98 protein-coding genes and 2 tRNA genes (1 of these 100 only partly in view) are annotated in these 115,343 nt (G+C 39.3%); 36 read left to right on the top strand and 64 right to left on the bottom strand.

All coding sequences use genetic code 11. The features are described from left to right. The 4 genes from C3V44_RS00785 to C3V44_RS00770 all read right to left on the bottom strand — a co-directional run. On the bottom strand, positions 1–9,805 hold the 5' portion of the coding sequence (locus tag C3V44_RS00785) for a T9SS type B sorting domain-containing protein (protein ID WP_106095192.1). Its footprint begins 2,051 nt before the window's first position; 9,805 of the gene's 11,856 nt are visible here — the first part of the coding sequence; the start codon lies at positions 9,803–9,805; its stop codon lies off the left edge, out of view. 486 nt (positions 9,806–10,291) lie between these two features. After that, positions 10,292–10,364: transfer RNA gene (locus C3V44_RS00780), tRNA-Met, on the bottom strand. Positions 10,365–10,435: 71 nt separating this feature from the next. Then, positions 10,436–11,545: an alanine racemase gene (gene alr / locus C3V44_RS00775; protein ID WP_106095191.1), complete on the bottom strand. Its 1,110-nt coding sequence runs from the start codon at positions 11,543–11,545 to the stop codon at positions 10,436–10,438. Next, entirely contained in the window at positions 11,542–12,309 is a 768-nt protein-coding gene (locus C3V44_RS00770) for an enoyl-CoA hydratase/isomerase family protein (RefSeq protein ID WP_048746352.1), read from the bottom strand. Before C3V44_RS00770 ends, alr begins: the two co-directional genes overlap by 4 nt. 89 nt (positions 12,310–12,398) lie before the next feature. Between C3V44_RS00770 and C3V44_RS00765 the strand changes: the two genes are divergently transcribed. Beyond that, positions 12,399–12,472, top strand: a tRNA-Ala gene (locus C3V44_RS00765). 439 nt (positions 12,473–12,911) lie between these two features. Here the strand turns inward: C3V44_RS00765 and nqrF are convergent. The 11 genes from nqrF to C3V44_RS00700 form a co-directional block, all read right to left on the bottom strand. Then, on the bottom strand, positions 12,912–14,225 hold the full coding sequence (gene nqrF, locus C3V44_RS00755) for an NADH:ubiquinone reductase (Na(+)-transporting) subunit F (protein WP_009410222.1): 1,314 nt from the start codon (positions 14,223–14,225) through the stop codon (positions 12,912–12,914). After that, positions 14,209–14,952, bottom strand: a complete 744-nt coding sequence (nqrE, locus tag C3V44_RS00750) for an NADH:ubiquinone reductase (Na(+)-transporting) subunit E (protein WP_009410221.1) — start codon at positions 14,950–14,952, stop codon at positions 14,209–14,211. The genes nqrF and nqrE overlap by 17 nt, the downstream gene beginning before the upstream one ends. Positions 14,953–14,972: 20 nt before the next feature. Then, entirely contained in the window at positions 14,973–15,620 is a 648-nt protein-coding gene (locus C3V44_RS00745; protein WP_009410220.1) for an NADH:ubiquinone reductase (Na(+)-transporting) subunit D, read from the bottom strand. Between the two features lie 6 nt (positions 15,621–15,626). After that, positions 15,627–16,364: a Na(+)-translocating NADH-quinone reductase subunit C gene (locus C3V44_RS00740; RefSeq protein ID WP_009420361.1), complete on the bottom strand. Its 738-nt coding sequence runs from the start codon at positions 16,362–16,364 to the stop codon at positions 15,627–15,629. Between the two features lie 3 nt (positions 16,365–16,367). Next, complete coding sequence (locus C3V44_RS00735) at positions 16,368–17,597, bottom strand: NADH:ubiquinone reductase (Na(+)-transporting) subunit B (RefSeq protein WP_106095189.1); 1,230 nt, start codon at positions 17,595–17,597, stop codon at positions 16,368–16,370. Further along, entirely contained in the window at positions 17,594–18,118 is a 525-nt protein-coding gene (locus tag C3V44_RS00730) for a ClbS/DfsB family four-helix bundle protein (protein WP_009410217.1), read from the bottom strand. Before C3V44_RS00730 ends, C3V44_RS00735 begins: the two co-directional genes overlap by 4 nt. Before the next feature lie 5 nt (positions 18,119–18,123). Beyond that, positions 18,124–18,999, bottom strand: coding sequence for a hypothetical protein (locus tag C3V44_RS00725; RefSeq protein WP_106095188.1), 876 nt, complete (start codon positions 18,997–18,999; stop codon positions 18,124–18,126). A gap of 40 nt (positions 19,000–19,039) precedes the next feature. Next, entirely contained in the window at positions 19,040–20,395 is a 1,356-nt protein-coding gene (locus C3V44_RS00720; protein WP_106095187.1) for a Na(+)-translocating NADH-quinone reductase subunit A, read from the bottom strand. A gap of 377 nt (positions 20,396–20,772) precedes the next feature. Then, positions 20,773–21,444 (bottom strand): GTP cyclohydrolase I FolE, encoded by a 672-nt coding sequence (gene folE, locus C3V44_RS00715; protein ID WP_009410213.1) that lies wholly within the window; start codon positions 21,442–21,444, stop codon positions 20,773–20,775. Positions 21,445–21,481: 37 nt separating this feature from the next. Next, complete coding sequence (gene lon / locus C3V44_RS00710; RefSeq protein ID WP_106096602.1) at positions 21,482–23,935, bottom strand: endopeptidase La; 2,454 nt, start codon at positions 23,933–23,935, stop codon at positions 21,482–21,484. A gap of 549 nt (positions 23,936–24,484) precedes the next feature. After that, positions 24,485–25,747 carry an acetyl-CoA hydrolase/transferase family protein gene (locus C3V44_RS00700; RefSeq protein ID WP_048747037.1) on the bottom strand — a complete coding sequence of 421 codons (1,263 nt, stop codon included), beginning with the start codon at positions 25,745–25,747 and terminating at the stop codon, positions 24,485–24,487. 114 nt (positions 25,748–25,861) lie between these two features. On the opposite strand from C3V44_RS00700, the gene C3V44_RS00695 reads away from it, so the two are divergent. Beyond that, positions 25,862–26,272, top strand: a complete 411-nt coding sequence (locus C3V44_RS00695; RefSeq protein ID WP_009410210.1) for a BrxA/BrxB family bacilliredoxin — start codon at positions 25,862–25,864, stop codon at positions 26,270–26,272. 58 nt (positions 26,273–26,330) lie between these two features. Here C3V44_RS00695 and C3V44_RS00690 read toward each other — a convergent pair whose 3' ends face one another. The 5 genes from C3V44_RS00690 to C3V44_RS11985 form a co-directional block, all read right to left on the bottom strand. After that, complete coding sequence (locus C3V44_RS00690) at positions 26,331–27,482, bottom strand: serine hydrolase (protein WP_009410209.1); 1,152 nt, start codon at positions 27,480–27,482, stop codon at positions 26,331–26,333. Between the two features lie 16 nt (positions 27,483–27,498). Continuing rightward, positions 27,499–28,374, bottom strand: coding sequence for a succinate--CoA ligase subunit alpha (gene sucD / locus C3V44_RS00685; RefSeq protein ID WP_002672787.1), 876 nt, complete (start codon positions 28,372–28,374; stop codon positions 27,499–27,501). A 214-nt stretch (positions 28,375–28,588) separates the two neighbouring features. Further along, entirely contained in the window at positions 28,589–30,205 is a 1,617-nt protein-coding gene (locus tag C3V44_RS00680; RefSeq protein ID WP_106095185.1) for a pyruvate dehydrogenase complex dihydrolipoamide acetyltransferase, read from the bottom strand. A 36-nt stretch (positions 30,206–30,241) separates the two neighbouring features. Beyond that, positions 30,242–31,240: a pyruvate dehydrogenase (acetyl-transferring) E1 component subunit alpha gene (gene pdhA / locus C3V44_RS00675; RefSeq protein ID WP_002672792.1), complete on the bottom strand. Its 999-nt coding sequence runs from the start codon at positions 31,238–31,240 to the stop codon at positions 30,242–30,244. Between the two features lie 106 nt (positions 31,241–31,346). Further along, positions 31,347–31,490: a hypothetical protein gene (locus C3V44_RS11985; RefSeq protein WP_164996592.1), complete on the bottom strand. Its 144-nt coding sequence runs from the start codon at positions 31,488–31,490 to the stop codon at positions 31,347–31,349. A gap of 261 nt (positions 31,491–31,751) precedes the next feature. On the opposite strand from C3V44_RS11985, the gene C3V44_RS00665 reads away from it, so the two are divergent. Further along, complete coding sequence (locus tag C3V44_RS00665) at positions 31,752–34,091, top strand: beta-N-acetylhexosaminidase (protein ID WP_106095184.1); 2,340 nt, start codon at positions 31,752–31,754, stop codon at positions 34,089–34,091. Between the two features lie 57 nt (positions 34,092–34,148). On the opposite strand, the gene C3V44_RS00660 is transcribed toward C3V44_RS00665, so the two are convergent. From C3V44_RS00660 to C3V44_RS00635, 6 genes are read right to left on the bottom strand one after another with little or no spacing between them, the layout of a single operon-like run. Next, on the bottom strand, positions 34,149–35,093 hold the full coding sequence (locus tag C3V44_RS00660) for a GSCFA domain-containing protein (protein ID WP_106095183.1): 945 nt from the start codon (positions 35,091–35,093) through the stop codon (positions 34,149–34,151). 13 nt (positions 35,094–35,106) lie between these two features. Beyond that, positions 35,107–35,631, bottom strand: coding sequence for a methylated-DNA--[protein]-cysteine S-methyltransferase (locus C3V44_RS00655; protein ID WP_009420974.1), 525 nt, complete (start codon positions 35,629–35,631; stop codon positions 35,107–35,109). Then, positions 35,588–38,383 (bottom strand): AsmA family protein, encoded by a 2,796-nt coding sequence (locus C3V44_RS00650; protein ID WP_106095182.1) that lies wholly within the window; start codon positions 38,381–38,383, stop codon positions 35,588–35,590. Before C3V44_RS00650 ends, C3V44_RS00655 begins: the two co-directional genes overlap by 44 nt. Before the next feature lie 24 nt (positions 38,384–38,407). After that, positions 38,408–38,827 carry a type II 3-dehydroquinate dehydratase gene (gene aroQ, locus C3V44_RS00645; protein ID WP_002672802.1) on the bottom strand — a complete coding sequence of 140 codons (420 nt, stop codon included), beginning with the start codon at positions 38,825–38,827 and terminating at the stop codon, positions 38,408–38,410. A 7-nt stretch (positions 38,828–38,834) separates the two neighbouring features. Further along, positions 38,835–39,554 carry a head GIN domain-containing protein gene (locus tag C3V44_RS00640; RefSeq protein WP_106095181.1) on the bottom strand — a complete coding sequence of 240 codons (720 nt, stop codon included), beginning with the start codon at positions 39,552–39,554 and terminating at the stop codon, positions 38,835–38,837. 9 nt (positions 39,555–39,563) lie between these two features. Further along, positions 39,564–40,601: a glycosyltransferase family 9 protein gene (locus tag C3V44_RS00635; RefSeq protein WP_106095180.1), complete on the bottom strand. Its 1,038-nt coding sequence runs from the start codon at positions 40,599–40,601 to the stop codon at positions 39,564–39,566. A gap of 310 nt (positions 40,602–40,911) precedes the next feature. On the opposite strand from C3V44_RS00635, the gene C3V44_RS00630 reads away from it, so the two are divergent. Then, on the top strand, positions 40,912–42,171 hold the full coding sequence (locus C3V44_RS00630) for a M64 family metallopeptidase (protein ID WP_106096601.1): 1,260 nt from the start codon (positions 40,912–40,914) through the stop codon (positions 42,169–42,171). 268 nt (positions 42,172–42,439) lie between these two features. On the opposite strand, the gene C3V44_RS00620 is transcribed toward C3V44_RS00630, so the two are convergent. Continuing rightward, on the bottom strand, positions 42,440–44,860 hold the full coding sequence (locus tag C3V44_RS00620) for a glycoside hydrolase N-terminal domain-containing protein (protein WP_371411826.1): 2,421 nt from the start codon (positions 44,858–44,860) through the stop codon (positions 42,440–42,442). Between the two features lie 131 nt (positions 44,861–44,991). Further along, the gene (locus tag C3V44_RS00615) at positions 44,992–45,957 is read right to left on the bottom strand and encodes a hypothetical protein (RefSeq protein ID WP_002672807.1); all 966 of its coding nucleotides are present in this window, start codon (positions 45,955–45,957) and stop codon (positions 44,992–44,994) included. A 127-nt stretch (positions 45,958–46,084) separates the two neighbouring features. On the opposite strand from C3V44_RS00615, the gene C3V44_RS00610 reads away from it, so the two are divergent. The 5 genes from C3V44_RS00610 (at position 46,085) to C3V44_RS00590 (ending at position 49,516) form a co-directional block, all read left to right on the top strand. After that, positions 46,085–46,429 carry a CidA/LrgA family protein gene (locus C3V44_RS00610; RefSeq protein WP_106095179.1) on the top strand — a complete coding sequence of 115 codons (345 nt, stop codon included), beginning with the start codon at positions 46,085–46,087 and terminating at the stop codon, positions 46,427–46,429. Continuing rightward, positions 46,429–47,121 carry an LrgB family protein gene (locus C3V44_RS00605; protein WP_106095178.1) on the top strand — a complete coding sequence of 231 codons (693 nt, stop codon included), beginning with the start codon at positions 46,429–46,431 and terminating at the stop codon, positions 47,119–47,121. The genes C3V44_RS00610 and C3V44_RS00605 overlap by 1 nt, the downstream gene beginning before the upstream one ends. Before the next feature lie 156 nt (positions 47,122–47,277). Further along, positions 47,278–47,625 carry a 50S ribosomal protein L19 gene (gene rplS, locus C3V44_RS00600; protein WP_002672812.1) on the top strand — a complete coding sequence of 116 codons (348 nt, stop codon included), beginning with the start codon at positions 47,278–47,280 and terminating at the stop codon, positions 47,623–47,625. A 96-nt stretch (positions 47,626–47,721) separates the two neighbouring features. Beyond that, on the top strand, positions 47,722–49,050 hold the full coding sequence (locus C3V44_RS00595; protein WP_106095177.1) for an exonuclease domain-containing protein: 1,329 nt from the start codon (positions 47,722–47,724) through the stop codon (positions 49,048–49,050). After that, the gene (locus C3V44_RS00590) at positions 49,043–49,516 is read left to right on the top strand and encodes a hypothetical protein (protein WP_106095176.1); all 474 of its coding nucleotides are present in this window, start codon (positions 49,043–49,045) and stop codon (positions 49,514–49,516) included. The genes C3V44_RS00595 and C3V44_RS00590 overlap by 8 nt, the downstream gene beginning before the upstream one ends. Here the strand turns inward: C3V44_RS00590 and hemW are convergent. From hemW to pepE, 4 genes are all read right to left on the bottom strand, one after another. Further along, positions 49,490–50,641 (bottom strand): radical SAM family heme chaperone HemW, encoded by a 1,152-nt coding sequence (hemW, locus tag C3V44_RS00585; RefSeq protein ID WP_106095175.1) that lies wholly within the window; start codon positions 50,639–50,641, stop codon positions 49,490–49,492. The genes C3V44_RS00590 and hemW overlap by 27 nt on opposite strands. Positions 50,642–50,654: 13 nt before the next feature. After that, a complete protein-coding gene (gene ruvC, locus C3V44_RS00580; RefSeq protein ID WP_002672831.1) occupies positions 50,655–51,200 on the bottom strand; it encodes a crossover junction endodeoxyribonuclease RuvC in 546 nt (181 codons plus the stop codon). Between the two features lie 13 nt (positions 51,201–51,213). Further along, positions 51,214–51,747: a hypothetical protein gene (locus C3V44_RS00575; protein ID WP_009410747.1), complete on the bottom strand. Its 534-nt coding sequence runs from the start codon at positions 51,745–51,747 to the stop codon at positions 51,214–51,216. 168 nt (positions 51,748–51,915) lie between these two features. Further along, positions 51,916–52,608, bottom strand: a complete 693-nt coding sequence (gene pepE, locus C3V44_RS00570) for a dipeptidase PepE (RefSeq protein ID WP_009410746.1) — start codon at positions 52,606–52,608, stop codon at positions 51,916–51,918. Between the two features lie 881 nt (positions 52,609–53,489). On the opposite strand from pepE, the gene C3V44_RS00560 reads away from it, so the two are divergent. From C3V44_RS00560 to C3V44_RS00545, 4 genes are read left to right on the top strand one after another with little or no spacing between them, the layout of a single operon-like run. Beyond that, on the top strand, positions 53,490–53,780 hold the full coding sequence (locus tag C3V44_RS00560) for a DUF493 family protein (protein ID WP_106095174.1): 291 nt from the start codon (positions 53,490–53,492) through the stop codon (positions 53,778–53,780). Beyond that, positions 53,777–54,439 (top strand): DUF4290 domain-containing protein, encoded by a 663-nt coding sequence (locus tag C3V44_RS00555; RefSeq protein WP_002672843.1) that lies wholly within the window; start codon positions 53,777–53,779, stop codon positions 54,437–54,439. Before C3V44_RS00560 ends, C3V44_RS00555 begins: the two co-directional genes overlap by 4 nt. After that, entirely contained in the window at positions 54,426–55,736 is a 1,311-nt protein-coding gene (gene murA / locus C3V44_RS00550; RefSeq protein ID WP_106095173.1) for a UDP-N-acetylglucosamine 1-carboxyvinyltransferase, read from the top strand. Before C3V44_RS00555 ends, murA begins: the two co-directional genes overlap by 14 nt. Positions 55,737–55,796: 60 nt before the next feature. Next, complete coding sequence (locus tag C3V44_RS00545; protein ID WP_106095172.1) at positions 55,797–56,966, top strand: MalY/PatB family protein; 1,170 nt, start codon at positions 55,797–55,799, stop codon at positions 56,964–56,966. Positions 56,967–57,049: 83 nt separating this feature from the next. On the opposite strand, the gene mraY is transcribed toward C3V44_RS00545, so the two are convergent. The 6 genes from mraY to C3V44_RS00515 form a co-directional block, all read right to left on the bottom strand. After that, positions 57,050–58,285: a phospho-N-acetylmuramoyl-pentapeptide-transferase gene (mraY, locus tag C3V44_RS00540; RefSeq protein WP_009410740.1), complete on the bottom strand. Its 1,236-nt coding sequence runs from the start codon at positions 58,283–58,285 to the stop codon at positions 57,050–57,052. Between the two features lie 33 nt (positions 58,286–58,318). Then, a complete protein-coding gene (locus C3V44_RS00535; RefSeq protein ID WP_106095171.1) occupies positions 58,319–59,017 on the bottom strand; it encodes a hypothetical protein in 699 nt (232 codons plus the stop codon). A 320-nt stretch (positions 59,018–59,337) separates the two neighbouring features. Then, entirely contained in the window at positions 59,338–60,240 is a 903-nt protein-coding gene (gene miaA, locus C3V44_RS00530; RefSeq protein WP_106095170.1) for a tRNA (adenosine(37)-N6)-dimethylallyltransferase MiaA, read from the bottom strand. Beyond that, positions 60,230–61,129: an ion transporter gene (locus C3V44_RS00525; protein ID WP_106095169.1), complete on the bottom strand. Its 900-nt coding sequence runs from the start codon at positions 61,127–61,129 to the stop codon at positions 60,230–60,232. The genes miaA and C3V44_RS00525 overlap by 11 nt, the downstream gene beginning before the upstream one ends. A gap of 3 nt (positions 61,130–61,132) precedes the next feature. After that, complete coding sequence (locus tag C3V44_RS00520) at positions 61,133–61,879, bottom strand: alpha/beta hydrolase (protein ID WP_009417951.1); 747 nt, start codon at positions 61,877–61,879, stop codon at positions 61,133–61,135. Further along, positions 61,869–63,125, bottom strand: a complete 1,257-nt coding sequence (locus C3V44_RS00515; RefSeq protein WP_106095168.1) for a dihydroorotase family protein — start codon at positions 63,123–63,125, stop codon at positions 61,869–61,871. The genes C3V44_RS00520 and C3V44_RS00515 overlap by 11 nt, the downstream gene beginning before the upstream one ends. A gap of 342 nt (positions 63,126–63,467) precedes the next feature. Here C3V44_RS00515 and C3V44_RS00505 point away from each other — a divergent pair, with 342 nt between their 5' ends. The 8 genes from C3V44_RS00505 to hemE all read left to right on the top strand — a co-directional run bounded on the left by C3V44_RS00505 (position 63,468) and on the right by hemE (position 70,687). Further along, positions 63,468–63,980 carry an NUDIX domain-containing protein gene (locus C3V44_RS00505; protein ID WP_106095166.1) on the top strand — a complete coding sequence of 171 codons (513 nt, stop codon included), beginning with the start codon at positions 63,468–63,470 and terminating at the stop codon, positions 63,978–63,980. Between the two features lie 131 nt (positions 63,981–64,111). Further along, the gene (locus C3V44_RS00500) at positions 64,112–65,596 is read left to right on the top strand and encodes a cellulose synthase family protein (protein WP_106095165.1); all 1,485 of its coding nucleotides are present in this window, start codon (positions 64,112–64,114) and stop codon (positions 65,594–65,596) included. A 97-nt stretch (positions 65,597–65,693) separates the two neighbouring features. Further along, entirely contained in the window at positions 65,694–66,050 is a 357-nt protein-coding gene (locus C3V44_RS00495) for an MmcQ/YjbR family DNA-binding protein (RefSeq protein ID WP_106095164.1), read from the top strand. Position 66,051: 1 nt separating this feature from the next. Then, a complete protein-coding gene (locus C3V44_RS00490) occupies positions 66,052–66,471 on the top strand; it encodes a VOC family protein (protein WP_002672858.1) in 420 nt (139 codons plus the stop codon). A 3-nt stretch (positions 66,472–66,474) separates the two neighbouring features. Then, positions 66,475–67,416 carry a nitronate monooxygenase family protein gene (locus C3V44_RS00485; protein ID WP_106095163.1) on the top strand — a complete coding sequence of 314 codons (942 nt, stop codon included), beginning with the start codon at positions 66,475–66,477 and terminating at the stop codon, positions 67,414–67,416. Positions 67,417–67,495: 79 nt separating this feature from the next. Beyond that, entirely contained in the window at positions 67,496–68,587 is a 1,092-nt protein-coding gene (gene ychF, locus C3V44_RS00480; protein WP_106095162.1) for a redox-regulated ATPase YchF, read from the top strand. Between the two features lie 250 nt (positions 68,588–68,837). Beyond that, positions 68,838–69,587: a triose-phosphate isomerase gene (tpiA, locus tag C3V44_RS00475; protein ID WP_009420925.1), complete on the top strand. Its 750-nt coding sequence runs from the start codon at positions 68,838–68,840 to the stop codon at positions 69,585–69,587. Between the two features lie 74 nt (positions 69,588–69,661). Continuing rightward, positions 69,662–70,687, top strand: coding sequence for a uroporphyrinogen decarboxylase (gene hemE, locus C3V44_RS00470; protein ID WP_106095161.1), 1,026 nt, complete (start codon positions 69,662–69,664; stop codon positions 70,685–70,687). A 4-nt stretch (positions 70,688–70,691) separates the two neighbouring features. Here hemE and C3V44_RS00465 read toward each other — a convergent pair whose 3' ends face one another. Next, complete coding sequence (locus C3V44_RS00465) at positions 70,692–71,720, bottom strand: low specificity L-threonine aldolase (protein ID WP_106095160.1); 1,029 nt, start codon at positions 71,718–71,720, stop codon at positions 70,692–70,694. 152 nt (positions 71,721–71,872) lie between these two features. On the opposite strand from C3V44_RS00465, the gene C3V44_RS00460 reads away from it, so the two are divergent. Next, complete coding sequence (locus C3V44_RS00460; protein WP_106095159.1) at positions 71,873–72,424, top strand: 30S ribosomal protein S16; 552 nt, start codon at positions 71,873–71,875, stop codon at positions 72,422–72,424. Between the two features lie 4 nt (positions 72,425–72,428). Beyond that, positions 72,429–72,962: a ribosome maturation factor RimM gene (rimM, locus tag C3V44_RS00455; RefSeq protein WP_106095158.1), complete on the top strand. Its 534-nt coding sequence runs from the start codon at positions 72,429–72,431 to the stop codon at positions 72,960–72,962. 78 nt (positions 72,963–73,040) lie between these two features. On the opposite strand, the gene C3V44_RS00450 is transcribed toward rimM, so the two are convergent. Further along, positions 73,041–73,994, bottom strand: a complete 954-nt coding sequence (locus C3V44_RS00450) for a lysylphosphatidylglycerol synthase transmembrane domain-containing protein (protein WP_106095157.1) — start codon at positions 73,992–73,994, stop codon at positions 73,041–73,043. After that, a complete protein-coding gene (gene panD, locus C3V44_RS00445) occupies positions 73,991–74,341 on the bottom strand; it encodes an aspartate 1-decarboxylase (RefSeq protein ID WP_002672875.1) in 351 nt (116 codons plus the stop codon). Before panD ends, C3V44_RS00450 begins: the two co-directional genes overlap by 4 nt. 318 nt (positions 74,342–74,659) lie before the next feature. On the opposite strand from panD, the gene C3V44_RS00440 reads away from it, so the two are divergent. The 5 genes from C3V44_RS00440 (at position 74,660) to C3V44_RS00415 (ending at position 81,220) form a co-directional block, all read left to right on the top strand. Next, the gene (locus tag C3V44_RS00440) at positions 74,660–76,027 is read left to right on the top strand and encodes a TlpA disulfide reductase family protein (RefSeq protein ID WP_106095156.1); all 1,368 of its coding nucleotides are present in this window, start codon (positions 74,660–74,662) and stop codon (positions 76,025–76,027) included. A gap of 98 nt (positions 76,028–76,125) precedes the next feature. Next, positions 76,126–77,394, top strand: coding sequence for a pitrilysin family protein (locus C3V44_RS00435; protein ID WP_106095155.1), 1,269 nt, complete (start codon positions 76,126–76,128; stop codon positions 77,392–77,394). A gap of 10 nt (positions 77,395–77,404) precedes the next feature. After that, on the top strand, positions 77,405–78,775 hold the full coding sequence (locus tag C3V44_RS00430) for a pitrilysin family protein (protein ID WP_106095154.1): 1,371 nt from the start codon (positions 77,405–77,407) through the stop codon (positions 78,773–78,775). Between the two features lie 540 nt (positions 78,776–79,315). Continuing rightward, positions 79,316–80,383, top strand: coding sequence for a class II fructose-bisphosphate aldolase (gene fbaA, locus C3V44_RS00420; RefSeq protein WP_002672889.1), 1,068 nt, complete (start codon positions 79,316–79,318; stop codon positions 80,381–80,383). Between the two features lie 108 nt (positions 80,384–80,491). After that, positions 80,492–81,220 carry a Bax inhibitor-1 family protein gene (locus C3V44_RS00415; RefSeq protein ID WP_106095152.1) on the top strand — a complete coding sequence of 243 codons (729 nt, stop codon included), beginning with the start codon at positions 80,492–80,494 and terminating at the stop codon, positions 81,218–81,220. A 106-nt stretch (positions 81,221–81,326) separates the two neighbouring features. On the opposite strand, the gene C3V44_RS00410 is transcribed toward C3V44_RS00415, so the two are convergent. The 4 genes from C3V44_RS00410 to C3V44_RS00395 form a co-directional block, all read right to left on the bottom strand. Then, entirely contained in the window at positions 81,327–82,445 is a 1,119-nt protein-coding gene (locus tag C3V44_RS00410; protein ID WP_106095151.1) for an ABC transporter permease, read from the bottom strand. A gap of 7 nt (positions 82,446–82,452) precedes the next feature. Then, positions 82,453–83,583 carry an ABC transporter permease gene (locus tag C3V44_RS00405; protein ID WP_106095150.1) on the bottom strand — a complete coding sequence of 377 codons (1,131 nt, stop codon included), beginning with the start codon at positions 83,581–83,583 and terminating at the stop codon, positions 82,453–82,455. 14 nt (positions 83,584–83,597) lie between these two features. Then, complete coding sequence (locus tag C3V44_RS00400; RefSeq protein WP_053580860.1) at positions 83,598–84,332, bottom strand: ABC transporter ATP-binding protein; 735 nt, start codon at positions 84,330–84,332, stop codon at positions 83,598–83,600. A gap of 115 nt (positions 84,333–84,447) precedes the next feature. Then, the gene (locus C3V44_RS00395) at positions 84,448–85,353 is read right to left on the bottom strand and encodes an ABC transporter ATP-binding protein (protein WP_106095149.1); all 906 of its coding nucleotides are present in this window, start codon (positions 85,351–85,353) and stop codon (positions 84,448–84,450) included. A gap of 92 nt (positions 85,354–85,445) precedes the next feature. Here C3V44_RS00395 and C3V44_RS00390 point away from each other — a divergent pair, with 92 nt between their 5' ends. Then, positions 85,446–85,775 (top strand): multidrug efflux SMR transporter, encoded by a 330-nt coding sequence (locus C3V44_RS00390; RefSeq protein ID WP_106095148.1) that lies wholly within the window; start codon positions 85,446–85,448, stop codon positions 85,773–85,775. An 8-nt stretch (positions 85,776–85,783) separates the two neighbouring features. On the opposite strand, the gene C3V44_RS00385 is transcribed toward C3V44_RS00390, so the two are convergent. The 4 genes from C3V44_RS00385 to C3V44_RS00370 all read right to left on the bottom strand — a co-directional run bounded on the left by C3V44_RS00385 (position 85,784) and on the right by C3V44_RS00370 (position 89,507). Beyond that, positions 85,784–86,341, bottom strand: a complete 558-nt coding sequence (locus C3V44_RS00385; RefSeq protein ID WP_106095147.1) for a hypothetical protein — start codon at positions 86,339–86,341, stop codon at positions 85,784–85,786. Between the two features lie 113 nt (positions 86,342–86,454). Next, complete coding sequence (locus C3V44_RS00380; protein ID WP_106095146.1) at positions 86,455–87,384, bottom strand: HlyD family secretion protein; 930 nt, start codon at positions 87,382–87,384, stop codon at positions 86,455–86,457. Next, positions 87,381–88,673, bottom strand: coding sequence for a TolC family protein (locus tag C3V44_RS00375; RefSeq protein WP_106095145.1), 1,293 nt, complete (start codon positions 88,671–88,673; stop codon positions 87,381–87,383). Before C3V44_RS00375 ends, C3V44_RS00380 begins: the two co-directional genes overlap by 4 nt. Before the next feature lie 219 nt (positions 88,674–88,892). Continuing rightward, positions 88,893–89,507 carry a TetR/AcrR family transcriptional regulator gene (locus tag C3V44_RS00370; protein ID WP_106095144.1) on the bottom strand — a complete coding sequence of 205 codons (615 nt, stop codon included), beginning with the start codon at positions 89,505–89,507 and terminating at the stop codon, positions 88,893–88,895. Between the two features lie 778 nt (positions 89,508–90,285). Between C3V44_RS00370 and alaS the strand changes: the two genes are divergently transcribed. The 3 genes from alaS (at position 90,286) to rpsA (ending at position 95,532) form a co-directional block, all read left to right on the top strand. Beyond that, on the top strand, positions 90,286–92,919 hold the full coding sequence (gene alaS / locus C3V44_RS00365; RefSeq protein WP_106095143.1) for an alanine--tRNA ligase: 2,634 nt from the start codon (positions 90,286–90,288) through the stop codon (positions 92,917–92,919). After that, positions 92,919–93,482: an ACP phosphodiesterase gene (locus C3V44_RS00360; RefSeq protein ID WP_106095142.1), complete on the top strand. Its 564-nt coding sequence runs from the start codon at positions 92,919–92,921 to the stop codon at positions 93,480–93,482. Before alaS ends, C3V44_RS00360 begins: the two co-directional genes overlap by 1 nt. 289 nt (positions 93,483–93,771) lie before the next feature. Continuing rightward, entirely contained in the window at positions 93,772–95,532 is a 1,761-nt protein-coding gene (gene rpsA / locus C3V44_RS00355; protein WP_002672939.1) for a 30S ribosomal protein S1, read from the top strand. 152 nt (positions 95,533–95,684) lie between these two features. Here the strand turns inward: rpsA and typA are convergent, their stop codons facing one another. Continuing rightward, complete coding sequence (typA, locus tag C3V44_RS00350) at positions 95,685–97,490, bottom strand: translational GTPase TypA (RefSeq protein ID WP_009410703.1); 1,806 nt, start codon at positions 97,488–97,490, stop codon at positions 95,685–95,687. 153 nt (positions 97,491–97,643) lie between these two features. Between typA and C3V44_RS00345 the strand changes: the two genes are divergently transcribed. From C3V44_RS00345 to C3V44_RS00330, 4 genes are all read left to right on the top strand, one after another. Then, positions 97,644–98,900 carry an ABC transporter permease gene (locus tag C3V44_RS00345; protein ID WP_106095141.1) on the top strand — a complete coding sequence of 419 codons (1,257 nt, stop codon included), beginning with the start codon at positions 97,644–97,646 and terminating at the stop codon, positions 98,898–98,900. Then, positions 98,875–99,324, top strand: a complete 450-nt coding sequence (locus C3V44_RS00340; RefSeq protein WP_106095140.1) for a thioesterase family protein — start codon at positions 98,875–98,877, stop codon at positions 99,322–99,324. Before C3V44_RS00345 ends, C3V44_RS00340 begins: the two co-directional genes overlap by 26 nt. A 75-nt stretch (positions 99,325–99,399) precedes the next feature. After that, positions 99,400–100,050: a hypothetical protein gene (locus C3V44_RS12145; protein WP_254425444.1), complete on the top strand. Its 651-nt coding sequence runs from the start codon at positions 99,400–99,402 to the stop codon at positions 100,048–100,050. Continuing rightward, positions 100,047–100,643: a hypothetical protein gene (locus tag C3V44_RS00330; RefSeq protein ID WP_254425443.1), complete on the top strand. Its 597-nt coding sequence runs from the start codon at positions 100,047–100,049 to the stop codon at positions 100,641–100,643. Before C3V44_RS12145 ends, C3V44_RS00330 begins: the two co-directional genes overlap by 4 nt. A 45-nt stretch (positions 100,644–100,688) precedes the next feature. Here C3V44_RS00330 and C3V44_RS00325 read toward each other — a convergent pair whose 3' ends face one another. The 14 genes from C3V44_RS00325 to C3V44_RS00260 all read right to left on the bottom strand — a co-directional run bounded on the left by C3V44_RS00325 (position 100,689) and on the right by C3V44_RS00260 (position 115,010). Then, positions 100,689–101,306 carry a hypothetical protein gene (locus C3V44_RS00325; protein ID WP_106095139.1) on the bottom strand — a complete coding sequence of 206 codons (618 nt, stop codon included), beginning with the start codon at positions 101,304–101,306 and terminating at the stop codon, positions 100,689–100,691. Between the two features lie 6 nt (positions 101,307–101,312). Beyond that, a complete protein-coding gene (locus tag C3V44_RS00320) occupies positions 101,313–102,623 on the bottom strand; it encodes a phenylacetate--CoA ligase family protein (protein WP_106095138.1) in 1,311 nt (436 codons plus the stop codon). A gap of 80 nt (positions 102,624–102,703) precedes the next feature. Beyond that, entirely contained in the window at positions 102,704–104,707 is a 2,004-nt protein-coding gene (locus C3V44_RS00315) for a hypothetical protein (RefSeq protein ID WP_106095137.1), read from the bottom strand. 243 nt (positions 104,708–104,950) lie between these two features. Then, complete coding sequence (locus C3V44_RS00310) at positions 104,951–105,307, bottom strand: 4Fe-4S binding protein (protein ID WP_002672952.1); 357 nt, start codon at positions 105,305–105,307, stop codon at positions 104,951–104,953. 395 nt (positions 105,308–105,702) lie between these two features. Further along, positions 105,703–105,900 (bottom strand): hypothetical protein, encoded by a 198-nt coding sequence (locus tag C3V44_RS11980; protein ID WP_164996586.1) that lies wholly within the window; start codon positions 105,898–105,900, stop codon positions 105,703–105,705. A gap of 269 nt (positions 105,901–106,169) precedes the next feature. Beyond that, complete coding sequence (gene creD / locus C3V44_RS00300; RefSeq protein WP_016479206.1) at positions 106,170–107,519, bottom strand: cell envelope integrity protein CreD; 1,350 nt, start codon at positions 107,517–107,519, stop codon at positions 106,170–106,172. Positions 107,520–107,657: 138 nt separating this feature from the next. Further along, a complete protein-coding gene (locus C3V44_RS00295; RefSeq protein WP_009420465.1) occupies positions 107,658–107,960 on the bottom strand; it encodes a transcriptional regulator in 303 nt (100 codons plus the stop codon). 25 nt (positions 107,961–107,985) lie between these two features. Further along, positions 107,986–108,618: a hypothetical protein gene (locus C3V44_RS00290; RefSeq protein WP_016479204.1), complete on the bottom strand. Its 633-nt coding sequence runs from the start codon at positions 108,616–108,618 to the stop codon at positions 107,986–107,988. A 180-nt stretch (positions 108,619–108,798) separates the two neighbouring features. Beyond that, entirely contained in the window at positions 108,799–111,726 is a 2,928-nt protein-coding gene (locus C3V44_RS00285; RefSeq protein ID WP_106095136.1) for a pitrilysin family protein, read from the bottom strand. Between the two features lie 84 nt (positions 111,727–111,810). Beyond that, on the bottom strand, positions 111,811–112,146 hold the full coding sequence (locus C3V44_RS00280) for a 2Fe-2S iron-sulfur cluster-binding protein (RefSeq protein ID WP_106095135.1): 336 nt from the start codon (positions 112,144–112,146) through the stop codon (positions 111,811–111,813). Next, positions 112,147–113,259, bottom strand: coding sequence for an RHS repeat protein (locus tag C3V44_RS00275; protein ID WP_106095134.1), 1,113 nt, complete (start codon positions 113,257–113,259; stop codon positions 112,147–112,149). 32 nt (positions 113,260–113,291) lie between these two features. Continuing rightward, complete coding sequence (locus C3V44_RS00270; RefSeq protein WP_106095133.1) at positions 113,292–113,645, bottom strand: toxin; 354 nt, start codon at positions 113,643–113,645, stop codon at positions 113,292–113,294. Continuing rightward, positions 113,635–113,886 (bottom strand): hypothetical protein, encoded by a 252-nt coding sequence (locus C3V44_RS00265; protein ID WP_002672963.1) that lies wholly within the window; start codon positions 113,884–113,886, stop codon positions 113,635–113,637. Before C3V44_RS00265 ends, C3V44_RS00270 begins: the two co-directional genes overlap by 11 nt. Before the next feature lie 65 nt (positions 113,887–113,951). Beyond that, the gene (locus tag C3V44_RS00260) at positions 113,952–115,010 is read right to left on the bottom strand and encodes an NAD(P)/FAD-dependent oxidoreductase (protein WP_009418138.1); all 1,059 of its coding nucleotides are present in this window, start codon (positions 115,008–115,010) and stop codon (positions 113,952–113,954) included. Positions 115,011–115,343 lie beyond the last annotated feature (333 nt).

Genomic DNA, 115,343 nt, shown 5'->3' with positions numbered 1-115,343 from the left:
AATTGCTATTACCAAAGCCACTTGAACCTGTAAGTGGTACACTAAGGGTAGTAGCAGTAGTAGAAGTAATAGCCACAAATCCATTATCAGTACCTCGGATAGTATAGCGCAATGGAGTGCCTGCTATATAAGTAGGAGTTACCGTTAAGCTAATATTTATCACTTCATCTACCACACAAGTTACTGAGGTAGTTGTGGTGATACTCATTGAGGTAAGAGCAAAGGCAGGAGCTACTGTTACGCTAGCAGTATTAGTACTACAAGTGCCTGAAGCGTCTTTTATGCTTACGTAGAAGCTACCTCCATTGAGGTTTGTTAAGGTGTACTCAGTACCTGTACCTAAACTATTACCTGTTCCGTCAAAGAACTCAGTAGTATAAGGTGGTATACCTCCTCGTATCTTACTTACATCTACGCTTACTTTTGGTGTAGTCATTCCCGCACCTCCCTCACATACATATTGAGTAGCTGAAAGAACATCTGCATCAAAGCTCAAAGGCTCTGGTGAAGTAAGTATTGTTTCTACCATCGCAGTACAACCCGTACTATTAGTAACGGTTATTTGGTATCTTACCCCTTGCGTAGTACCTCGTAGCTGTGTAAAGGTAGCATTATGAGTTCCTGCGGTTGAAGGCGTAGTAGTTACTGTTACGTTGCTACCATCGGTTAAGTCTATAGCACTTGTAATTCTAAATGTATAGGTATCAGGGTCGGTAGGGATAGCTACGTCTATGCTTCCTGTTGGGGTAGCTGTGAGACCTAAGTTACATTTTTCGTTATAAGCTTGAGCTACTATGGTCGATGGATCGATAGGTGTTGGGTCTACCACTTGAACTTCTTTCACAATAGGACAATCGCGTGTTTCTGCATCAAATATACTGATGCGGTAGGTAGCAGCTTCAGTTGGGTTGGTAATAGTTACCACACCACCTGCTGGCAAGGCTACATTCTCTCTAATAATTTCACCTGCTAACGAACCGTTATCTAAACGCTCTAAGGTATAGCTGTATACACCTGTACCTCCAGTGGCTACTACGGTTATTTCAGCCGTAGGTGTAGCGCACGTTTTTACTTTGCTCACAGTAGCTGTAGCAGTGATGATAGCCGTAGTACTGAATGTTGTACTAGTAGCACAACCATTCACATCTTTCACAACGATAGTGTGATTTACTAATGGGCTTACTTCTACCTCAAAGGCTTGATTAGCTATTGTCCAAACCACAGGCTGATCAGCACTACCATCTAAGGTGTAATAGTGGTTACCTTGACCTATCTGGTTGAGGGTCACTCTCACTGGTATCTTACCTGTTATATTGTTGTAGGCTTGGCAATTCAAAGCTGTAACATCCGATATACTTGGTACATCAAACATTCCTATGGTTACAGTAGCGTGCTGTATACAGCCATAAGCATCGCTTACATATACATCCCAGTTACCTGCTGGCAACTTGATGTAAGTAGAAGCTTGTGTAGTGCCTGTCATTACCGCTGGGTTATAAGCTCCTCCTGCGGTTACATAACCATAAGTATAGCTTGCAGTACCTCCTTTGATATTCAACCACGCTTGACCAAGTGTACTACAAGAGGCTTTCTGAGTAGCCATAGTAGATACTTGTAATGGCACCGCTGAGCGTTTTACTTCAAATGGGAAGGCTTTCACGCAACCTGTATTTTCAGTAAACTCAATATAGTATTTACCTGCTGGCAAATTACTATTGGTGTTTTGTGTGATATGGAACGGAGCTGTTACACTTCCTCCTGCACCTACTTGTTGGTGATTATCTTCTCTGAATATCTTCCAAGTAATAGCTGTTGTGCTACCTTGGAAACCTGTTAAGGTATAGCTTACTGTACCGTCATTACCTCCTGCACATTTCACATTGGCTACTTGTAAAGTAGCACCCAATGTAGAATACGTAGGCACTGGCATAGTAGCTTGTTGAGTATATCTACAACCTGTTGTGATGTTGTACATCACAAAGGTATATTGAACACCAGGTGTTAAGTTTGGTATTTTCACAGCTACTCCTGTACCAGAAGCAGTTCCTTTATACCAAGTATCAGTACCTCCATTGAGGTTATTGGTAGTTAATTGTGCTGCTGTTGCTGTATTTGGTGGATTTACAATTCCTGGACGATATACAGCAAAGTAAGCATTGGTAGTTGCACTGAATGTAGTGCCATTACTTGCCTTAATAACCATACTACTTGTAGTTGTACAACTTGTAGGCGTTTCAGCAGTGATAGACATTACATTAGAATTAGGATTAATTACAGTGCTAAGTTTAGTTTCACAACTGTTAGCATCAGTAATGGTAATATCATAATTACCATAATCCAAACCAGTGAACTCTGTTGGCATATTATTAGAAGCGGTTAAAGTATGTGTACTTTCATAACCGTTCAAGTTATTTCTCAAATGTACTGCAAAAGGTGGAGTACCTCCTCCATTAACAAGAGTTACAGTGATAGCCGCTAAATCAGCTGCTGCTGATGTACAGCCCATTTGTTTAGTAACCGTAGCAGTAGCAGTAAGCTGTGGTACTGCTCCTACAGTAAAGGTTTGGGAAGCCACACAACCACGATTATCGGTTAATTCAGCTACATAGTTACCTTGTGCTAAAGCAGTAGCTGATTGTACAGTTCCTCCAGTATCTTTAATCACTAAGGTATATGAAGCAGTACCTACATAGTAATCATTTGGTGTAATTGTTACTGAACCATTCGCTTTTCCACAAGTAGCTTTGGTAGTAGTGAACGGTTTCAAGAAGCGAGGTGAATCGCTTAATAAAGTGATGTAACGTTCAGCAGTACATTCGCTACCGTCAGGTTTATAGGTTACTTGGAATCTAATAACAGTAGTAGTGGCTACACTCACTGCTACAGTAGCTTGTGAAGGAGCCGTAGCTATGGTAGTATAAGTTATACCATTATCTACACTGTATTTAAATTCTTTCATTGCTGTTGGGATACCGCCTTGTGCTGTAAGGGTGTAGGTTACACTACCTCCCTTACAATCAGCATACTGTTGGGTAGTAGGCGATACCTGTAATGTCAATGGGTCGTATACTTGGGTAGTAACAGTAGTACTACAACCAAATCCATCAGTTATAACAAAGGTATGGTTTCCTGCTGGCAAAGCATCAGGATATACATAGCTATTAGTGTTGAATGAATAGATAGCTCCTCCCACACGTTGTACTTTATAATTGCCATTACCACTGAGAATTGTAATAACTACTTTCTTCTCATCACCTGTTCTATAACAGTAAGATTGAGGTTCGGCAGTCGCTGAAATAGTAGCTTTATCTTCAATCTCAAAAGTAGTTTCTGTTTTACATCCATTAGCATCAGTTACTACTAAACTATAGGTTCCTGCTACAAGGTTATTAAACTCATAAGGGTTAGGCGTTTTAGCAGCTGGCTGTGGAGCACTTAAAGTACCTGTTACCAATCCCACTTGATACTGATAACCTGGTGTACCTCCCGTAGCCGATACTTTTACTTTAGCCTTTCCTCCATTGTAACAAGTTATTTTCTCCATTACTACAGCAGTAGGTACAATAGAAGTAGGTTCTCCTATCTTGTAACCCGTTTGTAAGGTAGTAATACAGTTTGGATTATTAGCATCTTGTACAGCTACTACACCGTTTTGAGTAGCACTTAATCCTGTAATAGTAAAGACTCCTTGTGCATCAAGGGTAGTCGTAGTCCAAACCGCTTGATAAGGATCAATAGAATATTTAACAGTATTAGAAGCTGGATTTATTACTCTAATACGCACTTGTCCGTCACTAGCTCCTTTACAGCTTACATTCTTCTCAGCACCATATTTCTCAATACGCATTTGCTTGAATTTCTCAATATTCACTAATTGAGAAACTTGTGAAGCACAATATTGTGTAGCTTGCGCTACTTTAATATTATCCACAGCATAATCATTGCCTAAGTTACCATAACTTGCAGCCGCTGTATTTACAATCTTAACGATAAGAGTACCATCGGTAAGACCTGTTAATTCAGCTTCGGTAAAGGTAACACTTACATTCTTCCAGCTCGTAGCATTCACAGTGCCTACATTCTTGCCACGAAGCAGTGCTCCATCGCTCTTGTGTAATTCTACACTGAAACGAGGTGCTACTCCTGAGGCACTTGAAATGAGATTCAAGGCATCAAAACTTACAGTTATAGGAGTAAGAGCAGTTGCTCCTGTAATGCGTTTTTCATACACTAATTCGCTACTACCATTTCCTGCAATAGCCAAATAACGTCCTCCCGAAGGGTCAGTAGGTGATGGTACCCAAGAAGCATTAGTACCTACTTGTTTAGTAACTACATAATTACCATCTGCTAAGTTACCATCAGTCTTACACACTAAACCTGTAGTGGCTCCTGATAAGCACTCATTAGCACCTTTACCAAAATCTTCTACGTATAGTACATTAGGCGTAGTAGCTGTATTCAAAGTCTTATAGTACACAGTAATAGAGTGCGTACCTGGCGCTAACCATCTACTGAAAGTATTACCTGCGATAGCTGTTTTACCACTACCATCTATACTGTATTCATAAGTTTGACTAGTAGTTGAAGCAATCGTTACAGTTACCATTCCATAACCATTATCACAACGATAGGTAATAGGGTTGGCAACGGTAAGAGTCGGTATGGTTTGCGCAACAATATTCACAGGGATAACAATACGACAATCCTTGCTATCTTTTACATACACATTACCAGAAGCTCCCATAAAGCCAACGTTGTTGGTACCATAAGTAGTTTCTCCATCAAAACTATAACGGTAAGGAGGTGTGCCTCCTGCAACATTGTTTACCGCTATTTTATATTGATTACTTGCATCGCAATCTTTATCGGCTACTACTCCTGCAAAAGCTCTAAGAGGATCTTTAGTAGGAGCAATTACAATAGGTTTCTGACTGTAAGTACATATATTACCCCCTACATTCGATTTCATTTCTATTTCATAGCTTCCTGCGGGCAAACCAGTAAATAATCCTCCTGAACTTGTTTTGAAAGCAGGTGTGATGCGATTACCATTACTATCTAACTTATACAAGTTAATAGTACGATTTTGGTGTTGGCTACCTGCTGGGAATATCATATTGATGTGTCCACTATTAGGATTGCTTTCGCACTCAATTTCTTGAGTTACCGACAAGGTATAGCTATGTGGATCTGGTGGTGTAATCGTTACCTTGTTAGACAAAGCAAACTTACCATTATCCATATCACCTACTATAAATACATATTCTCCTACTTGGGTAATATTTGGCACATCTACATCTACGCTTGTTTGGTGTCCTAACTGTAATGCAATAGGTGAAGCAGAAGCAATTGCCGTTTGTTCGTCAGCAAATTGTTGTACTCCATTGATACTCCAAATATAGAAACGATAAGTAGGTTTACCTCCTTCTGCTTTAAGTTGTAACTTAGCAGTATTACAATCTTTCCAACCTTTGAAGGCAGCAGTCATTGTCATTTCAGTGAGCTTATTTATCATTACATTACCATTATACTCACAACCTGGTATTTGCACTGAGGTAACTTTAATATCATAAGTACCTTGTGGCAAGTTAGGAATGCGGTAATCATTTGTATTGATATTGTCAGTTCTTAGAAGTACTCCTCCTTTGTAGATTTCTACTTTATAGTTTACACCACTGGTGCTAAGAGTTAATCTCACTGAACCTTGTGAATAGTTTGTTTCATCAATCTTATCAGTAAGGTTACCACTTAATCCTGCTGTAAATACTTCAAAATAGAAGTTTTCATTACAATCTTTCAAGTGTAAACGATATTTACCGGCACTATTAGCTGTAAAAGTAGCGTTAGAATGTACCGGATTCCAGCAATTATCATCGGTATTACGACAATCAGGAGAAGTTTCTGTACAACCTCCACTCCATTGTTGCCATTCAAAAGCAGTGTTTTTATAGCTTACCGTAATATCCTTACTTCCTCCTTGACAGAAGTAGAAGTGGCTTGTCCAACTACCATCACCAGGACAAGTTACCCCTATATTCTGAGCTTGTGCGCGAATAGGGTCAGTAGTAGGTGAAATACCTTGATAATTGATTGTTTCTACTGTTACTACTGAAACTCCTTCACAAAAATTCGTTTTCTCTACTTTATAAACACCTGGTGAATTAGCAACGATTGATTGTTTTGTTTCTCCTGGTATGAGGCTTCCATTCTTATACCATTGATAACTTGTAAAGCCTCCTACAGCTTCAAAAGTCATCGCTCCAGTACCACAGAACACTTCCTGACGATTGCAATCCGTAGTATTTATGGTGATTGTTTTAGTACCTGCTTCCGTTTGTTGATTTCCTGTACAACCCGCAGCCCCTCCTTCGTAGTCTATATTCATAGACGTTTTCAAGAAGTTCTCACAAGGTTTTAAAAAGTCATTACAATCGCCTACAAGTTTAAGAGGAATACGTATTGTACGAACAGGATCTCCAGCTTTAAGCGTAGACTGCAACTGTACGCCTCCTGCTTTACCTCCTATCACAAACTGATAGCTCTTAGTAGCATTGTTATAGCTACTTTGAGGAAGAGGATTATTCACTGTGCCATCACCTGCCCCATTAAGGTCAGGGTTACCATTAGTAACTACGGTAGTATTAGCGGGAAGTTTTACATTTATAGTTGCTTTATTGATATTTTCTGAACCGTCGTTCTGATAAGTAAGTACATAGAAGAACTCCTGATTAGGGGTCAACTGAGTGATAGTATTCCCCGAAGTATCAGTATAACGATGGTTCGATTTTAGTTTAGTAGCGTTAGATTTCACTGTTACAGTGAAAGAACAACTAATAGTATTTCCTTTTACATCAGAAAACGCATAGGTAACGGTATGAACTCCTATATTGAAATAATATGGAGGTGTATGGCTCTTTGTAGTAGTGATAGTACCACTACAAGTGTTATAAGCCGAAGGCTCTTGCCAATTTACTGATTTACCACAGGCTCCCTGATCAGCAAAAACTGTAATATCATTAGGACAAGGTGTTCTAAACTTAATGGCATCACTTCCTGAAGCCACCTGTACAGTAGTAGATTTAGTATATACTTTAGCATTACCACAACCTATACCTGGCTTCAAGTTATATTCAGCCAAATAGTGAGTAGTGGTCGTAATATCCTCAGAGAATGAAGGACCTGATTGAAGTGGAGACGAAGTAGTTTTTTGTCCATTAGCATCAAGCTTAAACCATCGGATATCAAAAAGATGTCCTGATACTCCAAGAAATACTTTAACTGTATTAGTTTCGCATAATCCTGATTTATCTACTAATAAATAAGGATCAAAATCACCAGTACTATTTATCTCTATATCTTTATTTACTGTTTGGCAACGGTGAATAGTCCTCACCATATAATGCCCCATAGGTAAATTAGAGAAAATATGATAATATTGGTTTTGTGACTGCTGGTAAGTTGCTTTTTTTACAAAAGTAGTTTGAGTAGAAGTAGCACTCGGTTTAGAGTATAATTCATAGGTAACAGGGAAAGCCACTTGCTGTCCTGTTAAATCTACTGAAATCATACCAGTGTTGCTACCACTATTACATACTGCAGGGTTTAAAACAGGGTTTAATTTCTCCATCTCTGGAATAGAGATCTCTTGGTAATTTTTCCTATTTATAGGAGGCATAGTAGGATCTGTTAAACTATGAACTCTATAAATTCCAAAAGTAGAAGAAGGAATAAAACCATACTTATTATCCCAGTCGGAAAATATCCTATATTTCCCAGTCAATAAATTAATAAATTCTCCTTTACTATTCTTTATATAACTATCATTACCATTTACTTTCACAGGTTGCCAAGAGTGATTGCCATAAGCGTCTACTACATCTCGTTCTATATATACTTTTTCTGAATCGGATCCAGTATTATTCACTAATCGTCCTATGTCAAAAATAATCTTTCCTACTTCACAATCTCTTTCATATTTCAAGATTGGATTATATCGCATTGCTGGAAGCACGTAATCTCGTGTAGTAGTATTACTACAAGCATCCGTTACTATTATTCTATAATTGGTAGAAGGCAAATTGGTATAACCAAAATTTCTAATATCACCTTTATTCGTATAATTTATTGGATATGTAATAGTACGAGTAACAGAGCTTCCTAAAGCCAACTTTCCTTGATAAGTAACCGATTTAGTACCATCTACAGGTTCTATCTTAAATTTCAATGGATAATAAAATTTATTATCACCTATTTCTTCAAAACGAAAAGCTCCTGTCCCTTCATAACTACCATAGCCTATTTTTAAATAGTTCCATATTTTCTCAATCGGATTAGAGGTAGTTTTATCTATATATTTTATATATTCTTCTCTAACACAAGTTCCTCTACATCCCATAGGGTCTTTATAGGTAAGCCTATAAAGTCCTTCTCCTACCTTATCTAAATAAATAATATTACTTGTCCATCTTGCTTGTCCTGCTCCAGGGGTTCCTGACACCATTGGTATTTCTACCCAAGGTCCTGCAGAATTACCCGTTGTACTTTTTTCTAACTTATATTGACTTATGTCAACAGGAGCTACTGGCCAGGTGACATCATATGGATAAGTACCTCCATCCAAATTAGGCAAAGTTCTCCAATCCCCCGCTCTTAAATAGTGATAAAGAGATAAACTTTGTTCAAAAGCTCCACAAGAACCTGGCTTATTTTTTTTATAAGAATTATTATAAGTTCTAAATGTGTCACCTCTAGGACACAAAGGAGTTACGATTTGTTCATTAAAACGTACTCGCTCAGTAATCGTATTATTAGGTCCCTTTATAATAATCTCTACTTCATCACCTTTTTCAATAAAAGAGGGGAATTTCAATTTAAAACCATAACCATCAAAAGTACTAGAAATATCTACTTGTGGTTTAGAACTGTTTAAAAAGCGCACCACGGCTCTACCAGGTTGAGTAAAGAAACTTTTTATCTCTGAATATGTTATATTCGGATTCTGAGTTAGCCAACGATCCTGTCCTACTTCTTTTATTCTTAATTCAACTTCATATTTATTACAATCAGTTCTACTTCTCGTTAAATAACGATTGCTAATTCTTATGTCAATACAACTAAAGTCATTTTGTAAAGCTGGAATTTGTACTTTTGGAAGTATGCGTTCCTCACCACAGTTGTTATGTACATTTGTAATATCTTTTATTTTCACCTTTATAAAAGTATTTGGAAGTACCTTATGAGAATTATTTCCTCTTACTTCTATATAATTGTTACCTGTAGGACGAGTAAAGGTTTGTGCAGGCACCAGCACTTGGTCACTCATATCAAGTAGGGTTACCTCAAAAGGACCTATACCTCCATTAGGTATTTTAAATTTCACACCACCATTGTTCTTATTACAGGCAGGAGCAATGGCTTGTAGACTCTGGATATTCATTATCTTATAGCTAGAAATAACCTTTACGCTTTTAGCTTCAGAGTTCCCATTTTTCGCATCATATACTGTTACCGTATAGTTACCAGGATTTAAACTAGTAAAAGTATATTGCCCTGAGGTACCTCCTGCCATTCTCTCCAAACCTGAATCAGTTCCGTAACCCTCTAAGCGTACAAAATAACCTTCACTACCAGGCGCAGGACAACCCGAAGGAAGAGGTGATACTGGCTTTGCCTCTACCTTTAGCTGTGCATCGGAGTAACAAGTACCCGCCGTAGGCGTTACTTTTATGTCTATACATTGAGCTGACGCAACTCCTGCGAACATCAAAAACAAAATTGCTGATAAAAACTTTTTCATTATCATTAGTTATTAAACTATGGTATATAAAACTGCTATTCTTAAAACTAATATGTATATTATGTATACAGAGTTAGTGCGACAAAAGTAATCTTTTTTTTTTAATTACACATCATTAAAGTATATATTTTTACGTTTTTAAATCAAAAAAAATATAGGTTTTTCATTTCCAATATTTTACACTATGTTAAAGTCTTGTTAAAGTTTTACCCAAATGCATTTTAGATGTTTTTTAAGTTGTAAAAACTTTTCTTTTTGCAGAAATAAAATACGATTTCAATAATATTTTATCTAACAAATAATATAAGACACATTAAAAATATCTATAGCGTTAAATTAAATATTGCTAAATTACTTTATATAAAAAGTGAAGAGATGTTTTCTATTTACGGCTACCTTCCTCGTGCAGGAAAATAGCTACAAATCCGATGCACTTATTTTAAGAAGTTAGGCGTAATCAGTCTTTAAACCAGACTAATTACGCCTATTTTGTAGCGGGAACTGGACTCGAACCAGTGACCTTCGGGTTATGAGCCCGACGAGCTACCTACTGCTCTATCCCGCGATTTCTGGGTGCAAAAGTACAACCTTTTTTTTTATATACCAAAATTTTTTAGGTATTATTTTTTACACTTTTCACTCTTCTATATATACTCTCTTGATTCTGTGCGCCATAGAGGTAATAAGTTCATACGAAATTGTACCTGCCGATTCCGCTAATGTCTCAGCTGTATGGTCTTTATCAAATACAATTACCTCTCCTCCCTCTTCACAAGGAATATTAGTAACGTCTACCAATATCATATCCATACACACATTACCTATAATAGGCGCTTTCTTCCCATTGATAAATACAAAGCCTTTCCCCTTACCGTAAATACGGTTGATTCCATCAGCGTGACCTACTGGTATAGTGGCTGTTTTAGTAATATGGTCAGCAATGTAACCTCGATTATAGCCTAAACTATCACCTACTTGCAAAGTGTGTATTTGTGAGATAACGCTTTTAAGAGTCATAATAGGCGTAAGATATTGTTGTAGCTGAGCGTCATTGGCAAAGCCGTACATTCCTATACCACAACGCACCATATCAAACTGAGCGTGGGCATAATTCAGTATACCTGAAGTATTACACTGGTGGTAAATTACTTTATGAGAAAAGGTTTTATTTATCTTTTCTTGAAAAGCAATAAAAGTCTTAATCTGATTTTCAGTAAACTCTTTCTCATTCATATCCTCTGAAGCCGCTAAATGAGAATAAGCCGTTTTCACTGTCACCGTAGTATTATTTTTTAACAAAGCGAGCACTCCATCTATTTCATTTAAATCAAACCCCAAGCGATTAAGCCCTGTGTTACATTTAAGGTGTACAGGATATTTTACCAAATGGTGTTTCTCAGCATACCCCAAGAATAGCTTTGTAATACGTTGTGAATATAATGTCGGTTCTAATTGATATTTTACAATATCATCAAAATTAATAGGTTGTGGGTGTAACACCAATATAGGAAGTGTAATACCTGCTTCTCTCAAAGCTTTACCTTCGGAAGTGTAGGCAACTGCAAAGTAATTCGCTAATCCTTTCTTTTGCAAATGTAAAGCTATAGGCACCGAATTATTCCCATAAGAGAAAGCTTTTACCACTCCCAAAAACAAAGTTGTAGGTTTGAGTCGGCTTTTTAAGTAAAGAACGTTTTTTTCTAAGTCGGTAAGGTTGATTTCTAAAACGGTTTCTTCTGTTTTCATTTATTCTTCAATTTTTCTAACATTAATCTTGTTTGCTCTGAAAGTACTAATTTTCCTGAAATAGCTGCGTTATTTATGAGTTCTTGTTCCCAATGCTCAGTGTGTTGCCAAGTGATGCGTTTCATTTCCGACAAAGCTACTGGATTGGATTTCAGAAGCGTATCTATAAAATGGTCTATCGCTTCATCCATATCTTTTGTATTTTCGAACACGCGAGCAATCAACCCTTTTTGTTGAGCCCAATAAGCACTTTTCCATTGGTCAGGAGCCATAAAAAGTTCGTTGAGCGTTGCTTGTCCGGCTTTACGTAAGATTGCAGGAGCAATCACAAAAGGACCTATGCCCAGTGAAAGTTCCGATAGTTTGATACTCGCTGCTTCGGTAGCAAAAACATAGTCTAAGGTAGCGAGTAAGCCCACTCCTCCGCCAACAGCCTTGCCTTGAGCGCGCCCAATAATAAGTTTTTTACAGCGACGCATCGCCAAAAAAAGATGCGCAAAGCCCTCAAAGAAACGTTTGCCTTCTTCTTCGTTACTAACAGCTAAGAGCTCGTCAAAAGAAGCTCCTGCACAAAAGGCTCTATCTCCTTCACTCTTGAGAAGTATAATGCTTACTTCTTCATTTTCAGAAAGCGCATCAATTTCTTTGGTAAGTCTGTTTAGCAACTCCAAAGGAAAGGAATTCGCATTAGGATGTCCAAAAGTAGTAACAGCCAGTTTTTTATCTATTTTCGTATACAACGAACCTTGCAATCTATCAGTCATTGTTATTATAAATTTATGGCAAAAGTATAACTTTTTTCGCAAATAGGTTTGGTAATTAGAAAAAATATTTTACCTTTGCGCTTGCAAACGGGGATGTAGCTCAGTTGGCTAGAGCGTTTGGCTGGCAGCCAAAAGGTCGTGGGTTCGAGCCCCATCTTCTCCACAAGCAAAAAAGATGATTAAAAGTTCTACTTTTAATCATCTTTTCTTTGTTTATTCTTCTTCTGTCTGCGAAGATCACACTGTTTATCTTTCGCCATTCCTTCGTTCTTTGTTCATTTGCCTGAGCAGCTTACACCGTTTATCCTTCGTCATTCCTTCGTTCTTTGTTCATTTGCCTGAGCAGCTTACACCGTTTATCCTTCGTCATTCCTTCGTTCTTTGTTCATTTGCCCGTGCGGCTCGCACCGTCTTTTGTTCGTCTTTTGTTCGTCTTTTGTTCGTTCATTGTTCGTCTTTCCTATAAGTTTTCTATAAGCTAAGCATACCTTATTCTGGCATTATTGACATTATCGACGTTATTAGTTTTTTCTCTCATTCCATTATCAATAAAAAAATCCGACCTATTACTAAGTCGGATTTTTGTATAATGCAGGTAGTTATTAACCACCAAAGTCGTCGAAACGAATGTTTTCATCGGGCATACCAAAGTCTTGTCCCATTTTCTGAACAGCTTTGTTCATCATTGGAGGACCGCAGAAGTACAATTCTATATCTTCTGGGGCTTCGTGTTTGCTCAAATACTGTTCAATTACAGCGTTGTGAACAAATCCTAAGAAACCATCGCCTTCAGGATCATTAATATCTTTCTTCACTTTCCAATTATCTTCAGGTAGTGGTTCAGAAAGTACAATAAAGAATCTAAAGTTAGGGAATTCGCGCTCTAATTCACGGAAATGTTCTACATAGAACAACTCGCGTTTTGAACGACCTCCGTACCAATAAGTAACTTTCCTATTAGTTTTTAAGGTTTTAAAAAGGTGATACAAGTGCGAACGCATAGGCGCCATACCAGCTCCCCCTCCTACATATAACATCTCAGCGTTAGAATCATTGATGAAGAACTCGCCATAAGGTCCTGAGATGGTTACCTTGTCACCTGGTTTACGTGAGAAGATATAAGAAGAAGCTACCCCAGGATTTACGTCCATCCATCCTCCTTTAGCTCTATCAAAAGGAGGCGTAGCGATACGCACATTCAACATTATACGGCGTCCCTCTGCTGGATAGGAAGCCATAGAGTAAGCACGCTCTGCCGGTTCTGGATTCTTCATTACAAGAGGCCATAACTTAAACTTATCCCACTCCATTCTGAACTTATCAGGCTCTCCTGGGTGTTCTTTAGGGTGTGCAGTGATGTCAATATCGGAATATTTCACTTCACAAGCAGGAATTTCAATCTGAATGTATCCTCCTGGTTTGTAGTCCATATCCTCTGGGAGTTCTACCACAAACTCTTTAATAAACGAAGCCACATTATAGTTGCTCACTACAGTAGCTTCCCATTTCTTGATACCAAACACTTGCTCTGGTACGCCTATTTGCATATCTTGTTTTACTTTCACTTGGCAAGCTAAACGCATACCTTCTTTGAGTTCCTTCTTTGTAAAGTGAGGCGTTTCTGTAGGAAGAGCCTCTCCTCCTCCCTCATACACGTGGCATTTACATTGTAAACAAGAACCCTTACCACCACAAGCTGATGGCAAGAAAATCTTCTCGTTACCCAAAGTAGAAAGCAATGAACCGCCTATAGGCACTTCAATTACTTTGTCTTTATTAATTGTAATTTTCACAGGTCCCGATGGGGTTAGTTTCTGTTTTACGTAAAGCAAAATAGCTACTAACAGCAGGATTATTACCAATAATCCTATTACCGTTACCGTAATAGTTGTTAATATTTCACTTGCTAATATCATTGCTTAAATCTTTTGTGTTATGAGCTAATTTATCAGTTTTAACTTCTTGTTGGATAGTAGTCTCTTGTTTAGGAGCTTCTTTAGCTTCCTTTTTGCTGCTACCACCTGTAAGCATACCACCAAAACTCATAAAGCCGATAGCCATAAGCCCTGTAGTGATAAAGGTGATACCCAAGCCACGCAAGGGTGCAGGTACGTGTGAATAACGTATTTTCTCACGGATAGCTGCCAACGCTAAGATAGCGATAGCCCATCCCAATCCTGAACTGAACCCGTAGGCTACTGAAAGACCAAAAGAGTGAATAGTTTCCTCACGTGATTGCATAAAGAGTGACCCTCCCAAGATAGCACAGTTTACGGCTATCAAAGGCAAGAAAATACCCAACGAGTTATATAACGATGGAGAAAACTTCTCTACAATAATCTCTACCAACTGCACCATCGTAGCTACAGTGGCAATGAATAAGATATAGGTAAGGAAGCTCAAATCATAATTAGCATACTCTGGACCTAACCAAGCTAAAGCACCTTCTTTGAGGATATACTGGTTCAACAAGTAGTTCATAGGTACGGTAAGAGTCTGTACAAAAATAACAGCAGCTCCTAAGCCTATGGCAGTAGATACTTTTTTAGATACAGCCAAGTACGAACACATACCTAAGAAGGTAGCGAAAATCATATTCTCTACGAATACCGATTTAAAAATCAGTGTTAAATATTCTAACATTTTCTTTTCTTTTTAAATGATTAATGACTGTCTTCTATCAAAGCTTTATTACGTGAACGTTGTACCCACACTACTATACCGTAAGTTACTAATGCCATAGGCGCTAACAACATAAAACCGTTGTTTTCATAGCCCCAAGCATATACACCTGTTTTCTTAATAGGGTCTCCTAATACTTGGAAACCGAGCAAAGTGCCTGAACCTAATAGTTCACGGAAGAAGGCGACGATAAGCAAAGCGATAGAATAACCACCTGCATTACCAATAGCATCTAAGAACGATTTTCCTGGAGGATTTCCTAAGGCAAACGCCTCAAAGCGTCCCATCAAAATACAGTTAGTGATGATAAGCCCTACATATACCGATAGCTGTTTGCTAAGGTCGTACACATAGGCTTTCAGCACAAAGTCCACCACGATTACCAAAGCAGCTGCTACAATTAGCTGGGCGATGATACGGATTTTAGGTGGTATTACATTTCTAAGTAAAGAAATGGTTACGTTACCCATTACAAGTACAAAGGTAAAGGAAAGGCTCATTACAATAGCGGCTCTCAATTGGGCTGTAATTGCCAAAGCAGAACAGATACCCAACACTTGTACCGTTACAGGGTTGTTATCCCATAGAGGGTCGGTTACTAATTTTGTATCTTTTTTTGATAGTCCCATAGTCTCTTATTTGTTTAAACTTTTAATATAGGATATATAAGGCTCTATGCCATCGCGTATCATTGCTTGCACTCCATTACCAGTAAGAGTAGCTCCTGCAATAGCATCTATTTTCCCATCTTCTTTACGTTTGTTTTCAGGGTCACCATTGCTTTTTGATATTTGAATGCTTTGGAAATTACCAGCAGCATCTAAGAGGTGTTCCCCGATAAAGTCGTCCATAAAGAAACGTTCTTTGATATTAGCTCCCAAACCAGCAGTTTCTCCTTTGTGGTCAAAGAAAACGCCACGTACGATAAGGTCTTTATCTACGGCTATATATCCCCAAATAGCATCCCACAAACCACGTCCGTTTACGGGAATGATGTAGAGGGTAGTTCCATCTTTTTCACCTACATAAAGAGGCAAACCTTCACGATGACCGTTAAAGTTAATAAGGTCGTTAGCACCTTCTACTTTTTCAGCGGTATTCCCTTTGATAAGGTATTGTTCTTTCACATAGTTAGGGAACTCTTTTTCAGCATCAGTTGTAGAAAGAAACTCTACTTTACCACCTCCGAGCTCACCTTGGTTGTGATTTACACCCATAGCGTAGAGAATGTTTTGTTTCTTTTCTAACTTTTTATTGTTACTGATATCGCTGCTCAATGCTGACGAAATACCAGCGAGCAAAGCTCCTACGATTACCACCATTATAATGGCGAAAATCACTGTATACGAATTACTTTCTGTTTTTACTGCCATAATTTATGCGGTTTTAGTAACTGTTTTTAAACGTTTTTTACGACGAGATACATTAGCTTGTACTACGAAGTGGTCGATAGTAGGAGCCAATACGTTCATTAATAGGATAGCGAGCATTACCCCTTCAGGATAAGCAGGGTTGAAGCAACGGATAGCAATAGCAATGAAACCAGCTAAGAAGCCATAGATATACTTACCAGTATTCGTTTGTGCTGCTGTAACTGGGTCGGTAGCCATAAATACAGCTCCGAAAGCCAAACCTCCAATGAGCAAGTGTTGATAAGCTGGTACACTCCAAATAGCGTAGAACTGAGTACCTACCATACTTGGTGCTAAAGCGTTGAAAATAGCACCCATTACCCAAGCTCCTATAAACATACTAACCATCACACGCCAAGAAGCGATTTTGGTATAGATGAGGAATAAACCTGCTAAGAGGATAATGATAGTAGAAGTTTCACCTACTGAACCTGGGATAAACCCGAAAAGAAGGTCAGAATCGGTGTAGTGAATAGGGTGTCCTTGTGCCAAGTTACCCAAGATGGTTTCGCCTGAAACCGCATCTAAGTTTGCTCCAGAAGCAATTTCTTTAGAACGATCTAATACACCTGTTACCCATACTTTATCCCCTGTCATTGAAGTAGGATAAGCAAAGAATAAGAAGGCGCGAATGGTAAGCGCAGGGTTTAAGATATTCATACCTGTACCCCCGAATACCTCTTTACCAATGATTACTCCAAAGGCTACTGCTACAGCAAGCATCCAAAGTGGAATATCTACTGGAACGATAAGTGGCACCAACATACCGGTTACCAAGTATCCTTCCTCTACTTCGTGACCACGAATGGTAGCAAAGATAAACTCAATGCCCAACCCTACTACGTACGACACTACTACAAGAGGAAGTACTTTTATAAAACCAATACTAAAGTTTGTCCAATTCCAAAAATCTCCACTACAAAAAGCTAAGCCTTCAGCGGGGTGTGTTAAGTGACCGAAAGCCACTTCGTGCTGGTAACCTATATTGAAAATACCAAAAATCAAACAAGGAATTAGTGCCAAAACCACCATATTCATTGTTCGTTTTAGGTCGTCAGCAGCCTTAATGTGGGTACCTCCGTGGGTTACCTCATTAGGCGTATAGAGGAATGTGTGGAGCGCGTTGAAAGTCGTCTCCATCTTCGTTCCTTTATACTTTTCTTTTAATGTATTTAATTTACTTTTTAAACTCATTTTCTTGATGATAAGTAATTATTCTTTTTTATTGATTTACGAATTAGTTTTAAAGCCCAATCGTAATGACTTGATGTTGCCGAAACTAAATAAGAACCTAACGAAGTCGTCTTCGTCCAAGGATATCTTTTCTTTGTAAAAAGTTCCTCATCAGTATGACTTTCTATAATATGAAAAACCTTACTATGTGAATCTTTAAACAGAGAAAACATTTTAGAAAACGGTACCTTTTGGCAACTCTTCCATATCTCTCGATTTAATTTAGGAGTGTCTTTCATAGTATAACCCTCTTTGGGTATTTTAGGTTTACCTCCTTTCATTCCTTCCTCATACCAAGATAAAAAAAGCAAATGCCAATGATATAAATGCCCGAGTACATCTCGGAGATTTCGATTCATTGTTCCCTTAGGAAACTCCTTTTCTCGTTTGTCTTCGGGAATAGTATCAATCAAAGAAATCAATTCATTGTAATTTCTTTCTGCTGATACTACAAGCCCTAATTTAGATTGCGGACGTGCCATAATGTTTAGATTTTACTTTTCAATAAGTCATAAACAGTTTTATCAATACTGAGATATTTTATAAAATCTTCGGTATCAAACTCTATCTTATCTTTCTTATTCTTTTTTGCTGTAGCGTTAGAAACTGAAAGATAATACTCATTAGCCGAGGTATACAAAGTAAAAACACTATGGTTAGTTCCTTTATCACCTCTTTGAATAACTGTAGAAAGTTGTTCCCAATTACCTTGTTCTGCTTGTTGTTTAAAGTCACTTACATTTTCTATATAAGAAAAAGTAGGTAATTCTTCTTCTTTAAACCACTCATCTGCAAGCTCGTTAAAAGGCTCTTTAGCTCTACCTACAGAGGCAACTATTCCCATAATCACAATTACTAAGAATTCAATTATCCAAATAATAGTAAGGAAAACTCCACTCACAGTATTCCCTTTTATAGCCCACGTCCCTTCTTCATTGATAAGTCCTATCAATCCAAAAAGGTCTGATGGATGCCCTAATAAGTACAGCAATTGTTCAATTTGCACATTACTTACGGCTACACCTATTTGCTTATTACCATACACTTCACTCGTATTAATAGCCAAATCAGCCCATACTACCCATTGAAGATAATAAGCAACAAGTGATGCTATGAGAGCAAACAAAATAGCTAAGCCATAATTACGTACTTTACCCAATCTAACTACTAAATAACCAACAGTAATGGCTATAGCAAAACCAAAACCAAATGTTACTAAGAAGTTGAGATATATAATTGGGATATACCATATTAAGTACGCATAGATGGTTGCTAATATAGGCAATGCTACTGTACATACTAATATGAAATACACAAATGATATAGGTGAAAACTTCCCTGAAGGTTTGTAATAATTAGACATATTTCAATTATTTAAAACTGTTTACTTACTTTTATATGAATTAACCTAATTCCGCCATCATTAAATCAAGTCCATCTCTGATAATTTGCTGATGTGGTTGTTTAGATACACATACAAATTCAGTAAGTGCAAAATCTTCTGGTGCTACTTCGTAAGCTCCTAAGTTTTCCAACTCGTCCAAATCCTTATACAAGCAGGCTTTGAGGAGTTGCATCGGATAAATATCCAACGGGAAAACCTCTTCGTACATACCTGTTACCACAAAAGCGCGTTGTTCACCATTGGTATTGGTATTGAGGTCGTACTTTTTCTTAGGGTTCAACCACGAGAAAGTAAGCGAACGTGTAAGCGAAATCTTGTTGGCTACTGGTTTTGCCCAACCGAACAAATCATAATCATTTCCTTCGGGAATTGCTGTAATTTGGTCGTCGTAAAAACCTAAGAAGCCTGTTTCACTCACCTTAGTACCAGTAAGCACATCACCGCTAATAATACGGGTTGCAACCACGTCTTTTACTTGGCTACCTACGACGCTACTGATTTGAGCTCCAGCAAGGGCTGTAACATAGTGAGGTTTCTCAATGCGCGAACCTGTAAGAGCTACTGTACGAGTGAGGTTCACTTTACCTGTTAAGAAGAGTTCTCCTATCACCACCAAATCTTGAGGTGTTACTACCCATACCACTTCACCTTTGTTTATCGGACTGATTTGGGCTATTTGTGTACTGACGTTCCCTGCTGGGTGAGGTCCTGACACATTGTGCACCACTATGCCCTTAAGGTTGCGGAAAGGCGACAACGAACTGTCTTTGAAAACAGACACGTGTATTTTCCCTGTGGTGAGTTTAGCTAAGGCGGTAAGAGCGGTTTGTAGTGCTTGCTCTTTTCCTTTGAGCACATAGTCGTAATCAGGAGCGAGCGGATTGGTCTTGCAAGCCGATACAAAGATAGCCTTAGGCTTCCCGTCGGGGTTGGCAATCACGTCATAAGGGCGTTGTTTGATAAAAGGCCAGCAACCTGATGAAAGGAGGTGTGCCTTGATGTCTTCGCCCTGCATCTCTTCTACGTCTTTCTTTCCATAGTCTTTGAAAGTTTGTTCTTGACTGGGCGCAATGTGTATTTCCAACACTTTACGACGCTCACCTCGTACAATCTCCTTGATGGTACCACTTACCGGAGAAGGGAACAATACACGCTCATCACTCTTTGAAAAGAATAGTGCTTCACCTGCTTTCACTTCATTACCCTCACGCAATAAAAGCTTAGGAATAACACCGTGAAAATCATTGGGTTTAATACCATACAAAGAGGCAAGCGGAAGCTGTTGTGTAGTTTTATCAGCTTCGCCTTCCAAGTGTATGTCTAACCCTTTTCGAATGCGGATGTCGTTTGACATATAAATAATATTAGTTAGTTTTATTAAATTAGGTGCAAATATACAAATTTATTTTTGATTTAAAATAATCTACTCCTTTTTTTTAGCTCAATATATCAAATTTACGTATAATATCTTCCTATTTCACAGCTAAAAAATAGCCCCCTATTTCATCTATAAACTTTTAAAATTCAATATTTAAACTACTACTCTTTACCTTTACTCTTTCCTAAAATCTTTATTCATAAAAAATACCCCTAAAAGTATCTAAACTTTTAGGGGTATTTTATTCTTTTAATTAACATCTGCTCAATATAACAAATATTATTTTCTATTACCTGCCGTGCTACAGCGTTCTGAGGCACAACATCATCTCCTTACATCAAACTTACATTAGTTTAATGGAATCTGGTGTCTAATTTGATATATTCTAAGAACTCCTTTCTTACCTCAGGGTCTTTGAATTTACCACCAAACTCAGCAGTAACCGTACTGCTATCAATATCTTCTATACCGCGAGAGTTCACACATAGGTGTTTGGCATCTATAATACAAGCCACATCTTCGGTACCGAGAGCGCGTTGCATCTCTTGTACTATTTGCATCGTAAGGCGTTCCTGCACTTGCGGACGTTTCGCATAGTACTCTACAATACGATTCATCTTCGAAAGCCCTAACACTTTACCGTTAGAAATATAGCCCACGTGAGCACGCCCCACAATAGGTAACAAGTGGTGTTCACAAGTGGAATACACTACAATATTCTTCTCTACCAACATCTCACCATAATGGTAAGAGTTCTCGAAAGTAGACATCGAAGGTTTGCGCTCTGGTAATAAGCCTCCAAAAATCTCTTTTACAAACATCTTAGCTACACGCCTGGGAGTGCCTTTCAAACTATCATCGGTTAAATCCATTCCCAAAGTATGCAAAATAGCACGTACGTGAGTTTCTATTTCGGCTATCTTTTCGGTTTCACTCATCTGAAAAGCATCTGCTCTAAGTGGTGTAACTGCCGAAGTTGCTATATGGTTATCTCCTAATATATCTTCTTCTTGATTTTTATTCATTGTTCTTTATCTTATGAAAGTGCAAAAGTACTAATTATTACTCAAAGCTTAAAACTTTTTTGTGTTTTACATCTTGGTTGGTAATTGCCAAACGTATCACTTCTTCCATATCCGTTACATAATGAAAAGTAAGTCCTTTAAGGTATTCTTGCTTGATTTCCAAGATGTCTTTCTCGTTGTCTTTGCACAAAATATATTCTTTAATACCTGCGCGTTTCCCTGCCAAAATCTTCTCTTTGAGTCCACCCACCGGTAGTACCTTTCCACGCAAAGTAATCTCTCCGGTCATTGCCAAGTGTTTTTTCACTCTCTTTTGAGTAAAGAGCGACATTAGTGAGGTAAGCATCGCAATACCCGCACTCGGACCATCTTTAGGGGTTGCCCCTTCAGGTACGTGTATATGCACATCGTAACTATCAAAGAGTTTCACATTGAGGTTATAGTGTTCAGCATTGGCTTTTAGGTATTCCAAAGCAATAGTAGCCGATTCTTTCATCACCTGACCTAAATTACCCGTGATATTAAGCACCCCCTTACCTTTCGATAAGGCAGATTCTATAAACAGAATATCTCCTCCTACACTCGTCCACGCCAATCCAGTAACTACGCCAGCTACCTCGTTATCTTCGTATTTATCGCGTTCTAAGCGGGCAGGTCCTAATATTTTTTCTATGGTCTCTATGGTAAGTTTAGGATCGTAGGCTTCTTCCATTGCTAAGTTTTTAGCTCCGTAGCGCACTACTTTCGCTATTTCTTTTTCCAAAGCGCGTACCCCCGATTCGCGAGTATAACCTTCCACAATACGTTCTATTTCCTTTTTGCCTAATTGCAAGTCGGTAGTTTTCATACCGTGTTCTTTGAGTTGCTTAGGTAATAAGTGGCGTTTAGCTATCTCGGTCTTTTCCTCTATGGTATAACCTGTTACGTTGATGAGTTCCATACGGTCTAGCAAAGCAGGCTGTATGGTCGAAAGGTCGTTCGCAGTAGCGATGAACATCACCTTAGAAAGGTCGTAACCCATCTCGAGGAAGTTGTCGTAAAACTCCTTGTTTTGCTCAGGGTCGAGCACTTCTAGCATAGCCGAAGAAGGATCGCCTTGGTAACTATTGTTTCCTAATTTATCTATCTCATCTAATACAAATACAGGGTTAGAAGTCTTAGCTTTTTTAAGCTGTTGCAAAATACGCCCCGGCATTGCCCCGATATAGGTTTTACGGTGACCGCGTATCTCAGCCTCATCGTGTAAACCTCCTAACGACATACGCACGTACTCACGACTCAACGCTTTGGCAATAGAGCGTCCTAAGGAGGTCTTTCCTACTCCAGGAGGTCCATAAAAGCACAAGATAGGTGATTTCATATCATTACGGAGTTTAAGCACCGCCAAATACTCTATGATACGGCGTTTCACCTCTTCTAATCCGTAGTGTTCCTTATCGAGAATTTTCTGAGCGCGTTTTAGGTCAAAGTTGTCTTTAGAATACTCATTCCAAGGCAATTCCAATAATACTTCTAAGTAATTACGCTGAATGCCATAATCTGGACTATTAGGATTGGTACGTTGCAATTTGCTCAGTTCCTTTTCAAAGAGCTCTTTTATCTTGTCGTCCCACTTCTTGGTTTTAGCTTTCTTTTTCAGCTCTTCCATCTCTTGCTCGTACGACACGCCTCCTAATTCTTCCTGAATAGTACGCATCTGCTGGTGCAAGAAGTATTCACGCTGTTGCTGGTCGATATCAATACGCGTTTTCGACTGTACTTCGTTGCGCAGGGTAAGGCGTTGCAAGTCGATATTCAAATATTTTAAGATAGCCGTAGCACGCTCTTTCAGCTCATCAATCTCCAATACGCCTTGCTTTTCCAAAACGGTAGCATTCATATTGGACGATATAAAGTTAATCAGGAACGATGTGCTCTCTATATTCCTAATAGCAAAAGCCGCTTCCGAAGGGATATTCGGATTTTCTTGTACAATCTTGATAGAGAGGTCTTTAACAGCTTCAATAGTCGCTTCAAACTCCTTATCGTTCGCATCGGGTTTCACATCCGGCATTTCTTTTATCATCGCTTTGATGTACGGCTTTTCTTCTACAATACTCTCTATCTCGAAGCGCTTTTTACCCTGAATGATAATAGTTACATTGCCGTCAGGCATTTTCAAAACTCTGAGAATACGGGCTACCGTACCAAAACGGAAAAGGTCTTTGCCCTCGGGTATTTCGGTCTTCTCGTCTAATTGAGCTACAACACCAATAGTCTTAGTAGTAGCATATGCCTCGTTGATAAGGTGAATAGACGCATCTCTCCCCGCACTGATAGGCACTACTACTCCTGGAAATAGCACAGTGTTTTTCAGGGGAAGAATAGGTAACACGTGTGGTATGCGTTCACGTTCTATCTCTTCTTCATCTTCCAAAGTAAGAAGCGGAATGAACTCTGTATCTTCGTCTATATGTTCAGCCAAAAGGCTGTCAAAATTTCCTATATTCATATTTAGATCGTTACTATATGCCATTTTGTCAGTAATCACTTGTCTATATAAATATTCTCATTATATCTATACAGTTTAAAATCAATTTCTTATATACTACAAAATGTACATTGCTTCCTATGTATTACAATAGGTGTGCCATAAAAATTACTTTCTTCTTACTTTCTTCTTTACTCCGTCTTTACCACCACACTCCCCCTATTGCCTATGGTCTAAGTCCTAGTGCCTCTTCCTCTTTCTTTCGCCTCGAAACCCCGTTTTTGCCATTTTTAGCCTTGTTGTATTATATTATGAGTCAATTACTTATACACTCTTTCTATACCAATCGTCCAAGATTCGTATAAGCTTCCTATAAGCTCTCTATAAGCTAACCCCACCCTCCTAATACTCTTTTTCCTTCAAAATTCCTCTCAGCTCTCTTCCGTTCTCCTCCGATATCTTCCGTCTCCTCCTAACCGCCCCAACACATCGCTTTTTCATCTCAAACTTTGCCAAAGTTAATAGCCCGTGCGGCTCGCACCTCATTTGCTAATTGCGGCTCTCACTACCCTACTTCATCATAAAACCCCTCTCTAAGTTTTCACGATGGTTAGGGTGCGCTATTGCAATCAATGCCTTAGCCCTTTCACATAAATTCTTGCCAAAAAGCTCAGCCACACCATATTCAGTAACGATATACTGCACGTGAGCACGAGTGGTTACCACACCTGCCCCTTGTTTAAGGAAAGGCACAATCTTGCTCTCTCCTTTGTTTGTGGTCGAAGGAAACGCAATGATTGATTTACCTCCTTCACTAAGCATTGCACCTCTTACAAAGTCTATCTGTCCGCCAAATCCTGAATAAATAGCCGTTCCAATAGAATCAGCACACACCTGCCCTGTAAGATCCACCTCTATTGCTGAATTGATAGATATCATTTTCGGGTTCTGACGTATCACCGACACCTCATTAGTGTACGAAGCTTCAGCTATTTCCACTGATGGATTTTTGTCAATAAAATCATATAACTCTTGTGTACCCATCACAAACGAAGCTATAATCTTGCCTTTGTCTATCTTCTTTTCATAACCATTAATCACGCCCTTTTTCACCAAATCAAGCACTCCTTCTGTGAGCAGTTCTGTATGAATACCTAAGTTTTTTAGGTGTCCCATCTCTCCCAAAGTAGCATTAGGAATGTTACCAATACCCAATTGCAATGTACTACCGTCCTCAATAAGAGGCACAATATGTCGGGCTATTTGTTTTTCAATAGTATCAGGTTCTGTAAGATGCAATGAGAAGATAGGAGCATCGTGTTCCACTAAGAAGTCTATTTCATCAATATGTAGAAGGGCGTCACCGTAAGTACGAGGCATTTGCTTGTTTACTTTTGCAATCACATATTTTGCATTGCGTATCGCCGATTTACAAGCCTCTACACTCACGCCCATAGAACAAAAACCAAACTTATCAGGAGGCGATACTTGTATAAGCACTACATCCACTTTAACGTGCTTCCTATCAAATAATAAAGGCATATCACTTAAAAAAATAGGAGTATAGGAACCATTCCCATTTTTCATAATATCTCGCACATTCCTCGACAGAAAAAAAGAATTTACATAAAAACTATCCTTGTATTTAGGGTCAGCATAAGGGGCGTCTCCCTCAATGTGAATGTGCCCTATACTTACATTGCGTAGTTCTGATGCACGCTCTACAAGAGCATCTACAAGTATTTCAGGTACAGCAGCACCTCCGTGAATATAAACAAAGTCACCACTCTTTACAACCTTTAAGGCTTCTTGAGCAGTCGTAATTTTTGCCATTTAAAATAATATTAGTTAATGGCTCAAAAGTACTACATTAAATCCAATTGGCAAAATAATTAGTAATATAATTTTTTTTAGTACCTTTGTCCCCAATTTTAAAAACGAAGTATTATGTATCCACCTGAATTGGTAAAACCAATGATAGAAGAACTAACAGCTGTTGGTTTTGAAGAATTAAAAACAGCTGAGGCTGTAAGAGAAGCATTGAAAAGAGCAGGTACTACCCTCGTGGTAGTAAACTCTGTATGCGGTTGTGCTGCCCGTAATGCGCGCCCTGCAGTAATCTACAGCTTGCAAAATGCTAAGAAACCCGACCATCTTACCACTGTTTTTGCTGGGGTCGATAGAGAGGCTACTGAAGAAGCTCGTAACTTTATGCTTCCTTTTCCTCCCTCCTCTCCTAGTATAGCTCTGTTTAAAGATGGTGAATTAGTGCATATGTTGGAACGCCACCACATCGAAGGTAGAATGGCTGAAGCTATCGCCGAAAATCTCCAACAAGCCTATAATGAATTTTGTTAATCAATTTTCATTTCCAAAAAATCCTTTTGTGATATCTTTGGTATCACAAAAGGATTTTTTAATACTGATTAGGAATACGCTCTGCCCCTTCAATAATAAAGTCGGTTAAGCGTTGTAAGTAGATATTAATTTGCGGGTCAGTTACATTAAACAGCAATACAATTACCAGTTGCTCATTTGGGTATACTGATAGCCAACCGTAACCTCCCACTCCCATTCCTGTGTGCCCAAAATAATCACGTCCGTTCCAGTCTCGCTGGTTTTGCCAACATATACCATAACTCACTTCAGTATCATCAAAAGTACATTGCTTTTTTAGCATCTCGTTTTCTATAGGCTGAGAAAGAAAATTATGGCGCTCTATAGCAATTCCCATTTTAGCAATATCGTTAGAAGTAGAAAGAAAGCCTCCTCCTGCCAGCTTAAAGTAGTTATTCACATCAGGAGCTTTGGTGAGTCCTCCTTTTTTAGACCTTGAATAAGGTGTGGCCTCATCTTTAATTATTTTTCCTCTATCAGGGAAAGTGCGCCACATATTCAAAGGCTTAAACACTTCCTCTTTAGCCACATTCTCAAACTTCTCATTCAAACACTTTTCTATAGCCAATGAAATCAAATTTATACCGTAGCTACTATACAAAAACTTTGTTCCTGGTGCCGACTGTAATATGTCATCTTTAAATAAATTCACTCCCTGTTCAATACTGTAAGCTTTATTTAAAGTATATTCATTAGCCCTATAAGTGCGTATGCCTGCTAAGTGTCCTGCAAGTTGTTTCACGGTAAAATCAAAAGGCTTTTGCGGGTAATCAGGTATATATTCATAAATTGAAGTATTCCAGTCAAACTTCTTTTGCTCTTGCAGTCTAGCCAATACCATTCCTGTAATAGCTTTCGACATACTCGCTACCCTAAACAGCGTATTCTTAGGGTCAATAGTTGTCTTTTTGGTAATATCAGCATATCCATAACCTCTTTGCCATATTATTTTTCCTTGTTTGGCTACAGTTACAGAGGCTCCTGGTATAATTTGTTCTTGTATTAGGTATTGTAATATTTTCTCAGCTTCAGTACGTGCATCGTCAAACGAGATTACTTCAGAAGGATTTCTTTTAAATACATCTACATCTTGAAGCTTCTTTTGTGCAAATAATGAATTAAAAAATGAAATAATAGTGCTAAACAAAACAATAAGTATTAGTTTTTTCATAAATTATTAACAAATGCTATTTTTTCATTATTTCAGCTACCTTCTCCCCTATTTTAGCAGGCGAATCTACTACGTGAACACCACATTCGCGTAAAATACGTTTTTTAGCTTCAGCAGTATCATCAGCACCTCCTACTATAGCCCCGGCGTGTCCCATTGTTCTTCCTTTAGGAGCTGTTTCACCTGCTATAAAACTAACTACAGGCTTTTTATTGCCATTGGCTTTTATCCATCGGGCTGCTTCTGGCTCTAACTGTCCACCTATTTCACCTATCATCACAATACAATGAGTTTCTGGGTCATTCATCAATAATTCTACAGCCTCCTTAGTAGTAGTACCAATAATAGGGTCTCCTCCAATACCAATAGCTGTGGTAATCCCTAAACCTTGTCTTACAATTTGGTCAGCTGCCTCATAGGTAAGTGTCCCTGATTTCGAAACTATCCCCACGTGTCCTTTCTTAAAGATAAAACCTGGCATAATGCCTACTTTTGCTTCTTCAGGCGTAATCACTCCCGGACAGTTAGGCCCTACCAAGCGGCAATCTCTATTCTTTATGTAGGCTGCTACTTTCACCATATCAGCTACCGGAATCCCTTCTGTAATAGTAATAATTACTTTTATCCCTGCATCAGCAGCTTCCATAATAGCATCAGCTGCAAAAGCGGGTGGCACGAAAATAATAGATACATCAGCTCCTGTTGCCTTCACAGCATCAGCTACCGTGTTAAACACTGGCTTTCCTAAATGTGTTTGACCTCCTTTATTAGGGGTAATTCCTCCTACCACATTAGTGCCATATGCAATCATTTGTTCAGCGTGAAAAGTACCTTCGCTTCCTGTGAAACCTTGTACTATTACTTTTGAATTCTTATTAACTAATACACTCATTGCAATTATTTTTTTTGTTTTCTTATAGCAAAGATAAATAAAATTTCTATACTTTCAAAATCTTTCGTAAAGAAATCGATTATTATTTTACCTTCTTCTTTTTATTACATTAATTATCAATCTATTGCATTATTACTTTTTTCATCTATTCTCATAACAAAAAAGGGCTACCCACATAGGCAACCCTTTTGTAATATGCTGTCCTCAACACTCGTTATGCGAGCATTGTTACAGGATTCTCAATATAAGCTTTGAGTGTTTGTAAGAATTGAGCTCCAGTAGCCCCGTCGATAGTACGGTGGTCGCAAGCAAGAGTTACTTGCATAGTGTGACCTACTACTATTTGTCCGTTTTTCACTACAGGTTTCTCAACAATAGCTCCTACTGAAAGAATAGCAGAGTTAGGCTGATTGATGATAGAAGTAAATACATCTACCCCAAACATACCCAAGTTAGACACGGTGAAAGTGCTTCCTTCCATTTCGGCAGGAGTAAGTTTCTTGTTGCGTGCCTTACCAGCCAAGTCTTTTACCAAGGCGCCTATTTGAGTAAGCGTTAAAGTATCCGTAAACTTGATAACAGGTACTACCAAGCCATCTTCAATAGCCACAGCCACCCCTACATTCACGTGCTTGTTGTAAAGGGTTGTATCGCCTTTCCAAGAAGTATTTACTTGAGGGTGTTTTTTAAGTGCCATTGCGCAGGCTTTCACTACCATATCGTTGAAAGATATTTTGGTATCTGGCAAATTGTTGATTTGAGCGCGAGATTCCATCGCGTTATCCATATCAATTTCTATTGCCAAATAGTAGTGAGGTGCAGTAAATTTAGACTCTGCCAAACGTTTCGCAATCGTTTTGCGCATTTGTGAGTTTTTCACCTCTTCAGTTACTTCCACTCCCACAGGAATTACAGTTGGGATTGCTGCGGCAGCGGTTGCAGGTGTAGCCGTAGTAGCCGTAGCAACCTTAGCACTTGGTGTAAAGTTTTCTACGTCTTTCTTCACAATACGTCCGTTTTCACCTGTTCCTTTCACCTCAGTAAGGTTAATACCTTTATCTTGTGCTATTTTCTTAGCCAAAGGAGAAGCAAATACGCGGTCGTTTGCATTAGCTACCGAAGTAGTAGCTGATGTGGCTGTTTCAGCCGGTTTGCTTTCAGCCTTAGGAGTTGCAGGAGCCGAAGTTGAAGCTCCGCCAGCTTTCACGGCTGCCAAAACTGCGTTTACATCAGTACCCGCAGGGCCTATAATCGCCAATAATGAATCTACTGCTGCGCTTTCTCCTTCTTTTAAACCTATATACAATAAAGTACCTGAATAAAATGATTCAAACTCCATTGTAGCCTTATCGGTTTCAATTTCAGCTAAGATATCACCTTCTTTTACAGTATCACCTACCTTTTTGAGCCAAGAAGCCACAGTACCTTCCGTCATTGTATCACTGAGTCGAGGCATTGTTACCACTTCTACTCCTGCTGGTATAGTAGCACCAGCAACAGGAGCCGTAGTTACCTCAGCAACAGGTTTTGCTTCTTCAGCTTTAGGAGCCGATGCTTGAGCTCCTCCAGCTATAAGTGCCGAAATATCTTCACCCTCTTTACCTATGATAGCCAATAAGGTATCTACTTTAGCACTTTCTCCTTCTTTTAAACCTATATACAATAAGGTTCCTGTATGGAATGATTCAAATTCCATCGTAGCTTTATCCGTCTCGATTTCTGCTAAGATATCGCCTTCATTTACTTTATCGCCTACTTTTTTAAGCCACTTTGCTACAACACCCTCTTCCATAGTGTCGCTCAAGCGTGGCATAGTAATAATTTCTGCCATTTATGTTGTTATATTTAATTAGTGTTTCCTTTTTTATTATAATCTACTGGGCAAGAAAGGGTAATTTTCTTGGTCGTAAACCACATCATACATAATATGTGTTTCTGGATAAGGTGATTCTTCTGCAAATTTCTCACACTCAGCCACACGTTCTTTCACACGTTCGTCGATAGCTTCTAACTCAGCATCGGTAGCATATTTCTTCTCTTTGATAACCGCAAGTACATTGGTGATTGGGTCTTGTTTTTTGTACTCTTCCACCTCTTCTTTAGTACGGTAATGTTGCGCATCCGACATTGAGTGTCCACGATAACGATAAGTACGAATGTCAAGCAAAGTGGGTCCTTCTCCACGGCGAGCGCGTTCTACTGCTTCATACACCGCTTCGGCTACTGTCTCAGGGTGCATACCATCTACCGGTTGGCAAGGCATTTGGTAACCCAACCCGAGTTTCCAAATATCCACGTGGTTAGCAGTTCTTTCCACCGATGTACCCATTGCGTAGTGATTGTTTTCTACAATAAAAACCACTGGCAATTTCCACAACATAGCCATATTCATTGTTTCGTGAAAAGCTCCTTGGCGCACCGCACCATCACCCATAAAGGTAAGTGTAACCGCCTCTCTATTGAAGTACTTATCGGCAAAAGCCAAACCAGCACCCAATGCAATCTGTCCTCCTACGATACCGTGACCACCATAGAAGTGATGTTCTTTCGAAAAGATGTGCATAGAGCCTCCTAAACCGTGAGAAGTACCTGTACCTTTACCGTACAATTCAGCCATAATACGTTTAGGGTCTACGCCCAAACCTATAGGGTGTACGTGGCAACGGTAAGAAGTAATCATTTTGTCTTTGGTAGGGTCAATAGCGTGCAAACAACCTGCAGCTACCGCTTCTTGACCGTTGTATAGGTGCAAGAACCCCCTTACTTTTTGTTGAATATAAACTGCAGCGAGTTTATCTTCAAATTTCCTCCAAAAAAGCATATCCTCGTACCATTTTAGGTACACTTCTTTATCAAATTTTTTCATTGGTTTTTGATGTATATAAAAGTCTATTAGTATTCTTACAATAGTATATTTTCTATTATGTTCCGCTATGAGTCTCTCTTAAATTGACTCTTCCTTCGTCTTTCCTTTATCTGCCCGTGCGGCTCGCACCGTCTTTTGTTCGTCTTTTGTTCGTCTTTTGTTCGTCTTTTGTTCGTCTTTTGTTCGTCTTTTGTTCGTCTTTTGTTCGTCTTTTGTTCGTCTTTCCTTTATCTGCTTGTGCGGCTCGCACTATCTGCCTGTGCGGCTCGCACTATCTGCCCGTGTGGCTCGCACTATCTGCCCGTGTGGCTCGCACCGTTATTAACTTGGTATTATTGGCATTTTTGACATTATGGTATTTAACTTTTCAGCTTTTACCTCTTAGCTTTCTGAGCAGTTTTAAATCACTTTCTAAAAATATTTGCAAAGGTGCAAAAAAAATATGACCTAACCAAAAAATATTCAAAAAAAATTTTATACCTTTGTCCCATTAATTCAAATTTTAAATGTAATGAAGATAAAATTAACTTCCGCACTTTTGTTATTGATAACGATTATTTCGTGCAAATCAACTACAAACAATCAAGGAGAGAGTACTGCTAATTATGAGGTAATTCCACTACCCGAAATGATTACCACTCCCCAAGCTGATGCCGATAAACCTTTCGTACTTACGGCTGATACCAAAATCACCTATCCAGAAGGTGATGCTTCTTTACAGCAGTACGCTGGATTCTTGCAAGAGTATATCAAAAAACAAGCAGGAATTGAAGTGAATATTGCTCCTAACCAAAACAATGAGACCAATACTATTGCCTTGTTGCAAAATTACCAAAACAACAACAAAGAGGCTTACCAAGTAGTGGTGAATGCAAAGAATATTACTGTAAATGGAGCTTCTAAAGCGGGTACTTTCTATGGAGTACAACTCTTGAGAAAATCCATTCCGGTACAAAAAGTAGGCAAAGTCATCTTCCCTGCCAAAGAAATAACCGATAAACCCTATTTCGCATATCGTGGTGCACATTTAGATAGTGCCCGTCACTTTTTTACTGCCGACTCTGTGCGCATTTATATCGATATGTTAGCACTCCACAATATCAATAAATTCCACTGGCATCTCACCGATGATCAAGGTTGGCGTTTTGAATCTAAAAAATACCCCGAACTTACTGTGGTAGGAAGCACTCGTAGCCAAACTATGGTAAACAAACAGTGGGACACCTTCGATGGTAAACCTCACGGAGGCTTCTATACTCAGCAAGAAATGAAAGACATTGTAAAATATGCCGCCGACCGCAACATTACCGTTATTCCTGAGATAGACCTCCCAGGTCATATGGTCGCTGCTTTGGCTACTTATCCACAATTAGGCTGTACAGGAGGCCCTTATAAAGTAAGAGAAACTTGGGGAGTAGCCGAAGATGTACTTTGTGCTGGCAACCCCGAAACTTATGATTTCATTAAAAATATATTAGAAGAAGTAACTGAAGTATTCCCTTCAGAATATATCCATATAGGAGGTGACGAATGTCCTAAAGATAGCTGGAAGAAATGTCCTAAATGCCAAGCTAAGATAAAAGAGTTAGGTATTAAAGGTGATGCTAAACACACAGCCGAAGAATACTTACAAAGTCACATAATTACATTCGCTGAAGATGTATTAGCTAAAAAAGGTCGCAAAATCATTGGTTGGGACGAAATCCTTGAAGGAGGTTTAGCTCCTAATGCTACTGTAATGTCTTGGAGAGGTATCGGGGGCGCTATAGAAGCAGCCAAGTCTAACCACGATGCTATTATGACCCCTGTTTCTTATTGCTACTTCGATTATTATCAAACAGATAAAACCGATAAAGAACCTCTTGCTATTGGTGGTTATGTACCGGTAGAACGTGTTTACTCTTTCAATCCTTACCCCGATGCACTTAATAAAGAGCAACAAAAACACATCTTAGGAGTACAAGCCAATGTTTGGACAGAGTATATCAAGACTTTCAAACACGTACAATATATGGTATTGCCTCGTTTTGCAGCCTTAGCCGAAGTACAATGGGAAGACCCTGCAAAACCTAAAGACTACAATCAGTTTTTACAACGCTTAATGCGCTTACTTCCTATCTACCAGTTAGAAGGTTATAACTATGCTAAACACATATTCGACCTTCGTGCCGAAGTAAAACCTGAGGTAGGTGATATACAAGTAACACTCTCTTGTTTACAAGATACACCTATCTATTACACTACCGATGGGAGTGAACCTACTAAAAGTTCTAACGTGTATAAAGAACCTTTAAAGCTCACCCAAGATACCCATCTAAAAGCTAAAGTATTCGGTCAAGAAACCGAAAGTAGCTTCGAACAACAGTTCCTTTTCAACAAAGCAACCGTACGTCCTATTGAATTCCTCAGTAAACCTAGTTACAACTATACTTTTGGGGGCGCTATTACCTTAGTTGATGGTAGAAAAGGGGGTACTAATTCACGCTCTGGAGAATGGTTAGGTTTTAGTGAAGCACCTTGTGAAGTGGTGATTACCCTAAAAGAAAATACTCCTGTAAAAGAAGTGCGCTTCAATGCTCTTATTGAAACAGGTGATTGGATTTACCCTCCAACCAGCTTTGAAGTATCGGGGTCTAAGGACGGTAAAAGTTATGATTTACTCGCTAAAGAAAACTATGCGCTTCCTAAGGAACCTCTCAAAGAAATAAAAACTTACTCTCTTTCTTTCCCTGAAAAAGAAGTAACCTATCTAAAAGTGAAGATAAATGGAGTAAACAAAATTCCTTCTTTCCATCAAGGAGCAGCTGGTAAACCTGGCTTCCTCTTCATCGATGAAATTCAAGTATTGTAATAGGCTTACATAACAATAAACAAAAAGCTATCTAATAGTTCTTATTAGATAGCTTTTTTATATCTCAATATGCGGGTATTTCTTCTTAAAAACCTCTATTTTCTGTCGTAATTGTATTTGAAACTGCTGATAACTCTCTGTTTTAGGGTTAAACGGACGATGTTGCAACCCTTTTTGTATGGCATCTACTTGTTTCATATCTGCCTGAGTAGTCTTATCTATATAGGTTTCTACTAAGCGTTCCCAAATATAGTCTATAGCCATTTCCGATGGGTGTACCATATCATTAGCATAAAAGCGGTAATCGCGAAGTTCATCTAAAAGCAACTCATAGGCTGGAAAATAAGTGCACACCCCCGATGAAAGTACCGAATAAAGTGCTACCAACAAATGTGCTTTGCTCACTTGGTTTTCTAAAAAACCATCTTTCAAGTGTCGTACAGGCGAAATAGTGAAAACACATTGCAAGTCCTTATTCACCTTCTTTAACAGTGCTATAATATGGGTAAGGCTCTCCCCTATCTCTTCTACTGATAATAGTCGTTTTGAGAAGTGTTGTTGAGGTACTTTATGACAATTTGCCACTATCTTATCAGTACTGTTATAGATGTATACCCAAGCTGTACCAAGAGTGATAAAACAGAAATCGGCTTTTTGTAGTGTGTTATAAAGTGCTGTTTGTTGTATATTGGCAAGATGAACAGCTTCCTCTAAATTCGGTTTGCTCATATCCGAATGAAAGTCGAAACTGTGCCAAAGTTCATTGTGCAAAAAGAAATCTTCAGCCTCATAAGGAGTGTGTTCTATTGCTCTGTTAAGCACATTTTCAATAGCTAAGGGGTGAAAGAGTATCCCAAAAGGGTTTACCGTAACAGGAATTTTATAATAACTAAACTTTTGTGCCATATTCACAGCAAAGCAAGAACCTATACTCAGTATCTGCGAGTGATAAGTAATCCTTTTAGTAGCCTCGTGTATAGGTACAATAGTTCTAAATTCCATAACGATAAAATAATTAAACGTTACTCCTTTCTAAATCCAACAGAAATTGCTTCCTCTCAATTCCACTAGCATAGCCTGTAAGTGTCCCGTCTGAACCTATAACACGATGACAAGGAATAACGATTGAAATACGGTTTTTCCCATTGGCATTAGCAACAGCTCTCACGCCTTTGGGATTCCCCACAGCCGTAGCCTGTTCTTTATACGATCGCACTTCCCCATACGGAATAGTTTGTAACACTTTCCATACTTCCTCTTGAAAAGAAGTCCCCACCAAAGCCAGCGGCAGACTAAACTCTTTACGCTCTTTGGCAAAGTACTCTCTCAATTGTTTCTCCAACTCCGATAACAACAAACTATCCTCAGCTACTTGTGTTGCCCCGTAATGCTTTACGAGTATTTCTTGGTCTTTAAGCCAGTTTTTACTATCAACAAAGTCAAGCATACAAATTGCCTCATCAGTAGCTATGGCAAGCATCTCACCTATGGGGGTGTTAATTCTCTTTTTGTATAGTTTCACCATTTTGTTCTTCTTCATTGATAGCTTCTGTGTTATTAGGGTCGTATTCCGTTTCTTCTAAATCTTTAGACTTTTTGCCTAAACCTATTTTAGGGTTTTCTTGTGTTCCCGTTACTTTTATAGGAATTCCAATAATCCCCAAGGGTGGCAAGCCCAAACGCATCTTAAAGTTCAATCTACCATCAAAGCTACTCTGCCCTTCTATACGTGGTCTAAAGCCTGAAACCTTAAACTTAAACCGCTCTACCGTGATAAGATTATTCTTTATACTACTCTTGATGTCAATAGTGGAAAGATTAGCATCTCTCAGTCCGTCTGTACCTGTTCTATCACTGATAACATTAAAAAGCTTAAACCCTTTTAGTTGAACGTTCTTCACCGATAGCACTCCTCCTCCTTTTATTGAAGGATAAATAGGTGACATCTCATCATCTAGCTTCCCTTCTACGGCGTAATCCAACGAAATAATACCTTTGGCATCTTTTGCCATTGCCACCATTTCTCTGAACATCTTCACTTCTTTGTAGGCTCTTTGCACGTCAAAGTCTTTAGCTTTAATCTTAAAACTAAAATTAGCGCGTTTAGGCGTTTCATCTGCGTATTTAGCATCTATTTGTGTAGAAACTCCTATAATATTAAAACTGACGTTTTGCAGAGCTAAGGTTCCTCTATTAAGCTGAGTATTACCTCTCAAATTATGAATAGTAAGCCCTTGTAAAGCTACATTTTTAAGATTGGCATTTAAATTAAAGTTAAAGAGTTTAGGTACAATCACCACCCCCTTTTCAGCTGGAGTATCATTAGTAACCGTTGCTTCCTTCGCTTCTTTTGTTTCTTGAGCAGGGGCAAAAGTATACATAAACTCATCTACATCAAGATAATTAGAGCTTACCGTAAAGTTTCCTTTCAGCACTTGGTTGTTTGATAGGAAGAAGTTAATAGCGTTGCTCATCCGTCCGTTCATCAAAAAGTCCGATTTCCCATAGGTAGCACGGAAGTCGGTAAAGTGCATATTGTCTTGATTGAAGTGAAAGACCCCTTGCTGAATGATAAACGGTTTAGGTAAGTATTCTGTAGTGGTTTTGATATTACGCAGTTCTATCACTCCCTTATTGTGCAAAAGATGATAACGCCCGTTAGTAGCATCGCTCTGAGTGCCTTGTAAGGTAAGGTCGGCTTTGGCATAACCTTCTAATTCCAAGCCTTTTTGTGAGAATACTTTATAAATTTTAGCTATGTCTAACTCTCCTTTGGCTTGTATATCATATCGGATATCGTCGAAATTCTCCATCGATAAATTCACCGTAAAAGGCTTTCCTTCAAACAAGAACGTCGCAGGAGACAGATTTACTGCCAAAGTTTTCATCGAGCCATCAGTGTTCTCAATATTCCCTTTGAAGTGAATATCAGTAACCGGATTGGGGTAGTAGGGCGTCTTTACATAACCATCGGAGAACTCCAAAAGCCCTTTCGTGATAGGGAACAATCGTTGTTCAGGAGCATAAGTACCCTTACTCTTCACGTTTGCCAAGAGCATTCCTTTCAGTTGGAAGTCCTTCATATCCATCAAGTGCATCACATTCTCCACATTGATGTTTGCTCTCACTTTAGCATCAATTACAGGAGGCTTTATCCCATCAAGACTTACAATGCCCGAGAAGTACTCCTTACCTATATCAAAGTAAACCGAATCGAGCTTTACTGCCACTTTATCTACGTTCAGCGAAGGCAATCTCGTTTCTATGTTCAAGTACACATTCTCAGCCGGAGCTGGTACTCCCTTATAGCCTACATAACCATCTCTTACCTTCATTTTTAAATAAATATCGGGACTTAAATTCTGTGAGGCTATATATTGCCCTTTCATCGAAAAGAACACATCGGTCTTTCCTTTAAGAGTGGCTTTCTTATGCCATTGTGTAAATTGGGGAGGCAAGGCAGTAAAGAAGTCGTCAAGATTGCTATCCTTAGATTCTATTTCCAAGTCAATGTCATATCCATTGCTCAAAAAATCCAACTTCCCTTTAAAATCCACAGGCAATCGGTTTATCTTTAAGTTGTTTTGCTGAAAGATAAAAGCTAGTGAATTAGTATTAATCTGGGTAATTAGCTCTGCGTTTACGTGTTTGTTCTTAAAGTAGGTTTCCCCTGCAAAAAGAAAATCCAATGATTGTATTTCTGCTTTGGTACGCAAATCGAAGATAGAAGCCTCTAAGCCTCCTTTTCCTAAGTAATTAAAACCATTGGCTTGAAGGTAAATCTCTGTCGATTTATCATCGTATATCAGTCGGGTATTTCTCAGCTCAATACGCTGTAAATTCACCCGTGTATCATCACTCTCCGAGGTGCTTTCTTCTCCCGATGATTTGTAAACGTTGTAATTAGCCTCGCCTTGTTTGTTTACTTTTATATGCACAAAAGCATTTTTAAGGTATATCTCCTCTATGTCTATCTTCTTAGAGAACAACAAATCCTTTACATCTATCCCCAAAGAAATTTGCTTTACTGCCACAAGCGTATCATTCTCATAGGGTTTAGAGCCCTTCATCAAGAAGTTATCAAGGTTAAGCGTAAGCGATGGGAAATGGGTAAAGAAAGATAACTTAGCTTTAGAAAAGTTGATTTCTCCGTTCAGATTATCATTAGCAAGCTTCTTAACTTTCTCAGTTACGTACTCAGGGTACACCATTGGAAAAATGATAATGAATGCCAATAGCAATGCTATCAGCACTCCCAATATCTTTAAGCTTTTGAGGATATACTTCTTCATCAAAACAATAAAAGCCTAATCCGTTTAATCTATAAAACTCTGTAGTGCCAATTCATAGCTCTTCAAGCCAAAACCTCCTATTACACCCTTCACCACCGGCGATAAAAACGACTGATGCCTAAACGTTTCACGCGTAAAAGTATTAGAAATGTGCACTTCTACTACGGGCGTTGTAATGGCTGCCACCGCATCGGCAAGGGCTATGGAAGTATGTGTATAGGCTCCTGCATTCAGTATAATGCCATCATACTCAAAACCTATATGATGTAACTTGTCGATCAGTGCTCCCTCGTAATTACTCTGGAAATAATACAATTCAATATCTGTATATTTCCTATGCAGTTCTTTCAGGTAATCCTCAAAGGTCTGATTGCCATAAACCGAAGGCTCTCGAATGCCCAACAGGTTCAAGTTCGGTCCATTGATAATGATGATTTTCTTCATATCTACGTTATTCTTCTATTTTAATACGCCCTATCCCTTTCACACTTTTCTTAAATACAGGCGGATTTCCTTTCACAGTAATGCCTCCTGCTCCTGCGATAGAAGCATCTACCTCTTGTGTTACATAAGCCGATATACCTCCTGCTCCCGCTATGCGCAAAGTAGCTTTTTCAGCTTTAAGCTCATCAGCATCTACATCGCCAGCTCCTTTCACGTATATACTTAGGGTTTTGGTTTCTCCTGCAATGTCTATACCTCCTGCTCCAGCCACTTGTAAATCAAGTGAAGTAGCCGTTACCGATGCTTCAAGGTCTCCACTACCCTCTAATTTTACTAACAAAGAACCCACTTGCAACTTCTTTTCTGTAGATATATCCACAGCTCCTTTCCCTACTACTCTCTTTAAACGTGTGTCGATAGGTACGTACACAGTAATAGAGGTTTTGAGTGAGTATTTCCTATCAATGCTTATATAAAGCACATTGTTGGAGACTTTGGTCTCTAAATACGAAAGTACCTCTTTCTGTCCTTTCACTTTTATTTTGCCTACCTCTCCTTCTGTAAGCACAAGGTTATAAGCTCCCGAAACTTCTATAGCGTCATAATTCGCTACTTTTCTGTTTTCGGTGATAACTTCTTTGTCTTTTTCTGTCTTCTTTTGGCTGTATCCTATGCCTACAACTAATGTTACAAGGATAAATGTAATAAATCTTTTCATATATTTCATCTGTTTTAATTATTTCTCTTCTGTTAAGTCACTTAGTATAGCTTCTGTTTTCGCTATAATCTCTTCAATCGTAATAGTCTCTATGGCTTTCTCATAACCTTTTGGGTATTTCTTCCCATATACCGAAGTAGGAATGAGTGGATACCGCTCTCTATCTGCCAAAAGAGCATTCTCCTTAGGCTGTAAATAAGGATAAAACCCCGCATAAGGGTGCGTCACTCCCCATAAAGTAAGCGTCGGAACTCCATACATCGCCGATAGGTGCGCATTCCCACTGTCCATTGCTATCATTATATCTAAGTGCGAAATGAGCTCCAACTCTTGTTTAAACGAGAGCTTCCCTACCATATTTTCAGCATTAGGTAAGTTTATTTTGCTCACCTGCTCTTCCTCTTCTTTTCCTCCTCCAAAGATGTAAATCTTGCCACTGTCATACCGTTGAGAAAGTGCCGTTATCACCTCGCACATCTTTTCAAATGGATACTGTTTACCTATGTACGACGCAAACGGAGCAACCCCTATACGCACTCCTTCACACAGCAATTTCTGTACCGTTTCACTCGGTTCTTCTGGCGGTAAAATATATGGTTCACTTAGGTCAATCGGGAAACCCAAAGAAGCAAACACATCAGCATACCGCTCATACGAAGGCTTTAAAGGCTCAAAAACTTTACACTTATAGCTGGTAAGTGCTCTCTTTTCTCTACGCCCTTTGTCTATTTGCTTGAAAGGTATTTTGCTACCCTTAAAATAGAATTTCAGTACATTAGTGCGCAACACATTGTGAATGTCTGCCACACCGTCAATTCCCTTCGCCATCAATTCCTTATACAGTTTGTACAGCCCCGATAAACCACTGTGTTTTCCATTAATTTCAGGAGTGAATACCTCCAAGTTAGGAATATGTGAAAACATCGGTGCAAATAACGGTCGCGTGAGATAAGTGATTTTTACATCGGGATATTGCTCCGAAAAAGCTGTTACAACCGGCACACTGATGGCTACATCTCCCATCGCCGACATTCTAAAAATAGCTAAATGTTCCATTTTGTTTTGGTATTTAAAGTTTTATTAGTACCTTTGGCTTCTCAATAGAAAGGATACCTTTGATAAAGTTGTTTTTGCTAATTCATTTAGTGAAAACAGAATATTATTCTATCTTATCTTCGATTTATAGATAGGTAAGGTTCGAAATTGGTTCATTATGCCTTCGTCTATCTTCCAAGGTTCGTATAAGGTTTGTATAAGGTACCTATAAGATAGTATATTTTTCTGTATAGTATTCCCCTTCACTCTTGCCTTATAATTGAGATTGAAAATTGTTAATGGATATGCAAATGTAGTAAAAATTTATAATATGAGACACTTATTTTTAGTTTTTTTTATTGTACAGTCCGCTTTCGCTCAAAATAATACCGCTTTCGATTGCTCCAGAAGCCTTAGAATCGACTTTAATCTATTAGCCAATGCCCAGCGTATAGAGGTAATTTTTCAACAGCTCAAAAGTGAACCTCATTGGGGAGGCTCGCACACTCACCTTGTTTTTCCGAACTTAGGAAACCTGCGCCTTCAACTGTTCGACGGCGAAACTCTTGTCTTCTCAAAAGGCTTCAACTCACTCGCCGATGAGTGGATGGAAATCGAAGAAGCCAAGACTGAAAAACGACTCTTTTATCACGCTATGCAAATTCCTTTTCCTAAAAAGAAACTGTCTCTGCACATCGATAAACGAAACCGTGAAGGTGTTTTCGAAACGATTGCTTCTCGTGAGATTGACCCTAACGACTATTTTATAAAAGAAGAAAAAAACGTTGCCTTCCCTGTGAAGAAAATACTGTATAATGGTGAGGCTTTCAAAAAAGTAGATATAGCCATCTTAGCAGAAGGATACACCCAAGCCGAAACCGAGAAATTCTATGCCGATGCGCAACGTATGACCGATTATATGTTCACCATTTCCCCTTTCGATAAGCTCAAAAACAATTTCAATGTATATGCCATAGCCGTACCTTCTCAAGAAAGTGGCACCGATGTACCTGGAAAGAACATTTTTAAAAACACTGCATTTAACTCTTCCTTCTACACTTTCAATCAAGAACGCTACCTCACCACCAACAGTATTTGTGAAATAGCCGATGCTGCCTCAGTAGTCCCTTACGACCAACTCTATATCTTAGTAAATACTGAAACTTATGGTGGCGGTGGTTTCTACAATCACCTAAATTTAGGCACTGCTGATAACAACCTTTCTGAAAAGGTATACATACACGAGTTCGGACACGGTTTTGTAGGTCTCGCCGATGAATATTACTACGATTGGGATCCCACTTTTCAAGAGATGTACAATACTAAAATTGAACCTTGGGAAGAAAACATTACCTCATTGGTGAATTTTGAGAGCAAATGGAAGGATATGGTAAAAAAGAAGACTCCTATCCCTACTCCTCGCACTCCTAAATATAAAGATGTTGTAGGTGCTTTCGAAGGAGGAGGTTACACCAGTAAAGGCATTTACAGTCCTGCACAAGACTGCCGTATGAAATCTAACGAACCAAAAGGCTTCTGCCCCGTGTGTGAACGTGCTATTCGCAAAATAGTAGACTTTTACACAAAATAAAGAGGAAGCCATAAAACACCCTCTCAACGCTCACCTCGTGATATAGATATACAAATAAAAAATACGCACTAAGAAAATCTTAGTGCGTATTTTTCTTTTATGCGTCGCTACACTTTGCCAAAGTTTTTGCCTGTGTGGCTCGCACCTTTGGCAAAGTTGATTACCTCAATAATCAATTTCTTTTAGTTATATTGTAGGGGCGATTGGCAAATCGTCCTCACAAAACAAAACTTTTTGTACAGGCTTCTTTTCCTTTTATTGAGCTCTTTTAATAAATATTATATGTTTTGTTCTTCTCTGTTCTGAACGTTATCACTTTATCTTTATTACTTCCTTTTACAATCACCTTTCCTTTACTATAAACATTCTTATTGGCAGGTAATAACACACTGCATTCTCCTCCATTTAATGAAGTAATTTCAGCTTTCTCCAATTTGAATTGTTGCCATTCAAAATTTACTTCAAAACCATTGCGAGCTCTCATACCTTTCATAACGCCGTTTTCCCAATCGGGGTGAGAAGGAAGAGCAGGTAAAAAGCGAATAACATTACCCTTCCCGTGACTCTGTAAGAGCATTTCAGCTATGCCCGCTGTACCTCCAAAGTTCCCATCTATTTGAAACGGAGGGTGTGCACAAAACAAATTAGGATAAGTGCCTCCTCCTTGTCCGTCAGTTATATTAGGGTTTACAGGGTGTAATAATTGGCGCAACAAAAGTAATGCGTGATTGCCGTCTTGTAGTCGTGCCCAAAAGTTTATCTTCCACGCACGTGACCACCCCGTGCCTGCATCACCGCGTATTTCTAATGTCTTTTTAGCGGCTTTGGCTAAATCTGGTGTATCCCAAGGAGTAATCTCATCATATGGGTATAAGCCGTAAAGATGAGAAACGTGCCTATGTTGTGGTTCAGCATCTTCCCAATCGTCAAGCCATTCGTTAAGGTCTCCTTTTTTACCTATGCGATTAGGAACTGTATTTCTGCTGATACGTTCCCACTCTGTGCGTTTCTTACTGTCTAAACCTAATATCTTAGCAGCATCACTTGTATTAGTAAATAGTTCTCGCACTATTTGCATATCCATAGTAGGAGCCACACAAGTAGTTCCTATTTGTTTTTTACCGTCTTTCAGTTCTGGTAATACATAAGCATTTTCAGGAGAGTTTGAAGGGGCTGTTACCCAATAACCCGTTTTGGGGTCTTTAATAAGCAGACTCTCAAAGAAGGTTGTAGCTTCTTTAAGCACAGGGTAATATTCTCTTAGGAAGTTAATATCTTTAGTGAAGAGATAATGTTGCCAAATATGTTCGCATAACCAAGCGCCTCCCGTAAGAGTAGAACCCCACGTCGCCGATTCACCTGGCGAAGTATAAAACCAAGGATTGCTAATAACGTGAGCCACCCATCCATTAGCATTGTAATAGGCTTTCGCTGTTTTGCTTCCATTGGGTACTAAGTTTTTAGTAAACCTTTGTAAAGGTTCGGTAAGCTGCGACAAATTGGTAGGCTCAGCAAGCCAATAATTCATCTGTATATTGATGTTTAAATGGTAATCGCCATTCCAAGGTGTTTGATACTCTTCAGCCCATAAACCTTGCAAATTGGCAGGCAAAAGCCCTTCACGTGAAGAGGAAATAAGCAAATAGCGTCCAAAGTTATAATACAAAATAGGTAATAAAGCATCTTGCTCACCTTTATAAAAGCGTTCCAATCGCTCAAAAGTAGTAAGACCTTCCGTATTGGCATTCGCTTTTCCATACCAGCGATTGCGGTTAAACAATCCCTGAAAAACAATACTACTCTCAGCTTTCGCTTTATCAAAACTCATAGGGGCTTTTTGCAAGTACTCATTAGCTTTTTTAGTTACTGAAATATCCAAAAGCCCTCCCTTATTAAAGTTATAATTAGTTACAGCACTTATCCTCAAAGTAATTTCTTTTGCCGACCGTATAGCTATAGCTTTATGAGTACTCTCTATCTTTCCATCAGTTTGTACATCAACTACCGATGCAAAGCGCATTCCTTCTTTACCACCGTTGGGTAACACACCATTAAGACTGATTTTATTATTCTGATAGGTAATCGTAGCATTCTCTTTGCGGAAGAGTGAAATATCTAAATTAAGCGGTGAGGTAGCTTTTATTTTCACCCATATCACATCGTTTTTAAAATCAGCAAAAGCTGTTTGTTCTATTGAGTTATTATCTCGTTTAAACGAAGTAACAGCTGTAGCTTCATCAAGGCGTAATACTCGCTTGTAATCTTGAATCGGTGACGTGGTTTTCCAATCTAAAAGCAGTTCTGCCAATACTTGATAACAACCATAGCTACAGTTAGCACCTTGTCCCAAACAAGAGCCTTTCCCTTTGGCTACAAAATGCTGTTGTAAGAGTGCTTGTGCTTCTAAGTTTTTCCCTTGTAAAAGTAATTTCTGAATTTCTTTCAGATAGTTGTGTGCATTAGTGTCATCAGCTTCTTGTGTCCCTCCTGACCACAACGAGATTTCATTGAGTACAATTCTATCTACATCAGTCTTTCCAAAGAGCATTGCTCCTAAACGCCCATTTCCAATAGGGATACTTTCAGTAAAATGATTTGCTGGTTTGTGAAACACTACTGATACATCTTGAGGTTGTGCTTTGAGTAGCGTTCCTAAAAATAATAACATAATTAATAAGTTGGTTCTCATAAGATTGGTATATTTTTTATTAAGATGTCGCAAAAGTACAAAACAAGTAGTGTACTTCCAAATATTATTCAAAAAAAAAACAGCTCCATACTATTTATGGAACTGTTTTTATTTTTTATATTAAGAAACTGCTATTTCAATAATAAATTTGCTGAACCTACTTCGTTGAGGCGGTCATCATAAACAGTTACTTTATAAGTGCCTTTATCAAACTCTTTTCCTGTTCTGCTGATAAAATCACACACATCCACATTCTTATTGTCGTAGATGAAGTGAGTAGCTGTACTATAATTCACTGTGTTTTCTCCTTCTGAGGTAGAGTCGTTAGCTCCTAAGGTAACTCCCGATGGTGAAACTACTTTCACATAGAAGTATCTTGAGCCTGATTTTGCTATTCTGTTAGCTCCTACAGTAAAGCAAACTCTTAATTTCTCAGCTGCACGACCTCTTTCGGTAATTTTGTTCTTAGTGCCTTTTACAGCTTCTATTGTAAGTTTGCTAATTTGAAGTGCAGAACCGGCTTCTACCACTTTCTTTAAGCTATTGGCTTGGCGAGCAAGTGAATCGGCTTTAGCACTTGTGTCGTCTAATTTTACTGACACACTGTCTAAATCCTTTCTGATAGCAGTGTTGGCACGTGCCAATGAGTCGTTCTTTCTGATTAAGAAATCGCGCTCTTTGGCAAGAGCAAACGCTTGGTTTTTAAAACGAGCCAATGCCGAAACATTAAGTTTCATATTCTGCAATGAGTCGATGTACTTGCCAATCTTGTCACGCGCATCAAGCAAATCCTGATTCACGTTTTTGTTATCGTCCACTACTTTGTCGTAGCTTCCTTTCAAAGCGTTCAAATCTTTAAGCACTTGCTCTTTCTGAGAGTTAAGATCTGCTTCCGTTGCCTCTTTGTTTTTGTTAAGAGAATAGGTATAATAACCTAAACCTCCTGCTACCAAAGCCAAAATAGCAATTAAAATTTTCGATAAAACACCACCTCTCGGTCTGTCATCATCATTGGGGTATGAAGGATACGATTGCCCTCCATCTGTTCCATTGGACGCTGAGTCCATAAAAATAGGTTTGTCGTAATTATTACTCATAACTTATGATTTTTACTCCGCAAATGTAGGTAAAAAAATATATAACAAGCAAATTTTTATATTTTTTTTAACACTATTAAAAAAAGAAATAGTACTTTTGCAACCGTTTTTTAAGTACAAAATTATTATGTTAATACGTTATTTTGCAATCGTTTTCGGCTGTTTAGGCTTAGGAGAACTCATCGTTGCTCTCACACACATTCCTTTTCCTTCAAGTATCATAGGAATGCTCTTTCTCACCCTATTTTTAGAGCTTGGTTGGGTGAAATTACAGTCTATAAAAGCTCTTTCAGATTTATTAATTTCTAATTTAGGATTGTTTTTCGTACCCCCAAGTATTGGCATTATGGCATACTTTAAACAGATAGGTGAAAACTTCTTAGCTATCTTCCTTTCTATTATCATCAGTACCGTAGTAGTGATTGTTATAACTGGTCACGTATATCAATTCTTCCGTAAAAATTTAAAATAATGAAACCTTTTGTAGAAAACGAAGCCTTCCTTTTGGCTATTACTTTTATCCTCTATTACGGGGTGTTACTTTTTCAACGCAAATATAATTCGGTTTTTTTAAATCCCGTATTAATCACTGTTTTAGTGCTTATTTCTTATCTAATAATCTTTGGTATTTCTCCTCAAAAATATGAAGAAGCCGGTAAGTATATCGATTTTTGGCTCAAACCCTCTATTGTAGCCTTGGGGGTACCTCTCTATTTACAGCTCTCTAAGATAAGAAAACAGCTGATACCCTTAGTGCTCTCTCAGTTTGTAGGTAGTTTAGTAGGGGTACTTACAGTTTGTTTGGTAGCCAAATGGTTAGGGCTCGAAGACGATATCGCCATTTCATTAGCCCCTAAATCGGTTACTACCCCCATTGCGTTGGAAGTATCGCGTATGCTCAATGGCATTGAACCTATTACAGTAATGGCGGTAATGACCACTGGTTTCTTAGGGAATCTTTTTGGTATTACCTTCCTGAATTGGTTTCGCATCAAAAGCCCTATGGCTAAAGGTATTTCATTAGGTACTGCTTCTCACGCTTTGGGTATTATGGCGGCGTTCAACCTAAGTGAAAAATATGCGGTATATGCTAGTTTAGGAATGATTTTTAACGGCATCTTTACCGCTGTATTAGCACCCCCAGTAGTACATTTGCTTTTTTAAGTAACTTATCACATCTCATTAGCATATTACAAAATTTTTCTTTTACAGGTATCTTGCTAATTCAAAAAAAAGTACTACCTTTGCCCCCGATTTGGAGTAACCTCTGGCGAGAGTCGTGAATGTTGCCCATTGATAACATAATTATTTATATTTTTTATGGAACCATTATTAAAGTACGTACAAGACAACTTTATCGAAAAAAAAGACTTCCCCGATTTCTCTGCTGGTGATACTATCACTGTGTATTACGAGATTAAAGAGGGTGATAAAAAACGTACTCAGTTTTTTAAAGGCGTTGTTATTCAACGCAAAGGTCACGGCGTAACCGCTACTTTTACTATTCGTAAAATGTCAGGAACCGTAGGTGTAGAACGTATCTTCCCTATCAATATGCCTGCCCTTCAAAAAATTGAAGTAAACAAAAAAGGTAAAGTAAGACGTGCTCGCATTTACTATTTTAGAGGACTTACTGGTAAAAAAGCCCGTATTAAAGAAGTTCGCTAATCAGTTAAACAAACTTATAAAAGCAAAGAGTAAGACCTTCCTTCCTCTTTGCTTTTTTCTTTTCTAATACCTAATCCATAACTAACACCTAAACATTTGTACGCAATACTCGACATAGAAACCACAGGAGGTAAATACAACGAAGAGGGCATTACCGATATCGCCATCTATCAGTTCAACGGGCACGAAATAACCGACCAGTTCATATCATTGATAAACCCCGAACGCCCCATTCAAGAGTTCGTTACGAAACTTACAGGCATCAACAACAAAATGTTGCGCAATGCTCCTAAATTCTATGAGGTTGCCAAACGCATTGTCGAAATTACCACCGATTGCATTATCGTAGGTCATAATGCCGCCTTCGATTATCGCATCTTGCAAACTGAATTTCGCCGCTTAGGATACGACTTTGTCCGTACAACGCTCTGCACCGTAGAACTCTCCGAGCAACTCATTCCCAATAAAGAATCATATAGTTTAGGTAAGTTAGTGCGCTCCTTAGGTATTCCTGTAAGCGACCGGCATCGCGCCTCTGGTGATGCCTTGGCTACCCTAAAACTCTTTAAATACCTACTCGAAAAGGACACCAAAAAGGATATCATTACTACCTCTGTCAAGCAAGATATTCGTTTAGAAATGGCTTCTCGTCATCTGAAAATACTCGACACTCTCCCTGAAACATTAGGGATTTTTTATATGCATAACGAAGAAGGTAAGGTCATTTACATCGGGAAACACAAAAATATCAAACAACAAGTAAACAGGCTCTTCACTTCTCCGTCCAAACGCGATAGATACTTGCAACGTCATACTTATCGAGTTACTTATCAAGAAACAGGCAATGAACTCATTGCTGCTTTAAAAAGGTTAGAAGAAATACACCTCAACCTCCCAAAATGTAATAGGCGAAATCCTGAAAAAGAAATAAATATCACTTATGCACTCACTTCTCACTTTAATACTAAGGGATATCTTTGTTTTTCAATAGAATTATTATCCACTCAAAACGAAATTATCACTACTTTTGAAACCAAAGAACAAGCCCAGCACTTTTTAAATCAAATCACTGAAGAGTACCATTTAAACGAAGTAGATTTCAATAACGAAACCGTTGAGGAGTATAACTCGCGCGCCTCTGAGGTGCTTTCAAAATATGGACTTGTGCACCGAAACGTAGCTATTGTAGATAAAGGTAGAGTAATAGGCGAGAAAAGCATTATTTTAGTAGTCGATGGCAATATTCAAGGCTATGCCTTCTTTAATCTGAATTTCCAGCTTACTCAATTAGAGATGTTACAAAACCTCATCACTCCTTTACCCAATTCATTAACAAACCGTCACCTTTTGCACGCTTACTTGCGACGAAAACCAAAAGTAAAAGTGCTAAATCTAAGCGAACAAAAACCTTATCATAATGAATAAACGAATTTTTATTACGCTTTTAGGAGCCTTTGCCCTTTTAGCTGGTTGCAACCAAACAGATAGCAATGCAAATGTTACAGCGATGAAAGAAGAAGCTGAGAAGATTTCAAAACTCACCGATTCTATCAAGAAACTCGATGAACAACGCGTCGAAGCACTTAACTTCAGTCTCGAAACAAACGAATTAGCACAACAGTATTTCGAAGATTTGAAAATTGACAATCCTTCACAAATTGTTGTCAATGCTTTAATGGAGATGAACGTAAAGGATACTAAAAACCCTTACATCAAATCTAAAAGCAATGGGAAGTTCTTGTTTAATAAAATACGAATACTGAATGAAAAATGGGTGATTTGTGAATTTACTGATGGTGAATTGTGGGGTGACCTACTTTTGGAATACCATATCGACGGGAATCTAAACCCCACCTTCAAACCACTAGGTGAGGTCATCCACCCTAAATAAATCCGAAGCTATACCATCTGAGAGGAATCTGCCTTTGCGCGTTACTTTCAGATGGTTTTCTTCTATAACTAAAAGCTCATCGGCAAGGTACTTCTGTGCTTGTTGTAACAAATATTGGCGGTAACCTTCCCCAAATACTGTTCTCACTTCTTCCAAATCAATCCCTACCATCGTGCGTATACGCGTGATGATGAGTTCGTTATATCGGTTATTAAGGGTAAGTTCTTCTTTTTCCTGTGGCAAAATCCCCTGCTGTATTTGTTGTATATACTTAATGTTATGAGCGATATTCCAACTACGCTCCTTCCCGTTAAAACTGTGGGCTGAAGGACCTATTCCCATATAGGGCTTGCCAAACCAATAAGCAGTGTTATTTCTGCTAAAATACCCTTCTTTGCCAAAGTTTGAAAACTCGTATTGTATAAAACCCTCTGCTTCCAGAGTATCTATCAACATTTGAAAGTGAGTGTAAGCCTGCTCATCGCTTATTGGCGCTATTTTACCCGTAGCAATAAACTTGTGCAAAGCTGTTTTTTCTTCTACCGTAAGCGCATAGGCTGAGATATGCGGAATATCGAAAGACAGTGCCTTATCAATATTCTCCTGCCAGCGTTCCTCACTCATTTGGGGAATGCCGTAAATCAAATCAATCGTGATATTATTAAAATACTGTGGAGCTATCTGTAATAAAGTCTCTACTTGGCTTACCGTATGCACTCTGTTCATCAATCGCAAGTCCTCTTCAAAAAACGACTGCACTCCTAAACTGAGCCTATTGATACCCAAAGAGCATAATTGTTCCAAAAATTGCTCGGGAGAAGTAGCTCTAAAAAAGTCATCAGGATTAGCTTCTAAGGTAATTTCAGCTGTGGTATTTACCTTGTAATGTGTGAAGATAGTGCGAAAAAGTTGTTGTAATTCGTCATACGAAAGGATACTGGGCGTCCCTCCTCCTAAGTAGATAGTCTGTAACTCACTACCTACGGCTTCCCCTTTGCGCAAAATGAGTTCCTCACAAAGGGCATTTACCATTTCTCCTTTTCTTTTCAGAGTAGTCGAAAAATGGAAATCACAATAATAACAAGCACGCCTACAAAAGGGAATATGAATGTATAAGCTATACAAAATGAAGTATTTTTTAACCTATACGGTCTTGATTTTGTTTTACAAAAGCGTCCCAACCACTATAACTTTGTTGTTTTTGCGACTTGCCACCGTTAAAAAAGTGACAAACAGCCACCGCCAGACCGTCGGTTGCGTCAAAGTGTTTGGGGAGTTCTTTTATATTCAGAAGTTGTTGAAGCATTTTGGCTACTTGTTCCTTGGAGGCACTACCATTACCCGTAATAGCCATTTTCACCTTTTTAGGTTCGTATTCAGTAATAGGAATTTCACGCGATAGCCCCGCTGCCATCGCCACTCCCTGCGCTCTTCCGAGTTTCAACATCGATTGTACATTCTTGCCAAAGAAAGGCGCCTCAATAGCCAATTCATCAGGCTTATAGGTATCTATCAGCTCCAAAGTGCGATTAAAAATCACACTTAGTTTTAAGTAGTGATTGCTGTATTTACTAAGTTGAAGCTCATTCAGCTGTAAGAGCTTCATAGTATCTCTTTCCACCTGAATAAGCCCAAACCCCATAATAGTAGTGCCTGGGTCGATACCTAAAATAATGCGTTCCAAAAGCTACGACTAATTATTTAACGTTAATTTCAATAGGCAAATTAAATTGCGTACTCACGTTCAGTCCGTTCTTGGTAGCTGGTACGATAGCATCTTGCTCTGAGAGCGCCGATAAATTAGCGCGTAATGAGTCTTCAAAGGTTTCACTATCAGTACTTAGTAATTCTTTTGTCTTATCATTGGCTTCTATACCTATAAGCACTATTTTACCTGTATTATCCACTTTTATATTCAGTAATACACGGTCGGTAACAGGCTCTGTTACTTCATAAGGGGCTTTTTTCAAACGCTCTTGAAAAAGGGTTGTAAAAGTCCTCTCAAAACATTCTTTCTGTCCTATCTTCGTCGTTGCTGTATCACATACCCCTCTAAAAATAGGATAAGAGTCTACGTCTTCCTTCACTATTTCCGAGAATTTTATTTCAGCTATCGAGTCCAACTTATGTTGCAATTTTGCTTCTTTCTGCTCAGGAGTGAGTTGGTTACCATTGTCGTTACACGCTACAAGTGCCAATGATAAGGCTAAAAAACAAAAGTAAAATTTCATAATTAAATGTTTAATAAGTGTTTTTACGGCTCAAAAGTATTACAAAAAATTGATTTACAAAAATAAATAACACTTTTTCTTCGTAAAAATATTCCCTTCTAATCTTCTTTTTTGTTAAACCTCTTATATAACAATCTGATTATAAGCGTAATACATTCCTTCCTTTGCCTACAACAAAATTTCCGTACTTTCGTAAGGTTCTTGCCCTTTTAGGAAGATTCTAGCCGTCAAATCGCCTTTAAGGCTAACCTTCTCATCTTCCACACGTAGCCAACTACCTTCGCGCAAACCTATCACAGGAGTATCGTTAAAAACGTGGAATTCCTTAATTCGCGTTTCGCGAGTTTCTCCCTTGTGTTTACTTTGGGGGTCTGGGTCAAGGTAATGAGGGTTGATATTAAAAGGAACAAGCCCTAAGGTTTTAAACGAAGGCGGGTAAACAATAGGCATATCATTAGTAGTCTGCATTGTCTGTCCAGCGATATTACTCCCTGCGCTTGTTCCCATATAAAGCGTCCCATTTTCTACTGCTTCACGCAATACGTCCATCACTTCCAATCCGTACAACTGATTCACCAGCACGAAGGTATTACCTCCGCCTGTAAAAATCGCTTTTGCCTGCCTAATAGCCTTTTTAGGGTCAGCGAATGTGTGTAAGCCCACTATCCTCTTCCCTACCCTATTGAAAAACTGTTGCGCAATCTGAGTATATTCATCGTGCGTAATACCACTGGGGCGTGCATAAGGCACAAACAATATTTCGTCAATTCCTGTAAAGAAATCAATCAATTCATCTTGTAAATAAGAAAGATAAGTACCCCCATATACAGTAGAAGTACTCGCTAATAATATTCTTTTCATCACTGTTTTATTTAGTTATAACACGCAAAGATAATAAAAAATCAAATAGCTTGTATCCCTTCCTCTTTTATTCTACCTTTACTTTTCCCTCGCCACATTCCCCCTCTCTGAGGTAGCCAGCAATAGCTGGGTATGTGCACCGCGAGAGTGGAGTATGTGAGAAGGGGGAGTTTTCTTCCACTTTTGCGTCACCACACTTCCCCTTTGAAGGGGGTTAGGGGGATGTTATCTCCTAGTGCCTATGGCCTAAGGCCTAGTGCCTCTTCTCTTTTCTTTCGCCTCGAAACCCCGTTTTTAACATTTTTAGCCTTATTGTATTACACTATTAATCAATTATTTATATACCCTTTCTATACCAATCGTCCAAGATTCGTATAAGCTTCCTATAAGCTCTCTATAAGCTAACACCACCCTCCTTACACCCTTTTTTCATCAAAAACTCTCTCTTTCCTCTTCCGAACTCCTCCGATATCTTCCGAAAGCTCAGCTGTATCACTTTTAGGGGTACACACTTTGCCAAAGTTTTTGCCTGTGCGGCTCGCACCTTTGGCAAAGTTGAATAAACTGATAATATTTTCTCATTTCCTAATTCCCTCATTTCCTAATTCCCTCATTTCCTAATTCCCTCATTTCCTAATTCCCTCATTTCCTAATTCCCTCATTTCCTAATTCCCTCATTTCCTAATTCCCTCATTTCCTAATTCCCTCATTTTCTAATTTCCACTGGCAAAGTTAATTATCGGTATTTCTGGCATTTTTAGTATTATTGGCATTAAATACACTTTTTTACCTTTTCCTTTTTTCTTTCCAACTTTTTTCGTACCTTTGCACTCAATCTGAAAACTGTTCTCTAAACTATATAGTCAAAGTAAAGAAACTCAATGAAAACAGAACAAGAATTAACCGAATTTTACGAGCGCTTAAAGAATGAACTCATCGAGACTTCGCTCTTCCCCACTCGTTATCTCTATAAATTCGTAATACCTACTGATGAAGCCAAACTCAATCAGCTCAAAGAGGTATTTAAAAATACCAATGCCGAAATCACCACACGCCCATCGTCTAACGATAAGTACACAGGTGTTTCGGTAAGCCTTACCGTTAAAAACCCCGATGAGGTAATTGCCTATTACAAAGAAGCAGGTAAAGTAAAAGGAATATTATCATTATGACGACCTTAGAATATAACACCGAACGCCCTCACTTAATCATCCCTGAATACGGGCGACACATTCAAAAAATGATAGAAAAAGCGGTACTCCTTAAAGACCGCGATACACGTAATAAAACGGCTCGAAGTATCGTCGCCGTAATGGGAAACTTATTCCCTCACTTGCGCGACGTCCCTGATTTTCAACATAAACTTTGGGACCAGCTCTTTATAATGTCCGATTTTCAGTTAGACGTCGATTCTCCTTATGAAAAACCCACGCCTTCCACACTTCATAAACATCCCGAAAGACTTAGATACCCTCAAGCACATCCCCGCTACCGCTTCTACGGCAACGTAATTATTCGTATGATAAACACTTGCGTAAATTGGGAAAAAGGCGACCTACGTGAAGCTTTAGAGTATTCTATCGCTAACCATATGAAGAAATGCTTCCTCACTTGGAATAAGGAAAGCGTAGACGATAGCGTGGTTTTTGAACATCTATACGAACTGAGTAACGGGCAAATTGATTTGAGAAAGGCTAACGAAGACCTTACTAATAGTCGTGACCTTATCCGCACGAAGCAAAATCTAACTAAACGCACTCCTCAACCGCAACCTCAGCAAGCTAAAAGAATATTCTCAACAAATAAAAAAAATAACAATGGGCGTTTTTAAAATAGAAGGTGGACATACCCTCAAAGGAAGTATCACACCACAAGGAGCTAAAAACGAAGCACTACAAGTGCTTTGTGCAGTTTTACTCACCGACCAAAAAGTTACCATTCACAACATTCCCGATATTCAAGATGTGAATAAACTGATTTCTTTGCTCGAGAATTTAGGAGTCAAAATCCAAAAGCTCGGGAAAGGTACTTATAGCTTTCAAGCCGACGATATCAATATAGACTATTTAAAGTCTGAGTCTTTTCATACCGAAGGGCAAGCCCTGCGAGGTTCTATTATGATAGTAGGTCCTCTGCTCACGCGTTTTGGAGTAGGCTATATTCCTAAACCGGGAGGTGATAAAATAGGTCGCCGTCGCCTCGACACCCACTTCGATGGGTTTATCAAATTAGGTGCCCACTTCGAGTATGATGAGAATAATTTTACTTATAGCGTAGTAGCCAAGAAACTAAAAGGAAGCTATATGCTTTTAGAAGAAGCCTCTATTACAGGTACTGCCAATATTATTATGGCTTCCGTATTAGCCGAAGGCACTACAACTATTTATAACGCAGCTTGCGAGCCCTATGTACAACAACTCTGCCATATGCTCAACGCTATGGGAGCCGATATACAAGGTATCGGTTCCAACCTCGTTACTATCAATGGGGTAGAACGCTTAGAGGGTTGTACACACACTATCCTCCCCGATATGATTGAAATAGGTAGTTGGATAGGTTTAGCTGCTATGACCCGCAGTGAAATTACCATTAAGAATGTAGGCTGGGAGCATTTGGGTATTATGCCTACTATCTTCCAGAAATTAGGTATTACCTTCGAAAAGAAAAACGACGATATTCATATCCCCGCTCATACTAACGGCTATGAAATCCAAAATTATATCGATGGCTCTATCCTAACCGTAGCCGATGCCCCTTGGCCTGGTTTTACCCCCGACCTACTCAGTATCGTGCTGGTAGTCGCTACTCAAGCACGTGGGGAAGTGCTTATTCACCAAAAGATGTTTGAAAGTAGGCTATTCTTTATCGATAAACTCATAGATATGGGCGCTAAAATTATACTATGCGACCCTCACCGTGCTACCGTTATCGGTAATGATTTCCGTTCACCTTTGCGCGCAACCCTAATGACCTCGCCTGATATTCGTGCCGGTATAGCCTTGCTTATTGCAGCTCTTTCAGCCAAAGGCACCTCTACCATTTACAATATAGAACAAATAGACCGTGGTTACGAAAACATCGACGGACGCCTCAAAGCTCTCGGTGCCCAAATAGTAAGAGTTTCCTAATAGATATCCGATAACACGTAACATATTAATCATTAACCATTAAACATTAATCATTAAAAAGTGAATTATAATTTTGACGAAGTAGTTTGCAGAAAACACACCGATGCTCTCAAGTTAGAGGCATTAGCCCCCCGCTGGGGACGCACCGATTTGCTTCCTATGTGGGTAGCCGATATGGATTTTAAAACACCTCCTTTCATAGTGGAAGTGATGAAAAAACGTATGGAATGTGAAGTGTTTGGCTACACAGCGAAACCCGAAAGTTGGTATGAAGCCATTATCAGTTGGCAAAAGCGCCGTCATAAGTGGACGATTACCAAAGAAATGATTTCATTCGTACCTGGCGTAGTACCTGCTTTGGCAATGGCAGTACAGGCATTTACTCAGCGTGGTGAAAAGGTGATGATTCAGCAACCTGTATATAATCCTTTCACTCAGGTAATCCGCAATAACCATCGCGAATTAGTAAACTGTCCATTGGAGCTGAAAGATGGGCAATATTATATCAATTTTAAACTCTTCGAAAAAAAGATAAAAGGCTGTAAGCTCTTTCTCTTCTGTCACCCTCATAACCCTGGCGGACGTGTATGGACGCGCGAAGAACTCGAAAAAGTAGCAACTATCTGTGCTCAGAACAACGTAATAATAGTAGCTGACGAAATCCACGCCGACCTTACCTTACTTCCCTACGAGCACATTCCGTTTGCCTCAGTAAGCGAAGAAGCTAAACAGAACTCCGTTGTATTTGCATCTCCCAGTAAGGCTTTTAATATGGCAGGCTTAGCTACCTCTTATGCGGTAATTGCTAATCCTACCCTGCGCCGTCGCTTCGAGAGCTATGTAGAAGGGAACGAATTGGCTGCCGGCAATGTCTTTGCTTTTAATACCGTTGTAGCAGCCTATAACAAAGGCGAAGAATGGTTACAACAAATGCTCACCTACGTTCAAGGTAATATTGATGAAGTGGTAAGTTATATCAAGGAAAACATACCTCAACTAAAAGTTATCATACCTCAAGCCTCTTATTTAGTGTTTATTGATTTCAGTGCGTTACAGCTCAACCAAAAAGATATAGTCGCTCTATGTACCAATAGGGCGCATTTAGCCTTAAATGATGGTAGCATTTATGGTGAAGAAGGCAATGGCTATATGCGCATCAATTTAGCTTGTCCGCGTAGTGTGGTAAGGCAAGCCTTAGCTCAACTCAAAGACGCAATAACTTCAATATAAAAGTCAAGCGCCTAAATAATCAGATTATTTAGGCGCTTTTCACATTTCTTTTCTCCAATATATCCGAGCTTTTAATTGAGCTCTTATCTCAATTTCAGCGTTACAATGCTAATCACCGCTAAGAAAATCCCTACAATAAGAAAGCGCATCACTATTTTACTCTCGTGATACCCCTTCTTTTGGTAATGGTGGTGTAAAGGCGACATCAAGAAGATACGTCTACCTTCACCATATTTTTTCTTCGTATATTTAAAGTAAACCACTTGCAATATCACCGATAAGTTTTCAATGAGGAAGATACCACAGAGCACAGGTAACAAGAGTTCTTTGCGTACTGCTATGGCTATCACAGCTATAATCCCGCCTATGGTCAAACTTCCTGTATCGCCCATAAACACTTGGGCAGGATAGGTATTATACCACAAAAAGCCCACCAAAGCTCCTGCAAAAGCGGCTATGAATACCGTCATCTCCCCTACTCTTGGGATATACATAATATTTAAGTATTCCGAGAAGATAATGTTACCCGAAATCCACGCAAATAGCCCTAATGTCAGGACTATAATAGCCGAGCTTCCCGCTGCCAATCCGTCTATACCATCAGTAAGGTTCGCTCCGTTAGAAACTGCTGTAACAATAAGAATCACAATAGGAATAAATACCAGCCACACATAATGATGATAATTATCTCCTGCCCACGCAATGAGGTCAGCATAGTCAAACTCGTTATTCTTCACAAACGGAATAGTAGTTTTCGTCGATTTCACTTCTGGAACAAAATTCTCTGTGGCTGTTTCTGCTACTACTTCAGTACGTGTTCGTCCAATACCTGTTTTCTCACTCTTAATAGTTACATTATCATTAAAATAGAGCGTCGCCCCTACGATAATTCCTAAGCCTATTTGTCCTAATATTTTAAAACGTCCTTTCAGTCCGTCTTTATTCTTGCGGAAAGTCTTGATATAATCGTCGATAAAGCCAATGGCTCCCATCCACACAGTAGTGATGAGTAGCAATAGGGTATATACGTTATCTAACTTAGCCAACAGCAGTACAGGTATAAGCGTGGCAAGAATAATGATAATCCCCCCCATAGTAGGAGTGCCTGCTTTCTCATTCTGTCCCGTAAGCCCTAAGTCTCGTACCGTTTCGCCTATCTGTTTGCGTTGTAGGAGGCGAATAATACGCTTCCCATAGATGGTAGAAATAAGCAAGGAAAGCATTAAAGCTAAACCTGCGCGAAACGATAAGTATTTATAAAGCCCCGACCCTGGAAAGTCGTAATATTTTTCAAGATATTCTAATAAATAATATAACATTTTAAGTAATAGTTAAGTGGTAAGAGATAAGAACTATTTGATAACGATTACAATCTCTTTATCGCGTCTCTTTTTCTTTTTGCCATCAGTGGCTTTTAAATCAATTTTCACGGTATGAGCATCTATTTTCTCAATATAAGGATGTTTGCCTTTTATCTTCTTTATTTTGCCCTCGAATACAAGCGTATTATTGATATCAATATTAAACATCTTCTTCATCTGTGCTACGCGCTCTGCTTGCTCTTCATCATCTGTATTTTGTTCCAAAGCAGCGATATTGATGCGCAACTCCTTGCCGTCCCATTTAAAAGCCGAAATACTCAGAGGGTTGTTATTGCGTGTCCCTCTATCAATAGCAGCGGTGATAGAAGCGTATTCTTCAGGCGCAAAATGGTCGAACCTAACCTGAAAACCTACTTCCTTATTGTCTTTAAAAAGTCCTTTAATAGCTGCACGTTTCAGCAATTCAGCTTTATCAGCAGGAATGCTATCCTTTTCTACTGTTTTTTGAAAGTCGTAAACCGATTGCCATTCTTTTGGAAATTCGGGCATATTCACGTTTTTCAAACTGTTTTCTCCTTGTTTTGCTTTTGCTTGCATAGCGAGCATTTCACTCATATCTACTGCCATATCGGTGGAAATGGTAGCATCTTTATGAAATGTAAAGGTATTTGTTACACTACAAGATTGCAATGCCAGTAGCGTAAAAGCTAATAAAATCAGTTTTTTCATTAGTTATCAATCACAAATTTTGGTGCAAAGATAATATTTTTTACAATACTTCTATCATTCCTCAAATCAAACGTACCTTTTTTACTTCAAAATATCTTCCTCTATCCTCCTTCTTAGGTTTGTTTTAACTCCGCCTTCCCTTCGTTCTTTGTTCGTTCTTTGTTCGTTCTTTGTTCGTTCTTTGTTCGTTCTTTGTTCGTTCTTTGTTCGTTCTTTCTCTATCTGCCTGTCGTGCTACGACCTCGCACCTGACTATCGTGCTACGACCTCGCACTGTCATTAATTTGGTATTATTGGCATTTCTGGTATTATTGGTATTTCTACATTGTGGTTTTCTGAAGAACTTCCTCCACCGTTGTCCTGTAATCAAACCAATGTATAGAACTATCTTTGTGAAACCACGTAAATTGTCGCTTAGCAAATCGACGAGTGTTCTTCTTAATTTCCTCTATCGCAAAGCCAAAAGAGGTCTTCCCTTCAAAAAAAGCAAATAACTCCTTGTAGCCTACTGTCTGCAAGGCATTGAGTTCCTTGTACCGAAACATATCTTGTGCTTCTATAAGCAACCCACCTTCAAGCATTTGCTCTACTCGCTCATCAATGCGATTGTAAAGCACCTCTCGCTCTGCCGTAAGTCCTACTTGTATGCTCTCAAAGTCTCTCACCGTTTCTTTTCTGTTTAAAAAAGACGAATAAGGCTTCCCTGCTACCATACACACTTCTAAGGCGCGTATCATTCGTTGCGGATTATTTGTATCTATTTTCTCGTATTGCACAGGGTCTAAAGTTTTTAACTTTTGTTGCAAAAAAACAATACCTTCTGCTTTATACTGCGCATTCAGCTCTTTCCTTATCTGTTCATCGGTTTCAGGAAAATCATCTAACCCACTGAGCACTGCATTAGCATAAAGCCCACTTCCTCCTACCATTACTACCACATCGTGAGTTCTAAAAAGTGTGTTGAGCAAGCTAATAGCATCGCGCTCAAAATCACCTACCGAATAAGGCTCAAAAATAGATTTATGCTGAATGAAATGGTGCTTTGCCTGAGCTAATTCATAGGACGAAGGAACAGCTGTGCCTATAGAAAGCTCCTTAAAAAACTGACGTGAGTCGCAAGAGATGATTTCAGTACCGAAGTGTTGTGCTAAGGCTATAGCCATTCGCGTTTTTCCAATAGCAGTAGGTCCTACCACACTCAAAAGTATTTTTTTATGCTTCATCGTGATTGCTCTTTTGGAGTATTAACTCACTACCACATTGGCTACAATATTTAGCCCCCTGCAAATGTTTGTCAAAAGAACATTGTTTGCAAACCAATTTTCCAGCAACCTCATTCTCTTTGTGTTGCTTTTTGTTCTCCTCAAAAGATTGTTTCTTTTTCATATGGGTATATTCAGCAGTAACAATACCCGTAGGTACCGCAATAACACCATAACCCAATATCATTACAAATGAAGCTATCAGCTGTCCCAATGTAGTTTGCGGAGCTATATCTCCATAGCCTACGGTAGTCATTGTTACAATACACCAGTAAACACTGCGTGGGATACTGCTAAACCCGTTCTGGTGTCCTTCTACCACATACATTACTGACCCTAAGAGTATACAAATCACCGATATGAAATAAATGAAGATAAGAATTTTGTCTCGGCTAGTGCGCAAAGCCATTTTCAGTTCCTCCCCTTGATTCATAAAACTCACTAAATCCAAGATACGGAAAATTCGCAATAAGCGCAGAGCCCTCACTACTGATATCGCCTTTGCACCAGGAGCGAAGAACGATATGTACATCGGCAAAATAGCAATGAGGTCTATAATGCCATACATACTAAAAATATATTTATAAGGCTTTTTATTGGTAATAATACGCAAGATATATTCAAGTGAGAAGAAAACGGTTATCACCCACTCCATAAACACCAACAAACCGTGCAAATAGTGGTCAACACCCTTTACGGTTTCAAGCATTACCATTATCACACTGATAGTAATGAGCGACAACAGCACAAGGTCAAATAGTTTACCTAAGCGTGTATTCGTCCCATAGATAATAATATAAGCCTTTTGCTTGAATATATTATATTTTGATTTAAGTGCTGCTTTGTCCATAAATCAATATTTACTAAGCCATTCACGGAATGAATAAAAGTTTTGTGGTGATACACCGTGCCCTATCGGAAACTCTTCATAAGTACATTTAGCCCCTATTGATTTTAAAAACTCAGGTGTTTTTCTGTCCCATTCCACAGGTATTACTTGGTCACTGGTGCCGTGCGATACGTAAAAGTGCGTAGCCGAATGGTTCTCTTTCTTATATCCGTCTTTCAAGATATCCTCATTTAAGTAACCACTCAGTGCTATTACTCTGCGTATTTTCTTAGGATAAGATATCGCAATAGCCATACTCAATATACTTCCCTGACTGAATCCTAAGAGGTTTATGTTTCTCGTATCCAAATCATATACCTTACAAGCCTCATCAATACATTTCATTATTAATTCACGCGATTCAATAGCCTGCTCATTATCGCTCCAATAGGCTTGGTCTTCATCAAAGTTAATCATATACCACGCATAACCAAATGAGGTTAAATTATAAGGCGCACGCAATGATATAATCGTGTATTCTTTGGGTAATTCATCGGCAAAGGAGAAAAGGTCTTCCTCATTGCTCCCATAACCGTGCAACATAAATATTACAGGCGAACGTTTAGTCCTTACCTGTGGTTCGCGAATTACGTATTCTAAAGGTAGTTTTTTATGTGTTTCCATTGTTTTTTTCTTTGTTTTAAAGTAACAGTTTGTAAATAATAAAATCAAGCTCCCTATAACAAAGGTAAGACATTTCTTAAACTCCATCGTTCAATATTGCTTGTCTGTGGGCAATAATCCCCAATACTTTTCCTTTCATTGTCGCACCTATAAAAGCACTATTCTTCGAAGCCGATAATATCATCTCTTTTGTAAAAACAGTCTCTCCTTCGGGAGTAAAGATAGTAACATCAGCTTCTGTATTTTCAGCTATGGGTGCAGTAGGTATCCCGAAACGTTTGCGCGCCGAGGTAAGCAGTGTTACCGCTCTTTCAACAGTTGTATACTGACTCAGCACACCCCACACATTCTCCAGCCCAATAGTTCCAAACGAGGCAAGGTCAAACTCTTTAAATTTGAGTTCTATGTCCAACGGATTATGGTCAGAGGTAACAAAGTCTATCGCTCCTCTTTGTAAGGCGTTTCTTAGTTCCTTTACATTTTCAGTATCGCGCAAAGGGGGCAACACCTTGTAATTAGTATCAAACCCTTCTAAAACCTCGTCAGTAAACTGAATATTATGGATAGCTACGCTACAAGTCACGTCCAATCCTTTGTTTTTTGCCTCCTCAATAAGCGCTACCGATTTTGCTGTGGATATAGTAGGAATATGTAACTTCCCCCCTGCGTATTCTAATATAGCCAAATCACGCGCTACACACAGTTCTTCAGCCAAAGCAGGAATGCCTTTTAGTCCTAATCGTGTACCTTCTATATGCTCATTCACCACACCTTTACCCATAATTTTAGCATCGTTAGGAAAAGAAATAACAATACCACCGAAAGGCTGTGTATATTGCAAGGCTATTTTCAGCAGGTTGCTGTTGTGTATAGGCTTCTTATAATCGCCAAAAGCCACAGCACCTCCATTTTGCATATCGTAAAGCTCGGCAAGAAATTCCCCCTTACTCTCTACTGTTAGTGCCCCAATAGGGTGAGCGGTAGTAGCAAAATGCTTTGTTTTTTCTTTGATATACATTACAGCTTGCTTGTTGTCGGCTACGGGGTGAGTAAGCGGATTAACGAGCACGTGTGTAAAACCACTTCTCTGTGCCGTAAGCATTCCATTCCCTAAGGTCTCCCGCTCTTCAAAGCCTGGTTCGCCAAAGCAAACACTGCTATCCGTCCAACCTTGTGATATACAAGTGTTTTCCAGGACCTTATCTACCCCTTCGGCAGCAATATGATTGGATATCTGCTTAATAACCCCATCTGAAATTAAAATATCTTTTACAGCACCGTGATAGGCACTCTCTTCATCAATAATTTTTGCCGACTTGAGTAATATATCCATAGAATTACGCTTTTAATTTCTCTGCAAAGGTACAACTAAAAAAACAATTAAAAACTATTTTTACAAATTATTTTTTTCAGATAAGAAAATTTAGTACATTTGTCGCCTAATAAAAAAAGACAACAAGTACAAAAAGTTATTTTTATAAGCGAATCCCTATAAGATGTAGAAAATTTTTCTACAAAACAGCCTTTACACAGTGATACCACAGGTATAGCTATCGTCCAAGATTCGTCCAAGATTCGTATAAGGTTTGTCCAAGATAGGTATACAGAATATTTTTCTAACCTTAAAAATCTGTTATCTCAACATTCACCTAATTTTAGAAAATACCCAAAAACTATGGAAAGCATATTTAAACATTGCCCAAATTGTACTTCTACAAACATCGAATTTCCTAATAACGTGCGCTTTTTGTGCCACGATTGTGGTTTTACCTATTTCCACAATATTGCCGCCGCGGTAGCAGTAGTGTTCAAGCATAAAGATAAAATACTATTTACAGTCCGCAATATGAACCCCGACAAAGGAAAACTCGACCTTCCAGGTGGTTTTATCGACCCCAACGAAACGGCTCAAGAAGCAGCTTGTCGCGAAGTAAAAGAAGAAATGGGACTCATCATCAAACCTGAGCAACTGCGCTTCATCACCACCTACCCCAATAATTATCTGTACAAAAATGTACCCTACCGCACTATGGATATCTTTTTTGAATGCGAACTCAAAGCCGAAGAAGTACATATTGTAGCCCCCGATGAAATTAAAGAACTCCGGTGGATTGCTCTTAAAGATATTCAAGAAGAAGAAATTGGTTTTATATCAGTGCGTACAGTCATAAAACAACTTCAAAGCTAATTATTGATATACAGTTTATTAGTTTAGAAAAAAGAGAGATTTCTTAAAAAATAATTTCTTTTTTGCTTGGTGTTTTCAAAAAAACACGTACATTTGCAAAATCTAAAAGAAAGAACATAAAACAATAATTTATGGCAACAATTATCAATTACGCGATTATTATTATCTATTGTACAGCATTAGTAGGCATTTTCTTATATAGCCTTTCAATGCTTAGTTTGCTACTGAACTATCTCAAACATCGCAAACAAAACGACGAGGCTCCTAAGTTTAACTTGCTTGACCCTAAGGAGATTCCGTACGTAACCATCCAGCTACCACTTTACAACGAAAAGTATGTAGTACGTCGTTTGCTCGAAAATATCGCAAAATTGGAGTACCCTCGTACCAAACTCGAAATTCAAGTGCTCGATGACTCTACCGACGAATCAGTAACTGAAACCGCTGAAATCATTAAAGAACTACAAGCTACAGGCTTGGATATTAAGCACATTCGTCGCACCAATCGCGAAGGCTTTAAGGCAGGTGCTCTTAAAGAAGGATTAGCTATTGCCAAAGGTGATTTTGTTGCCATCTTCGATGCCGACTTTATGCCTCAACCCGATTGGCTCAAACGTACGGTAGTATACTTCAAAGACCCTGAAATAGGCGTAGTACAAACTCGCTGGGGGCACATCAACCGGAATTATTCTATCCTTACTAAAATACAAGCTCTCGCTCTTGATGTCCATTTCACTCTTGAACAAGTAGGGCGTAATTCTAAAGGATATTTTATCAACTTCAACGGTACAGCAGGTATTTGGCGTAAAGCGTGCATTTACGATGCAGGTAACTGGGAAGGCGACACCCTTACCGAAGACCTCGACCTCAGTTATCGCGCTCAATTAAAGAATTGGAAATTCAAATATTTGGAAGATGTAGAAACACCTGCCGAGCTTCCAGTAGTTATTTCAGCAGCACGCTCTCAACAGTTCCGTTGGAACAAAGGAGGAGCTGAGAACTTCCGTAAAACAGTAAGCCGTGTATTAGCAGCTAAAAACATAGGTTGGAAAACCAAATTTCACGGGGTAATGCACCTCCTCAATAGCTCTATGTTCTTATGGGTATTTGTGGTATCAGTCCTTAGTATCCCTATGTTGTACATCAAAAACCAATACGGACATTTGGCGTGGATATTCCACATTACTAGTTTCTTTATCATCAGTACTGTTATCTTGTTTATTTGCTATTGGTTTACTTATAAGAACCTGCAAGGAAAGACCTTCGACGACTTTTTAAACTACATCAAACTGTTTGTAACGTTCTTCTCAGTAGCCTTAGGTTTCTCTTTCCATAACACTGTTGCAGTACTCGAAGGACACACAGGTAAACGCAGTGAGTTTGTGCGTACCCCTAAATTCAATATCAATGCACTCTCCGATAGCTGGAAAAACAACAAATACATCAATACCAAACTATCGCCTAATATGATAGTAGAATTCTTACTAATGTTGTATTTCCTCTTTGGATTATACAGTGCCGTTCGTCTTAACGACTTTGGTATGTTCCCATTCCACTGTATGCTTACCCTAGGTTTTGGATTTGTATTCTTCAAATCACTTACCTCAAAAGCTTAATTGATTAGTATATTTGTAAATTAGCAAATGAATGTATAAAATAAAGGGTTGTCTTGAATAATAGGCAACCCTTTTATCTTATCTCTTACCTAAAACAATGAACTTAGAAACTTTCAGAGACCTTTGTTTGTCCTTACCACATACTACTGAAGATATGCCTTTCGGCGAGGACATATTGGCTTTTCGCATTTGTGGAAGGATATTCGTGCTTACGAATTTAGAAAGCGTCCCTTTGAGGGCAAGTCTCAAATGCAACCCTGAGCGTGCTTTGGAGCTTCGTGAGCAATACCCTGAAAAGATTGTAGCAGGCTATCACTTAAACAAAAAACTTTGGAATACAGTTTTGGTAGAGAGCCTCCCTCCCACTCTTATTGAAGAAATGGTACAACATTCTTACGAAGAAGTACTCGCCAAAGTACCTAAAAAAGAGAAAGAACTTATAACAAATCAATAGTATGAGACAAAAATTTACTTTGATTACTTTGGGCGTTCGCGATTTTCAAAAAGCCCTTAGTTTCTACGAAGGCTTAGGTTGGCAAAAATCAGATAAAAGTATGAACGACTATGCTCTTTTTCCTTTGGGAGGCATCGTATTGGGGCTTTACCCCTTAGAAGAACTTTCAGAAGATACTACTTTGCCTTATGAGCCAAGTTCGTTTGCAGGAATGACTATCAGCTACAATGCTACCTCGGAAGCGGAAGTAGACGCTGTATTAGCCAAAGTTAAAGAATTAGGAGCAACTATAATAAAACCTGCTCAAAAAGTATTTTGGGGTGGCTATAGCGGTTACTTTAAAGATTTAGACGGTTATGTGTTTGAAGTCGCTTATAATCCTTTTTGGGAGTTCGACGAGAATAACAATCTTAAATTGTAGACAATGAAAACACGTATTACAGAACTTTTTAATATTCAATATCCTATTATTCAAGGAGGAATGATATGGGCAAGTGGTTGGCGATTGGCTTCAGCAGTGAGCAATGCAGGCGGTTTAGGACTATTGGGCGCAGGCTCTATGCACCCCGAAACCCTTACAGAACACATACGTAAGTGTAAAGCGGCTACCGATAAACCTTTTGGGGTGAATATTCCTATTATGTACCCCGAAATGGATAAAGCTATTGAAGTGATTTTGCGCGAAGGGGTAAAGATTGTATTTACTTCGGCAGGAAATCCGGCTACCTATACCTCTTTATTGCAAAAAGAAGGCATAAAAGTAGCTCACGTAGTGAGTAGTAGTAAGTTTGCCCTTAAAGCCCAAGTTGCTGGCGTAGATGCTGTGGTAGCTGAGGGCTTTGAAGCGGGCGGTCACAACGGACGTGAAGAAACTAGCACAATGGTGCTCATTCCTGCTGTACGCAAAGTATTAGATATTCCTCTCATTGCTGCAGGGGGAATTGCTACAGGTAGCGGAATGCTTGCTGCTCTTGCCTTAGGTGCCGAAGGGGTACAGATAGGCAGCAGGTTCGTAGCTACTACCGAGGCTTCTGTACATCCTAATTTTAAAGAAAGAGTAGTAGCCGCTGGCGAAGGTGATACAGAACTTACGTTAAAGGAATTAGCCCCTGTACGTTTGCTTAAAAACGGCTTCTATAAGGAAGTAAAAGAGCTCTACAACACTCAGCAAGCTACTGTCGAAAACCTTAAAGCCTTAGTAGGTAATCGCCGTACCAAACAAGGAATGTTTGAAGGAGACGTAGAACAAGGCGAGTTAGAAATAGGGCAAGTAGTGAGTCTCATTACCCAAGTGCAAAGCGTAAAAGAGGTTATTGATGAGATGGTGATGGAATACAGGAGAAGTATTAAGAAATTACCTCATTGATAAAATAGTATTATTAGAATATTTGTCATTATTGTTATTTACCGTACTTTTGCACCCTAAAATTATACAATAAATATATATGAAAGCAGGAATTGTAGGACTGCCCAACGTGGGGAAGTCTACTTTATTTAATTGTTTATCAAATGCTAAAGCACAGAGTGCTAACTTCCCTTTTTGTACTATAGAGCCCAACTTGGGTGTTGTAAACGTACCTGACCCCCGTTTAGAGAAACTCGAAAGCCTTGTAAAACCTGAGCGTGTAATGCCTGCAACGGTAGAGATTGTAGACATAGCTGGACTGGTGAAAGGCGCCAGTAAAGGCGAAGGTTTGGGTAACCAATTTTTGGGAAATATACGTGAGTGTAATGCGATTATTCACGTATTGCGTTGTTTTGAGAATGACAACATCGTACACGTTGATGGAAGTGTAGACCCTATACGCGATAAAGAAACTATTGATATAGAATTGCAGTTAAAAGACCTTGAAACGGTTGAAAAACGCTTGGATAAAGTAACGCGTGCAGCGAAAGCAGGCGATAAGAAAGCGGCGAAAGAAATGGATTTGCTCAACCGTGTAAAAGAGGCTTTGCTCACGGGTGTTTCGGCTCGTGCCGTGCAAATAAGCGATGAAGAAAAAGAATTGCTGGACAGCTTCCAACTGCTCACTACCAAGCCTGTGCTATATGTGTGCAATGTAGATGAAAAATCGGCTAAAAATGGGAACGCTTATGTGGAACAAGTGAAAGATGCCGTAAAAGGTGAAGATGCCGAAGTGATTGTATTGGCAGTAGCCACTGAAGCTGACATCACCGAATTGGAAAGTTACGAAGAACGCCAAATGTTCTTGGAGGATATAGGTTTAGAAGAACCAGGAGCCTCTAAACTCATTCGTGCAGCTTATCACCTGCTGAACCTACAAACTTATTTCACCGCAGGAGTAAAAGAAGTGCGTGCGTGGACGATTCATCAAGGAGACACTGCCCCTCAAGCCGCAGGGGTAATTCACACCGATTTTGAGAAAGGATTTATTCGTGCTGAGGTAATCGCTTATAATGATTTTATTACTTATGGCAGTGAGGCTAAAGTAAAAGAAGCTGGTAAAATGCGCGTGGAAGGTAAAGAATATATCGTGAAAGACGGCGATATTATGCACTTCCGCTTTAACGTATAAAAAAGCCGGTAAGCAGATTCCCATCGCTTACCGACAAAAATAATTCTAAATTAAATAATCTTTATGGTTCAACTTTGTGCTTGAAAAGCAATCGCTTTTAAAAGACGAGGCAAAGATATGGCAATATTCTATTAGAAACAATATAAATTAGCTAATTAGGTAATTCGTTAGTAGTGTTCATCAGTAATTTTGCTAATTGGTAAATTATTTATATCTTTGCCGAGATGTTAGAAAATAAAAAGTTCATTATATGAGAAAAAAAATTGTAGCAGGGAACTGGAAAATGAACAACGACCTTAACAAGTCGTTAGCACTTATTTCCGACCTATTAAAAAAAGTACCTCAAACAAATGCTGAGGTAATGATTGCCCCTACCTTTGTAAACCTTATTCCAGCTGTAGAAGCAGTAAAAGGTAGCCACATCGAAGTAATTGCGCAAAATATGCACTTTGCTGAAAACGGTGCTTACACGGGGGAGATTTCGGCTGAAATGTTAGGCAGTATTGGGGTAAAAACTACTATTTTAGGACACTCTGAGCGCCGTGCTTACTTTAACGAAACTGATGAGAGTTTAGCTAAAAAAGTGAACACAGCCCTTAAACACAATATGCGTGTAGTGTTCTGTATTGGTGAAGAGTTAGCTGACCGCAAAGCTAATAAGCACTTTGATGTGGTAGGTAGCCAAATCAAAAATGGTTTGTTCCACTTGCCTGCTGAGGCTTGGCAACATATTGTATTGGCTTACGAACCTGTATGGGCTATTGGTACAGGCGAAACCGCAACTCCTGACCAAGCACAAGAAATTCACCACTTTATTCGTAAAACTATTGCTGACAAATACGGCAAAGGGGTTGCTGATAAAGTATCCATCTTGTATGGAGGTAGTGTAAAACCGGATAATGCAAAAGAAATCTTTGCAAAAGAAGATGTAGATGGCGGACTCATAGGTGGGGCTGCCCTTAAAGCTGATGATTTTGTTACTATTATCAAAAGCATTTAAAAGTTATTATTCCTTTTATAACGACTGTCCAATGAACTTTGTTCTTGGGCAGTCTTCTTTATGTAAATTAAAATATGATACAAAACGACTTATTCTTGAGAGTACTCAGCGGTGAGGTTACTGAACGACCGCCTGTGTGGATGATGCGTCAAGCAGGACGCTATTTGCCCGAATTTAGAGCTTTACGCGATAAATACGACTTTTTTACGCGCTGTCAGACACCGGAGCTGGCTGCGGAAATCACCGTACAACCGGTAGATATAGTAGGGGTAGATGCTGCAATATTATTTTCGGACATATTGGTAGTGCCTCAGGCTATGAATATAGAAGTAGAAATGAAAAAAAGCGTGGGACCGTGGTTGCCTAAGCCTATCCGTACAGCTAAAGATGTGGAACAAGTAATTGTGCCTAATATTGAAGAGCGTTTGGGCTACGTAATGGAGGCAGTAAAGATCACTAAGCAAATGCTAAACAATCGTGTGCCCTTAATTGGCTTTGCGGGTTCGCCTTGGACGATTTTCTGTTATGCGGTGGAAGGCTCAGGTTCACGTGATTTTTCAACGGCTAAGGAGCTTTGTTTTACGCAGCCTTCGGTAGCACACAGCTTATTGCAAAAGATTACTGACACAACGATTCTTTACCTGAAAGAAAAAGTAAAAGCAGGGGTAGATGCCGTACAGCTTTTTGATAGCTGGGGAGGAGTGTTAGCTCCTGACGACTATCGCACATTCTCGTGGCAATACCTCAACCAAATAGTAGAAGCTCTTGCTCCTTTTACCAAAGTGATTGTCTTCGCGAAAGGCTGTTGGTATGCTTTGCCTGAAATGGCAACTTCTAACGCAGCTGCTTTGGGCGTAGACTGGACGTGCGCCCCTGAGATAGCGCGCGAACTTACAAAAGGTAAAAAAGTATTACAAGGTAACTTCGACCCCTCACGACTCTTAGCACCTCCTGCCGAAATTAAACAGAAGGTGAAAGAGATGATAGATGCTTTTGGAAAAGACCATTATATTGCCAACTTAGGACACGGTATCTTACCTAATGTACCCGTAGAAAACGCTATTGCTTTTGTAGAGGCAGTAAAATCTTATCGCTTATAAAAAGCTATAGTTTTTTAATAGCGTTAATGAGAGTATCTACATCTTCTGGTTTAGTAGCCCAAGAAGTGATAAGACGTATGGCAGTGTGGGTTTCATCGACTTTCTTCCATATATAAAAATCGAATTGCTTTTGGAGAAGAGCTACTTGCTCATTAGTGAGAATAGGGAACACCTGATTAGTAGGAGTATGCGACAAGAAGTGTACTCCTTTTTCTATAAAAGCGTCTTGAATACGTTTAGCTTGAGCATTTGCGTGAAGAGCTAATTCATTAAATAAATTATTTTGGAAAAGCTCCAAGAACTGTATGCCGAGAAACCTTCCTTTGGCAAGTAAAGCCCCTTTTTGTTTGATATGGTACTCAAAGCCCAATTGAAGTTCAGGATTGTTTAAAACAATTGCTTCTCCCATTATTGCCCCATTTTTAGTAGCTCCTATATAGAAAGCATCGGTATAACGAGCTAAATCTTCCCAAGTAATATCATTGCCAGAAGCATTGAGAGCGTGAGCTAAACGCGCTCCATCGATATAGAGTAAGAGATTCAGTTCTTGACACAGGTGGTACAAATCTTTTAATTCTTGAAGCGTATAGATAGAGCCTAATTCAGTAGCATTGGAAATGTATACTAATCGGGGCACTACTTGATGAGGAAAATTGGTGTAACAAGTTGCTACTTCACGAATATCATCAAGTTGTATTTTGCCATTTATTGCAGGGGTTAGGTGTATTTTATGTCCGGTAGCTTCGATAGCTCCCGTTTCGCTATCGCAAATATGAGAGGTTTCGCAGGTAATAACGCTTTCATAAGGACGTAACATTGCTCCTAATGCTAAGAGATTGGCTTGTGTACCTCCGCTTACGAAATATACTTTACTTTGAGGATTATTTAGTTTTTCGGCAATAAGAGCTTTTGCTTTATTAGTATAAGTATCGCAACCATATCCTTGTTGTTGTTCGAGGTTGCTTTCTAACATTCGGTTTAAAATAGAAGGGTGAGCCCCTTCAGAATAGTCGTTTTTAAATGATATTTTCATAGTTTGTTCAAAGGTAATAGAAAGCTGCTATTACAAATTCAGAATGCAAAAGTAAAACTTTTTTATGTAAGAACGTTGTGAATATGAAAAAATTTATTACTTTTGCGCCCGAATTAATAACGAGGTCGTGAACCTCACTAATTAAATTTTTTATGCCAGTAAAAATTAGATTACAACGTCACGGAAAAAAAGGCAAGCCTTTCTATTGGATTGTAGCTGCTAATTCACGTGCAAAAAGAGATGGTAAATTCCTTGAAAAGTTAGGAACTTACAATCCTGTTAGCAATCCTGCTCAGATTGAAATAGATGTAGATGCAGCTGTAAAATGGTTAAAAAACGGAGCACAACCTAGTGACACAGCACGTCGTATTCTTTCTTACAAAGGGGTATTGCTTAAATACCACTTGCTTGGAGGAGTTGCCAAAGGGGCTTTGACCGAAGAACAAGCAGAGGCTAAGTTCAATGCTTGGGTAGAAGAGAAAGCTAACAAAGTATCTACAAAAGAGCAAAAATTAGCTAAAGAGAAAGCAGAAGCAAAAGCAAAGGCTTTGGACGCTGAAAAAGAAGCTAATGAGAAACGCAAGAACGCCGCTGTAGCTAAAGCTACCGAAGCAACGGTTGAAGCAACCGAAGAGGTTACAGAAGCTACCGAAGCTACCGAAGCTGAAGCTCCTGCGGAAGAAAATAACGAAACTGAGGCATAACCCTATGACTTTAAAAGATTGTTTTTATATAGGAACAATTGTGTCGAAGTTTAGTTTTAAGGGCGAGGTGCTAATCAAGTTAGATTCCGACGACCCTGAAATGTATGAAGAAATGGAATCAGTATTTATTGCCTTAGGCAATAATCTGGTTCCTTTTTTTATTGAAAAGAGCACTTTACACAAGTCGGATTTATTGCGCGTGAAGTTTGAAGAGATAGAAACTGAGGCTGATGCAGAAGCTCTATTGAGACACAAAGTATATTTACCTCTTGCGGTATTGCCTAAACTATCGGGGAATAAGTTTTATTACCACGAAGTGATAGGGTTTCAGGTAGAAGATGTGCACTACGGAGTAGTAGGGAAAATAGTTGGAATAAACGACAGTACTACCCAAGCGTTATTTGAAATTGAGAATGAGAACGGAAATGAGATACTTATTCCTATGGCTGATGAGTTTATTGAGAAGATAGATAGAGCCCACAAGAAAATTATTGTAAAAACCCCAGAAGGGCTTATTGATTTGTATTTAGAAAATTAAGAACAAACATAAAATATAAAACAAGGTTATCAAAAGCTGTTTTGATAACCTTTTTATATTTGCCTTAATAAGAAAAATCTACGGATTATGCTTCTTCAACAAGGGAAGAAAAAAGAATGAAAGGCTACCCAATAAGAGTGTCATAGCAAATTGTGATGTCCATACAATCCAACCAAAGGCTGTACCCACAGGAGTAGCTACTCCAAACAAAAATAGTACTTCTGCAATAAAAAAAGGATAAGAACCAAAGCCTGCATTGGTGAAGGTCATTGCAAAACTACCCACCACAAAAGCTGTAAGCACATTGGGCAAACTGATATGTGCGGTTTCGGGTAGGGCAAAAAATGGAATATAGAACATCAAAAAGTACATTGTCCAAATAAAAAGAGTATGAAAAAGAAATAGCGTTCTATGTTTTATTTTTACGACTGATAGGATTCCTTCCTTTATTCCGTTTAAAAAGACTTTTACCTTGATAAAAAAAGATTTATCGGAAGTGTAAATGAAATACAAAAAAACTATAAACGAAAAACCTCCTATACCCATTAACCACATTAGTTTTTGAAAAGGGATTTTGGAGAGAAGAAAGTTGCTTATAACCTCGAATTGGAGAATGAAAGCGAGCATAGTGAATAGAAAAAGCAAAAGTAGGTCGATAATTCGTTCGGAGATGATAGTGCCTAATGATTTCTCGAAAGGGACTCCGTCGTAATTGCTTACTACTAACGCACGAGAGACCTCGCCTGAACGCGGTATGGTTACATTCACCAAATAACCAATGAACACAGCCATTGCTCTATGTAAGAAAGCTGTGCGGTACCCCAAAGGTTTTAGCAACAAATGCCAACGTATGGCTCGAGAAAGATCGCTTAAAAATCCTAAAAATACAGCCAAAATGATATAGAAGTAATCAGCGTTTAGAAAAGTGAGTTTTATTTGGACAAACTGTTCTTCGTTAAATTGGCGATAAGCATACCAACACAAGAAAACGCCTACAAATATCGGAAGGGCTATCTTTAAGAACTTTTTCATTCGATTAGGTTGGTTGTTTCATTAGGGAAGATAATAGAAGGCTTAAAAGTTTTAGCTTCTTCAAAATCCATTAAAGCGTAGGATATGATGATGATGATATCACCTTTTTGCACTTTACGAGCAGCAGGACCATTCAGTACAATAGCACCTGATTTTCTCTTTCCTTTAATAATATAAGTTTCGAAGCGTTCGCCATTATTAACATCTACAATCGACACCTTTTCTCCCTCAATCATTTGAGCTGCCTCCAACAAATCTTCGTCAATGGTAATGCTACCGATATAATCTAAATCGGCTCCTGTAACCTTAACGCGGTGAATTTTAGATTTTAATACTTCTATTTGCATATTTATATTTGTATTGTTTTAAAAAACGGCGCAAATGTACGTTAAAAAATTGAAAACAGTGTAAGAAAGAAAAAAATTATGCTTACCTCTGCCCTATCTTTAGCTTATACAAACCTTGGACGATTGTTATACAAAGAGTATTTATAAGTTTAATATTCAACATCTTAAAGAATAGTAATTTTATATAAATGAGATTATCATTCTCAGTTTTTAGTTAGAAAGATTTATTTTGCATAAATTACAATAGAAAAAAATAGGAAGAAAGTGCTTGTTTACTAAAAAATATTCTTATCTTTGCCACCTAATTATATTTTTCAAATGATGATGAAAAGACTATTTATTTTGTCGTTAGCCGCAATAGGCTTTGTAGCTTGTAGTAAACGAGCTGATTATATAGTGCTTTCAGGAAAAGTAGAAGGCACTAATGGGATTCCTTTGGAGCTGAAGATAATAGGTGGTGAAGTAGACCAGCCATTGCATATCAAACCCGATGGTACTTTTCAAGACACGCTTCGCGTACCTTCTAATTACTATACTATTTTCAATCCTCAGGGAATAGAAATTCCGTTGTATTTAGAGCAAGGTGACGAACTTGGGGTTAATATCGACCTCACTAAGATGCCTTTAGAAATAAAATTCTCGGGCAAAGATACGCTTGCAAATGCTTATTTGCACAAAAAAGCTGACCTTACAATGGAAATTCAGAAAAGTGGTGGTATGCAACAACTTTTAGTTAAAGCACCTACAGAATTTAAAACAGCCGTAAATGAGTATAGCAAAAAGTATACTGACCTTTTGAAAAACACCAAGAACCTCTCTAAAGACTTCGTTAAAAAAGAGGAAAAGGCTATTAACTACGAAATGCTTTACCTAAAATCTATTTACCAAAATGCACACCAAAAACTCACTCAAGAAGAGGTAGCTCTTCCTAAAGAGTTTGCTGATGAGCTCGCTAAGATAGATTATGATATCGCTGAAGATTATAATACCTACAGAGCTTACAAAGAATTGGTTACTAATAAACTATTCGATAAGTTTCAAGATAACGAAAACGACGAAAACCCTTGGGGTAAACTTATCGCACACGTAAAAGGTCTGAAATCTAAAAATATTAAAGCAGACCTTACTCGTTATTTTATCAGTGGAGTTTCAGTAGCTAACACTCCTGAAGAAAATGCTGAACTCATCAAAAGTATCAAAGAAAACGTGAAAGACACTGCTGCCTTAAAAGAGTTAGACAGACGTATAGCGGTACTTGAAAGACTAAAACCTGGCAAAGATTTTCCTCCTTTTACAGCTGAAGATTTGAATGGTAAACCAGTATCTTATGAAAGTCTTAAAGACAAATTGCTTTACATCGACGTTTGGGCAACTTGGTGTAAACCTTGTATAAAAGAAATACCAAGTATGAAGGCTTTGCAAGAAGCATACAAAGGCAAACCCGTTACTTTTGTAAGTATTTCAGTAGACCAAGACAAAGAGGCTTGGAAAGTTGCCGTACAACGTGAGAAGCTGAGTGGTATCCAACTATATACTAACCTAAGTATGAACCGCGATTTCATAGATAACTACGACCTAAGCGGTATTCCTCGTTTTATGTTAGTGAAGAATGGTAAAATCATTAGCATTAGTGCACCTAGACCATCAGATGCTAAGGTAAAAGAACTTATCAACGCGAATTTATAACAAATACTTTTTTCATATTGAACAACTTTGCTAAAGCCATACAGACTTTAGCAAAGTTTTTTTGCTAATTATCTCATTGACAAATCGACTAATTAACTATGGCTCAATCTCTCATTTTTGAAGAATACGACCTCTCTAATGGACTACACGTGATTCTTCACCGAGATAACTCAGCTCCTGTGGTTACCATAGGAGTAATGTATCACGTAGGCGCCAAAGACGAAGACCCTACCCGCACTGGCTTCGCCCACTTCTTTGAGCATCTCCTTTTTGAAGGCACTCAGCATATAGCACGTGGCAAATGGTTTGATATTGTATCGGCAAATGGCGGACATAACAATGCTTTTACTACGCAGGACAAAACTTATTATTATGAAGTCTTCCCGTCTAACAATTTGCAATTAGGCTTGTGGATGGAAGCTGAACGTATGTTGCACCCTGTTATCAATGAGATTGGAGTAAGCACTCAAAATTCAGTGGTAAAAGAAGAGAAAAACCAACGTATAGACAATACACCTTACGGTAGGATAATGTACCGCTCGGCTATCAATCCGTACCTTTTTAAAAAACACCCTTATTCGGGAACAGTAATTGGAAAAGTGGAACATTTAGACGCTGCGAGCTTAGAAGAGTTTATCGCATTTAAGAAGAAGTTCTACAACCCTAACAACGCTGTACTGGTGGTGGCAGGCAATTTCGATACGATACCGACCAAAGAATGGATAGAACAATACTTTGCGACCATTCCTAATACGGGTAATGCTATACAACGCAACAAAATAGAAGAAGCTCCTATCACTGAAACTATTGAGGTAACCGAATACGACCCTAATATACAAATCCCACTGAAACTATATGCCTATCGCACTCCTGCAATGACGGACAAAAATTCGTTTACTATCGACTTGCTTTCTAACATTCTCACTGACGGAAAGAGCGCTCGCCTCTACAAAAAGATGATAGACGAGCATCAAACAGCTTTGCAGGTATTGGCTTTTTCGGACGCTCAAGAAGATTATGGCGTATATATAATGGGAGCACTCCCTATGGACGGTGTGAGTTTGGAAACTTTGGCACAAGAAATGGACGAAGAAATTACAAGACTACAAACCGAACTCATCAGTGAGCGAGAATATGAAAAGTTACAAAACCAGATAGAGGCTAACTTTGTGGTTCAAAACAGCCATATGGAAGGAATTGCCCTTTCTTTGGCAGATAACTATACTTTCTACAAAGACACTAACCTTATTAACAAGGCTATAGACCACTACCGCGCTATTACCCGAGAGGATATCAGAGAGGCTGCACGCAAGTATTTGGACAAAAACCAACGTTTAGACCTCAATTATTTACCTTCAAATCTATAAGTAAACTAAAATGACACATATAGACCGCTCTATACAACCCACCCCAGGAGCTGCTCCTATCATTAATTTAGGGACACCTGTTACTCATACCCTTCCGAACGGACTCACTCTCCTTATTGTGGAGAACCATAAACTTCCTCAAGTGGGAATTCGCCTTTCGTTAGACGAATGTCCGGAATTAGAAAAAGAAAAGAAAGGGATTTCTGACCTTATTTCGCTAATGGCGGGCAATGGCTCTACCTCTATCAGTAAAGACGATTTTAATGAGGAAATAGACTATCTCGCAGCGACTCTCTCTATCGCTTCTAATAGCGTTTATGCCGAAGTACTCTCTAAATACTTCCCGCGTGTGTTGGCTCTCATTGCTGATGCTGCCCTGCACCCTAACTTCACCGGAGAGGATATGGAAAAAGAAAAAGCACGCATTATCCAAAGTATTCGTGCCAATGAGAGTAATGCCGAAGTGATTATGAAGCGCGTACAGCAAACCTTGCGCTACAGTACGGCTCACCCTTACGGTGAATACATTACCGAAGCTCACATCGCTGCCCTCACCTTAGACGATGTAACTAACTATTACCGTAAACGTTTTGTGCCTAACAACGCCTATTTGGTTGTTACAGGTGATGTAAACCCCGAAGAGGTAATTACTTTGGTAAACGAACATTTCGCTGATTGGCAACCTTTTTCAGAAGAAGCTCCTGCCTTATATATCCCTGAAAATGTAAATGAAACACAAATCAACTTTATAGACTTACCCAGCGCGGTACAATCGGAAATAAGGGTTACGAACCTCATCGACCTAAAAATGTCGCACCCTGATTACTTTCCTCTATTGGTAGCCAACAGTATTTTAGGTGGAGATTTTGGCAGTTATATCAATATGAATTTGCGGGAAGAACACGGCTATACTTATGGAGCTTTTTCTACTTTCAAAACGGATAAATGGACAAAAGGCAACTTCAGCATCAAGACCAAAGTAGGGAATGCCGTAACAGCACCTGCTATTAGGGAGATACTCAAAGAAGTGAAGCGCATACAAACTAGTGTAGTGAGTGAAGAAAAGTTGGCACAAGCCAAAGCACAGTACTTGGGTCAGTTTGTACTGGCTACCGAGCGTCCACAGACGATTGCCAATTACGCTATCAATATAAAAGTGCGCAACCTACCCGAAGATTTTTACAAGAACTATATTGCGAACATCAATGCAGTAACCAAAGAAGATGTACAGCGAGTTGCTAATAGCTATTTCCTATTAGAAAACTTCAGAATCATCATTGTAGGCAAAGGCAGTGAGATAGCAAGAGAGCTTGAAAATATTAGCTTTGACGGGAAAAAAATCTCTGTGAAGTATTTTGATAAGTATGGGGAAGCAATTTAGTGAAAAATGAAGCGTTAAAGGTACGAGTCGCACAGGCAGTCGTAGCACGGTGCGAGCCGCACAGGCAGATAGTGCGAGCCGCACGGACAGATAGTGCGATCCGCACAGGCAGATAGAGAAAAGACGAACAAAAGACGAACAAAAGACGGTGCGAGCCGCACAGGCAGATAGTGCGAGCCGCACGGGCAGATAGAGAAAAGACGAACAAAGAACGAACAAATGACGAACAAATGACGGTGCGAGCCGCACAGGCAGATAGAGAAAAGACGAACGAATGACGAACAAAAGACGAACAATGAACGAACAAAAGACGAACGAATGACGAACGAATGACGAACAAAAGACGAACAATGAACGAAGAAAGGGAACATTTAAACCAAATATAAGTTGAAGATAAGTGGTGAAAAACACGAAGTAATTTTGGTTATTTGAACTAAAAAATATAAGATTTATTTTGAAGATATATGAGAAAATCGTATCTTTGCCGTCAATTATGACATAATGAGTAATTCTGAAAACTAAAATTAATTATATTAAAGAATGGCACATAACATTAAAAAAGGCGTAATTCTTGGAAAAGAAGTACAAGAAGTATTCAAATACGCTAAAGAAAAAGGCTTTGCTCTTCCTGCAGCCAACGTTATCAGTTCAAACTCTATCAACGCTGCATTAGAAACTTCAGTAGCTGTAAATGCCCCAATGATTATCCAATTTTCTAACGGTGGTGCTCAGTTTATGGCTGGTAAAGGATTGAATAACGACAACCAACGCGCTTCAGTTCTCGGAGCGGTAGCAGGTGCTAAACACGTTCACCAATTGGCAGAAGCCTACGGAGCATCTATCATTTTGCACACTGACCACTGCGCTAAAAAATTACTTCCTTGGCTTGATGGTATGCTTGAAGCATCAGAAAAACACTTCAAAGAAACAGGTAAACCATTGTTCAGCTCACATATGATTGACCTATCGGAAGAACCTATCAAAGAAAATATTGAAACTTGCAAACGTTATCTTGAACGTATGAGCAAAATGGATATGACTTTGGAAATAGAACTCGGTATGACCGGTGGTGAAGAAGACGGGGTAGACAACTCACACGTAGATAGTAGCAGGCTCTTCACACAGCCAGAAGACGTAGCTTACGCCTACGAAGAACTTTCTAAAATTAGCTCACAATTCACCATTGCAGCTGCTTTTGGTAACGTTCACGGGGTGTACAAACCTGGCAATGTGAAATTGACACCAAAAATTTTAAGAAATTCACAAGACTACGTTTCAAAGAAATACAATTTGCCTCACAACGCACTCGACCTCGTATTCCACGGAGGTTCAGGCTCTACCCTCGAAGAAATCCGCGAGGCTATTTCTTATGGTGTAATCAAAATGAATATTGATACCGACTTGCAATACGCTTTCACTGAAGGTGTTCGCGACTATATGAAAGCTAAATCGGCTTACTTGCAAGGACAAATAGGTAACCCAGAAGGTCCCGAAGCGCCTAACAAGAAATACTACGACCCACGTGTATGGCTTCGTGAAGGCGAAAAGACATTTGTTACTCGTTTGAAAAAAGCGTTTGAAGACCTTAACAACGTAAATACTTTATAGTAGTATTTCCCCACCTGATAACTTTGCCAAGAAGCTACAGCAACCTCTGCCAATAGACTTTTTGGCAAAGTTTTTGATATATGAACACAAACATTTTTAATTAAACATATGGGATATAATTCAAATTACGACAGCTACAACACTAACTATCAAACACCTCAAATAGTAAGCTATGCTACTAATGAGGCACAAGCTACCTTTTACCGCAAAACTTACTCACACGTAGCAATGGCACTTTTGGCTTTTATAGCTGTAGAAGCTATTTTGCTAAATGTAGTACCAGAAAGCCTTATCATCTCTATGGTAAGTGGCAAATGGGTATGGCTATTGATTTTGGGAGGCTTTTGGTTAGGCTCAATCCTTGCCAGCAAATGGACGCAAGCACAAGATAAGAATACCCAATATATGGGCTTAGGACTTTATGTGTTACTTGAAGCTGTTATCTTTATGCCAATAATCTTTTTGGCGATGTACTTTACTGATGGTACGGCTATCCTTTCGCAAGCTGGTATTATTACACTTGCTTTGTTTGGCGGACTTACAGCGGTGGTATTCCTCACCCGTGTAGACTTTTCGTTCTTGCGTAGCATATTGGTAATAGGAGGTTTTGTAGCCTTAGGACTTATTGTGGCAGGAGCTATCTTTGGTTTCGATTTAGGACTTTGGTTCTCAGTAGCAATGGTTGCTTTGGCAGCAGGTGGTATACTATATGAAACTTACAACATCAAAAATGTATACAGCACAGACCAATACGTAGGGGCTGCTTTGCAGTTGTTCTCTTCTATTATGCTACTTTTCTGGTATATATTGAGAATACTTATGTCGAGAAGAGACTAATCTGTTCTCCTAAAATATTAAAATGATAAGTTCCATCATTGAGTACAATGAGATTAGTACTTTTGATGGAACTCTTGTATTATATGAGGTTATATGAGGAAGTATGTTAGCTTGTCTTCTTATAATTCCAAATAGCCCAACTATTAAGCAGCACAGCGAATCCTACAAGATACAAAAACTCTATGTGTAATTGTGCAAAACTACTGCCTTTGAGCACAATTAAGCGGACAGCATTCACAAAATGGGTTACCGGAATAGCATTACTCACCTGTTGACTCCAAGCGGGCATACTGTCTACACTGGTGAGGAAACCGCTCATCAAAAGGAATATCATTATAAAGAAATAGGCGATAAACATAGCTTGCAACTGTGAATCGGCATAGGTGGAGACCAGAAGTCCGAAGCCGAGAATTGCGATGAGGTACATTATCGCAAAGGCGTATAAAGTGAGTAGATTTCCTGCGGGGAAGATACCATAGACTACATACATCACCACAAGCCCCAAGGTGAAGAGGATTAACCCTACTACCAAAAAGGGTATGAGCTTTCCTAATATAAACTGCCACTTCTTGATAGGCGTTACATTTATCTGCTCGATAGTGCCTATCTCCTTTTCTTTGACTACATTGAGTGCTGAAAGAAATCCCCCAATAATGGTGAGTAATATAGCTAAAATACCTGGAACAATGTAGCGTGTATATTGCATATAGGGGTTGTACCAATGGGTACTCTCCACCCCGATTTTGGCTACATTACCTATGCGCTGAGGGGCTTTTACATTTACATCGAGTTGGGTGTTGAAGTCGCGTATTACCGAAAGCAAATACGCCCCTCCTAACGACGACTTACTCCCGTTAATCGCATCGATAGAGACACCGAGAGGTTGCTTTCCTTCGCGTACGAGGTTGCGCTCAAAACCTTCGGGGACTTCCAAAACTACATCAGCTTTGCCGTCTTCTATCAGGGCGATACCTTCCTTATAGGAGAAAGGAGCCTCTACGAGTTTAAAGTACCCTGACGCAGTAATCTTCTGTATCAGTTGGTGAGAATAGGTACTTTGGTCGTGGTCGATATACACGAGGTTGATGTTCTTCACATCGAAATTGGCAACTAAGGGCAATATAATCAGTTGGAAGATAGGTGCCACAAACATCATTGCCAAGATCGTCTTATCTCGGAATATCTGCTTAAATTCTTTTTGGAGTATAAAGCTTAATACTTTCATTTCTTCTTTATTGTAATCGTATTTTAAACTTCTTCATTGCAAGGCTTAAGAAAACTACTGCCATTGCTATTAATATCAGCGTTTCTTTCCATACATAAGTAAAATCCAATCCTTTGAGCATTACTTTCTTCACGATACTGTAGTAATAACTTGAGGGGAAGACTTTAGATATCCCCTGAAAGATAAGAGGCATATTCTCTATGGGGAACATAAAGCCGGTAAAGAAAGCCGTAGGGAGCATCATTCCCATCATAGCGATGAGCATAGCCGTCTGCTGTGAAGCGGTAACGGTGGATATGAGTAGCCCCAACGACAAACAGATGATGATAAACAAGGTGCTTTCGGCGTACAACAACAGCAGATTGCCACGTATCGGGACATCGAGCATATAGACCGATAGCAGGAGTATCACGGTGAAGTTGATGAGCGAGAGAATAAGGTAAGGCACAGCTTTGGCAATGAGTATCATTATAGGTTTGAAAGGCGATACCAAAAGGATTTCCATAGTGCCTAACTCTTTTTCGCGCACTACCGCTACCGAGGTGAGGGCAGTGCTCACTATCATAAAGACGAGTGCGATTACCCCAGGAACGAAGTTCATAGAGCCATTTTGCTCCTCGTTGTACAGCATTCGGTTTTCTATGGTTATCTGGTAGGGTAGTTGCACAGCAGGGTTCAGCTCTTGCTGATAGCTCGCTACCATAGTTGAGAAGTAGTTTTGCACCGTTTTAGCCGTGTTGGGGTCGCTCCCATCGGTGATGAGTTGTAGCAAGGTGCCACTGGGTGTGTAGAGGTCTTTGCCGAAATCGGGAGGGAAGATGAGCGCGGCTTTTATTGTGCCACGCTTGAATTGGTCTTCTACTTGATCGTAACGAAGCAGAGGGTCTTTCAGCTTAAAATACGGACTTGACTGCAAGCGGTGTGTGATTTCTTGGCTATAAGTGTTGTTTGCCTCATCTAATACAGCGATACCAATGTTCTTGACCTCGCTGCTGAGGGCTTGACCGAAAAGGATAATCTGCGCTATAGGGATACCAAAGAGTATCAGTAGCGTGCGACGGTCGCGGAATACGTGATAGAATTCCTTGCGTATAAAGGCGATGAGCTGTTTCATATTAATAGGTGAGCGAATTGCCATTCGCCCCTACGGGGTTATTCATTACGTTTTGCTTTACGGGCGAGTTGGTAGAACACCTCGTCCATTGAATGAGTGTTAAACTGTGATTTAAGGCGAGTGGGCGTATCCATTGCTTCCACTTTGCCGTCTACCATTATGCTGATGCGGTGACAATATTCGGCTTCGTCCATATAGTGAGTGGTAACGAATACAGTGATCCCCTGCGCCGAGGCTTCGTATATCATATCCCAAAACTGTCGGCGCGTTATCGGGTCTACGCCACCGGTAGGCTCGTCTAAGAACACGATTTCGGGACGATGAAAGATAGCCACCGAGAAGGCGAGCTTCTGTTTCCAGCCCAGAGGTAGCGACCCTACGAGTTTGTTGGCTTCAGCCTCCAAACCGAGCTTGGTGATAAGGTCGGTACTGCGGGTTTTGATTTCCTTGCGACTCAAGCCATAGACGCCTCCGTAGAAGGTGATGTTTTCCTGCACGGTGAGGTTGTCATACAACGAAAACTTCTGACTCATATAGCCGATGTGCTTTTTTATCTGCTCTTGCTCTCGATAGACATCAAAGCCTGCTACGGTAGCCTCGCCTGAGGTAGGGTAGGAGAGTCCGCAGAAGATGCGTATAGCGGTGGTTTTCCCCGCACCATTGGCACCGAGGAAGCCGAAGATTTCGCCTTTTTCAACAGTAAGGGAAATGTTGTTTACGGCTTTGAAATCGCCGAATTGCTTTGTTAGATTATGACAGTGTATTGCGTACATCTTATTAAATTAGCAAATTAGCAAATGTGAAAATTAGCAAATTACCCCCCACACATACTCTGCTGTCGCAGACTTCCCCAAAGGGGGACAAGCCGGAAAGGTGATAAATATTGCTTTAATTTTCTTCCATTAATCTTATAAAACTGTCCTCGATGGTGGGGGTAATGGCTTTCCATTCGAGGTGGGGAAAGGTGGTTTTCAGCTGTTGCTCGAATATGGGAATGTTGGTATTTTCCTTGAGAGTAACGTGTAGGTACTCGCCAAAGGGGTAACAGCTATCAATGTTGGGGTGCTCGCGCAGGTGCTGAAGCAGTGCGTACAGGTCGGGAGCCTTGATAGCATAGAGTGCGGTGGGGTACTGAGCGATGATTTGTTCGGGGGTGCTGGTGGATAGTACCTTGCCTGATTGTATTAAGGCTATGCGGTCGCATAGGCTGGCTTCGTCCATATAAGGGGTGGAAACGAGTATGCTGATGCCTTGCTCCTTTAGTTTCTTCAGCATCTCCCAGAACTCTTTGCGCGAAACCACATCTACCCCCGTGGTGGGCTCGTCTAACAAAAGGACTTTGGGCTTGTGAATGAGCGCGCAACATAGGGCTAACTTCTGCTTCATACCCCCTGAGAGCTTGCCCGCACGACGGTTGCTAAACGGCTTTATCTGCTCGTAAATATCCTTAATAAGGTCGTAATTCTCGGCGATAGTCGTACCAAAAACGGTAGCGAAGAAGGAGAGGTTCTCCTCAACAGTGAGATCTTGGTAGAGAGAGAAGCGCCCAGGCATATAGCCCACGTGCTTTCGGATTTCTTTATAATCCTTGATGATATCCCAACCCTTGATGCTTGCTGTGCCCTCATCAGGCAAGAGGAGGGTAGTGAGCATACGAAAGACGGTGGTTTTGCCCGCCCCATCGGGACCTATGAGCCCAAAGAGTTCGCCCTTTTTAACTTCTAAGGAAAGGTGTTGGACGGCGTGGGTACTGCCGTAGGACTTGCTGAGATTATATATACTTATGCTTGTCATTTTATTAATTAGGTGTGAGCCACACAGGCTGTTTTGTTTTCTATTGTTAAAAAAGGTTGTACTTTTGCCAAGAATTTAGATACTATACTTATATGCATTACCTATACCTCACTTTAGCGATTGTTTTAGAAGTCTTAGCCACTGCTCTTTTAGGTAAATCGGAAGAGTTTACCAAGAGGTTATTTGCCGTAGGCTCGCTGTTGTCTTATGGTGTTTGTTTTTATTTTTTATCCTTAGCCCTCAAGAATATTTCACTGGGGGTAGCCTATGCTATCTGGTCAGGGGTAGGGATTGTACTGACAGCCATTGTGAGTATTCTTGTTTTTAAGAATAAAATAGACTTGCCTTTTGTATTGGGTTCCCTGCTTATCATCGCTGGGGTGGTGGTGATTAACCTCTTTTCAAAGGCAAATGGGCACTGATTTTCCCTTTATTTTTTATCTTTTCTTCTTGTTATCAAAATAAATACTACACAAATTACCAGTCCTACAAGAGCGGGTTTGGCTATTGACCAACCGCTTGCACCACTGCTCACCACACTCCATAACAGTTTTAAAAACGCAGCTAACACTACGGTGTAGAGCAATAAGCGCCATTTTCTCTTCCACGCTGAGACTATCAACAGATAGAAAAAAAGCGGTACACTTAGTGAGAAAAGTATCTTTTTTGTGTCCCACGTGCCTTTGAGATAGTCCATTTCGTAGGCTAAGAAGCCGAGCACCTTAGGGTCGGTTTGTTGTGGGGTGGGGAACCAAAACATACTGGTAAATAGGCAAAAGATACTCAATGACACTCCTGCATACGATTTCCTCAAAGCAAAATACACCATAGGCACGATAAAGAGTGGACGGACATACCAGCTCAATATATTGTGATGTCGCGCAAAAGTCCACTCAAAAAAGGAGTCATTAGTGAGAAAGACTACTATAAAAACTATGGTAAGCAGGGCGAAAACCGTTGCTATTACTTTGTCGTATTTCTTTAACATAGGGTTGTATTTGTTAGTAAGCTACAAAAAATGTGCTAAGAATGTGAGCTACAAGCTCTATTCTTGATAGACACGAGCCATAGGCTCGCGCCAGCGGGGGGTGTAGAGCGAGGTTATTTGAATAGCACTTCTCCGTACATTCCTATCTTTAAAAAGCCGTCGTTTTTAACCTTTACTTTGATAGCATAGACGAGGTTGGCGCGTTCAGATTTGGTTTGAATCGTTTTTGGGGTGAACTCGCTCTCTTGGGATATCCAGATAATTTCGCCTTGATAGGTGCGGTATGCGCCTTTTCCGGCATCGGTGCGCACGGTAACTTGCTGTCCTAATTTGATTTGAGATAGTTGATCACCCGTAATATAGGCTTTGAGAGTTAGTACATCAGTATTAGCAATCTTATAGAGAGGCTTTCCGAACGTCTGCATTTCTCCTTTTAGGGCGTAGTTAGTAAGCACAGTGCCCGCAATAGGGTTGATGATTTCACCCTGATTGATTTGCTCTTGAACAGCCTGAGCATTCTTTTGCAGAGGGGCTTCTTGGCTTAATACATTGCGGTTCTGGGTGTTGATGTTGGTGAGACTGACCTTGAGTTGGTTTTCGGTTACGGCTATCTGCTTGCGAAGCTGGTCGATGAGGGCGGAGAGGTCGTCCAATTGCTTTTGTGTAGCAGCCCCTCCACGTACTAAGTTTTGTGTACGTGTAAGCTCACGTTCCTGTTGGGCGAGTTGTGCGCGCTGTACTTCGAGTTGGCTACGAATGAGTGCCACCTGGTCGGCAGGGTTTTGGGTTTTCTCTTTGAGTGAGGCAATAGTGGCTTCCACCTGCTCTTTCTGTATCTTGAGGAGAGCGACGTTTATCTGACCGACCTTTTGACCTTCGGTAAGAGTTTTGCCTTCTTCTACCTCGTAGTCGATGAGTTGCCCCGTCTGTTGGGCAGAAACAATGACTTCGTCGGCTTCGAAGTTGCCAGAAGCGTCGAATTTGTTCTTATTATTGCAAGCTATTAAAGCTATCAATGTGGTAATAAGTGCTATCTTTTTCATTTTCCTATAATTAATTGATGATTCTCTTGAGCTTGGAGGAGTTGTATTTGGTGCAGGATAAGGGTTTGCTGGGCAAGATGCCAAGCATTGACTTTCTGCAAGTATTCGTGAGTGGTGATAACCCCGTTATCTAATTGTACTTCGGCTGCTTTGGCGACAGAGTGGCGCAGAGTTACTGATGCTTCATCTTGTTCTATGAGCTTTTGTAGCTTTTTGAGTTGCTCGGACTGCTGAGTGAGTTCGAGTTTTGTGTTGAGCAAGAAGGCTTGGCGGTCGGCTATGAGGCTTTCGCGGTTCAGGTGCAAAATATGTCTCTTGCTCGACAGGTTGTATAGCGGACTTAGATTCCACTGCAAACGGAGCCCCGTGATGTAATAGAAATCAGCTTGGTTGCTGAGCATATTGAGTGTGGGACGCCCGTAACCACCTTGAAAAAACGCACTGAGCTTAGGTATATATTCGCTACTGAGCTGTTTTTCTTGCGCTTTAAGCAACGATTCCTGTAGCTGAAACCCTTTGAGTTCAGGACGAAAAATCTCGGTACTTAGGGTTTGAGACTGGGATTGAGGCGCAGGCTGTGCGAGCTGGGAAGCGCTGGTGAGCTCTTTGCCTATGAAAGTAGACAGCATTTGCAAGTAGGTAACTTGGGTAGCTTCGTACTCGGTGGTTTGCATTGTCACGCGGAGGATTTCGGCTTTAAGCTCGTCTACATTGCTGGGGAGGGTTGTACCGTTTTTTAGGGCTACTTCCGCCTTCTTAAGTTGCGACTCAAGCGTTTCGATATTGAGGCGGTTTTGCGATAACTGGGCATCGATGAGGAGCACCCCAAAATATAGGTTGCTCACGCGTTGTTTTAGGGTGTATAATTGGGCTTCGACGGCTTGTGCTTGCACGGCACTTTGAGCTTTGGCGATAGCCTTCTGACTGTGAATCGCACCACCCCCGTATAGGAGTTGGCTCACTTCGCCCACCACCTTGTATTGCTCCTTGTCGATAGTAGGCAAAGAGACGTTAGGAGGCAGTGGGAGTGCTCCTACAATGGTTTTAGAGAGGTCGGTTACTTCCGACTGGTAAGTGGCTTGCCCTAGGATAGAGACCTGTGGGAGGTAAGCACGATTGGCATTGGCAAGAGTATAGTCTTCGGTTTTGGCTACCAAATCGAGCTTTTTGACGGTGGGGTAGTTCTCACGAGTAAGACGATAGCAGTCCTCCAAAGAAAGGATAGCCTGCGCTTGCGCGGTGAGAGTGAGGGCTATAGATGCGGTGAGTGTTAGGATAAGGTGTTTCATAGTGGCAATCCTCACCCCCGTTCCCCCTCTCCGAAAGAGAGGGGCAAGCCATAAAACAGAGTAAAAGACTGATGAATTAAGGCTTTTAGGGGTATTATAGTGTTAATAAATTAGTTTAACCATTTGGTTAGGGTATAGATAAAAAAAAATGTTATTTAGCCTCCGTTCCCCCGAAGGGAGACAATCCGCAAAGATAATTGTTTAAGAGAAATCGTATTATTATTTCCATAGCATCGCTTTAATCCATTGGGGGATAAGGGTTTTACGCTGGAGCATTAGGGCTTTGTACTGTTCTTCGGGTATGTTGATAATTGAAGTTAGGATAGGTTTTGCAATGAAAGGAAATATCACCAACCCGATAACATTTAGGATAGCTTGCATTAGGTTAGGCTCTGTGATTTCGCCACGGGCTACGGCTTCGGCATATTGACGGGTGAGCACAGAGTGAGTAAGTGCCTCTTTAATAGGGTTTTGCTCTACAAATACTTGCGGGTTAGGACGTACCTCATTGAGTATAAAGGTAGGTAATTCGGGTTCTTTGAGGAGTAAATCGACGTAGTTAGAGACGATGAGGTCTATTTTCTCATCGAGAGAGGTACTTTCGTCGTTCAGCATAAGGTTTACTCCTTTAAAGAATTGCGCCATTGTTTCCATCATTACCATTTCAAAGAGCTTTTCTTTACTACGAAAATAATAGTTGAGCATTGCGTGGTTGATACCCGCTTCTTCGGCGATGTCGCGAGTACGTGTACCTGCAAAACCTTTCTGATGAAAGACTTTGCGGGCAGCGGCTTTGATGCGTTCTTCGGTGCTTATATCTTTTGTCTTCTTCATCGTTACTTCTGATTTTCGGGGGCAAAGGTACAACGAGTTTTTGAATTAACCAAATGGTTAGAACAAAAATTTAATTTACATAGTACGTAGGTAGTAGTAACAATCTAAAAGTCATATATTTACATATATAAATAAAAACCTATGGGTAGGTGAAAAATTAGAGAATTAGCAAATTAGAGAATTAGAAAATTAGAGAATTAGCAAATGAGAAGCGTAGTTAATGGTTAATAATTAATGGTTAATGATGAATAGTGAAATTGGGAGAGGATTATACAAAGCTTATAGAATAATTAAAGAATGAGTGGCTTTTCAGTAGCTCTACAGTAGCTCTACAGTAGCTCTACAGTGGCTCTACAGTGGCTCTACAGTGGCTCTACAGTGGCTCTACAGTGGCTCTACAGTGGCTCTACAATGAAGACTGACCAAAGATTAATTGAATACTAACTGAATAACAATTGAATTTAGAATGTTACTAATATCAATCAAGGGTTCAATTAATTGATGTGAGAAGAGTGTAGCTTACGCTACAGAAATCTTACAAATTTTTACAAATAAAACAAATAGTCAGTAAGCTACCCGAAAGTCTTGCAAAGACTTCACGGATTACACAGATTTAGCAAAGATAATTCTTTTGTAAAACATCATTATTCTGGGGATTGCTCAGTTAAAGCTGAGGGGAAAATTAGCAGATTAGCAAATTTGTGAATTTGCTAATTAGTTCGTACCTTTGCGCCCTGAAAATGTTAATTATTAACTGTCAATCGTTAGTTAAAAATATATGACTTCGCAAGAAATAAGAGAACAATTCCTAAAATTCTTTGAAAGCAAAGGGCACACTATTGTCCCCTCGGCTCCTATGGTGGTTAAAAACGACCCTACCCTGATGTTTACCAACGCTGGTATGAACCAATTTAAAGAGTTCTTCCTTGGTAATGCTAAACCTAAATACAAACGCGTAGCCGATACTCAAAAGTGTTTGCGCGTATCGGGGAAGCACAACGATTTGGAAGAGGTAGGTCGCGACACGTATCACCACACGATGTTTGAGATGCTTGGCAACTGGTCGTTTGGCGATTACTTCAAAAAAGAAGCCATTAGCTGGGCGTGGGAATTGCTCACCGAAATATACAAAATTCCTAAAGAAAACCTCTATGTAACCGTTTTTGAAGGCAGTGAAGAAGACGGCGTGCCTTTTGACCAAGAAGCCTATGATATATGGAAAGAACGGATTGCTGAAAACCATATACTTCTCGGAAATAAAAAAGATAACTTTTGGGAAATGGGTGACCAAGGTCCTTGTGGTCCTTGTACCGAAATTCACGTGGACATTCGTTCGGAAGAAGAGAAAGCGAAAGTGCCAGGTCGCGACCTTGTGAATAACGACCACCCTCAGGTAATTGAGATTTGGAATAATGTGTTTATGGAGTTCAACCGCAAAGCCGACGGTAGTCTCGAAAAACTACCTTCTCGCAACGTGGATACAGGTATGGGTTTTGAACGCCTCTGTATGGTATTGCAGAAGAAACAATCAAATTACGATACCGATGTGTTTACCCCACTCATTCACAAAGTGGAAGAGATTACCCAAAGTAGATATACCTCAGGCGACCGTGTAACTCCTGAACAAGAACAAGTAAATATTGCGATTCGTGTGATTTCAGACCATATTAGGGCTGTGGCTTTTGCTATTAGCGACGGTCAGTTGCCCTCTAACAATGGTGCTGGTTATGTGATACGCCGTATTTTGCGCCGTGCTATTCGCTATGGTTTTACTTTCTTAAACCAAAAAGAGCCGTTTATCTACAAATTAGTAGAGACACTCTCTAACCAAATGGGAGGTACTTTCCCCGAATTGGAGAAACAGCAATTCCTGATTATGAGCGTCATAAAAGAAGAAGAAGCCTCTTTCTTGCGCACGCTTGAACAAGGTTTATTGATGCTTGATGTAATGATACAAAACAGTCCTGGCAAGCAACTATCGGGCGGTAAAGCCTTTGAATTATACGACACTTACGGCTTCCCCAAAGATTTGACAGCGCTCATTCTTTCGGAGAAAGGGCTCACTATGGACGAAGCCAGTTTTGAAGAACAATTACAAAAACAAAAAGAGCGTTCACGTGCAGCAGCTCAAATAAAAGCTGACGACTGGGTAATACTCCGCGACGACGATGAAGAGGAGTTTATAGGTTATGATACCTTAGAGGCTGTGGTGCGATTGGTGAAATACCGCAGAGTGGAAAGTCAGAAAGACGGTACTCATTTTCAGCTGGTATTCAACACTACTCCTTTCTATCCGGAAGGGGGTGGACAAGTGGGTGATAAAGGTACTCTACAAAGTGCTAACGGTGAGCTTATCTATATTTTAGATACCAAAAAAGAAAATAACCTTATCATTCACATTTCAGAACACCTGCCTACTAATTTAAACGACCCTTTCAAAGCAGAAGTACATTCAATATCACGTGAAATGGCAGAAGCTAACCACAGTGCTACCCACCTATTACACCAAGCTCTACGCGAAGTGTTGGGTACACACGTTGAACAGAAGGGCTCTCGTGTAGCTCCTGAAACTTTGCGCTTCGACTTCTCACACTTTGCTAAACTTACTGAGGAAGAGCTCAAAAAGGTAGAGCAATTGGTAAACAGACGTATTTTTGAGAAAATTCCTTTGCAAGAGCATCGTAATATTTCTATGCAACAAGCAGTGGAATCAGGAGCTATGGCACTCTTTGGTGAAAAGTACGGCGACCGTGTGCGTATGATTCAGTTTGGTGATAGCAAAGAGCTTTGTGGGGGAACTCACGTAAAGAACACAGGCGATATTTGGTATTTCAAAATCATCTCAGAAGGTGCAGTAGCAGCAGGTATTCGCCGTATTGAAGCGATTACCCGTGGAGGAGCTATGATGTATTTTACAGAACAAGAACAGCTGGTAGAACAAATAAAAGAAACACTGAAAAACGCGCAAGACCCTGTAAAAGCGATTAGGCACTTGCAAGAAGAAAATGCAGCTTTACACAAGGAACTTGAACAGTTGAGAAAAGAGCAAGCTAAGCAACTTAAAACAAGCATCAAAGCTGAATTTACAGAAGTAAATGGTGTTCAGTGTCTCGTAAAACAAGTAGATGCAGAAGTGGCAACTCTCAAAGACCTTGCTTTCGAGTTAGGTAATGAGGTAAAAAATGCTTTTATATTCTTTGCATCAGCTCACGAAGAAGGCAAAGCACTCTTGTTATGCTATATCAATAAAGAATTGGCACAAGCCAAAGGATTAGATGCTGGTAAGATAGTACGAGAACTGGGCAAATACATTCACGGAGGAGGTGGCGGACAGCCATTCTTTGCAACCGCAGGAGGTAAAAACCCCAGTGGTATTACCGAAGCACTTTCTAAGGTAAAAGATTATTTATAATGAATTTTTTGGCTCATATTTACCTTTCAGGCGAAGGCGATGAACTGCTCACTATTGGCAACTTTATCGCCGATACCGTACGAGGCAAAGAATACTTACAATACCCCGAAGCAATGCAACGGGGTATTTTATTACATCGGAGAATAGATACTTTCACTGATGCACACGCCATTTTCCGGAAAAGTAAACACCGATTGGTACCTACTTACAACCATTATGCAGGGGTGCTGGTAGATATTTTTTACGATTATTGTCTTGCTAAACATTGGAAAGAATATTCCGATAAATCCTTAGAACAATATGTTCAGCACTTTTACGATGCCTTAGAACGCCATCAACACTTGCTCAACAATAAAGCTCAAACTTTGAGTAAATACATCATTGCCGAACGTTGGTTAGAAAGCTATCAAACCTTTGAAGGCATCTCTTCCATATTATACCGAATGGATAGGCGTACAGGCTTCGTTTCGAAAATGCAATATGCCATAGAAGATTTAAAAAGAGATGAAAAATTATATGAAGAAGAATTTACTCAGTTCTTTAAAGAAATACAAATGATGTAATTACAAAAACTTTTCAGTAGAATCGATTGTTTCTTAGTAATATTTCCACTTAACACAATATCCATATAATTATCTAATAAACAAATAGATACACAGTTACAAATAAAAAAACATCTTCAAAAATCATAAAATTATTTGGCTAATTCAAAGATTATTTGTAATTTTGCCATAATTTTTTAAGGGCATAGAGTATTAATTTATCATTATTGTTTCATTCTTTCCTATTAGAAATAACCCTACTAAAATACTCTCGTTCCTAATTAGGAAATACAAATTTTATTATCAGCAAATGGCTGAAAACACTCAAAATCCAGAAGAGTTCTTACAGAACTTTGATTGGGACAAGTACCAAGAAGGTATTGACAGCGTACAAGAAGACCAATTAAAAAACTTCGAAGAATTGGTTAAAAACAATTTCGTTGACACTCAAGACAATGAAGTAGTAGAAGGAGTAGTAACTCGCATCACTGACAGAGAAGCGATTATCGACATCAACGCTAAATCAGAAGGCGTTATCTCTCTTAACGAGTTCCGCTACAATCCGAACCTCAAAGTAGGTGACAAAGTAGAAGTGCTTATCGATATCCGTGAGGATAAAAACGGTCAGTTAGTACTTTCACACCGCAAAGCACGTACGCTTAAAGCTTGGGATAGAATTAACTTGGCACACGAAAACGGCGAAATCGTAAACGGTTTTGTAAAAAGCCGTACCAAAGGCGGTATGATAGTAGATGTATTTGGCATCGAAGCATTCTTACCTGGTTCTCAAATTGATGTGAAACCTATCCGCGATTACGAACAATTCGTAAACAAAACAATGGAATTCAAGATTGTGAAAGTAAATCACGAGTTCAAAAACGTAGTGGTTTCTCACAAAGCGCTCATCGAAGCAGATATCGAAGAACAGAAGAAAGAAATCATCAGTCAGCTCGAAAAAGGACAAGTACTCGAAGGAGTTGTGAAAAATATCACTTCTTACGGTGTATTTGTAGACCTTGGTGGCGTAGACGGATTGATTCACATCACCGACCTTTCTTGGGCTCGTATCAATCACCCAAGCGAAGTGGTATCGGTAGACCAAAAATTGAACGTAGTTATCCTCGATTTCGACGACAACAAATCACGTATTCAATTAGGTTTAAAACAGCTTAGCAAACACCCTTGGGACGCTCTTGCTGATGACCTTAAAGTAGGCGATAAAGTAAAAGGTAAAGTAGTGGTAATTGCCGACTATGGTGCTTTCGTAGAAATCGCTGATGGTGTAGAAGGTCTTATCCACGTTTCTGAAATGTCTTGGAGTACTCACTTGCGTTCTGCTCAAGATTTCGTAAAACTCGGCGACGAAGTAGAAGCTGTTATCTTGACTCTCGACCGCAACGAGCGCAAAATGTCTTTGGGTATTAAACAACTTACCCCAGACCCTTGGATTAACATCACTGAAAAATATCCAGTAGGTTCTAAACATACAGGTACTGTTCGCAATTTCACTAATTTCGGTGTATTCGTAGAACTCGAAGAAGGTATCGACGGTCTTATTCACATCACCGACCTTTCTTGGACTAAGAAAATTAAACACCCATCAGAATTTGTAAACTCTGGTGATAAGATTGAAGTAGTAGTACTTGAATTAGATGCCGAAGGACACAAATTGTCATTAGGACACAAGCAAACCACTCCTAACCCTTGGGACAAATACGAAACTGAATTTGCGGTAGGTACAGTTCACAAAGGTACTATTTCTAAAATGGTAGACAAAGGTGCTACTGTTCCTTTCAACGACGATATCTTAGCGTTTGTTCCTTCACGTCACTTAGAAAAAGAAGACGGAAAGAAATTGGGCAAAGGAGACACTGCTGATTTCAAAGTGATTGAATTTAACAAAGAATTTAAACGTGTAGTAGCTTCTCACACTGCTATCTTCAAAGAAGAAGAAGAGAAAATAGCCAAAGAAGCTGCTGTAAATACCAGCTCATCTACAGTCGAAAAATCAACACTTGGTGATCTTGAAGCATTACAAGAGTTGAAAGACAAGATGGAAAAAGAGAAGTAATTTAGTTTTTTTCATAATTTTTTGTTTTAATGAGGAAAAGTCGTTGCTGGGAAGTGACGACTTTTTTTATTATTTATCATATATCTATTATTCATAAAAGAAAGCCTCAGTGTTTTTATACACTGAGGCTTTCTTTTATTAAATATTGGAGATTATTTAAACTCCTTTTCGTGGCGTTTGCGTTCATTCTCATCTAAGTAGATTTTACGTAAGCGCATATTTTTAGGAGTTACTTCTACATACTCATCTTTTTGGATATATTCCAAGGCTTCTTCTAAAGAAAACTTAATAGGCGGTGCTAATTTTACTTTTTCATCAGAGCCCGCAGCACGTACGTTAGTAAGTTTTTTAGTCTTCGTTACATTTACTACTATATCTCCACTACGAGAGTTTTCACCGATTACTTGTCCTGTATAAATATCTTCACCAGGAAAGATGAAGAATTTGCCTCGGTCTTGCAATTTGTCGAGAGAATAAGGAATAGCAGTGCCTTGTTCCATAGAAATAAGCGAACCATTAATACGCCCTGCTATTTCACCTTTGAAAGGTTGGAACTCCAAAAAACGGTGGTGAATAATAGCTTCACCAGCAGTAGCTGTGAGTAATTGGTTACGCAAACCAATGATACCGCGAGAAGGAATGATAAACTTAATAATCATACGTTCACCTTTAGGTTCCATACTTAGCATTTCGCCTTTGCGAAGGGTGACTAAATCTACTGCTTTACCACTTACATTCTCAGGCAAATCAATAGTAAGTTCTTCTATAGGTTCGCATTTCACTCCATCAATCTCTTTGATGATAACTTGTGGCTGACCAATTTGCAATTCATAACCTTCACGACGCATTGTTTCAATGAGTACAGAGAGGTGCAATACCCCACGACCATAAACAATAAACTTATCGGCACTATCAGTAGGTTCTACGCGTAAAGCAAGGTTTTTTTCTAATTCACGCTCTAATCGTTCTTTGATATGGCGAGAGGTTACAAACTTCCCGTCTTTACCAAAGAAAGGAGAATCGTTGATAGTGAAGAGCATACTCATAGTAGGTTCATCGATAGCAATAGTAGGAAGTGCTTCGGGTTTTTCGTAATCGGCGATAGTATCACCAATTTCAAAGCCTTCTAAGCCTGCAATCGCACAAATGTCGCCTGCTTGTACTTCTTCTACTTTCTTACGTCCTAAACCATCAAAGAGGTGTAGCTCTTTAATTTTAGATTTTACAATAGTTCCGTCGCGTTTTACTAATGAAATATTCATACCCGATTTTAGGGTACCACGGTGCAAACGACCAATAGCAATACGTCCAGTAAAACTAGAATAATCCAATGAAGTAATAAGCATTTGCAAGCTACCTTCTTCTATTTGAGGAGCTGGAATATACTTTACCACCATATCGAGTAGGGGTGCAATACTATCAGTTCTCTTATGCCAATCTTCTGACATCCAATTTTGTTTAGCTGAACCATATACCGTAGGAAAATCTAACTGCCAATCTTCAGCACCGAGTTCAAACATAAGATCGAATACAGCTTCGTGTACCTCATCAGGAGTACAGTTTTCTTTATCAACTTTGTTGATTACCACAATGGGTTTCAACTTCATCTCTATAGCCTTTTGGAGTACAAAGCGCGTTTGAGGCATAGGACCTTCAAAAGCATCAACAAGCAAGAGCACGCCATCAGCCATATTGAGTACACGCTCAACCTCCCCACCAAAATCGGCGTGTCCAGGTGTATCGATAATGTTTATTTTGATGTCTTTATAGACTACTGAAACGTTTTTAGAGAGGATGGTAATTCCTCGTTCGCGTTCGAGGTCGTTATTATCTAATATCAGTTCGCCTGAATCTTGATTTTCGCGGAAGAGAGCGCAGTGGTGTAAAATCTTGTCTACTAAGGTAGTTTTGCCGTGGTCTACGTGGGCAATAATAGCTATATTTCTAATAGCGGTCATAGATATAATTTGTGTTTAAAAAAAATTGAGGGTGCAAAAGTACGAAGTAATTAGCAATTTAGCAAATTCGTAAATTGACAGTTATTGCCTTTTCTAATATTATTGGAATCATTTGGTATTTATTTACTATCTTTGCCCCCTATTCAAACCATTATGTTTCAATCTATAAAAAAAGAAGCCTTATTACTGTTGCGCGATGTGGGGGCACTTATCATTCTCTTTGCAATGCCATTGCTATTGGTGGTAACCATTACGCTTTTGCAGGACGGGGCTTTTAAGAATATCAGTGAGCAGAAAACAGCCGTTCTGTTAGTGGATAACGATGGTGGTGAAATTGCCAAAAATATCAGTAAGAGTTTAAAAGGAAGTGCTTTCGAAATGGTGAAAACGCTGGACGGAAAACCTATTGGCGAAGCTATGGCGCGTGAGCAGGTGCTGAAAGGCAACTACCTACTGGCTATTGTAATTCCTGCTGAACTCTCCTCCAGCTTGCAAACTAAAGTGCAACAGAACGTTGAGACGATTATCAACACTTTTGCAGGCGAGACCATAACACCTACTGAAACGGCTTATACTACCAAAGAAATACGCCTCTATTTTGATCCTACTTTACAGACTTCGTTTAAAGAAAGTGTGAAGAGTGGTATCGATAAATTGCTATACCAAATAGAAAATCAGTTTATTTATAAAGCTTTCGAGAGTCAGTTAGAGGAAGGGGTAAGTTTACCTAAAACTGAAGCATTAGTGAGTTTTAGAGAAATCAATCCTAATACAGCTACTGCTGCTATCCCCAACACTACCCAGCACAATGTACCCGCGTGGGCTCTCTTTGCTATCTTCTTTATTACCATACCGCTATCGGCGAGCATTGTAAAGGAAAAAACACAAGGCACAGGACTCCGACTCTTCACAAGTCCCCTACCCTACTGGGTATTGCTCACCGCTAAAATCATTGTTTTTCTGATGATTAGCCTATTGCAATTCGCTTTGATGGTAGTAATGGGCGTGTTTGTATTTCCTTACTTAGGCTTACCAATGTTAGAAGTGAACTGCAAACTATTACCATTGTTGTTAGTCGCTATAGTGTCAGGGCTTTCGGCAATAGGATTGGGGGTACTCTTAGGAACTTTGGCAAAAACACAAGAACAATCAGCGCCCTTGGGAGCTACCCTCACGGTACTTTTTGCAGCCATTGGTGGGGTGTGGATACCTACCTTTGCAATGCCCCACATTATGCAATTACTTTCTAATATTTCCCCTATGAACTGGGGATTACAAGCCTTCTACGATGTATTACTAAGAGGAGGTTCTGCGAGTAGTTTGTTACCTAAAATAGGAGCTTTACTGCTCTTTTTCATCAGTTGTATACTTATCTCTATTTATTATGACAAAGCCAAAAGAAACGTATAAACCCGCGAATTTATCAGAGAGTCTTATTATTACGGTACGCTTTAGCGAAACCGACCCACTTGGTATTGTATGGCACGGCAACTACATCAAATACTTTGAAGACGGACGTGAGGCGTTTGGGAGAAAGTACGGCATTTCTTACCTTGATGTAGAGCGCAAAGGCTATGCAACACCTATTGTGAAGAGCGTATGTGAACACAAGAAAATGGTGCGCTATGGCGAACGCTTACGCATTGAAACTCACTATATTCCCTCTAATGTAGCGAAACTCATCTTTCAGTATTTTATCTACAACGAAGCCAATGAATTGGTTTGTACGGGAGAAACTGTACAGGTATTTACTTCATTAAAAGATAATAGCTTATCACTGTACAAACCTAAGTTTTTTGAAGAATGGGAGAAAAAAGTGATAAGTGACGATTGATAATTATCAAAAAAAATAGCTTTTTCTTGTTTTTGAAGGTTATTTTTCTTACTTTTGGCGAAAAATCATTCTACAATGAGAACGGTTATATATTTGGAAGGATTTGTAAAAAAGGTTTATACAAAATTAACTGACGAAGGATATGAGGCAGATAAAGATGATAGACCTTCTTTTATATATTTTACTAGAACAGAGGAAAATCACCAATTTGAAATTGCACTCCGCTTTATGAGAAATAGGTTCACAACCTACGTAAACTATCGGAATCTCTTAGTTTTAGAGCAGTTGAAAGCATTGGGTATTAGCCCTTTTCACAGTGAATTAATAGGGTGTACTTTTTCTGAGATCCCAGACAAATATTCTTTTGGTAGACGTTTGACACCTGAGGAACTTAGAAAACACACTATGATACGTTATAAAGAGCCCGAGGAACTTTTTGAAGAATGGGAAGAATATTATAAAACTATTATGATACCTTTTCTCAATGAATGTTATGACATCAAAAAAGTATACAATTGGGTAGTTCAAGAAAATATAGAGACTAAACCTTACCTTTATGACCAATGTCTTTTTTTCTACTTTGTAGGCAAAATGGCAGACATATCTAATGAAGAACTAAAAAAATTATTCGATGCATATAGTGAAAGAGTTAAAGAAGAAACTCCTTACAATTCTTATGAGAAATTTTCACTTTTAAAAAATAAAGTACTAAAAGAATTAAAATGAATGAATTTATTGAAAAATTAGACTTCTACATAAAGTCTTACGATGTAGAAAAAGAACTTTACAAACGTGGAAAAAAATGGCGTAAAAAAGGCTATCTCAAAAAAGAACAATTTATGCAAATTTGCTTGTGGAAATCACGCCGTGCTAAAAAAAGATATGATTCCAACGATGCAACTCTTGTAAAGAAAATCACCCGAGAAGCCTTTGCAGAAAGTGACGAAAAGAAAAAAATAGAGAAGCTTACAGAACTCAAAGGTGTAAGAATTCCGGTCGCTTCTGCAATTTTAAGTGTAACAGATAGAGATAATAACTATCCTATTATTGATGTTCGTTGTGTATGTGCTTTAGAAGACCTTGGTGAAATTGATTGGGTAGACATTACCATTGAAAATTGGGAAAGATATTTAACTAAAATTAGAAACCTTGCTAAGCAATATGGCAAAACAGCTCGAGAAATAGAAAAAGGACTTTTCGCTTTCAACCGAATCTATTTAGATTCAAAAATGATAAGTTTAGAAGATGCTATAGCTGAAAAGAGAGAGAAGTATCGAAAAATAAAAGCTAAAACAAAAAAAACTTTGTCAAAGTCTTAGAGACTTTGACAAAGTGTATTGAGGTTAAAAGTGTTGTAATTATTATTATTTTTTTTTAAGGCGTTTGATGATGAGCTTTCCAAAGGATTTAGCGGTTTTCTCAAAGCCTTCTCCTATACGCAACTCATTACTGTAATTATGTCCTATTTGGTCGCCTGGGGCTTCGATAGAGCGTATTTGGTATAGTACATTTTCTCTGTTATTTGTTTCTACAAAACTGAGTACAGTAGTTACTTTGGCTTTTTGTTTCATTACCCAAGCATCCCATCCTGGATATATCCATTGGGCATCTACAATAAGGGTATAGGCTGCTTGAGGAGCATCTTTTTGAAATGCAATTCCTTTAGATTCAGTAACTGTACGTCTCATCAAATCTAAAAATTTAGGCTCCCAAAAGGTTTCTCTCGCTCCTTCCCATTTCTTCAGCCAATTATCTCCCTCACCTTTATTCCTGTTGTTAAGAAATTCACGACGTTCATCTACGTATTCTTTTTCGGTAACATTGTCTTTCATTAGTCGCAAATTATCGTATTTGAACTCTACATTCACGACTTTTTGATCTTTTAGAAAAGATAAATTACCTCTTTCTTCTTGAAAATCTTGCGCTGTTACAGCTAAGGTAACGCACAAAAATAAGACAGCTAATAGATTTTTTGTCTTCATATATAATTAATTTAATGGTTTGCGTTTGTCTACAAATTTCATCGGTTTGCGACTGCCCAACGGATAGAGCTGCTGCTCAATGAGGGCTATATCGCAGAACTCAATCTTAGGAACTACCCTAAGTTTAGCACGGAAGTGATGACTTATTTGCTCGCGAAGAGCTTCGGTAGGTTTTTTTGTCCCTATTTTGATGAGAATTTCATCGGTGAGGATATCATTGGTATTGATTTCTATAATGTAATTCTCTATGGCTTCAAACCCCGTAAGCAAATCCATTAGGGCTGGTGGGTAGAGAGTCGTTCCTTTGTATTTAATCATCTGCTGTTTGCGACCCAATACAGGACTCACTCGTGCCGTATGTCGCCCGCACTTACAAGGGGTACTGTGCATCGCTACTATATCGCCTGTTCGAAAACGCAACAATGGCATACCTTCCACTCCCAAAGTAGTGATCGTGAGCTCTCCACTCTCACCATCGGGTACGGGGCGTCCTTCGTCGTCTAATACCTCGGTGATGATGAGCTCAGGGTGGTGATGCCCTCCGTGTTGGTGTTCACACTCGGTGAAAGTAGTGCTCATTTCGGTAGAAGCATAAGTGGAGTAGAGTTGCAATCCCTGCCATTTTTCGGTAATCTTTTTCGCTAAGAGTGTAGGGCTAAAATCCTGATTGCGCAATGCCTCACCTATACACACCACTCCTTTTACGGAAGAAGCGCGATAGTCGATACCATTCTTTTCGGCATATTCTATCATTTTCAGCACAAAGGAAGGAACCGCAATAAGGTATTTAGGTTCGTACAATCGGATAGAATCCCATTGCAATTCGGGTATTCCTGCCCCTACCCTAATGATGCTTGCCCCCATTTTGCGTATGCCTAAGAAATAAGCCAATCCTGCCATAAAACGGCGGTCGATAGTGGTCATCAGTTGGACTACATCGCCTTTTTGAATACCTGCACAAGCCAATGAGATAGCTTCGTTGTACGCCAAACGGTCTAAATCCTTATCGGTGAGACCGAAAGTAACAGGCGTTCCCATAGTACCTGAGGTTGAAGCATAGTCTACAATAGCAGTTTTAGGTACGCAGAGAAAAGCATCATTCTCGCGTTGCAAATCGTCTTTATGGGTTGTGGGTATTTTTTGTAAATCGGCAAGGGTGCGGATATCCTCTATACGGATATGGTGCTTGCGGAAGAGATTTTGATAAAAAACCGATTTTTCATTGAGATATTGCAATAGCTCTCGCAGTTTTTCTTCTTGAAAAGCGATAATCTCGGCTTCCGATTGGGTTTCTATGGTTGGAATAAGTGCACTCATTATTTTTGTTAATAAAACTTTACCAAAGGTTCTAATGCCCGTGCGACTCACACCTTTGGCAAAGTTGTATGTAAATTTCCTTATTTAAAAAGTCGTTTTAAGGAATTTAAGAATCCTTTTTCTACTACATCGATACCGATACCGAAGTTGCTATCAGCCATAGTGTGGTAATCTTCGCGAATAGGTTCCAATTTATCTAATGGCAATTCAATATTCGTGAGCGGATTGTACTCCACAATCACCTTACCAGAGTTTTTAGTGATAAACTTTTGGGTTTTATGGGTGAAATACTCGTTTTTGATATCGCACTCTTGTACGGTGTATTTTTCCTTAGTATCGATATTCTCATCGGTTTTGAGTTCTATTTCGTAACGCTCGCTATCGAAGTTATGCCAAAAGCTTGCATCGCTGTGCTGGTGTTCACGAATGCTGTTTTTCAACACACTACCATCGTAGTACATCAAGAAACGACGACCTTCATTGTCTATAAAATAAGGCTGTTCAATAGTTGCTTCGTACTTCACTACAAATTCATTTTCCACCTTATCGTCCTTCACTATTTGCAAGGTAGCATCTTTGAAAATCTCGCGGAAATCTTTGCCTTTGCGGTCGTTCACATAGTTGAGCGCATAGAACAAGGAGTTGTTCCAGCTGTCCAAACGTTCGTTTTTGTTGCTCGACTTGAAGTAAGCTCGCATAGAGTTTGCACGATTGTAACGATAAGTAGTAAGCAGTTGTATTTTGCCCGTATTGCCTTTGGCTTCTAAGGTGATGTGCTCATCTATACAAAAATTGTCGAAATAGGTAGGTTTGCGCACTTGTAACTCTTGGTTAGGCAATATCTCCATAAAGTGACAAAAAGAAATCACTGCGCGTTTCTCCAATTTACCAAACTCATTACGAGCAGTTGCATCTACAAAGTACTCTTTACCTTCGTAATTGATTTTCACCACTACGTGATTGAACGAAAGCAACGAAGGGAGATAGAATTGCAAGTAATAATCAGAATTGTAGTTCACCAATATCACTGAAGCCTCTACACCGAGATAGTTGAGGATAGATTTCAACAATACGCATTTCGCTTTACAATCACCTTGCTTATTTTGGTAAGTAAGTGCAGGTGCTTGCGGTTTGTGTCCGTTCATCTCATCGGCGTTGTACACGTAGTAGATGTTGTTTTGCACGAACTCTATAGCGTATTGCAATTTCTCGTCGAGGGTAGCCATACCGTTGAGTTTCTCCACCAAATCGGGGGCAAAATCAGCGGGTTGTGCTTTGAACACCTCTTCGTAAAGCGGATAGATATAGTTAGAAAGTTCTTTCCAAGTACTATCAGTAGCGAAGTCTATAAAAGGGAAGATTTCGCGGTTAGGGTCTACTGGGTTGATGTAGTTTTCTTGTACTATCTCAAATGCTTCTCCTTGTGCTAAGTATTTCACCTGACTTGGGATTACGTTACCCTGCTCGTCGCGGAAAAACACATCTTTATAAGCCACGCGTTTGTCGCGATTGTTGATGAGCTTGAAGTGATATTTACCGTACGCCCAGTAAGTATCAGGGGTTACATATACGTATTTCATAAAGTCCCGACGCAAGAACTCTTTCTCAGTAAATACCTTTTCTTTGGTATCTTCCAAAATGAGAATATCGTCTAAGTGAAGGTCTTTGATTGAGAAGTTCAGTTTTTTAGAACTGCTGATAATACCACGACCGCTTTGTCCTTCGTTGTCCAATACTTTTATAGTAGTATCAGCTGTTTTGTCAATTAGCTGACCGTTGCGATACACACTGATGCGGTGTATACTGAAATACTCATTTTCTTCGAGTATCATATCATACATCGAAGCGCGTTCCAAGTTTTCGGGTTGGGTAAGGGTATAAGCCATCAACGTATAGTCAGAAGTACTATTATCGTCTATTTTGCTGTATTTATGTAAGAAATAGCAGTAGTCACGCCCCTCGTCGGTTTGTTCACGAGAGAAGTCAGTCTCTACTAAAAGTTTTTCCATTTCACTATCTGAAAGGGAATTTGCCCAATCTCCCGCTTCTACAAAACGGTACAATTCTTTTTCTTCTGTTTGCACTTTTTTAGTTTAGAGTTTAAAATTAAGAGTTATAAAAGTTTTTAAGTGGTTGCAAAAGTACTACTTTTTTACCATTTAACCAAAAAAACTTATGTATATAATCGGCATATTTCTTTTGTCAATCTACTTTTTCCCCCGCAAGTTCGCATTTTACTAATTTAGCCGTCAACATCTGTTACTTCTTTTTTCATAGATACTCTTTTTTAAAAGTATGGGGACAAATATACTACTTTTTTTGTAAAACTATGCTTCTTCGTCGTGAATAAAGCGTTTTTTAGCCAAAAGTTCTTCTTCTGTTTCTTGGTAGGCATCATCGGGCACACAACAATCCACAGGACATACAGCAGCACATTGGGGTTCATCGTGAAAACCAATGCATTCAGTACACTTGTCCGCCACGATAAAGTAAATATCATCACTGATAGCTTTCTGGGGCTCGTCCGCGTCTACTTCCAATCCGCTCGGTAATACCACACGTCCCTTTAAGGTCGTACCATCGCTATAACGCCAATCGTCAGCACCTTCATAAATAGCATTGTTAGGACATTCGGGTTCGCAAGCCCCGCAATTGATACAATCGTCAGTTATTATTATAGCCACTTGAGTTTTATGTTTTTAGTTATGAATTATCAGTTAAAAAGGGTGCAAAGATAATACTTTTATTTCTATTATTCAACAACTACCCATAATCACCTTCTACAAACTCCACTTTTTCTACTATTTTGCAAGTCTTATCCTTCATCATTTCTCCACCTTTCCTTCGTTCATTGTTCGTTCATTGTTCGTTCATTGTTCGTTCATTGTTCGTTCATTGTTCGTTCTTTGTTCGTTCTTTGTTCGTTCATTGTTCGTTCATTGTTCGTTCATTGTTCGTTCATTGTTCGTTCATTGTTCGTTCATTGTTCGTTCATTGTTCGTCTTTTGTTCGTCTTTTGTTCGTTCATTGTTCGTTCATTGTTCGTTCATTGTTCGTTCATTGTTCGTTCATTGTTCGTTCATTGTTCGTTCTTTGTTCGTTCTTTGTTCGTTCTTTGTTCGTTCTTTGTTCGTTCTTTGTTTGTTCTTTGTTTATATGCCTGTGTGGCTCGCACTGTCTTTTCTTTATCTGCTTGTCGTGCTACGACTGCCTGTGTGGCTCGCACCGTCTTTTCTCTATCTGCCTGTCGTGCTACGACTGCCTGTGCGGCTCGCACCTGCCCGTGTGGCTCGCACCTGCCCGTGTGGCTCACACCTGCTTGTGTGACTCACACCGTCATTAACTTGGTATTATTGGCATTTTTGGCATTATGGTATAAAAAAAGACTGCCAGATATTCTCTAACAGTCCTTTTTACCTTTTTACCTTTTACCTTTTTACCTTTTACCTTTTTACCTTTTACCTTTTATCTTTTACCTTTTATCTTTTACCTTTTATCTTTTACCTTTTATCTTTTATCTTTTATCTTTTACCTTTTATCTTTTACCTATTTACCTGAATCCGACCATTCCACTTTCCGCGACACGTACATCACAATAGCCAAAATGGTAAATAAACCTATACTTCCCACTAATAAAGCATAACTTTCCAGCTGAATAATCACGTAAATAAAACCGTAGAGTGCTGCTAATGAAAGTCCTATAAAAGTAGGGAACTTCTTGTTTTTCAGTATAGAAACCGAATACAAACTGATAAGTCCTACCGTCATTACCGATGATATAAAGTAAGCAAACGAGAAGCTACTGTGTTCTGTAATCGATATGAGCAAAGTATAGAACAACACCAATGCCAACCCTATCATTGAGTATTGGAAGATGTGAATCTTTATCTTGCTAATGCTTTGTATCAAGAAGAATATCAAGAAAGTGAGGAATATCACCAAATAACCGTATTTAGTAGCGCGTTCATTCTGCTGATATTGGTCTACAGGAATGATAAAATCTACATCGTAAGTGTATTGCGAAATGTTCGGTAAACTCCCAAACGATTGTTGTGCAAACGGACGGTTGATGTGCAATACCTTCCACGAAGCGTTAAACCCATTGCCGTTTATCTGTTTGGTGTAAGGCAAAAAGCTACCTGTAAAGCTAGGGTTAGCCCAGTTAGAGGTAAGGGTACTCTCGGTAGTCTTCCCTATGGGCACAATAGCTATTTTCTTACTACCGTCGTACTGCACCGTAAAACTAAACGAAGGGTTAGCCAAAAACTCCTGATAGTTGATAAAGCCTGTTTCGAGCGATGCCACCTCATTAGCCTTACTATCATTCTCATAGTAATAATCCTCGTCGTCTTTTTGCTCATAGATAGGTTCAAAAGCGTAATCCTTGCCACCTAATTGAATGCTTACTCCATTCTTAATACTCGCGAGGTTAGTAGTGCGAATGAGAATCGTAGCCTTATCCCAACTGATATCTTCGTTAGGAATTCCTTTGGCTATAAAATTAGGCGCCACATAACTACCCGTAAAGTCCATAGACGCATTAAATACTACTGATTCGTAGTTGTTGCGCTTCTTCACCTCAGTCTTTACATTCGAAGTATTTTTTAGTTCCTCGGGGAAGAAATAAGCGTACTGTGTCTCAAAAGCGTTTTTGTTCTTGTCGCTGTACACTTTGTAAGGAATTTTGAGGATAGGTCCATAGAAAAAGACCTCGCGCCCCCACTTGCTATCAATCTCATTGATAACCTCCTGCTGACGTTCTTTGCGCTCTCTCACTAAGTTTTGTACTAATAAGAGCGGAATGAGCAATACCAAAGTAAGTGCCCCAATAAGCACCAAACGAAAAGTGTTTGATTGCCATACATTAGATGTTGTTGATGGTTTTTCTGGATACATAATATTTAAATTTACAATTAATAATTCACACTAAAGCACTTTGCGTTTCAAAGTATCTCTATAAAAAAGAAAGGAGTTAATGTTTCTCCTTTACGGATTGTCCTCCTTCGCGGGTTCGGGGGCAAATCGACAAATCTGCTAATTTCCTAATTTCCCAATAATCTTCTCGAGTGCATTCAAATGTTCTTGAAACGCCTCTTTTCCCTTTTTAGTTACCTTATAACTCGTATTGGTCTTACGTCCCACAAACGATTTTTCAATAGTGATATACTCTTCAGCTTCCAAGGCACGGGTATGGCTTGCCAGATTGCCATCGGTTACCCCTAAGAGTTCCTTTAGGGTATTAAAGTCGGCACTGTCATTCACCATCAACACCGACATTATGGCTAAGCGAATGCGGTGGTCAAAAGCCTTATTGATATGTGCTAAAAAAGTCTTCAATTTTCTTTATCCGTCCCGACTTATGTCACTGTTGGTCTTTTCCTTTATTGCGTTCGTATTTAAAGTGCATTACGCCACCATAGAGAATATGGCATACTCCAAAGCCCAATGTCCAAAACAAGAGTCCGTAACCAGGAAAATATACCGCTAATAAGCCTAACACAATCTCGGTAATTCCCAAATAATGTACATCTCCAAAGGTGTATTTACTCACATTCACACACGCCAAACCGTAGAAAATAAGCGTCATTGGCGCAAGCAGTCCGTAGTACCCATTTTTGATGAGCAATACACTGAGTAGCCCACCCGTAAGTAGCGGAATAGCAAAGTTATACAAAGCCCTTTTGCCGGTAGCATTCACAAGGCTTTCTCCATTGCGCTTCGCCTTACGTGCCGAAAACAAGTAAGCCGTCACCAATGAGGCTACAAGCACCGCTAATGCAATTGCCATAATAGCCTTAAAGGTACGACTTTCTATAAGCACATAAGGATAATAGATGTAATGATGTTCCAACAACATATATACCCCTGCCGCACCTATCAGGGCATACACACCTGCCAATACCCCCGAAAGTCCGCTAAGCGAAAGAAAAAGGGTAGACTTACGCATCATCTGGCGTATCTCGTGTAGGTCGTTTAAGTATTTATTCTCTTCCATAATGAAGCACTTTGTGGCGCAAAGTAACGGATAATAATAATAACTACCAAATATTTTTATCACAAATCTTTAAAATATTTTAGATGAGTATTGTAAATGAGTGTATTATATATAAATAATCAGTGTTAAAGTCGTACGACTTTAACACTGATTATGAGAAATAAAAAATAATTTCTTATTCTAATATCCGAAGAGCTCCTCTAATGAAAGCTTCTTAAAGTCTCCTATTTTTTGGAGGTCATCTTTTGAGAGTTTCTTTTCTGAAGCTAAAATCACATAAGTATAAGGTTTTTTAGAGAGGTATTTGTCGTGGAAAGCTTTGATATCTTTCATTGTAATACCATCTACATTTTGATATACTTGCTTGCGTATATCGTCTTTAAGACCCAATTCTTGTGCGGCTAAATAGCTATAAATAATACCGTCTTGTGTAATGCGCTCGGTTTCTATTTCTTGCTTGATTTGTAGTTTAGCTAATTGGAGATTAACAGGCAATTCAGGCATTGTATTGAGCAGTTCATTCATTGCTTCAACGGCTTCTTTAAACTTATCAGCTTGTGAACCTACATAGGCAAGCATATAGTATTTATCAGCTTTTTTTCTTGGGGAAGCGTAGAAACCATAAGTGCTATATGCCAAAGCTTTACTTTCGCGAATGGTTTGGAATACCAAAGAGCCCATACCGCCACCGAAGTAGTTGTTGAACGCACTAATTACAGTACTTTCAGCTGGATTGAAAGGAACGGTATTGCGTATCCAACGGGTTTCAGCTTGTACCATTTCATAATCGGCAAAGAGTACTTGGTTTTTAGTTTGCTCTTCTTGTTTAAACTCTTTTTTAGGAGCTACCTTAGCAAACTTAGCAGGCACTTTATGCAAAGTTTTTAGTTTATTAGTAAGTTCTGAAAGGGTAGTAGGTCCATAATAAATAACAGTTTGCTCTACATTGTTTAGGTTTTTGAGTTTATCTACCAACTCTTTCCCTGTAATAGCCTCAATTTCGGCATCAGAGAAGGTGTAGTTATATTTGTTTTTAGCCCCATACATTGCATAGTTTGTTAAAGCTTGCATAATAGCATTTCTATTAGCTTTGGCATCTATACGCGATTTAACTACACGCGCTTTCAAGGCTTTAAGCGCTTCTTCATCTACTTTAATATTGGCAATAAAGTCTTCGTAAAGTTTCACAGCTGCTTCAAAGTTTTCTTGTAAACCTTCTATATTTACAGTAGTGTACTCGTCACTGTTTGAGATTCTAAAGCTTGAAGCTATTTTATAGAATTCTTTGGTAAGCTGTTCAGCTGATTTTTTATCAGTACCCAAAAACTGACTATAATTAGCAGCCATTGCCAATTTCAAATCATTAAGAGTACCTACTTTATAACGGAAAGTAAGACGATACAATTCATTGTCTTTGTTTTGCACGTAAAGTATTTCTGCTTTGCCTAATTTTCCTTTTTGTAGGTCTTTATTATAATCTAAGAAAACAGGCTTTACAGGAGTACTTGGCATCTCGTTCACCATTTTCACAAAAGCTGATTGTTTATCAGCATTGGTTTCAACGGGAGTAATAGCCGGTTTTTCAATCTTCTCTACATTAGGGCGAGTTCCTTTCTCTTTATACACAGCTACGTAGTTATTGACGAGGTATTTATTGGCAAAAGCTACGATATCAGCTTTGGTGAGTTTAGAAAGGTTGTTCACATACGCTACTTGGTCTTTCCAGTCTAAGTTATCAGTAAAAGCTGACATTAGCATATTAGCGCGGTTGCCATAAGACTCAGTCGCTTGAATGGTTTGCTTTTTCAAGTTGTTGATGATAGAAGGAATAAGATCATCATCAAAGTTACCTTTTTTGAGGTTTTCTATTTCCCCCAACATAAGGTCTTTTACTTGTTCTAACGACTGTCCTTGTAGAGGTCTTCCAGAGAGGTATAATACGCCATAGTCTATAAGCGTATAAGCAAAGGCACTTGCCCCAAGGAGTTTTTGTTTTTTTACAAGGTTCAAGTCAATAAGACCTGCTTTACCATTAGTAAGAATTTCCCCTACTAAATCGGCTAAGAGAGCATCTTTATCTTGGTTACCAGGCAAGCGGAATGCCATCGAAACGCTTTCGGCATCGGGTCCTACTACCTTCTTAATGATAGGTGCTGTAATAGGAGCTTCTTTCTCAAAAGTATATTGAGGCACTGCTTTGGGTTGCATATAGCTAAATGCCTTATCAATTTGAGCGATAACAGTATCAGGATTAAAATCTCCTGCCAATATTACTGCCATATTGTTGGGCACGTAATAGGTATGGAAGTATTTGCGAATTTCTTTCAGTGAAGGATTTTTCAAATGCTCTACTGTACCGATAGTGGTTTGCAAGCCATAATTGTGCTTTTTGAATAGCTCAGAGAAGAGAGTTTCAAACACCTCGCTATTATCGCTATCCAAAGAGCGGTTTTTCTCTTCGTATACAGCTTCCAATTCAGTATGAAAGATACGCAATACAGGGTTGCGGAAGCGTTCAGCTTGTACAGTAATGTACTTATTGATAGCATTAGCAGGTACATCGTCAGTATACACTGTTTTTTCAAACGAAGTAAAAGCATTGGTACCTTGTGCACCCATAGCAGTCATCATCTTATCGTACTCATTGGCGATAGCATACTTACTAGCTACTCCTGAAACCGAATCTATCAGTTTATAGATAGCTTTGCGTTTAGCAGGGTCTTTGGTGTGATTGTACTCTTCGTAGAGGGCGTCGATTTTGTCGAGTTCTACTTTTTCCTTAGCCCAATCAAGTGAACCGTATTTATCAGTTCCCTTAAAGAGCAAATGCTCTAAATAATGTGCAAGCCCTGTATTCGTTGCAGGGTCGGTTTTACTACCTGCTTTCACAGCTACATAGCACTGAATGCGAGGTTCTTTATTCATAGGACTCAAAATAACTGTAAGTCCGTTTTTCAAGGTATAAAACCTTGCATTGGTGGGGTCGTGTGTTACATATTTATAAGTGTAACCACCTCCTTGAGCTTCTTTCCACTCATAGTTTTGAGCGGAAGCACCGAATGTTATAGCTACTGTAAAGAGCCATAAGAATAGATTCCTTTTTAACATATTTGGCGAATTAATATTTAAACTGTGCAAAAGTAGTAATTTAATGTTCAACTACAAAATACTTCTCGATATTTTTTATCTTTCTTATGCAAATGGTGCTAATACCACTTCCAAACCATCTATTTCAGGTGTAATCGGAATTTGGCAACCTAATCTACTATTAGGTTTCACGTAAAAAGCCTCCGAAAGCATTGCTTCTTCTTCTGCTGACATCTCAGGAAGCGACACCTCTTCTGCATTCTGAATATAACACTGGCAAGAGGCGCACATTGCCATACCACCACAGATGCCTATCTCGCCATTTTGGGCAATTTCATAAGCACGCATTACCTCCATAAGGTTCATATTCATATCAGTAGGGGCTTCTATTTCGTATAGAAGCCCCTCGCGATCGGTTATTTTAAGATGTATCTCGTTCATTTATTTTGCGGGGAAGTACTCTATTCTGCGAACGCGAGCGCAAACGGGCTTGTCGTTCTCAAACATTATAATCTGTGTCCAGTTACCCATTTTATCAAAAGTATAACGGTATCTATAATTGAAATCAGGAGTAGTATAAGCAGTAAGCAAATTGTGCTCATCATACACTTTGGTCGAGGCTACCCCTTTCCGTGTTTTAATAATCTGCGTCTCTCCAAATTTGTTAAACATATAATTCGTCTCTACGTAAAAGTTAGGGTCATCATTAGCCGTACAAATGGTCTGTATGAGTTGCCCTGCTTTGTTGTATTTGTGCTGGCATACGGTCTCTTGTCCTGCTTGGTTAATATACGTCGCTTTGGTTAAATTCTTATCCTTGTCGTATTGGTTCTCTGTTTTTAAAAACACATTCTTGTTGAGCACTTTTTCCTCTGTCTCGCTCACCTTGTTCATATTGTTGTATTTATACGACTTCTCTTTGGTGTACTCCGGACGTATTTTCTGTTCCAATACAAGGTTCTTCTGCTCATATCGCTGAATATCTTTCTCCAATGCCGATACACTAGCTACCTTATTCTTCTCAATGCAGTTACCTAAATCGTCGTATTTATACGTGATAGTGATAAGCCACTCATTGGTCATCCCATCATTCTCATCAATCTTTACCAACTGATTCTTCTCATTGTAAAAATACTGTCGGTTCACCGTCAGTTCTCCGTCTCCCAAGGTAAACACCGACTGACTTTTATTGATTTTTCCCTTCCTGTCATAGAAGAAGCGCATTCCTCCAAAAGGTCGATTTTCAGCATTATAGGTTTTAATTTCAAGATTGCGCCCTCCGTTGTCAAACAGATAAGATATATTAGTTTTAGAATACTTGTTTTCGTCTTTTTCCACCTTCCATTCTTCGGAATAAGAAAAAACATTATAAGTATTTCCATCAAAGATTTTAGTACCTTTCGGACTCGCTTCCAGAAGAAATGAATAATCCTCTACTTTCTTTACTTTCCCTTTCAGTTGTAGGGATTTACTACCCAAAGTATCTATCTGGGCGTGTAGCGAAACACCACCTGCCAATAAGACACTTGTTAATAGTACGTTTATGCTCTTCATTTTATATTTAGTTATTAGTATTTTAGAAGCAATTATTCCGAATAGTATTCTTGAACAATTTCCTTTACGATATCCATATCCACTGTATCATATTCACTTTTGTCATAAATAACAGCAAAAAGAATATTTCTTGTTTCATCTTCCTCGTTTACATTCACGAGAACTTCGTGGGTGATAACACGCCCTCCTCCTCTTTTCCCCTTATTTTTGGAAGCTATTTCAAGGCGTATCTTCTTATATCCTTCTCCTAAATCTGTTCCTAAAAGAGGATTTATCTCTATCTCTGCTTTAAGATTTTCTATATCTTTCTTCAGACTCTTATACTTTTTGCTCAACCTTTTAAGTTCTCTATCAAAAGTAGCAACTGATAAAAATTTACAATTCATTGAGGACTTCATCTAAATCACGCGCTTTCATTTTCCCTTCTCTTACCGCTTTCACTTCTTTCATTCCTTGCAAAAGCATCTTCTTGAATTTTTGTTCTTTAGGTGTAAGCGAACGTTTAGTTTTAGGCAACGCATCATCATCATTTGTTTCTGTATACTGTACAAAACTAAGTTTTTTAGCATATTCCACAAAAGCCAATGCTGAAGCACTCGTCTCATTAATAGTTAGTGTTATGGGCATATCCTTTTATTTAATCATTAGTTTTTTTATTTCTTTTACCTTTTACCTCTTATCTCTTACCTCATCTAAATCGCTTTCACCACCGCCTTTTCAGCCTCTTTGCGAGACCCGTCAAAACCGTCTATTCCCACTACCGTAGTGTATTTTAACACGTATTTTTTATTAGGGTAAATGCGGTTGTACACACTTTGGCACATTAAGGTCGCTTCGTGAAAGCCACAAAGTATTAGTTTCAGTTTTCCTGGGTAAGTATTCACGTCGCCTATAGCGTATACTCCCTCTATACAAGTTTGATAGTCTAAGGCATTGTTCACCTTCACAGCATTTCTTTCAATCTCCACGCCCCACGTAGCAATAGGTCCTAATTTAGGAGTAAGTCCAAACAAAGGTATAAAAGCATCAGCTACAAGAGTTTCTCTTTCGCCTCCTTCCTGCTCCAATACTACCGATTCCAAATGCTTTTCTCCACCTAGTCCCACTACCTCATAAGGCGTTTTTAAGTTGATTTTCCCCGCCTCTTTGAGGGCTCTCACTTTCTCAACCGAATCCAATGCCCCGCGAAACTCATTACGTCGGTGCACTAAGGTAACCGAAGCCGTTGCTACTTTCTCGGCTAAGTAAATACTCCAATCGAGTGCAGAATCGCCTCCTCCGGCTATCACCACGTGTTTGCCTGCGTAACTCTCGGGGTGTTTCACAAAGTAAGCCACTCCCCTATCTTCGTATTGTTCAAGGTTCGGCAGTTCAGGCTTGCGAGGTTCAAAAGTACCTAATCCTCCTGCAATAGCTACAGCTTTCCCTTTAATTTGGGTGCCTTTATCAGTAGTAACCACAAAAGTATCATCATCATTTTTAGTAAGAGTCATCGCTGTTTCACCAAGCGTAAATTCAGGCTGAAACTGCTTAATTTGCTCCATTAAATTATCCACTAATTCCGAAGCCCCTACACTCGGGTATCCTGGTATATCAAAAATAGGCTTCTTGGGGTACAACTCAGTAAGCTGACCGCCCACCTGAGGGAGCGTATCTATCAAATGACATTTTAACCTAAGCAATCCTGCCTCAAACACAGCAAACAATCCCGTAGGTCCCGCCCCTATAATGATGATATCCGTTTCTTTCATTCATTGTTATTTTGGGTGCAAAATTACTAAAAAAAACTGAAAAGCAAAAAGCAAAACAGCAAAATAAGTATATTTCCCGTATTTCTATTCACCCAAATACCTATTGATTACCAGCATCTTCTTAATACACCTTTTGCATACTATCCCATAAGGTTCATCTTTTGTCTCTCTGTCCGTACATTGTTCGTCTTTTCATTATATGCCTGTCGTGCTACGACTGCCCGTGTGGCTCGCACCTACCTGTGTGCTCACACTGTCTTACCTTTGTTTTTGCGTCGCTACACTCTCTTTTCACAGTATGGACTTTACCAAAATTTCAGACTTTACCAAAGC

It is taken from the genome of Capnocytophaga sp. oral taxon 864, from assembly GCF_002998835.1.
Taxonomy (GTDB): Bacteria; Bacteroidota; Bacteroidia; order Flavobacteriales; family Flavobacteriaceae; genus Capnocytophaga; species Capnocytophaga ochracea.
Note: the sequence above shows the minus strand (reverse complement) of the source record. Positions and strands in the feature narration are given on the sequence as shown.

What these genes read in the sequence shown, in the direction of transcription:
- alr (WP_106095191.1), bottom strand. Translation starts at nt 11,545, where the DNA reads ATGAAAACAGAAGAAACCGTTTTAGAAATCAACCTTACCGACTTAGAA.
- C3V44_RS00770 (WP_048746352.1), bottom strand. Translation starts at nt 12,309, where the DNA reads ATGACTGATAGATTGCAAGGTTCGTTGTATACGAAAATAGATAAAAAA.
- nqrF (WP_009410222.1), bottom strand. Translation starts at nt 14,225, where the DNA reads ATGATATTAGCAAGTGAAATATTAACAACTATTACGGTAACGGTAATA.
- nqrE (WP_009410221.1), bottom strand. Translation starts at nt 14,952, where the DNA reads ATGTTAGAATATTTAACACTGATTTTTAAATCGGTATTCGTAGAGAAT.
- C3V44_RS00745 (WP_009410220.1), bottom strand. Translation starts at nt 15,620, where the DNA reads ATGGGACTATCAAAAAAAGATACAAAATTAGTAACCGACCCTCTATGG.
- C3V44_RS00740 (WP_009420361.1), bottom strand. Translation starts at nt 16,364, where the DNA reads ATGGCAGTAAAAACAGAAAGTAATTCGTATACAGTGATTTTCGCCATT.
- C3V44_RS00735 (WP_106095189.1), bottom strand. Translation starts at nt 17,597, where the DNA reads ATGAGTTTAAAAAGTAAATTAAATACATTAAAAGAAAAGTATAAAGGA.
- C3V44_RS00730 (WP_009410217.1), bottom strand. Translation starts at nt 18,118, where the DNA reads ATGGCACGTCCGCAATCTAAATTAGGGCTTGTAGTATCAGCAGAAAGA.
- C3V44_RS00725 (WP_106095188.1), bottom strand. Translation starts at nt 18,999, where the DNA reads ATGTCTAATTATTACAAACCTTCAGGGAAGTTTTCACCTATATCATTT.
- C3V44_RS00720 (WP_106095187.1), bottom strand. Translation starts at nt 20,395, where the DNA reads ATGTCAAACGACATCCGCATTCGAAAAGGGTTAGACATACACTTGGAA.
- folE (WP_009410213.1), bottom strand. Translation starts at nt 21,444, where the DNA reads ATGAATAAAAATCAAGAAGAAGATATATTAGGAGATAACCATATAGCA.
- lon (WP_106096602.1), bottom strand. Translation starts at nt 23,935, where the DNA reads ATGAATATAGGAAATTTTGACAGCCTTTTGGCTGAACATATAGACGAA.
- C3V44_RS00700 (WP_048747037.1), bottom strand. Translation starts at nt 25,747, where the DNA reads ATGGCAAAAATTACGACTGCTCAAGAAGCCTTAAAGGTTGTAAAGAGT.
- C3V44_RS00695 (WP_009410210.1), top strand. Translation starts at nt 25,862, where the DNA reads ATGTATCCACCTGAATTGGTAAAACCAATGATAGAAGAACTAACAGCT.
- C3V44_RS00690 (WP_009410209.1), bottom strand. Translation starts at nt 27,482, where the DNA reads ATGAAAAAACTAATACTTATTGTTTTGTTTAGCACTATTATTTCATTT.
- sucD (WP_002672787.1), bottom strand. Translation starts at nt 28,374, where the DNA reads ATGAGTGTATTAGTTAATAAGAATTCAAAAGTAATAGTACAAGGTTTC.
- C3V44_RS00680 (WP_106095185.1), bottom strand. Translation starts at nt 30,205, where the DNA reads ATGGCAGAAATTATTACTATGCCACGCTTGAGCGACACTATGGAAGAG.
- pdhA (WP_002672792.1), bottom strand. Translation starts at nt 31,240, where the DNA reads ATGAAAAAATTTGATAAAGAAGTGTACCTAAAATGGTACGAGGATATG.
- C3V44_RS00665 (WP_106095184.1), top strand. Translation starts at nt 31,752, where the DNA reads ATGAAGATAAAATTAACTTCCGCACTTTTGTTATTGATAACGATTATT.
- C3V44_RS00660 (WP_106095183.1), bottom strand. Translation starts at nt 35,093, where the DNA reads ATGGAATTTAGAACTATTGTACCTATACACGAGGCTACTAAAAGGATT.
- C3V44_RS00655 (WP_009420974.1), bottom strand. Translation starts at nt 35,631, where the DNA reads ATGAAGAAGAACAAAATGGTGAAACTATACAAAAAGAGAATTAACACC.
- C3V44_RS00650 (WP_106095182.1), bottom strand. Translation starts at nt 38,383, where the DNA reads ATGAAGAAGTATATCCTCAAAAGCTTAAAGATATTGGGAGTGCTGATA.
- aroQ (WP_002672802.1), bottom strand. Translation starts at nt 38,827, where the DNA reads ATGAAGAAAATCATCATTATCAATGGACCGAACTTGAACCTGTTGGGC.
- C3V44_RS00640 (WP_106095181.1), bottom strand. Translation starts at nt 39,554, where the DNA reads ATGAAATATATGAAAAGATTTATTACATTTATCCTTGTAACATTAGTT.
- C3V44_RS00635 (WP_106095180.1), bottom strand. Translation starts at nt 40,601, where the DNA reads ATGGAACATTTAGCTATTTTTAGAATGTCGGCGATGGGAGATGTAGCC.
- C3V44_RS00630 (WP_106096601.1), top strand. Translation starts at nt 40,912, where the DNA reads ATGAGACACTTATTTTTAGTTTTTTTTATTGTACAGTCCGCTTTCGCT.
- C3V44_RS00620 (WP_371411826.1), bottom strand. Translation starts at nt 44,860, where the DNA reads ATGAGAACCAACTTATTAATTATGTTATTATTTTTAGGAACGCTACTC.
- C3V44_RS00615 (WP_002672807.1), bottom strand. Translation starts at nt 45,957, where the DNA reads ATGAGTAATAATTACGACAAACCTATTTTTATGGACTCAGCGTCCAAT.
- C3V44_RS00610 (WP_106095179.1), top strand. Translation starts at nt 46,085, where the DNA reads ATGTTAATACGTTATTTTGCAATCGTTTTCGGCTGTTTAGGCTTAGGA.
- C3V44_RS00605 (WP_106095178.1), top strand. Translation starts at nt 46,429, where the DNA reads ATGAAACCTTTTGTAGAAAACGAAGCCTTCCTTTTGGCTATTACTTTT.
- rplS (WP_002672812.1), top strand. Translation starts at nt 47,278, where the DNA reads ATGGAACCATTATTAAAGTACGTACAAGACAACTTTATCGAAAAAAAA.
- C3V44_RS00590 (WP_106095176.1), top strand. Translation starts at nt 49,043, where the DNA reads ATGAATAAACGAATTTTTATTACGCTTTTAGGAGCCTTTGCCCTTTTA.
- C3V44_RS00575 (WP_009410747.1), bottom strand. Translation starts at nt 51,747, where the DNA reads ATGAAATTTTACTTTTGTTTTTTAGCCTTATCATTGGCACTTGTAGCG.
- pepE (WP_009410746.1), bottom strand. Translation starts at nt 52,608, where the DNA reads ATGAAAAGAATATTATTAGCGAGTACTTCTACTGTATATGGGGGTACT.
- C3V44_RS00560 (WP_106095174.1), top strand. Translation starts at nt 53,490, where the DNA reads ATGAAAACAGAACAAGAATTAACCGAATTTTACGAGCGCTTAAAGAAT.
- C3V44_RS00555 (WP_002672843.1), top strand. Translation starts at nt 53,777, where the DNA reads ATGACGACCTTAGAATATAACACCGAACGCCCTCACTTAATCATCCCT.
- murA (WP_106095173.1), top strand. Translation starts at nt 54,426, where the DNA reads ATGGGCGTTTTTAAAATAGAAGGTGGACATACCCTCAAAGGAAGTATC.
- mraY (WP_009410740.1), bottom strand. Translation starts at nt 58,285, where the DNA reads ATGTTATATTATTTATTAGAATATCTTGAAAAATATTACGACTTTCCA.
- C3V44_RS00535 (WP_106095171.1), bottom strand. Translation starts at nt 59,017, where the DNA reads ATGAAAAAACTGATTTTATTAGCTTTTACGCTACTGGCATTGCAATCT.
- miaA (WP_106095170.1), bottom strand. Translation starts at nt 60,240, where the DNA reads ATGAAGCATAAAAAAATACTTTTGAGTGTGGTAGGACCTACTGCTATT.
- C3V44_RS00525 (WP_106095169.1), bottom strand. Translation starts at nt 61,129, where the DNA reads ATGGACAAAGCAGCACTTAAATCAAAATATAATATATTCAAGCAAAAG.
- C3V44_RS00520 (WP_009417951.1), bottom strand. Translation starts at nt 61,879, where the DNA reads ATGGAGTTTAAGAAATGTCTTACCTTTGTTATAGGGAGCTTGATTTTA.
- C3V44_RS00515 (WP_106095168.1), bottom strand. Translation starts at nt 63,125, where the DNA reads ATGGATATATTACTCAAGTCGGCAAAAATTATTGATGAAGAGAGTGCC.
- C3V44_RS00505 (WP_106095166.1), top strand. Translation starts at nt 63,468, where the DNA reads ATGGAAAGCATATTTAAACATTGCCCAAATTGTACTTCTACAAACATC.
- C3V44_RS00500 (WP_106095165.1), top strand. Translation starts at nt 64,112, where the DNA reads ATGGCAACAATTATCAATTACGCGATTATTATTATCTATTGTACAGCA.
- C3V44_RS00495 (WP_106095164.1), top strand. Translation starts at nt 65,694, where the DNA reads ATGAACTTAGAAACTTTCAGAGACCTTTGTTTGTCCTTACCACATACT.
- C3V44_RS00490 (WP_002672858.1), top strand. Translation starts at nt 66,052, where the DNA reads ATGAGACAAAAATTTACTTTGATTACTTTGGGCGTTCGCGATTTTCAA.
- C3V44_RS00485 (WP_106095163.1), top strand. Translation starts at nt 66,475, where the DNA reads ATGAAAACACGTATTACAGAACTTTTTAATATTCAATATCCTATTATT.
- ychF (WP_106095162.1), top strand. Translation starts at nt 67,496, where the DNA reads ATGAAAGCAGGAATTGTAGGACTGCCCAACGTGGGGAAGTCTACTTTA.
- tpiA (WP_009420925.1), top strand. Translation starts at nt 68,838, where the DNA reads ATGAGAAAAAAAATTGTAGCAGGGAACTGGAAAATGAACAACGACCTT.
- hemE (WP_106095161.1), top strand. Translation starts at nt 69,662, where the DNA reads ATGATACAAAACGACTTATTCTTGAGAGTACTCAGCGGTGAGGTTACT.
- C3V44_RS00465 (WP_106095160.1), bottom strand. Translation starts at nt 71,720, where the DNA reads ATGAAAATATCATTTAAAAACGACTATTCTGAAGGGGCTCACCCTTCT.
- C3V44_RS00460 (WP_106095159.1), top strand. Translation starts at nt 71,873, where the DNA reads ATGCCAGTAAAAATTAGATTACAACGTCACGGAAAAAAAGGCAAGCCT.
- rimM (WP_106095158.1), top strand. Translation starts at nt 72,429, where the DNA reads ATGACTTTAAAAGATTGTTTTTATATAGGAACAATTGTGTCGAAGTTT.
- C3V44_RS00450 (WP_106095157.1), bottom strand. Translation starts at nt 73,994, where the DNA reads ATGAAAAAGTTCTTAAAGATAGCCCTTCCGATATTTGTAGGCGTTTTC.
- panD (WP_002672875.1), bottom strand. Translation starts at nt 74,341, where the DNA reads ATGCAAATAGAAGTATTAAAATCTAAAATTCACCGCGTTAAGGTTACA.
- C3V44_RS00440 (WP_106095156.1), top strand. Translation starts at nt 74,660, where the DNA reads ATGATGATGAAAAGACTATTTATTTTGTCGTTAGCCGCAATAGGCTTT.
- C3V44_RS00435 (WP_106095155.1), top strand. Translation starts at nt 76,126, where the DNA reads ATGGCTCAATCTCTCATTTTTGAAGAATACGACCTCTCTAATGGACTA.
- C3V44_RS00430 (WP_106095154.1), top strand. Translation starts at nt 77,405, where the DNA reads ATGACACATATAGACCGCTCTATACAACCCACCCCAGGAGCTGCTCCT.
- fbaA (WP_002672889.1), top strand. Translation starts at nt 79,316, where the DNA reads ATGGCACATAACATTAAAAAAGGCGTAATTCTTGGAAAAGAAGTACAA.
- C3V44_RS00415 (WP_106095152.1), top strand. Translation starts at nt 80,492, where the DNA reads ATGGGATATAATTCAAATTACGACAGCTACAACACTAACTATCAAACA.
- C3V44_RS00410 (WP_106095151.1), bottom strand. Translation starts at nt 82,445, where the DNA reads ATGAAAGTATTAAGCTTTATACTCCAAAAAGAATTTAAGCAGATATTC.
- C3V44_RS00405 (WP_106095150.1), bottom strand. Translation starts at nt 83,583, where the DNA reads ATGGCAATTCGCTCACCTATTAATATGAAACAGCTCATCGCCTTTATA.
- C3V44_RS00400 (WP_053580860.1), bottom strand. Translation starts at nt 84,332, where the DNA reads ATGTACGCAATACACTGTCATAATCTAACAAAGCAATTCGGCGATTTC.
- C3V44_RS00395 (WP_106095149.1), bottom strand. Translation starts at nt 85,353, where the DNA reads ATGACAAGCATAAGTATATATAATCTCAGCAAGTCCTACGGCAGTACC.
- C3V44_RS00390 (WP_106095148.1), top strand. Translation starts at nt 85,446, where the DNA reads ATGCATTACCTATACCTCACTTTAGCGATTGTTTTAGAAGTCTTAGCC.
- C3V44_RS00385 (WP_106095147.1), bottom strand. Translation starts at nt 86,341, where the DNA reads ATGTTAAAGAAATACGACAAAGTAATAGCAACGGTTTTCGCCCTGCTT.
- C3V44_RS00380 (WP_106095146.1), bottom strand. Translation starts at nt 87,384, where the DNA reads ATGAAAAAGATAGCACTTATTACCACATTGATAGCTTTAATAGCTTGC.
- C3V44_RS00375 (WP_106095145.1), bottom strand. Translation starts at nt 88,673, where the DNA reads ATGAAACACCTTATCCTAACACTCACCGCATCTATAGCCCTCACTCTC.
- C3V44_RS00370 (WP_106095144.1), bottom strand. Translation starts at nt 89,507, where the DNA reads ATGAAGAAGACAAAAGATATAAGCACCGAAGAACGCATCAAAGCCGCT.
- alaS (WP_106095143.1), top strand. Translation starts at nt 90,286, where the DNA reads ATGACTTCGCAAGAAATAAGAGAACAATTCCTAAAATTCTTTGAAAGC.
- C3V44_RS00360 (WP_106095142.1), top strand. Translation starts at nt 92,919, where the DNA reads ATGAATTTTTTGGCTCATATTTACCTTTCAGGCGAAGGCGATGAACTG.
- rpsA (WP_002672939.1), top strand. Translation starts at nt 93,772, where the DNA reads ATGGCTGAAAACACTCAAAATCCAGAAGAGTTCTTACAGAACTTTGAT.
- typA (WP_009410703.1), bottom strand. Translation starts at nt 97,490, where the DNA reads ATGACCGCTATTAGAAATATAGCTATTATTGCCCACGTAGACCACGGC.
- C3V44_RS00345 (WP_106095141.1), top strand. Translation starts at nt 97,644, where the DNA reads ATGTTTCAATCTATAAAAAAAGAAGCCTTATTACTGTTGCGCGATGTG.
- C3V44_RS00340 (WP_106095140.1), top strand. Translation starts at nt 98,875, where the DNA reads ATGACAAAGCCAAAAGAAACGTATAAACCCGCGAATTTATCAGAGAGT.
- C3V44_RS12145 (WP_254425444.1), top strand. Translation starts at nt 99,400, where the DNA reads ATGAGAACGGTTATATATTTGGAAGGATTTGTAAAAAAGGTTTATACA.
- C3V44_RS00330 (WP_254425443.1), top strand. Translation starts at nt 100,047, where the DNA reads ATGAATGAATTTATTGAAAAATTAGACTTCTACATAAAGTCTTACGAT.
- C3V44_RS00325 (WP_106095139.1), bottom strand. Translation starts at nt 101,306, where the DNA reads ATGAAGACAAAAAATCTATTAGCTGTCTTATTTTTGTGCGTTACCTTA.
- C3V44_RS00320 (WP_106095138.1), bottom strand. Translation starts at nt 102,623, where the DNA reads ATGAGTGCACTTATTCCAACCATAGAAACCCAATCGGAAGCCGAGATT.
- creD (WP_016479206.1), bottom strand. Translation starts at nt 107,519, where the DNA reads ATGTATCCAGAAAAACCATCAACAACATCTAATGTATGGCAATCAAAC.
- C3V44_RS00290 (WP_016479204.1), bottom strand. Translation starts at nt 108,618, where the DNA reads ATGGAAGAGAATAAATACTTAAACGACCTACACGAGATACGCCAGATG.
- C3V44_RS00285 (WP_106095136.1), bottom strand. Translation starts at nt 111,726, where the DNA reads ATGTTAAAAAGGAATCTATTCTTATGGCTCTTTACAGTAGCTATAACA.
- C3V44_RS00280 (WP_106095135.1), bottom strand. Translation starts at nt 112,146, where the DNA reads ATGAACGAGATACATCTTAAAATAACCGATCGCGAGGGGCTTCTATAC.
- C3V44_RS00275 (WP_106095134.1), bottom strand. Translation starts at nt 113,259, where the DNA reads ATGAAGAGCATAAACGTACTATTAACAAGTGTCTTATTGGCAGGTGGT.
- C3V44_RS00270 (WP_106095133.1), bottom strand. Translation starts at nt 113,645, where the DNA reads ATGAATTGTAAATTTTTATCAGTTGCTACTTTTGATAGAGAACTTAAA.
- C3V44_RS00265 (WP_002672963.1), bottom strand. Translation starts at nt 113,886, where the DNA reads ATGCCCATAACACTAACTATTAATGAGACGAGTGCTTCAGCATTGGCT.
- C3V44_RS00260 (WP_009418138.1), bottom strand. Translation starts at nt 115,010, where the DNA reads ATGAAAGAAACGGATATCATCATTATAGGGGCGGGACCTACGGGATTG.